Raw genomic sequence first — 111392 nt, 5'->3', positions numbered from 1 at the left:
TCTTGTACTCCTTGCCGGACAGCTGCGGCTCGCCCGCGTCCAGCGACTTCAGCGAGATGCCGCGCTTGACCAGCTTGGTCTCGAAGATGTCGAGGATCGCCTTCACGCGCTCCTCGCCGTTCGCCTGCATCAGGATCTTCTCGCCGGACCAGGAGATGGAAGCGTCCGTGTTCTTGAAGTCGTAACGCTGCGAGATCTCCTTGGCGGCCTGGTTGAGGGCGTTGTCGACCTCCTGCCGCTCGACCTTCGAGACGATGTCGAAACTGGAGTCGGCCATGTCCTGTGGCTCCTTGATGTGGGTGACGGGTGGGTGCCGGGCGGGTGCCGGGTGCGGCGCGGATGCCGCGCGCGTGCGGCGCCATCCCTTCGGCGTACGGCACAAAGCCTAGCCACCCGGACCGACACCGGGCGCGGATCAATCGAGTGGCGGAGCACCCCTGGTCATCAGGTATTGTTTACGTCGTCCCCAGGGAAAAGCGCCGCAAGGTGAAGATCCCCAGGTGACATCCCATGGCGGTGTGCCCGAGTGGCCAATGGGAACGGACTGTAAATCCGTCGGCTTAGCCTACCCAGGTTCGAATCCTGGCGCCGCCACAAAAGAAGGCCCCTGATCAGCGGAAACGCCGATCAGGGGCCTTCGGGTTTTCCCACCGGGGCGGCAGCCGGCGCCGCTACCCGTCCGCGAGCCGGATCGCGAGCCGCGTCTCCCACTTGTTCGGGTCCGGCTCCACCCGCGGATCCGTCAGGAACGTCTCCGTACGGCCCACCCAGTGCTCGCCGTCCGCGGCCCGCGTCATGTCCCACTCCAGGCCCTGCGTGCCCGCCCAGGCGATCAGCTCCTGCGTGACGCCGACCAGCTCGTCGGGGTGGCCGACGTGCGTCAGCGTCGCGTACCGCCCCGCGGGCAGCACTCCCGCCCGCACATCGCCCTCCGGCTCCGGCGCGACAGCCACCGGAACCCCCGCCTCGACCTCCAACTCCCCGTCCGCACCGATCACGTTGTACCGGAGGAACGGACCGCCGAGCGGTTCGGTTCCCCGCGCCGCGAGCCAGCCGATGAGCTCCGGAATCCGGTCGGCGATCGCGGCGAACCCGTCCGTCCGCACCCGCCCCCGGATGCCCGCGTAGGGCTGCTCGCCGTATTCCGTGATCTCGGGTTCGTACCGCATGCGACTCCTCGAAGTCCGTCGTCCCTGTATCGGGTGGTATCAGGTGCTCGTCACGAGTGACGACTGCGCGGCGGCACCGAACTCATCGGTCCCGCCGCACAGTTGCCCGTCTTCAGTTCCCGGCCACGTCCTTCACCGCCACCGACACCGGCACGCTGCCGCCGATCAGCTCCAGCGTCAGCCCCGCCGTCGACGGCGTCTCCAGCAACTCCGCCAGTACGGCCGCCACGTCGTCCCGCGTCACGGGCCCGCGCCCGGTCGAGACGCCCAGCTTCACCAGCCCGGTGCCCGCGTCGTTCGTGAGCTGACCGGGCCTCAGGATCGTCCAGTCCAGGCCGCTCCTGGCCCGTACGTCCGCGTCCGCGGCCCCCTTGGCGCGCAGGTACACATCGAAGATTTCGTCGCCGGGGTGCTCGGGGTCGGCACCCATCGAGGACACCACCACAAAACGGCGCACCCCCGCACGCTCGGCCGCGTCCGCGAACCTGACCGCCGAGTCCCGGTCCACGGTGTCCTTGCGGCCGGCCCCGCTGCCCGGACCCGCGCCCGCCGCGAAGACCGCCGCAGCGGCCCCTTCGAGGGCCGCCGCGACCTCCTCCACGGACGCCGACTCCAGGTCGAGGACGATCGGTTCGGCGCCCGCCGACCGCAGGTCCTCGCTCTGCTTCGCGTCGCGGACGATCCCCGCGACCTCGCCTCCGCGTGCGGCGAGCAGACGCTCCAGCCGCAGCGCGATTTGACCGTGTCCACCTGCGATGACAGTGCGCATGCTGTCGACCGTACGCCCACCGGCCCGCCCCCGCCCAGAACGCCGCACACGCCCCGCGAACGCGTCCGGGTCCCCGTAAGGGCACCTCATGCGCCCCAGGCGCTCAGGGCCCCGTCTCCGGCCTCCCCTGGCGCGGAAGTCCCAGCTCCACCGCCGCCACCGTGTCGCAGTACTCGCGCACCGCACTGGTGCGCGCCACGATCCGCCCCCGGTGCACCACGATCCTGCTGTACGCCAGCGACAGCACCCCCGCGAGCCGCTCGCCCCGCACCGCCACCAGCTCCGCCGGAAACCCCGCCTCCAGCCGCACCTCCGGCAGCCCCATCGCCTCCCGCGCACCCGCCGCCACCGTGTCGTACGCGTCCGCCGCCCGCATCCCGCTCTGCGACGCCAGCAGGTACGCCGCCTCCAGGGGGTCCCCGCGCCCCACCGGGTTCGCCAGGTCCCGCAGTGCCCCGCTGCCCGCCGCCAGCCGCACCCCGGCCGCCCGCAGCAGCCGCACCGGCGCCACCCCGCGCGCCTCCACGCCCCCGCAGCCGCCCTGCGGCTGGCACACCACGCTCACCCCGGCGGCGGCCAGCTGGTCCGCCGCCCGCGTCGCCACCTCAAGAGGCAGCCGGGACAGCCCTCCGCACGGGCCGATCACCACCCCCGGCCGCAGTCCGCCCGCCATCGCCGCCAGCCGTGCCAGCCGCGCCGGATCGTCACCCTCGGTGTGCAGGTCCACCGGGCACCCGTGCTCGGCGGCCACCTCCAGCACCCGTTCCACGTACCCCGTCGGATCGGGATCCAGGTCCGGGCAGCCGCCCACCACGGCGGCGCCCATCTTCACGGCGTCCCGCAGCATCGCCAGACCGTCCGCCCCCGCCACCCCCGTCAGCAGCCGCGGCACCGCCACCGCCGACAGATCCACCAGCCCGCGCAGCGAGCGCCGGGCCTGGAGCACCGCTTCCATCGGCCCGAGCCCCTGCACGTCCCCGATCCGCACGTGCGAGCGCAGCGCCGTCGCCCCGTGCCCGAGCTGGAGCAGCGCCGCCTGTGCGGTGCGCCGCTGCACGTCCTGTGTCGCGTACGAAACCGGGCCGCCCTCGTCGGCCGTCAGCGCGGTGTCGCTGTGCGCGTGCGGTTCCGCCGGCGCCGGCAGCAGCAGGAAGCCCGAGAGGTCCACCCGGGAGGCTGCCTGCGCCGGAAGACTGCCCGCCGTGCCGACGGCCTCGATGCGCCCGTCGCTGACCCGCACGTCCACCGTGCGTCCGTCGGTGAGCCGGGCCCCGCTCAGCAGCAGGGCGTCGGTGCGCTCCTCGCCGCTCGCACCGGCGCCGGTGCTCGGTTCGGGGTTCCCCGGGCGGCGGGACGGCTGCGGCTGGCTGTCGGACATCGCGCTCCTGGCGGGGGCTCGGGCGGAGAGGGGCGCGTCGGCGCGGGGCGGCCGGCGCCCAAGATCACGCAGCGTTCGATCGAGCCTAGGGGCCCGCCTCCGAGGCTTCGAGGAGGAGCGAAATAGTCGTACCGGAGTGACCTCAGGTGGCCTACGTGACGGGTGACGGCGACCCGCCCGGGAGGGGGCCGAAGTGGGTCCCGGATATGGATTTGGGGGATCGGCGCAGACCCGTGTAATGTCTTCATCGCTCGCCCCAATAGCTCAGTCGGTAGAGCGTCTCCATGGTAAGGAGAAGGTCTGCGGTTCGATTCCGCATTGGGGCTCTGGTGTTCGGAGATCCTCCCCCTCGGGGGAGGTGATCCAGACATCAAAGCGGTGTAGCTCAGTCGGTAGAGCAAGCGGCTCATAATCGCTGTGTCACCGGTTCAAGTCCGGTCACCGCTACGCGCAGTAGCCGATTGTAGGGTCGGTCCTCCGATCGGCTACTCTTTTTTGCGTTCATCCGTACATCCGTCCGTCCAAGGAGCACTCACGTGGCTGCCACCGACGTCCGCCCGAAGATCACGCTGGCCTGCGTGGAGTGCAAGGAGCGGAACTACATCACCAAGAAGAACCGGCGTAACAACCCGGACCGCATGGAGATGAAGAAGCACTGCCCGCGTTGCAACTCGCACACGGCGCACCGCGAAACGCGCTAAGCACAGGCTCGTACACGAGGCCGTCCCCGAATTACTGGGGGCGGCCTCGTGTCGTATGTCACGACGGTTCCCGTCACTCAGGTCACGACCATTCACAGGAGGTACGAGTTCCATGGCGCTCGACCAGTCCCTCGTGGGGCGGTCCTATCCGCCCACCTCGGCGTACGAGGTCGGCCGGGAAAAGATCCGCGAGTTCGCCGAGGCCGTCGGCGACCGCAATCCCGCGTACACCGATCAGGAAGCCGCCAAGGCGCTCGGCCACCCCGATGTGATCGCCCCGCCGACTTTCGTCTTCACGATCACCTTCAAGGCCGCGGGCATGGTCGTCCAGGACCCGCAGCTGGGCCTCGACTACAGCCGGGTGGTGCACGGCGACCAGAAGTTCGCGTACACCCGCCCGGTGCGCGCGGGGGACCGGCTGTCGGTCACCTCGACCATCGAGGCGATCAAGTCGATGGCCGGGAACGACATCATGGACATCCGCAGCGAGGTCCACGACGAGAGCGGTGAGCACGTCGTGACCGCCTGGATGAAGCTGGTGGCGCGCGCCGCCGCCGAGGAGGCGTGAGATGGCTGCCAAGATCGCGCATGCGGACGTCGAGGTCGGCACCGAGCTGCCCGCCCAGTCCTTCCCCGTGACCCGCGCCACGCTCGTGCAGTACGCGGGCGCCTCCGGGGACTTCAACCCGATCCACTGGAACGAGAAGTTCGCGGTCGGGGTCGGCCTCCCCGACGTCATCGCGCACGGCATGTTCACCATGGCCGAGGCCGTCCGCGTGGTCACCGACTGGGCCGTCGACCCGGCCGCCGTCGTCGAGTACGGGGTGCGCTTCACCAAGCCCGTCGTCGTCCCCAACGACGACCAGGGCGCCCTGATCGAGGTCACCGGCAAGGTCGCCGCCCTCCTGGACGACAACAAGGTCCGCGTGGACCTCGTCGCCATGAGCGCCGGCCAGAAGGTGCTGGGCATGTCCCGCGCGGTGGTCCAGCTCGGCTGAGCCGCCACACGGTGTGTAAGGGGCGTCCTCCCTGGAGGGCGCCCCTTACTTCGTGCCCGGGCGGAGCCCGCCCCGCGCTCTCGTACGCTGGACCCCGTGCAGGAACTCCACGATGCCCCCCTCGCCCCCCTGACCACCTTCCGCCTCGGCGGCCCCGCGACCCGCCTGGTCACGGCCACCACCGACGACGAGGTGATCGCCGCCGTCCGCGAGGCCGACGCCTCCGGCACCCCGCTGCTGATCGTCGGCGGCGGCAGCAACCTGGTCATCGGCGACAAGGGCTTCGACGGCACCGCCCTGCGCATCGCGACGCAGGGCTTCCGCCTCGACGGTACGAAGCTGGAGGTCGCCGCCGGAGAGGTCTGGACGGACGCCGTCGCGCGCACCGTCGAAGCGGGCCTCGCGGGCATCGAGTGCCTCGCCGGAATCCCCGGCTCCGCCGGTGCCACGCCGATCCAGAACGTCGGCGCGTACGGCCAGGACGTCTCCAGCACCCTCACCGAGGTCGACGCCTACGACCGCCGCACCGGCGAACGGGTCACCCTCACCAACGCCGAGTGCGCCTTCTCGTACCGCCACAGCCGGTTCAAGGAGGACCCGGAGCGCTATGTGGTGCTGCGGGTCCGCTTCGAGCTGGAGGACGCGGGCGGCCTCTCCGCGCCGATCAAGTACCCGGAGACCGCACGCACCCTGGGCGTCGAGGCGGGGGACCGGGTGCCCGCTTCCGTCGCGCGCGAGACGGTGCTCGCTCTGCGCGCCGGCAAGGGCATGGTGCTGGACCCCGAGGACCACGACACCTGGTCGGCGGGCTCCTTCTTCACCAACCCGATCCTCGACGAGGCGCAGTTCGCGGACTTCCTCGCGCGCGTCCACGACCGGCTCGGCCCCGACACCGCCCCGCCCGCCTTCCCGGCGGGGGAGGGGCTCACCAAGACCTCCGCGGCCTGGCTCATCGACCGCGCGGGCTTCACCAAGGGGTACGGGGACGGGCCCGCCCGCATCTCCACCAAGCACGCCCTCGCCCTCACCAACCGGGGCGACGCCACCACCGAGGACCTCCTGGCGCTCGCCCGCGAGGTCGTCGCCGGTGTCCGCGAGGCGTTCGGCGTGACCCTCGTCAACGAGCCCGTGACGGTCAACTGCGCCCTCTGACACGGCCTGTCAGTACGCCACCCCGACGCCCTGTTTCACCGTCGCCGGGTCCTGAAGCACCGCCAGCATCGCGTGCGCCACGTCGGCCCGCGCGATGGTGCGGCCGCTGGGCGGGGTGCCGCCGACGACCGTGCGGTACTTCCCGGTCAGCCGCCCGTCCAGCAGCCTGGGCGGCCGCACCGAGGTCCAGTCGGTGGCCGAGCGCGCCAACTCGCCCTCCATGGCCGTCAGGTCGACGTACACGGGCTTCAGGACAGCGCTCACCAGCTTCCCGATGAGCCGGTCGACCAACGGCTGCCGCTCCGGCGCGGGACCGACCGGGGCGGCGCTCACCACCACGAGCCGCCGCACACCCTCCGCGTCCATCGCACCCAGCACCGTGCGGGTGAGTTCCGTCGTGATTCCCGCGTGCTTGCGGCTGCGCGCACCGAGACCGGAGAGCACCGCGTCCCGCCCGGCCACGGCCTCGCGGACCTGCTCCGGGTCCGACAGGGCGGACCGGAAGACGGTGAGCCGCTCACCGGTGACGGCGAACCGCGCCGGATCGCGCACCACTGCCGTCACCTCGTGCCCTGCGGCCAGAGCCTGCTTGACGATTTCCTGCCCGATGCCGCCCGTGGCACCGAATACCGTGAGTTTCATCGCTCGAACCTCCCAGGGTGGGTGAGCATTCACTCACCCTGCCTCTAGAGTGGGTGAGCATTCACTCACCCGTCAAGCCCCGGAGCCCCCATGCAGAAGCCCACCCGAGAGCGCATCCTCGACGCCGCCCACGAGCTGATGCGCACCCTCGGGCTCTCCCGCGCCACCACCAAGGAGATCGCCCGGGCCGCGGGCTGCTCGGAGGCCGCCCTCTACAAGCACTTCGCCGGCAAGGAGGACCTCTTCGTCGCCGTCCTCGGCGAACGCCTGCCCCGGCTCACCCCGCTGCTGCACCGCCTGCTCCTGGACCCCAGTGCGCGCACCGTCGAGGAGAACCTCGCCGAGGTCGCCCGCCAGGCCGTGCTCTTCTACGCCGAGAGCTTCCCGATCGCCGCCTCGCTGTACGCCGAGACCAAGCTCAAGGCCCGCCACGACACCGTCATGCGGGACATGGGCACCGGCCCCCACATGCCCATCGAGAGCCTGGACGCCTATCTGCGCGCCGAACGGGCCAACGGCCGCCTGGCACCCGGCGCCGACACCTTCGCGGCCGCCTCGCTCCTCCTGGGCGCCTGCGCGCAGCGCGCCTTCGCCTACGACGCGGACGGCGCGATCGGCAAACGCCCCCCGCAGGGCGTCGACACCTTCGCCGCCGCCCTCGCCAGCACCCTCCTGACCGGCATCGCGCCCTAGCTCAGTCCGCCAGCCACGCGTCGATCCCGCCCAGCAGCTTGTCCTGCACGTCCACGGGCGCGGCCGACCCGCGCACCGACTGCCGTGCCAGCTCGGCCAGTTCGGCATCCGTGAACCCGTGGTGCTCCCGCGCCAGCTCGTACTGCGCCGCCAGCCGGGACCCGAACAGCAGCGGGTCGTCCGCCCCCAGCGCCATCGGCACGCCGGCGTCGTACAACGTCCGCAGCGGCACGTCCTCGGGCTTCTCGTACACCCCGAGCGCCACGTTCGACGCCGGGCACACCTCGCAGGTCACCCCCCGGTCCGCGAGCCGCTTCAGCAGCCTGGGGTCCTCGGCCGCCCGCACCCCGTGCCCGATCCGCGAGGCGTGCAGGTCGTCCAGGCAGTCCCGTACGGACGAAGGACCCGTCAGCTCGCCCCCGTGCGGGGCGGCCAGCAGCCCGCCCTCGCGCGCGATCGCGAAGGCCCGGTCGAAGTCCCGCGCCATGCCCCGGCGTTCGTCGTTGGAGAGCCCGAAACCGACGATCCCGCGATCCGCGTACCGCACCGCCAGCCTGGCCAGCGTGCGCGCGTCCAGGGGGTGCTTCATCCGGTTCGCCGCGACCAGCACCCGCATCCCGAGCCCGGTCTCCCGGGACGCGCTGTCGACCGCGTCCAGGATGATCTCCAGCGCCGGGATCAGACCGCCCAGCAGCGGTGCGTACGACGTCGGATCGACCTGGATCTCCAGCCACCCGGAGCCGTCCCTGACGTCCTCCTCGGCGGCCTCCCGCACCAGCCGCTGAATGTCCTCGGGGGTCCGCAGGCAGGACCTGGCGGCGTCGTACAGCCGCTGGAAACGGAACCAGCCCCGCTCGTCGGTCGCCCGCAGCTTCGGCGGCTCACCGCTGGTCAGCGCCTCGGGAAGGTGCACCCCGTGCTTGTCGGCCAGGTCCAGGAGGGTCGAGGGCCGCATCGAGCCGGTGAAGTGCAGGTGCAGGTGGGCCTTGGGAAGCAGAGACAGATCACGTACACGTTCCATCCCAGGATCTTGCCGTACGCGCGCCACGCCCGGAAGCGTCTTTTCTCCAACGGGTGCGCCCCCGAACGCAGAAACGATCCCCCGGCCACCAGGACCGGGGGATCGTCGCTCGCACCTCAAAGAGGTGGGAGGCAGCGGTGCGCGACAGTGCTAGTCGCGGGCCTCCGCCAGCAGCTTCTGGATGCGCGACACGCCCTCGACGAGGTCCTCGTCGCCCAGCGCGTACGACAGACGCAGGTAACCCGGAGTGCCGAAGGCCTCGCCGGGAACGACCGCGACCTCCACCTCCTCCAGGATCAGCGCGGCCAGCTCGACGGAGGTCTGCGGACGCTTGCCGCGGATCTCCTTGCCGAGCAGCCCCTTCACCGACGGGTACACGTAGAACGCGCCCTCCGGCGTCGGGCAGATCACGCCGTCGATCTCGCTCAGCATCCGCACGATCGTCCTGCGGCGGCGGTCGAAGGCGGCGCCCATCTCCTTGACCGCGTCCAGCGGCCCGGAAACGGCGGCCAGCGCCGCGACCTGCGCCACGTTGGAGACGTTGGAGGTCGCGTGCGACTGGAGGTTCGTCGCGGCCTTCACGACGTCCTTCGGGCCGATGATCCAGCCGACCCGCCAGCCGGTCATCGCGTATGTCTTCGCCACGCCGTTGACCACGATGCACTTGTCGCGCAGCTCGGGCACGATCGCCGGCAGCGAGGTGAACTGCGCGTCGCCGTAGACCAGGTGCTCGTAGATCTCGTCGGTGAGGACCCACAGGCCCTTCTCGTGCGCCCAGCGGCCGATCGCCTCGGCGTCCGCCTCGCTGTAGACCGCACCGGTCGGGTTCGACGGGGAGACGAAGAGCACGACCTTCGTACGCTCCGTGCGCGCTGCCTCCAGCTGCTCGACCGAGACCCGGTAACCGGTCGTCTCGTCGGCCACGACCTCCACCGGCACACCGCCCGCGAGCCGGATCGACTCGGGGTAGGTGGTCCAGTACGGGGCCGGGACGATGACCTCGTCGCCCGGGTCGAGGATCGCCGCGAACGCCTCGTAGATGGCCTGCTTGCCGCCGTTGGTGACCAGCACCTGGGAGGCGTCGATCTCGTAACCGGAGTCGCGCAGCGTCTTCGCCACGATCGCGTTCTTCAGCTCGGGAAGACCGCCCGCCGGGGTGTAGCGGTGGTACTTCGGGTTCGAGCAGGCCTCGATCGCGGCCTGGACGATGTAGTCCGGCGTCGGGAAGTCGGGCTCGCCCGCGCCGAAGCCGATCACCGGGCGTCCGGCGGCCTTGAGGGCCTTCGCCTTCGCGTCCACGGCAAGGGTGGCGGACTCGGAAATTGCACCGATGCGGGCGGACACCCGGCGCTCGGTCGGAGGGGTAGCAGCGCTCATGAAGCCCATCGTCCCAGACCTCCGGGGGCCCTCGTACAGGGGTTTCACGGACTGGGCGGGGCCACGTCCGGCCCCTTTCTGTTCGACGCCGGGCCGCGGAGCACGTACACTCACCTGTCGTTGGCCCACAGCAGCCCGTCTCCACCGAGCGCACTCCGTGCACTCAGCCGGATGCGGTAGGTTGGGGGAACCACAAAGGGTCGTAGCTCAATTGGTAGAGCACTGGTCTCCAAAACCAGCGGTTGGGGGTTCAAGTCCCTCCGGCCCTGCTACACACTCCTTCGCCAGGATGTGTGCGCATGTACGTACTTCTCTGCATTTGTCGTGCGGCTCCACCGGGCGCGGCACGGCCACGACCCGGAATCAGGTGAGTAGCGTGACGGACGCCGTGGGCTCCATCGACATGCCTGATGCCCAGGACGAGGTGCCGAAGAAGGCGCGCAAGGGCGGCAAGCGGGGCAAGAAGGGTCCGCTGGGCCGCCTCGCTCAGTTCTACCGCCAGATCGTCGCCGAGCTGCGCAAGGTCGTCTGGCCCACTCGCAGCCAGCTGACGACGTACACCACGGTCGTCATCGTCTTCGTCGTGATCATGATCGGCATCGTGACCGTGATCGACCAGGGCTTCGCCGCAGCCGTGAAGTACCTCTTCGGCTAAAGCAGTACTCGCGTAGGGCGCCTGCCTCGGGCGCCCCTTTCGCGCGTTCCAACCATTTTGTATCCAGGAAGAAGCAGCCACCGTGTCTGACCCGAACCTGAACGACGCCGGCGAGCCGACGGTGGGCGCCGTCGAGTCCGTTGAGGACGAGACTGCCATCGTTGAGGCGGCGGACGCTGTGGAGCCCGACCAGGCCGAAGCTGCCGACGCCGCCGCGGGCGAGCCCGCCGAGGAAGCCGCGCTGCACATCGAGTCCGACGACGATGTCGAAGCTGTGGCCGTCGCCGAGACCGACGAGGACGCGGCTGCCGCCGAGGCCGTCGCGGACGCCGACGGTGTCGACGCCGAGGCCGAGGAGATCGCCGAGGCGGAGGAGGCCGAGGAGCCTTCGGAGCCCGTCGACCCGATCCAGGCGCTCCGCGAGGAGCTGCGTCTCCTGCCCGGCGAGTGGTACGTCATCCACACGTACGCCGGTTACGAGAAGCGCGTGAAGGCCAACCTGGAGCAGCGCGCCGTCTCCCTGAACGTCGAAGAGTTCATCTACCAGGCCGAGGTGCCTGAAGAGGAAATCGTTCAGATCAAGAACGGCGAGCGCAAGAACGTCCGTCAGAACAAGCTCCCGGGCTACGTGCTCGTGCGCATGGACCTGACGAACGAGTCCTGGGGCGTCGTCCGCAACACCCCCGGCGTCACCGGCTTCGTGGGCAACGCCTACGACCCGTACCCGCTGACCCTGGACGAGATCGTCAAGATGCTCGCCCCGGAGGCCGAGGAGAAGGCCGCCCGCGAGGCCGCCGAGGCCGAGGGCAAGCCGGCGCCGGCCCGCAAGGTCACCGTCGAGGTCCTGGACTTCGAGGTCGGCGACGCGGTCACCGTCACCGACGGCCCGTTCGCCACGCTCCAGGCCACGATCAACGAGATCAACGCCGACTCGAAGAAGGTCAAGGGTCTCGTCGAGATCTTCGGCCGCGAGACTCCGGTCGAGCTCAGCTTCGACCAGATCCAGAAGAACTGACCCTTCCCAGGGCACTTCTGACAAGAGCTTCCGAACAGGTCAGATCGGGCTTCCAAAGCCGGTCTGACCTGCTCGGTTTTTAGCCGCACGTCTATACCCGTTATCGTTGTGCGGTATGCCTCCATCCGGATGATCGGATGGATGGCCGAAACTCTCACTAGGACCCGGAGAGAGCAATGCCTCCCAAGAAGAAGAAGGTCACGGGGCTTATCAAGCTCCAGATCAACGCGGGCGCCGCCAACCCGGCCCCGCCGGTCGGCCCGGCGCTCGGTCAGCACGGCGTCAACATCATGGAGTTCTGCAAGGCCTACAACGCCGCGACCGAGTCGCAGCGTGGCATGGTCGTGCCGGTGGAGATCACGGTCTACGAAGACCGCTCCTTCACCTTCGTGACGAAGACCCCGCCGGCCGCCAAGCTGATCCTCAAGGCCGCGGGTGTGGACAAGGGATCGGGCGAGCCCCACAAGACCAAGGTTGCGAAGCTCACGGCCGCTCAGGTCCGCGAGATCGCCACGGTCAAGCTCCCCGACCTCAACGCCAACGACCTCGAGGCCGCGGACAAGATCATCGCCGGTACTGCCCGTTCCATGGGCATCACCGTCGAGGGCTGATCAACCCCCGTCTGACCTTCAGTGGTAGGGCCATGCGCGGCCCGCACCACGACTCCACACCTGAAACAACACAGGAGCAGCAGTGAAGCGCAGCAAGTCTCTCCGCGCTGCGGACGCCAAGATCGACCGGGAGCGTCTGTACGCCCCCCTCGAGGCCGTCCGTATCGCCAAGGACACCAGCTCGGTCAAGTTCGACGGCACCGTCGAGGTCGCCATGCGTCTGGGCGTCGACCCGCGCAAGGCCGACCAGATGGTCCGTGGCACCGTGAACCTCCCGCACGGCACCGGCAAGACCGCCCGGGTCCTGGTCTTCGCGACCGGTGACCGTGCTGCGGCCGCGGAAGCCGCGGGCGCCGACATCGTCGGCTCCGACGAACTGATCGACGAGGTGGCCAAGGGCCGCCTGGACTTCGACGCCGTCGTCGCCACCCCGGACCTCATGGGCAAGGTCGGCCGCCTCGGCCGCGTGCTCGGTCCGCGTGGTCTGATGCCGAACCCGAAGACCGGAACGGTCACCCCGGACGTGGCGAAGGCTGTCACGGACATCAAGGGCGGCAAGATCGAGTTCCGCGTCGACAAGCACTCGAACCTGCACTTCATCATCGGCAAGGTCTCCTTCGACGAGACCAAGCTGGTGGAGAACTACGCAGCGGCGCTGGAGGAAGTCCTCCGTCTGAAGCCGTCCGCCGCCAAGGGCCGCTACATCAAGAAGGCCACGCTGGCCACCACGATGGGCCCCGGCATCCCGCTGGACGCCAACCGCACCCGCAACCTCCTCGTCGAGGAGGACCCGGCCGCCGTCTGAGTCTCCTGACTCGGCAGCAGCCGCGGGTTTTCGCCTGACCGAAGCCGCCCCCACGCCTCACTGCGAGGCGCGGGGGCGGCTTTGTCGTACGCGGGAGGCGGCTCCTTCGTACGGACGGCACTCCTCGCGTACGGACGTCACTTGCCGGTGTCCGGAAACGTGCGGGCCCGGCTTCCGGCCGGGATATGTGATCGCCCGGTGTCAGTGGCGTGCGTTACCGTCACGGCATTCACAGGAGACGTACAAGAAGACGACGTACGAGACGTACAAGGGGCGGGGACGGATGAACGCAGCGGGTTTCAAGCGCATGGGCATATCGGCGGTCGCATTGGCGGCGGTGGTCTCTCTCGCGGGCTGTCAGGGCGAGGGCGCCAAGGACGGCCAGACCGGCAAGAAGGCAGCGGGGGAGTCGGCGCCGCAGAAGCAGGACCGCGCGGGGGCGGCCCGGACGCTCAAGGCCGCCTACCGCAAGACCGCCGAGGCCAAGTCGGCCAAGGTGAAGATGTCGATGAGCATGCCCGCCTCGGTCCAGGGCGGCGGCACGATGGAGATGTCCGGCACGCTCGGCTGGGACCCCACGGTGCTCGACATGACGATGAAGCCCACCGGCGCCCTCGCGCCGAAGGGCGGGGACAAGGGTCCCGACCGGATCCGCATGATCATGCGCGACAACGTCATGTACATGGACCTCGGGGCGAAGGCTGCCGCCGAGATGGACGGCAAGCGCTGGATGAAGATGGACCTGAACGAGGCGGCGAAGGCCGGCGGCGGGGCCGGAGCGCTCACCGGCGGCATGGACAACGCCAACCAGGACCCCTCCCGGCAGATCGGCATGCTCCTGGAGTCGCCGAACCTCCAGCACGTCGGCGCGGAGAACGTCGGGGGTGTCGCCACGCAGCACTACAAGGGCACCCTGACGGTCGCGGAGATGCTCAAGACCAACAAGGACGCCGACCGCCAGCTCACCGGCAAGGAGCGCGAGGAGCTGCTCGCCAACATGAACAAGGCGGGCATCAAGGGCTACGACACCGACGTCTGGGTCGACGACAAGGGGTACCCGGCCAAGATGGTCGTCGGCATGGACTCGGCCAAGGGCCGCGTGAACATCACCATGACGTACACGGACTACGGCACCAAGGCGTCCGTCGAGGTACCACCGGCCGACCAGACGCTCGACTTCGTGAAGAAGCTGAAGGAAGAGATGAGCAAGGGCGGCAGCGGGGCCTCCGCGCGCCTCTGAGCTGCGTGAAGGGCCGTCCGGGCGGGGACCCGGACGGCCCCGGGGCTGCTTCTGGCCGCCTGCTAAACCGCGTCCGTACGACCCGATTTGCCTGACGCTCGTCCATTCGCGTACTCTTCCGAGGAAGCCAAAGACCGCTGGTCGTTGCTGCGTGCTCGTTCGGGGACGCGGTGGCCGAAGGATCCGCTAGAGATACGCGGACGACCTGCGCAGGTGTTCGTGGAAAGTTCCCGGTTCATTCTGGTTGAGCTCAGCCCCGTGCGCTTGCGCCGGGGCGTTTTCGTTTTTACAGCCCCTTCTGAGCGGTCCTCATCACCCGGAAGGAGGCCGACGCTCTATGCCGACGCCCGACAAGGCTGCCGCGGTAGCCGAGCTCGCGGACCAGTTCCGCAGCTCGAACGCCGCCGTGCTGACCGAGTACCGGGGTCTCACCGTGGCGCAGCTCAAGACGCTGCGTCGTTCCCTCGGTGAGAACGCCCAGTACGCCGTGGTGAAGAACACGCTGACCAAGATCGCGGCCAACGAGGCCGGGATCACTTCGCTGGACGACCAGTTCACTGGTCCGACGGCGGTTGCCTTCATCACCGGTGACCCGGTGGAGTCGGCGAAGGGTCTTCGTGACTTCGCCAAGGAGAACCCGAACCTCATCATCAAGGGCGGTGTCCTTGACGGTAAGGCGCTGTCCGCCGATGAGATCAAGAAGCTCGCGGACCTCGAGTCCCGCGAGGTTCTGCTCGCCAAGCTGGCGGGTGCCATGAAGGGCAAGCAGACTCAGGCTGCGCAGCTCTTCCAGGCGCTTCCGTCGAAGTTCGTCCGCACTGCGGAAGCGCTTCGCGTCAAGCTCGAAGAGCAGGGCGGTGCCGAGTAACTCGGCTCGCGCAATGGTCGTAGCCCACTAGGGAGACGGCCGCAGCGGGCCGAAAGTACGCCCGCCGACATTTACATCCGGCACCTGCCGAATTAGTGGAAGGACGCCATCATGGCGAAGCTGTCTCAGGAAGACCTGCTCGAGCAGTTCGAGGGCATGACCCTCATCGAGCTCTCCGAGTTCGTGAAGGCCTTCGAGGAGAAGTTCGACGTCACCGCCGCCGCGGCCGTCGCCGTTGCCGGCCCCGCCCAGGGTGGCGGCGCTGCCGAGACCGTCGAGGAGAAGGACGAGTTCGACGTCATCCTCACCGGCGCCGGCGACAAGAAGATCCAGGTCATCAAGGTCGTGCGTGAGCTGACCTCGCTGGGTCTGAAGGAGGCCAAGGACCTCGTCGACGGCACCCCGAAGCCGGTCCTCGAGAAGGTCAACAAGGAGGCCGCTGACAAGGCTGCCGAGTCCCTCAAGGCTGCCGGTGCGGCCGTTGAGGTCAAGTGACCTCCTGAGTCTTAAGACTCTTCTGGCCGGATTCCGCCCTCGGGCGTAACGCCGGCACAGCCAAAGGCGATCACCCAATGGGGTGGTCGCCTTTCGGCGTTTCCACGGCGGCTGTGCGCATCGCCCCGTGACGAGTAGGGTGATCTTCGTCGTGCGCCCCGCAGACGCGCTGTGCGCCCGTTGTACGCCCTTGGGGCGGTCCGGGCAGGTGACCGAGCCTCTGAGGGGGCGGGGGGCCTTGACGAACGGCACGCAGCGCGCAATTCTCAGGACGCGTCGTCACATCGATCCGACTCCGAGGCATGGATCGGCGACGCAGAGGGCAGTAATGAGGTGCGTTCGCAGGGCGCGAGGGCTCGCCCGCGGCACAGGACGACAGCAGGACGCACAGCAGGCGCAACGTAATTCGTGGCAGTGGCGTTGAGAAGAACAAAGAGGCCGATGAGGGTCCCCAAAAACCCGCTCTGGACATCAGTGGGCCAAGTGGCTACACTGACCCTTTGCGCTGCCTGTTAGCTGCCTCCTGCCCGTCACCAGGGGCATGCCCACTGTTTGGCCACCGAGGAATGAACCGCCCTGATCTGGGCTTTTCTGTCTCTGTGTCCATGTGGGACCGGTACGCGCGTAGTGAGTCCGAGCCCTCGGAAGGACCCCCTCTTGGCCGCCTCGCGCAACGCCTCGACCTCCAATACGAACAACGGCGCAAGCACCGCCCCGCTGCGCATCTCCTTTGCAAAGATCAAGGAGCCCCTCGAGGTTCCGAACCTCCTCGCGCTGCAGACCGAGAGCTTTGACTGGCTGCTCGGCAACGCCGCTTGGAAGGGTCGCGTCGAGGCCGCTCTCGAGAGTGGACAGGACGTCCCCACGAAGTCCGGTCTGGAGGAGATCTTCGAAGAGATCTCCCCGATCGAGGACTTCTCCGGGTCGATGTCGCTGACCTTCCGCGACCACCGCTTCGAGCCGCCGAAGAACTCGATCGACGAGTGCAAGGAGCGCGACTTCACGTTCGCCGCCCCGCTCTTCGTCACCGCCGAGTTCACCAACAACGAGACCGGCGAGATCAAGTCCCAGACGGTCTTCATGGGCGACTTCCCGCTCATGACCAACAAGGGCACCTTCGTCATCAACGGCACCGAGCGTGTCGTGGTGTCGCAGCTGGTCCGCTCGCCGGGTGTCTACTTCGACTCCTCCATCGACAAGACGTCCGACAAGGACATCTTCTCCGCCAAGATCATCCCGTCCCGGGGTGCCTGGCTGGAGATGGAGATCGACAAGCGCGACATGGTCGGCGTCCGCATCGACCGCAAGCGCAAGCAGTCCGTCACCGTTCTCCTGAAGGCTCTCGGTTGGACGACCGAGCAGATCCTCGAGGAGTTCGGCGAGTACGAGTCCATGCGCGCCACCCTGGAGAAGGACCACACCCAGGGCCAGGACGACGCGCTGCTCGACATCTACCGCAAGCTGCGCCCGGGCGAGCCGCCGACCCGTGAGGCCGCTCAGACGCTGCTCGAGAACCTCTACTTCAACCCGAAGCGCTACGACCTCGCGAAGGTCGGCCGCTACAAGGTGAACAAGAAGCTCGGCGCCGACGAGCCGCTGAACGCCGGCGTGCTCACGACCGACGACATCATCGCCACCATCAAATACCTGGTGAAGCTCCACGCGGGCGAGACCGAGACGGTCGGCGAGTCGGGTCGCAACATCGTCGTCGAGACCGACGACATCGACCACTTCGGCAACCGTCGTCTGCGCAACGTCGGCGAGCTCATCCAGAACCAGGTCCGCACGGGTCTGGCTCGTATGGAGCGCGTCGTCCGCGAGCGCATGACGACCCAGGACGTCGAGGCGATCACGCCGCAGACCCTGATCAACATCCGCCCGGTCGTGGCGTCGATCAAGGAATTCTTCGGCACCTCGCAGCTGTCGCAGTTCATGGACCAGAACAACCCGCTGTCGGGTCTGACGCACAAGCGTCGTCTCTCGGCACTGGGTCCCGGTGGTCTGTCCCGTGAGCGGGCAGGCTTCGAGGTCCGTGACGTGCACCCGTCTCACTACGGCCGCATGTGCCCGATCGAGACGCCCGAAGGCCCCAACATCGGTCTGATCGGTTCGCTCGCCTCGTACGGCCGCGTCAACGCGTTCGGCTTCGTCGAGACGCCGTACCGCCGTGTCACCGAGGGTGTCGTCACCGACGAGGTCGACTACCTGACGGCCGACGAGGAAGACCGCTTCGTGATCGCCCAGGCGAACGCGACCCTCGGCGAGGACATGCGCTTCACCGAGTCGCGCGTCCTGGTCCGCCGTCGTGGCGGAGAGATCGACTACATCCCGGGCGACGACGTCGACTACATGGACGTCTCGCCGCGCCAGATGGTGTCGGTCGCGACCGCGATGATCCCCTTCCTCGAGCACGACGACGCCAACCGCGCGCTCATGGGCGCGAACATGATGCGTCAGGCCGTGCCGCTGATCACGTCCGAGGCACCGCTCGTCGGCACCGGCATGGAGTACCGCTGCGCGGTCGACGCCGGTGACGTCATCAAGGCGGAGAAGGCGGGTGTGGTCCAGGAGGTCTCCGCGGACTACGTCACCGTCGCCAACGACGACGGCACGTACACCACGTACCGGATCGCCAAGTTCTCCCGCTCCAACCAGGGCACCTCGGTCAACCAGAAGGTTGTCGTGGACGAGGGCGCCCGGGTCATCGAGGGCCAGGTCCTCGCCGACGGTCCCGCCACCCAGCAGGGTGAGATGGCGCTCGGCAAGAACCTCCTGGTCGCCTTCATGCCGTGGGAGGGTCACAACTACGAGGACGCCATCATCCTGAGCCAGCGGCTCGTACAGGATGACGTGCTCTCTTCGATCCACATCGAAGAGCACGAGGTCGACGCGCGTGACACCAAGCTCGGCCCGGAGGAGATCACCCGGGACATCCCGAACGTCTCCGAAGAGGTCCTCGCCGACCTCGACGAGCGCGGCATCATCCGTATCGGTGCCGAGGTCGTCGCCGGCGACATCCTCGTCGGCAAGGTCACGCCCAAGGGTGAGACCGAGCTGACGCCGGAGGAGCGTCTGCTCCGCGCGATCTTCGGTGAGAAGGCGCGCGAGGTGCGCGACACCTCGCTGAAGGTGCCGCACGGTGAGATCGGCAAGGTCATCGGCGTCCGCGTCTTCGACCGCGAAGAGGGCGACGAGCTTCCCCCGGGCGTGAACCAGCTGGTCCGCGTCTACGTGGCCCAGAAGCGCAAGATCACCGACGGTGACAAGCTCGCCGGCCGTCACGGCAACAAGGGTGTTATCTCGAAGATCCTTCCGATCGAGGACATGCCGTTCCTCGAGGACGGAACTCCGGTCGACATCATCCTGAACCCGCTGGGTGTGCCGTCCCGAATGAACCCGGGACAGGTCCTGGAGATCCACCTCGGCTGGCTCGCCAGCCGCGGCTGGGACGTCTCCGGTCTGGGTGACGAGTGGGCCCAGCGCCTGCAGGTCATCGGCGCCGACCGCGTCGAGCCCGGCACCAACGTCGCCACCCCGGTGTTCGACGGTGCCCGCGAGGACGAGATCACCGGTCTCTTCGAGGCCACGATCCCCAACCGCGACGGCGACCGCCTGGTGCAGCCCTCCGGCAAGGCGCAGCTGTTCGACGGCCGCTCCGGCGAGCCGTTCCCGGACCCGATCTCGGTCGGGTACATGTACATCCTCAAGCTGCACCACCTGGTCGACGACAAGCTCCACGCCCGTTCGACCGGCCCGTACTCGATGATCACGCAGCAGCCGCTGGGTGGTAAGGCGCAGTTCGGTGGTCAGCGCTTCGGTGAGATGGAGGTGTGGGCGCTGGAGGCATACGGCGCCGCGTACGCCCTCCAGGAGCTCCTGACGATCAAGTCCGACGACGTGACCGGCCGCGTGAAGGTCTACGAGGCCATCGTCAAGGGCGAGAACATCCCGGAGCCCGGCATTCCCGAGTCCTTCAAGGTGCTCATCAAGGAAATGCAGTCGCTCTGCCTCAACGTGGAGGTGCTGTCCTCGGACGGCATGTCCATCGAGATGCGCGACACGGACGAGGACGTCTTCCGCGCAGCGGAGGAACTCGGTATCGACCTGTCCCGGCGCGAGCCGAGCAGCGTCGAAGAGGTCTGACGGGCCGGCCGGGGGTCTCCGTAGAAAGAGACCCCCGGCCCTCCCCGGACCCGTTCAGACCATTTGAAGTGCCCATTTATCTCGCGTAACGCGAGGGGCTCGAACCCCCGAAAGAGGGATTGACGACAAGTGCTCGACGTCAACTTCTTCGACGAGCTGCGGATTGGCCTCGCCACCGCGGACGACATCCGGACCTGGTCCCACGGCGAAGTGAAGAAGCCGGAGACCATCAACTACCGCACCCTGAAGCCCGAAAAGGACGGACTCTTCTGCGAGAAGATCTTCGGTCCGACCCGGGACTGGGAGTGCTACTGCGGCAAGTACAAGCGTGTCCGCTTCAAGGGCATCATCTGTGAGCGCTGCGGCGTCGAGGTCACTCGCGCCAAGGTGCGTCGTGAGCGGATGGGCCACATTGAGCTGGCCGCGCCCGTCACGCACATCTGGTACTTCAAGGGCGTTCCCTCGCGCCTGGGCTACCTGCTCGACCTCGCGCCGAAGGACCTCGAGAAGGTCATCTACTTCGCCGCGTACATGATCACCTTCGTGGACGAGGAGCGCCGGACGCGCGACCTGCCCTCGCTGGAGGCGCACGTCTCCGTCGAGCGTCAGCAGGTCGAGAACCGTCGTGACTCCGACCTGGAGGCCCGCGCCAAGAAGCTCGAGACCGACCTCGCCGAGCTCGAGGCCGAGGGCGCCAAGGCCGACGTGCGCCGCAAGGTGCGCGAAGGTGCCGAGCGCGAGATGAAGCAGCTCCGTGACCGCGCCCAGCGCGAGATCGACCGCCTCGACGAGGTGTGGAACCGCTTCAAGAACCTCAAGGTCCAGGACCTGGAGGGCGACGAGCTCCTCTACCGCGAGCTGCGTGACCGCTTCGGCACGTACTTCGACGGTTCCATGGGTGCGGCTGCTCTGCAGAAGCGCCTGGAGTCCTTCGACCTCGAGGAGGAGGCCGAGCGCCTCCGCGAGATCATCCGTACCGGCAAGGGCCAGAAGAAGACCCGTGCGCTCAAGCGCCTCAAGGTCGTCTCCGCGTTCCTGCAGACCAGCAACAGCCCCAAGGGCATGGTTCTGGACTGCGTCCCGGTCATCCCGCCGGACCTGCGTCCGATGGTGCAGCTGGACGGTGGCCGCTTCGCGACCTCCGACCTGAACGACCTGTACCGCCGCGTGATCAACCGCAACAACCGCCTCAAGCGACTCCTTGACCTCGGCGCCCCCGAGATCATCGTGAACAACGAGAAGCGCATGCTTCAGGAGGCCGTCGACGCGCTCTTCGACAACGGCCGTCGTGGTCGCCCGGTCACGGGCCCCGGCAACCGTCCGCTGAAGTCGCTGTCCGACATGCTCAAGGGCAAGCAGGGTCGATTCCGTCAGAACCTTCTCGGCAAGCGTGTGGACTACTCCGCGCGTTCCGTGATCGTCGTCGGCCCGCAGCTCAAGCTGCACCAGTGCGGTCTGCCGAAGGCCATGGCGCTGGAGCTCTTCAAGCCGTTCGTGATGAAGCGCCTGGTTGACCTGAACCACGCGCAGAACATCAAGTCGGCGAAGCGCATGGTCGAGCGCGGCCGCACGGTCGTGTACGACGTGCTCGAAGAGGTCATCGCCGAGCACCCGGTTCTGCTGAACCGTGCGCCCACGCTGCACCGCCTCGGCATCCAGGCCTTCGAGCCCCAGCTGGTCGAGGGCAAGGCCATCCAGATCCACCCGCTCGTCTGCACCGCGTTCAACGCGGACTTCGACGGTGACCAGATGGCCGTCCACCTGCCGCTCTCCGCGGAGGCGCAGGCCGAGGCCCGCATCCTGATGCTGTCCTCGAACAACATCCTGAAGCCGGCCGACGGTCGTCCCGTCACCATGCCGACCCAGGACATGGTGCTCGGCCTGTTCTTCCTCACCACGGACGAGGAAGAGCGCAAGGTCGTCGGCGAGGGCCGGTCCTTCGGCTCCACCGCCGAGGCGATCATGGCGTTCGACGCCCGCGAGCTCTCGCTCCAGGCGAAGGTCGACATCCGCTTCCCGATCGGCACCGTCCCGCCGCGTGGCTGGACCCCGCCGGTGGCGGAGGAGGGCGAGCCCGAGTGGCAGACCGGTGACTCCTTCCGCATCCGTACGACCCTGGGCCGTGCGCTCTTCAACGAGCTGCTGCCCGAGGACTACCCGTTCGTCGACTACTCGGTGGGCAAGAAGCAGCTCTCCGAGATCGTCAACGACCTGGCGGAGCGCTACCCCAAGGTCATCGTGGCGGCGACGCTCGACAACCTGAAGGCGTCCGGCTTCCACTGGGCGACCCGTTCGGGCGTCACCGTGGCCATCTCCGACGTCGTCGTGCCCGAGGCCAAGAAGGCCATCGTCCAGGGCTACGAGGCGCAGGACGAGAAGGTCCAGAAGCAGTACGAGCGCGGTCTGATCACCAAGGAAGAGCGCACTCAGGAGCTCATCGCGATCTGGACCAAGGCGACCAACGAGGTTGCCGAGGCGATGAACGCGAACTTCCCCAAGACGAACCCCATCTTCATGATGGTTGACTCGGGTGCCCGAGGAAACATGATGCAGATGCGTCAGATCGCCGGTATGCGTGGTCTGGTGTCGAACGCGAAGAACGAGACGATCCCGCGCCCGATTAAGGCGTCGTTCCGCGAGGGTCTCTCCGTTCTGGAGTACTTCATCTCCACGCACGGTGCCCGTAAGGGTCTCGCCGACACCGCCCTGCGTACCGCCGACTCGGGTTACCTGACCCGTCGTCTGGTGGACGTCTCGCAGGACGTGATCATCCGCGAGGAGGACTGCGGCACCGACCGCGGCCTCAAGCTGAAGATCGCGGAGAAGGGTGCCGACGGCATCCTCCGCAAGACCGACGACGTCGAGACCAGCGTCTACGCCCGCATGCTGGCGGAAGACGTCGTGATCGACGGCAAGGTCATCGCGCCTGCCAACGTCGACCTCGGTGACGTGCTCATCGACCAGCTGGTCATGCACGGCGTCGAGGAGGTCAAGACCCGCTCGGTCCTGACCTGCGAGTCCGCGGTCGGCACCTGTGCCTTCTGCTACGGCCGCTCGCTGGCCACCGGCAAGCTCGTCGACATCGGCGAGGCGGTCGGCATCATCGCCGCCCAGTCCATCGGTGAGCCGGGTACGCAGCTCACCATGCGTACCTTCCACACCGGTGGTGTGGCCGGTGACGACATCACCCAGGGTCTGCCCCGTGTCGTCGAGCTCTTCGAGGCTCGTACGCCCAAGGGTGTCGCCCCGATCTCCGAGGCCAAGGGCCGCATCCGGATCGAGGAGACCGAGAAGACCAAGAAGATCGTCGTCACCCCGGACGACGGCAGCGAGGAGACGGCGTTCCCGATCTCCAAGCGCGCCCGTCTGCTGGTCGGCGAGGGCGACCCGGTCGAGGTGGGCCAGAAGCTCACCGTCGGTGCGACCAACCCGCACGACGTCCTGCGCATCCTCGGTCAGCGTGCGGTCCAGGTCCACCTGGTCGGCGAAGTCCAGAAGGTGTACAACAGCCAGGGCGTGTCGATCCACGACAAGCACATCGAGATCATCATCCGGCAGATGCTCCGCCGCGTGACGATCATCGAGTCCGGCGACGCGGAACTGCTGCCGGGCGAGCTCGTCGAGCGCTCGAAGTTCGAGACCGAGAACCGTCGTGTGGTCACGGAAGGCGGCCACCCGGCCTCCGGCCGTCCGCAGCTGATGGGTATCACCAAGGCCTCGCTGGCGACGGAGTCGTGGCTGTCCGCGGCTTCCTTCCAGGAGACGACCAGGGTCCTGACGGACGCGGCGATCAACGCCAAGTCCGACTCCCTGATCGGCCTCAAGGAGAACGTCATCATCGGTAAGCTCATCCCGGCCGGTACGGGTCTCTCCCGCTACCGCAACATCCGGGTCGAGCCGACCGAGGAGGCCAAGGCCGCGATGTACTCGGCCGTCGGCTACGACGACATCGACTACTCGCCGTTCGGCACGGGCTCCGGCCAGGCCGTTCCGCTGGAGGACTACGACTACGGTCCGTACAACCAGTAAGAGCGTGTAGCGGTACGTACGAAGGGCGCCTGCCCCGCTTTCGAGCGGGGTGGGCGCCCTTCGGCGTTGTGCGGCTGGGTCAGCGCTGACCCTGGAGGTAGGGCTGGAGCCGGTACAGCCGGGTGTGGAAGTCGGGGTGGGTGGAGAGCAGCCGGGCCAGCGTGCCCGGTTCGTCCGGCTTCGCGCCCTGCGCGGCCGCCAGCTGATAGCGGGCCTGCACCTCGGACTGCTCCATGGTGTGCAGCACCTCCGCGAGCATCGGCGCGAAGCCGAGGGCGGCGGCGTGCTGGTCGGCCCGGAGTTCGGCGCGGCGCCCGACGGCAGCCATCAGGTACGGAGTGACGAGGAGGACCAGCGGCAGCCCGTACAGCACGGTGATGGTCGCGAGCGTCAGGAAGCCGATGAACAGGACCAGCCCGGCCGTGACCAGCCAGGAGAAGTAGCTTGCGAAGGCGACCACGAAGACGACGACGGTACGGATGACCTGCCAGGCGACGCGGCCCGGCAGTGAGTACCAGTAGCCGAGCAGCGACGACCAGGCGTGGCCGCCGGTGTGGTGGCCCAGCTCGTGCGCGAGGACGGCGGCCAGATGGGCGCTGGACAGGTTGGTCAGGGCGAACCTGGTGACCCCCACGATGTGACCGGCGGCGGCGTAGGCGTTGAGCTCCTTGCTCTCCTCGATCCAGAGCTCGTACTGGTCGCCCTCGACACCGGCCCGCGCGGTGACCTCGTGCCAGACCGGGGCGAGCCGCCTCATGTCCTGTGGGCTGGGCCGGTGCAGTTTGAGCAGGCGGCGGGCGAAGAAGTCCTCGCTGGGGCGGTGGAAGACGAGCGCGCCGGAGGCCACCCAGAGGAGGGTCGGGATCCAGTACGGGAGTCCGGTCAGGGCGTCCAGGATGCTCGCCGCGAGCAGGACCACCAGCAGGCTCATCAGGAAACCGGGCAGCAGCAGGGCGAGCTGGCCGACGGCAGTGGCGTCCGCGCCGCGCTGGTGCGCCGTGTAGTGGACGCGGCGGCCCGGGGCGTTCTGGTAGTCGAGGTTGTCCGGGGCGTGCGGAGGCTGTGGCTCGGGCTGTGGCTCGGGCGGCGGGATCTGGGGGCGGGCGTCGGGGGGAGCGGGGGTGACGCCGTGCGGTCCGTACGGCGGGAAGGGGTGGCTCGGGGGGACCCGGGGGTCCGGGTACGGGGGCGGCGGCGCCGAGCGGGCAGAGGGGTCGGCGGCCTGCGTGCCCGGGTAGGAGGGCGGGGGCTGTGTGCCCGGGTACGGGGGCGGGGGCTGCGTGCCGGGGTACGGGGGCGGGGTGTGGGCGTGCGGGTGGAGAGGGTGTGGGGTCTGCGTGCCCGGGTACGGGGGTGCGCCGTCGGCCGGATGGGCGGGTGCGGTCGCCTCCGGGCGGGCGCTGTCGGAGGGGTACTCGGGTGGCTGCGGCTGTGGCTGCGGGTGCTCGGGGTATACGGGTTCCTGGGGCTGGGTCATGGGGCATCCTTCGGGTGGTGTCGGGGCGTCAGCCGATGAAGAGTGAGGCGGGGAGGGCTGCAGCTCCGGTGCAGAAGGCGATCAGCCCGGCCCGTATCCACTGGTGTTTGCGAGCTGCGATACGGCTGTTCTCCGCCAGTGATGCCCGGAGCGCCGCCGCGGGGGCGCGTGCGGTTTCGGTGAGTGCCTGCTCCAACTGGCCGTGCGCGTGGGCCCTTTGGATGTCACCGAAGTACGACAGGGGTGTGCCGGGCCGCCACGTGCGACTGCGGTAGCGGGGCAGCACGGCCATCAGCAGGGCCAGCAGCGCCAGGCCGAACGAGGCGGCGCCCGTCCACCAGAAGGCGCTTCCGGCGGCGGAGAGGGCGTCCGGCCTCCAGCTGCGTCCGGCCAGCAGGCCCGAGAGGACGCCCGCCGTGGTGCCGAGGGCGGCGACCAGTACGGACGCCTTGCTGTCGGCGCGGGCTATCTCGGTGCGCAGCTCGGTGAGGAGGCGGGCGGCCAGTTCGGTGATGTCCGCGTCCGGGGGTGCGGGCGGGACGGCCGGATCCGGGCCGGGCGTGGGCGCGCGGGTGGGGGTGGTGGTCATGGCGTGCCGGTTCCGGGAGTGGTCGTGTCACGGGGGGCGGTGTCCTCCGTGTGCGGCGCCGCGGTGCTGGGGTCGTTCTGGGGGTCGGGGTCGGGGGCCGGGGCCTCGGGCCGCTGGGGCATCGTCGGGGCGCTGCCGTACCCCGGCGGCGGCTGCCATGCCGGGGGCGCGGACGGTGTTCCGGCGGGAGTGCCGTTCGGAGCGTGGGGCGGGGCGCCGGTCGGCTGGGCGCCGGGCCAGGGGGGCGTGGGGCCGGCCCCGTACGGAGCCGCCGTCCAGGCGGGCGGTCCGGCCGGCGGCACGGTCTCCTGGCCGGGGGCGTCCGGGGTGTGCGGCTGCTGTCCGGGAAGCGCGGGGCCGGCTGCCGGGGAGGGCGCCGGGACCGGGGAGAAGGGGGTGGCGTAGTGCACCGCACCCGGAGCGGCGTCCTGCGGGGGAGCGGCCGGCCGGCCTGCCGCCCCGCCGGGACCTGGTGCGGGGGGTGTTCCGGGACCGGCTGCGGGGCCGGTCGCGGGACTGCCTGCGGGACCTGCCCCGAAACCGGTGGCAGACCCTGCTCCCGGAGCCGCTCCGGGCTCGATGCCGGGAGGGACTCCGGGGGCGGCCGTCGGCCCGGCCGGATGCTGGCCCGGTTGTGGCGCCTGTCCCGGCTGCGGCGGCAGCTGGGGTGCCGGGGACTGGGTCACCCCGGGCAGCCGTTGGTTGAGGATGTCGCTCATGGTGCGCAGCGCCAGCTGCTTGGGGCCGTCCAGCTCGTAGTCCTGGGCGACGTCTCCCGCCAGCAGCTGCCCCACCAGGTCCATCTGGGCCTGGATCATGCGCAGTTGGTCCTCGCGCATGCTGTTCATGACGAGTGCGGAGTCCTCGGGGTGCTGCGCCAGGTGCAGCGCCCAGGCATGCACCCCGCCCTGGGCCAGGTGGTACTGGTAGAAGTTGATCTTCTCGGCCTCGAGGCGCTGGAGCTCCAGCGCCTGCTGCCCGGCCAGGAGCGCCTGCTGGTGCGCCCACTGCTGCTGCTGCAACGCCAGGACGTGGTTCTGCTCCCCGTACGCCGTCGCCCGCTGCAGGGCGAGCGCGTCCTGCTGGGTGAGCCGGCGGGCCACCTCGCTGTCGACGGTCATGCCGAGCTGGGCGTCGAGCACCTGCTCGGCCGCGTTGTGCTGGAGGCTCTGCAGACGCTTCTGGTGGTCAATGTTCTCCTGGTCCCTGCGCAGCCGTACGGTCCAGGCGACCTTCAGCCCGACCCCGCCGCCCAGCGCACCGAGCGCGGTCACGGCACGCAGCAGCTCCTGCTCGGCGACGGCGCTGTCGGCGATGGCGTGCAGCCGGGCCACCGGCCGCGCGGCCTGTTCCAGCTCGCCCAGCAGCAGCCGGGGCACGTCCCGGTACCCGGAGGCCACGAACCGCGCCGGATCCACCACCTGCCAGGACAGCTCGACGATGCACCCGAACTCGAAGGCGTCGTTGTCGCTGGGCAGCGCCAGCTCCGCCTGCACCGGATGCACGCCCATGTCGACCTCGTACACCGAGCTGTACCGCTTGGTCGCGGCCTCGGCGCGCGTGGGCCGCACCGGCGGCAAATAGGTGTCGTACGCACCCTTGGGCGTCGAGAACACCAGGGCGTGATCGATCCGGGTGAGTGGTTTGCGGAACTCGAATCGCGACAACTGCCGCACAGTGATGACCGGATCGATCAGCGGAGTGTGCCGGTCGGCGTGCTGATCCCACTCGGGCGGTCGTCGGAAGTCGGCCATGTGCGGGTCTCCTTGACGGGTGGATCGGGTCAGGCGGGCTGATGCGGGAGTACGGTGCGCAGCCGTCCGGCGACGGGTGGCGGCGGTCCGGCGTCCTCGTCGGACATGGTCCGCAGGAGGTGGTCCAGGCGGAGGAAGTCCTCCGGGGTGACGGCGAGCACGGGCAGCAGCGCGGCGAGCGCCCATTCGACCGCCGGGTCGCGGTCGGCGATGAGCACCCAGGTGCGCAGTACGTCCAGTGCCGTCCTGGAGTGGACGGGGGCGGCCAGCGCGGTCCGCCACAGGACGGCGATGTTCCGGGCGGTCCTGTCGCCCGCGGTGGCGGCCTCGGCGTACCGGGCGAGGATCAGGGGCCGCCCGTGCAGCTTGTCGCCCTCGGTCCGCCAGCAGGCGTTCAGGAAGCCCGCGACGGCCAGGTCGAGCACGGACGCCTCCTTGCGCGGGGTGTCCAGGCTGCGCAGGAGTTCCTGGAGGACCTGCTCGCCCGCGGGCGAGAGGACGAGGAGTTCCACGGACGACGCGAGCTCGGCCAGCAGGTCGTCGTCCCGGTCCTCCTCCTCGTACTCCTTGCGGGCGGCCTTGCGCAGCGCGGCGAGCGCCTTCTCCGGGCGCTCGTCCCCGATCAGCCCGTGCGCCCGGATCGCCACCCAGCGGCGGCCCGGATCGTCGCCCTCGCACCAGGTGTCGATGATGTACGGCACGTGCGGGGCTTCGAGCCGGTGGGCGAGAGCGAGGGCGTTGACGGCCACGATCCGGTGGACGAAGTCCTTCGACGCGGCCCACGGCTCGATGATCAGGGCCATCGCCGACGGCAGGTCCGTCACCGCCAGCACGGCGACCGTGGAGGCGGCCCGGGTGCGCACCAACGGCCGCCCGTCGACCGCCAGCCGGTGCAGCCACTGGATCAGCGCGGGCCGGGACGACGGGTGCCCGGTCCACAGTTCACGGAGCAGCACCAGGGGCGCCCGGTCGTCCCGGAAGGCGGACTTGGCCTGGAGGACCGGGCCCCACTCGGTGGGCTCCTCCTCCTCGTACCGGTGTGCGCGGGCGAGCTGCAGACGCTTGCCGACGTGTGTGCCGAACACGGGCACCGCGGGCGGCACCACCGGGTTCTCGGTCTGCTGGAGGAAGGCGTAGAGCAGGTCGCTCAGCTCTGCCGTCAGCGCGTACGGGCTGCCGTCGAAGGCGGCCAGCGCCACCAGGAACGCCTTGTCGCGCAGGTGCAGCGCGGACTCGTCCTCCTCGAACCACTCCTGGATCTGGTTCTCCAGGGCGCTCAGGGAGAACCGTTCGATCTGCGGTCCGCCCGCCTGCCCCGTGGCGTACTCGGCGAGCGTCCGGGCGTACGCGACGGCCTCCCTGGGCTGGGGCGCCCGGTCCAGGAACTCCGTCACCGCGGGCAGCGCCAGCAGCCCGGGCACCTGCTCGGCCTCGATCCGTGTCCGAAGGTGCGCCTCCAGTACGGCGTATGCGGCGGGCGCGTGCCACTCGGCGACCGGGACGTCCTCCAGGGAGGCCCGGGGCCCCACGGTGATCACCAGGTAGGCGTCCTTCTTCGCCAGCTCGTCACGCATCGCCAGCAGGTCCGACTCGCGCAGCGGCCTGCCCCGCTCGGTGATCGGGTCGCAGAGGAGGTTGCCGCCCTCCTTGAGCCGCCCGGCGACGTCACCGGGCCTGCTCTCCCGGTCGATGGCGTTCACCGGGAAGGCCTCCAGCCGGTGCAGCAGCATCAGGGCGGCCGTGCCCCGGCCCGCGAAACGTGGGCCCAGGAGCACCAGCACCCGCTCCTCGCGCAGCCGCTCCGCCAGCAGGCGGAAGGCGTCCTCGCAGGTTTGCGGCTCGGCGTGCGGGACGGTGCCCGCGGTCACGAAGTGCGCCGCGACGGCCTCGACCGAGGTGCGGGAGATCTCACCGGAGGAGTGGGAGCCCGTACCGAAGAGGCTGCCGAACTGGTAGTGGATCTCCGTCTTGCTGCCCTTGATCACGTCGCCGGCCACCCGGCCCGCGCTGACCCCGTGGTTGTCGCCGCCGATCAGACCGCCGCCGAGGCGGGCCCCGGACTCGAAGCGCATGTTCCGCGGTGCGTGGTCCATCAGGTCGCGGCGGGCCGTCCAGGCCTCCTGCGCCTGGGGTGACTCCTCGGCGGCCCCCTCCTGATCGGGGGGCGGCGAGCCGTCGGGAGCCGCCTTGTCCGCAGGTGCCGCGGCCTGCTGCGGCCTGTCGCCCGCCGGTGCGCCGCCGGGTTCGCCCGCGCTCACGAGGCGCCGCCCGGGGCCCGGCGGCCCGCGTCGAAGCGGATGTCCCCGCCGACGCTGCCCGCGGAGACGCCGTGGTTGTCGCCGCCCACGTAGCCGCCGGCGAAGTGCGGGGCGGCGCCGGGGACGGCCGGACCCCCGTTCCGGCCGTCCCGCCTTCCGGTTCCGGGTTCCCCCTGGTGTCCCGGAACCGGAAGGTCCCCCGTGCCACAGTGGTCCTGATCGCCCGCCCTGGGCGCGTCGGCGGGAAGCGGCCCGAGGAGCCAGGCCTGCAACGGTCCGTTCTTGCTGTCGACCGTGATGGCGTGGAAGTCCTCGGCCGGGATCCCCTGATGGTCGTGGCGCACGATCCCCGCGTGCACCGAGTCCGAGACGCACAGCGCGACGTCGTCGCGGCGCTGCGCGAGCGCGGACCGCAACAGTCCGGCGTCGAGCAGCCGGCAGGCGTGATTGAGGTCGGCGCCCACCCACCCCTCGTGCTCGTCGACCCACACGTATCCGGTCGCCACCACGACCCGCAGCCGCATCTGCGCGGACCGCGAGGCCATCCGGTTCATGGACCGCAGCTGGGCGGGCGCCTCGTGGATCAGGGCGCGCAGCAGAGCGGTCAACGGCGCGTTGGCGTCGATGAGTTCCATCACGGAGTCGCCCCGGTCGGCGCGCCGCCGCAGCGTCTCGTCGATGCCCGCGCACTCCAGCACGCGGTCCGTGAGGCCGTACAGCATCCTGCGCAGGTAGGCCTGTTCGACGTCGTCACGGTCGCTGAACTTCTCGATGTCGAGCAGCAGGAAGGTGCGGCTCACGGGGTCGGTCATGCTGGCGCCTCTCACTGGTCCTGCAAAAGCCCCGGACGGAAGGACCGCGCCTTGACGGGGTGCGGCCCGACGGGTTGGGAAGAGCTTGGCGGCACGGGGCCGCACGCGGTGAGGCCGGATGACGCAGTGGAACTGTGACCGTGTACACAGAGCCACGTACGGTCCTCGACGGGTCACCCGGGGTTACGGCGGTGCGCCGTCCGTGGCCCGCGTCGCCCCGGAGCGGGCGATGCGCCGCAGGACGTCCGGGCGCAGGATCACCAGCGCCCGCCGCCCGGTGAGCACCACCTCCCGCTCCCGCAGGTCCTTGAGCAGCCGCTGCACCATTTCCCGGGAGGCCCCGACGGCCCCGGCCAGCTCCTGCTTGGACAGGGGCACGGCGACCTCGATGCCTTCGTCGGTGCGCCGACCGTGGGTGCGGGCGAGGTCCAGCAGCAGCACCGCGAAGCGTTCCCGGACGCTCAACGAGGCGAATTCCAGCCGTCGTTGGTCCGTCGCGCGCATGCGGTCCGCGGTGAGCCCGAGCAGTTGGAAAGAGGCGTCGGGCGAGCGGGCGAGGAAGCCCCGGAACTTCTCGTACTCCACGGCCTTGGCCTTCACCGGGGCCAGCGCGGTCACGGTCGCGGAGCGGGCCCGGCCGGTCAGGACGGCGGACTCGCCGATGATGTCGCCGGGGCCGCGCAGGGCCAGGAGGGCCTGGTAGCCGTTGGCCGCCGACGCGGTGACCTTCGTCCAGCCGTGCAGGATCAGCAGGATGTGGGCCGAGGGTTCGTTCTGGTGCAGCAGCGTCGCCCGCGGGATGAATTCCAGGTCGTTGCCGAGGGCGAGGAGGGCCGCGCGGTCCTCGCTCTCCAGCCGCGCGAGGAAGGGGACCCGGTCGTCGAGACCTCCGTCGCTGGGTAAGTGCGCAGCAGTCATGTAGCCCCCCGGTCAGCACGGCGGGCATCAATGTACTGAGAAGCGGTATCGAGCACCCCGGGAACGGCGGTATTGACAGGGCGGGCGGCTTCCCGCTCCCCGCCCCGCCGTCCCTGGACAGCATTTGTTTTGACCCAGGTCGATGAGGTAGGTACGCTCAGACCTTGTGCCTGGGGTGTGCCTGGGCTCCTGTGCGTGTCTACAGCCGCAGAGTGAGCTCGTCTTTGCAGGGCCCCCGTGATTCGCGTCGTTCTCCGCTTCCGGCGGAGTGTGCCGGGTCCGACACGCCCGACCGCGTGGGTCGGAGAGTGTTCCAGGTTAGTTTCACAGTGATCGGCACACAGAAACCGGAGAAGTAGTGCCTACGATCCAGCAGCTGGTCCGGAAGGGCCGGCAGGACAAGGTCGAGAAGAACAAGACGCCCGCGCTTGAGGGTTCGCCCCAGCGCCGTGGCGTCTGCACGCGTGTGTTCACGACCACCCCGAAGAAGCCGAACTCGGCGCTCCGTAAGGTCGCGCGTGTGCGCCTGACCTCGGGCATCGAGGTCACGGCCTACATCCCGGGTGAGGGCCACAACCTGCAGGAGCACTCGATCGTGCTCGTGCGTGGCGGTCGTGTGAAGGACCTTCCGGGTGTTCGCTACAAGATCATCCGCGGTTCCCTCGACACGCAGGGCGTCAAGAACCGTAAGCAGGCTCGCAGCCGCTACGGCGCCAAGAAGGAGAAGTAAGAATGCCTCGTAAGGGCCCCGCCCCGAAGCGCCCGGTCATCATTGACCCGGTTTACCAGTCTCCTCTTGTCACGTCGCTGATCAACAAGATCCTGCTCGACGGCAAGCGTTCCACCGCCGAGCGGATCGTGTACGGCGCCATGGAAGGCCTCCGCGAGAAGACCGGCGCTGACCCGGTCATCACGCTGAAGCGCGCGCTTGAGAACGTCAAGCCGTCGCTCGAGGTCAAGTCCCGCCGTGTCGGTGGCGCCACCTACCAGGTGCCGATCGAGGTCAAGCCCGGTCGCGCCGCCACCCTCTCGCTCCGCTGGATCGTGGGTTACTCCCGCGCCCGCCGCGAGAAGACGATGACCGAGCGCCTCATGAACGAGCTGCTCGACGCCTCGAACGGTCTTGGCGCTGCCGTCAAGAAGCGTGAGGACACCCACAAGATGGCCGAGTCCAACAAGGCCTTCGCGCACTACCGCTGGTAGTCGTTACCCACATCGAGACCGAGAGAAGACTGAGCCATATGGCCACCACTTCGCTTGACCTGGCCAAGGTCCGCAACATCGGGATCATGGCCCACATCGACGCGGGCAAGACGACCACCACCGAGCGGATCCTCTTCTACACCGGTGTGTCTTACAAGATCGGTGAAGTCCACGACGGCGCTGCCACGATGGACTGGATGGAGCAGGAGCAGGAGCGCGGCATCACGATCACGTCTGCCGCGACGACCTGCCACTGGCCGCTCAACGATGTCGATCACACGATCAACATCATCGACACCCCGGGTCACGTCGACTTCACCGTCGAGGTGGAGCGTTCGCTCCGCGTCCTCGACGGCGCTGTCACCGTGTTCGACGGTGTTGCCGGTGTCGAGCCCCAGTCCGAGACTGTCTGGCGTCAGGCGGACCGCTACGGCGTGCCGCGCATCTGCTTCGTCAACAAGCTCGACCGTACGGGTGCCGAGTTCCACCGCTGCGTCGACATGATCGTCGACCGCCTCGGTGCGGTCCCGCTCGTCATGCAGCTCCCGATCGGCGCCGAGGCCGACTTCAAGGGCGTCGTCGACCTCGTGTCGATGAAGGCGCTCGTGTGGTCCGCCGAGGCCGCCAAGGGCGAGATGTACGACACGGTCGACATCCCGGACACGCACACCGAGGCCGCCGACGAGTGGCGCGGGAAGCTGCTCGAGACGGTCGCCGAGCACGACGAAGAGATGATGGAGCTGTACCTCGAGGGCCAGGAGCCCACCGAGGAGCAGCTGATGGCGGCCATCCGCCGCATCACCCTCGCGTCGAAGGGCGGCGCCGGTTCGGTGACCGTCAGCCCCGTGTTCTGCGGTACGGCGTTCAAGAACAAGGGCGTCCAGCCCCTGCTCGACGCCGTGGTGCGCTACCTCCCCTCCCCCCTGGACGTCGAGGCCATTGAAGGCCACGACGTGAAGGACCCGGAGACGGTCGTCAAGCGCAAGCCGTCGGACGACGAGCCCTTCTCGGGCCTCGCGTTCAAGATCATGAGCGACCCGCACCTCGGCAAGCTCACCTTCGTCCGGGTCTACTCGGGCCGCCTGGTGTCCGGCACCTCGGTGCTGAACTCCGTCAAGGGCAAGAAGGAGCGCATCGGCAAGATCTACCGCATGCACGCGAACAAGCGTGAGGAGATCGAGTCGGTGGGCGCCGGCGACATCATCGCCGTGATGGGTCTCAAGCAGACCACCACCGGTGAGACGCTGTGCGACGAGAAGGCCCCGGTCATCCTGGAGTCCATGGACTTCCCGGCCCCGGTCATCCAGGTCGCCATCGAGCCCAAGTCCAAGGGCGACCAGGAGAAGCTGGGTGTTGCCATCCAGCGTCTCTCGGAGGAGGACCCCTCCTTCCAGGTGCACTCGGACGAGGAGACCGGCCAGACCATCATCGGTGGTATGGGTGAGCTCCACCTCGAGGTGCTCGTCGACCGCATGAAGCGCGAGTTCCGCGTCGAGGCGAACGTCGGCAAGCCCCAGGTCGCGTACCGCGAGACGATCCGCAAGACCGTCGAGCGCATCGACTACACGCACAAGAAGCAGACTGGTGGTACCGGCCAGTTCGCGAAGGTGCAGATCGCCCTTGAGCCCATCGAGGGTGGCGACGCGTCCTACGAGTTCGTCAACAAGGTCACCGGTGGCCGCATCCCCCGGGAGTACATCCCGTCGGTGGACGCGGGTGCCCAGGAAGCCATGCAGTTCGGCATCCTGGCCGGTTACGAGATGGTCGGCGTCCGCGTCACCCTTCTCGACGGTGGTTACCACGAGGTCGACTCCTCGGAGCTCGCCTTCAAGATCGCCGGTTCGCAGGCCTTCAAGGAGGGTGCCCGCAAGGCCTCTCCCGTGCTCCTCGAGCCGATGATGGCCGTCGAGGTCACCACGCCCGAGGACTACATGGGCGATGTGATCGGCGACCTCAACTCCCGCCGTGGCCAGATCCAGGCCATGGAGGAGCGCAGCGGCGCTCGCGTCGTGAAGGGCCTCGTGCCCCTCTCGGAGATGTTCGGCTACGTCGGAGACCTCCGCAGCAAGACCTCGGGTCGCGCAAGCTACTCGATGCAGTTCGACTCCTACGCCGAGGTTCCGCGGAACGTCGCCGAGGAGATCATCGCGAAGGCCAAGGGCGAGTAACTCTCCCGAGTCACTCACCGAGCGGCTCTTGAGTCACTCACCGGGCGGCCCACCCCAGGGCGGGCCGCCCACCGCGAGGACGGGTTCTCACCCGTACGAGCACACGCTTTAGGCTTATCACCGGAGCCACTGGGGCATTCAGCGCAATCCGTGCCGAATGCCCCGGGCGCCGGCATCCCAGCAAAGATCACCTGGCGCCGATGAAGCAAGGCGTACAGAACCACTCCGCAGGAGGACCCAGTGGCGAAGGCAAAGTTCGAGCGGACTAAGCCGCACGTCAACATCGGCACCATCGGTCACATTGACCACGGTAAGACGACCCTCACGGCCGCCATTACCAAGGTGCTGCACGACGCGTACCCGGACCTGAACGAGGCCTCGGCCTTCGACCAGATCGACAAGGCGCCGGAAGAGCGTCAGCGCGGTATCACCATCTCCATCGCGCACGTCGAGTACCAGACGGAGTCGCGTCACTACGCGCACGTCGACTGCCCGGGTCACGCTGACTACATCAAGAACATGATCACGGGTGCCGCGCAGATGGACGGCGCGATCCTCGTGGTTGCCGCCACCGACGGCCCGATGCCGCAGACGAAGGAGCACGTCCTCCTGGCCCGCCAGGTCGGCGTTCCCTACATCGTCGTCGCGCTGAACAAGGCCGACATGGTGGACGACGAGGAGATCCTGGAGCTCGTCGAGCTCGAGGTCCGTGAGCTCCTCTCCGAGTACGAGTTCCCGGGCGACGACCTGCCGGTCGTCAAGGTCTCGGCGCTCAAGGCGCTCGAGGGCGACAAGGAGTGGGGCCAGTCGGTCCTGAACCTGATGGCCGCCGTCGACGAGTCGATCCCGCAGCCCGAGCGCGACGTCGACAAGCCGTTCCTGATGCCGATCGAGGACGTCTTCACGATCACCGGTCGTGGCACCGTCGTCACCGGCCGTATCGAGCGTGGTGTCCTCAAGGTCAACGAGACCGTCGACATCGTCGGTATCAAGGAAGAGAAGACCACCACCACGGTCACCGGCATCGAGATGTTCCGCAAGCTGCTCGACGAGGGCCAGGCCGGTGAGAACGTCGGTCTGCTCCTCCGTGGCATCAAGCGCGAGGACGTCGAGCGCGGCCAGGTCATCATCAAGCCGGGCTCGGTCACCCCGCACACGGAGTTCGAGGCGCAGGCGTACATCCTGTCGAAGGACGAGGGTGGCCGTCACACCCCGTTCTTCAACAACTACCGCCCGCAGTTCTACTTCCGCACCACGGACGTCACCGGTGTCGTCACGCTGCCCGAGGGCACCGAGATGGTCATGCCGGGCGACAACACCGTCATGTCGGTCGCGCTGATCCAGCCGGTCGCCATGGAGGAGGGCCTCAAGTTCGCCATCCGTGAGGGTGGCCGGACCGTCGGCGCCGGCCAGGTCACCAAGATCACCAAGTAATTACCTGGTGATTGACCTGGCAGCTCGGTAGCGACAGCTCCCAGCTCCAAGGGAAGGGCCCCGGCCCCACCGCGCAAGCGGTGGGCGCCGGGGCCCTTCTCGTTCCTGTACGGGTTCTTCTTGTGCGTGTACGAGTCCTGCGCCTTGTACGTGTACGAGTCCTACGCCCGCCAGAGCCAGGGCACCGCGTCCGCCCCGAACCCCGCCACCACGGCGCCCGGCGTGCCGTCGACCAGGACCGGCGGCCCCACGCACACCCCCCGGTGCCGCTTCAACGCCCCCCGGGCGTCCCGGAGTTGGACCTCCCCCCGCTCGCCCCGGCCGAGCAGCACCCCGCCCGCGCCGGCGGCCACCGGACCGTACCCCTCCAGAACGAGCCCGGGCAGTGGCGAGCCGTCCGGGCGGATCGCGACGAGGGCGGGGGAGTGCGGGGCGCGGTAGAGGACGCCGAGCGAGCCGTCCGGCCGCAGGAAGGCGTGCGGCGCGCCGCCGGGCGCGGGCATCGCACCGCCCGCGCGGAGCGTCACCGGCGCGCCGGGGGTCGCCTGCCCCCAGTGCCGTACGGACGTGCGCGCGGCGGCGAAGAGATGCACCAGGCCCTGCCCGTCGACCGCCGCCGACAGGCCGTCCTGGATGCCGTCGCCGTCGCCCGTGCCGTCCCCGTCCGGGCCCTCCAGGGCGCGCCAGGGGCCCCACCAGCCACTCGCGTCCCGTACCCGCGTGCTGACGCTCTTCGCCGCGTTGCGCACGAACAGGTGGACACTGCCGTCGCCCGCGGTGACCGCGACCGGGACGCCGATCCGCCGTCCCCGGTCCGGGCGGCGCTCGGGGTTGCCGAGCGAGGTCCAGACGCGGCCGTCGTACTGGACGACCTCACGCCGGTTGGCGCCGCCGTGGCCGACCAGGGAGGCGATGCGCACGGCGAACAGCAGCTGCCCGCCGTCCTTCGTCGCGGCATGCCCGAGCGGGGGGGCCAGCGGTCCGCCGCCCAGATCCTCGGGGGCTCCCCAGCCCACCCCGCTCGCCCGCCAGCGCACCAGTCGCAGCCCCACCACGCCGTACGCCGAACGAACCCCGTCGGTCACCAACTGGGGCCCCGGATAACGGTAGTTGGTGGAGCGCACCCAGCCCTTCCAGTTCGTCAGCGGGCGGCCCTGGCCGACGCTGTAGTCCCCGCAGCCCGCCGGATTCCCGCACTCCCAGTCGGCGTCCCCGCCGTACGCGAGGAGGGTCTCGGCCTTCTCCCGCACCAGGCTCTCGGGGAGGTTCTTGGGCCAGTGCCGGTTGTAGTAGCCGCGGAAGGCGGAGGTGGTGAAGCGGGGGAGCGGCTCGCCGCTCGCGCTCTTCTCGGCGACCCAGCGGATCAGTGCCGCCCAGCTGAAGCAGGCGACGGCGGTGTGGTCGCGGTGGTCGGAGTAGCCCGGCTGCTCGCTGTCCTTGCTGCGTACGCGCGCGGTGCTGTGCTGGATGTCGGGGTCCGGGTCGAGGGTCTGCACGACGGTCGGCCGGTAGCGGTCCAGGAGCCCGGTGAGCGCGTCCACCAGCTCGTCGTAGTCGTACGAACTCGGCTTCTTCAGCGGGGAGTTGTCCGCCACCATCGTGCGCTGGCGCATTCCGCGGTCGCCCCAGAGCGCGGGCAGCGAGGGCCGGTTGCGGGGCGAGATGACGGAGATGTTGAGGAAGACCAGCTCGGCGCGGCGGTCGCCGTGGGCGAGGGTGTTCAGCTCGGCCTGTTGGCCGCCGCGCAGCTCCAGGACGGTGCGCTCCCACCGGGTGAACTTCGGCAGGCCCAGCAGGGTCGCGTACGCCTGACGGAGCCCCTGCTGGCGGGCGGAGACGTACGCGCTCTTGTCGGGCCGGGGCCGGGGGTGGCCCGGTGCGTGGTTGATCCCGTTGGCCTCGCCCGCGGTGACGTACACGGAGACGACCGGGGTGCCGGCCTCCAGGAGGCGCCGGGTGTCCGGGTTCATGAAGTACAGGTCGTCGTCGGGGTGCGCGAGCATCTGGAGCAGCAGCGAGCGCCCGGCGTGCGCGATGGGCCGCCCGGGCGCGGGATCGGGCCCCGGATCGCGCCGGCGCGGGGGCTGCGGCACCGTACAGGCCGCGAGCGGCAGACCCGCGGCGGCGGCCAGCAGGATGCGCCTGGGCAGTCTTCCGACCGGTTTTCCGGGCAGTCCTCCGGGCAGGCCGGGCCCCGTACCGCTGTGCATGTGTCCTCGCGCTCCGTCCGCTTCCCCCGCAGCGGCGGTCGTGCGCTGCGTCCCGTCGTGGGCGGCGGGACGGTGTCACGGGCAGGCGTCGCCGCCCCGCTGCGGTCAGCTAGACGGAGCGGGAGGGGCGGGGGTTGCCTGGGGTCGCCCGAACGGGCGGGGGAGCGGGGCGGGGGAGGGTGCCGGAGTTTGACCTCGGTCACGCTGCGGGTAATCTCTTCCGCCCGATTGGCGTGCCCCGTGCCCCGTATGGCAGACTGTCGGGGTTGCTCGGTTGAGTATCGATGCTGCACGCCTCCCGCCGGGAGGACCGGAAGCGAGTCCCACAGTACTCGTCGCCTTTATCTGCCCCCGGGCAGCAATGGGGCGGACGTACGGGAATCTTTCGGGAAGTGTTAGCGCGGTGCTGACCAGGCACCCGGTGGGTGTTCTTCCCCCGGCTTGCGGTCGCGGACCGTATCCCTTAGAGCAGGGAAATTCCTTGGGATTTCCAGCTGGCGAGGATGCGACACGCCCGACCGCGTGGGTCGGAGAAGGACGGTGCTGAGCGTTCAGAGCGCAGCCGCCCGGGTTCCAGAGCGTTAAGAGACAAAGGACTACTAGTAGCCATGGCGGGACAGAAGATCCGCATCCGGCTCAAGGCCTACGACCACGAGGTCATCGACTCCTCGGCGAAGAAGATCGTCGAGACGGTGACCCGCACTGGTGCGTCGGTCGCGGGCCCGGTGCCGCTGCCCACTGAGAAGAACGTGTACTGCGTCATCAAGTCGCCGCACAAGTACAAGGACTCTCGCGAGCACTTCGAGATGCGCACGCACAAGCGCCTCATCGACATCCTCGACCCCACGCCGAAGACGGTTGACTCGCTGATGCGTCTCGACCTGCCGGCGGGCGTCGACATCGAGATCAAGCTCTGAAGGGACGGGCCGAGATGAGCAAGAACATCAAGGGCGTCCTGGGCGAGAAGCTCGGCATGACCCAGGTCTGGGACGAGAACAACCGGGTTGTCCCGGTGACCGTCGTCAAGGCCGGTCCGTGCGTCGTGACGCAGGTACGTACGAACGACAACGACGGCTACGAGTCGGTCCAGATCGCCTTCGGCGAGATCGACCCGCGCAAGGTGAACAAGCCCCTCAAGGGTCACTTCGCCAAGGCCGACGTGACCCCGCGCCGCCACCTCGTGGAGCTGCGCACCCCGGACGCCAGCGAGTACACGCTGGGCCAGGAGATCACTGCCGAGGTGTTCGAGTCCGGCGTCAAGGTTGACGTCACGGGCAAGAGCAAGGGCAAGGGCTTCGCCGGTGTGATGAAGCGTCACAACTTCCACGGCGGCAAGGCCTCGCACGGTGCCCACCGCGTGCACCGCAAGCCTGGTTCCATCGGTGGCTGTGCCACCCCCGGCCGTGTCTTCAAGGGCATGCGCATGGCGGGTCGCATGGGTAACGAGCGGGTCACCACCCAGAACCTGACCGTCCACGCCGTTGACGCCGAGAAGGGTCTGCTGCTCATCAAGGGCGCCGTCCCCGGCCCCAACGGTGGCCTCGTCCTGGTCCGCACTGCGGCCAAGGGGGTTTGAGGAACCGATGAGCACCATTGACATCCTTTCGCCGGCAGGCGACAAGACCGGGACCGTCGAGCTCCCCGCGGAGATCTTCGACGCCAAGGTCAGCATTCCGCTGATCCACCAGGTCGTCGTCGCTCAGCTGGCCGCTGCCCGCCAGGGCACGCACAAGACCAAGCGTCGCGGCGAGGTCCGTGGTGGCGGTAAGAAGCCTTACCGCCAGAAGGGCACCGGCCGCGCCCGTCAGGGTTCGACCCGCGCCCCGCAGTTCGCCGGCGGTGGCGTCGTCCACGGCCCGCAGCCGCGTGACTACTCGCAGCGCACCCCGAAGAAGATGAAGGCCGCCGCCCTGCGCGGTGCCCTCACGGACCGGGCCCGCAACGCGCGCGTCCACGTCGTCACCGGCGTGGTCGACGGTGCGGTTTCCACGAAGGCCGCCAAGTCCCTGCTGGGCAAGATCAGCGAGCGCAAGCACGTGCTCCTGGTCGCCGAGCGTTCGGACGAGGCCGCGTGGCTCTCCGCCCGCAACCTGCCCCAGGTGCACATCCTGGAGCCGGGCCAGCTGAACACGTACGACGTGCTCGTCTCGGACGACCTGGTCTTCACCAAGGCCGCCTTCGAGTCCTTCGTGTCTGGCCCCAAGGCCGATGAGACCGAAGGGAGCGACGCCTGATGAGCGCCGTTACCAGCAAGACCTTCACGGACCACCGCGACATTCTTGTCAAGCCGGTCGTCTCGGAGAAGAGCTACGCGCTGCTCGACGAGAACAAGTACACGTTCATCGTCGCCCCGGGCTCCAACAAGACCCAGATCAAGCAGGCCGTGGAAGCGGTCTTCTCGGTCAAGGTCACCGGAGTCAACACGATCAACCGTCAGGGCAAGCGGAAGCGCACCCGCACCGGTTTCGGCAAGCGTGCCGACACCAAGCGGGCCATCGTGACCCTCGCCGAGGGCGACCGTATCGACATCTTCGGCGGTCCGACCGCCTAACGGCGGTCTGGATCGTCCGGAATCGGACGAGGACTGAGAAATGGGAATCCGCAAGTACAAGCCGACTACGCCGGGCCGCCGTGGCTCCTCCGTAGCCGACTTTGTCGAGATCACGCGGTCCACGCCGGAGAAGTCGCTGGTCCGCCCCCTGCACAGCAAGGGCGGCCGTAACAACGCCGGTCGTGTGACCGTTCGCCACCAGGGTGGTGGCCACAAGCGCGCCTACCGCGTGATCGACTTCCGTCGTCACGACAAGGACGGCGTGCCGGCCAAGGTCGCGCACATCGAGTACGACCCCAACCGCACCGCGCGCATCGCGCTGCTGCACTACGCGGACGGCGAGAAGCGTTACATCCTCGCCCCGCGTGGCCTGTCGCAGGGTGACCGGATTGAGAACGGCCCTGGCGCCGACATCAAGCCGGGCAACAACCTCGCGCTGCGCAACATCCCGGTGGGTACCACCATCCACAACATCGAGCTGCGGCCCGGTGGCGGTGCGAAGTTCGCCCGCTCCGCCGGTGCTTCCGTCCAGCTTCTTGCGAAGGAGGGCACCATGGCCCACCTTCGTATGCCTTCCGGCGAGATCCGCCTGGTCGACGCACGCTGCCGCGCCACGATTGGCGAGGTCGGCAACGCCGAGCAGTCGAACATCAACTGGGGCAAGGCCGGCCGCATGCGCTGGAAGGGCGTTCGCCCGACCGTTCGCGGTGTGGCGATGAACCCGGTCGACCACCCGCACGGTGGTGGTGAGGGTAAGACCTCCGGTGGTCGCCACCCGGTCTCCCCGTGGGGTCAGAAGGAGGGTCGTACTCGCTCGCCGAAGAAGGCTTCGAGCAAGTACATCGTCCGCCGCCGCAAGTCGAACAAGAAGCGCTAGGAGCGGGTTTAGATGCCGCGCAGTCTCAAGAAGGGGCCCTTCGTCGACGGACACCTCGTAAAGAAGGTGGACGTACAGAACGAAGCTGGCACCAAGAACGTCATCAAGACCTGGTCCCGGCGCTCGATGATCATCCCCAGCATGCTGGGTCACACCATCGCGGTGCACAACGGCAAGATCCACGTCCCGGTGTTCGTCACCGAGTCGATGGTCGGCCACAAGCTCGGCGAGTTTGCGCCGACCCGCACCTTCCGCGGCCACGTCAAGGACGACCGCAAGTCGAAGCGCCGCTAAGGCGGGGTGCGATGACTATGAACGACACCGAAGGGACAACCATGGAAGCCAGGGCCCAGGCGCGGTACATCCGCGTCACGCCCATGAAGGCCCGCCGCGTGGTGGACCTTATCCGTGGCATGGATGCCACGGAGGCTCAGGCGGTCCTGCGTTTCGCCCCGCAGGCCGCGAGCGTGCCGGTTGGCAAGGTGCTGGACAGCGCCATTGCCAACGCTGCACACAACTACGACCACTCGGACGCCTCTTCGCTGTTCATCAGCGAGGCGTTTGTGGACGAGGGCCCGACCCTGAAGCGGTTCCGTCCGCGTGCTCAGGGCCGTGCCTACCGGATCCGTAAGCGGACCAGCCACATCACCGTGGTCGTCAGCAGCAAGGAAGGAACCCGGTAATGGGCCAGAAGGTAAACCCGCACGGGTTCCGGCTCGGCATTACCACGGACTTCAAGTCCCGTTGGTACGCCGACAAGCTGTACAAGGACTACGTCAAGGAAGACGTCGCCATCCGCAGGATGATGACGTCCGGCATGGAGCGCGCCGGCATCTCGAAGGTTGAGATCGAGCGCACCCGTGACCGCGTGCGTGTGGACATCCACACCGCTCGTCCGGGCATCGTCATCGGCCGCCGTGGCGCCGAGGCCGACCGCATCCGCGGTGACCTCGAGAAGCTCACGGGCAAGCAGGTCCAGCTGAACATCCTCGAGGTCAAGAACCCCGAGATGGACGCTCAGCTGGTCGCCCAGGCCGTTGCCGAGCAGCTCTCCTCCCGCGTCTCCTTCCGTCGTGCCATGCGCAAGAGCATGCAGGGCACCATGAAGGCCGGCGCCAAGGGCATCAAGATCCAGTGCGGCGGTCGCCTCGGCGGCGCCGAGATGTCCCGCTCCGAGTTCTACCGCGAGGGTCGTGTGCCGCTGCACACGCTCCGCGCGAACGTGGACTACGGCTTCTTCGAGGCCAAGACGACCTTCGGTCGCATTGGCGTCAAGGTCTGGATCTACAAGGGCGACGTCAAGAACATCGCCGAGGTTCGCGCCGAGAACGCTGCGGCCCGTGCGGGTAACCGCCCGGCCCGCGGTGGTGCGAACGAGCGCCCGGCCCGTGGTGGCCGTGGTGGCGAGCGTGGCGGCCGCGGCCGCAAGCCGCAGCAGTCCGCGCCGGCAGCCGAGGCCCCCAAGGCCGACGCTCCCGTCGCCGCTGCTCCGGCTGAGAGCACCGGAACGGAGGCCTGACCGACATGCTGATCCCTCGTAGGGTCAAGCACCGCAAGCAGCACCACCCCAAGCGCAACGGCATGGCCAAGGGTGGTACTGAGGTCGCATTCGGCGAGTACGGCATCCAGGCGCTGACCCCGGCGTACGTGACGAACCGCCAGATCGAGGCCGCGCGTATCGCGATGACCCGCCACATCAAGCGTGGCGGCAAGGTCTGGATCAACATCTACCCGGACCGTCCGCTCACGAAGAAGCCCGCCGAGACCCGCATGGGTTCCGGTAAGGGTTCCCCGGAGTGGTGGATCGCGAACGTCAAGCCCGGTCGGGTGATGTTCGAGCTGTCCTACCCGAACGAGAAGATTGCTCGTGAGGCGCTTACCCGCGCTGCTCACAAGCTTCCGATGAAGTGCCGGATTGTTCGGCGCGAGGCAGGTGAGTCGTGATGGCGGCCGGTACCAAGGCGACCGAGCTGCGCGAGCTGAACGACGAGGACCTCGTCGCCAAGCTCCGTGAGGCCAAGGAAGAACTGTTCAACCTCCGCTTCCAGGCGGCGACCGGACAGCTCGAAAACCACGGCCGGCTCAAGTCCGTCCGTAAGGACATCGCCCGGATCTACACCCTGATGCGCGAGCGCGAGCTGGGCATCGAGACGGTGGAGAGCGCCTGATGAGCGAGAAGAATGTGACTGAGACGACTGAGCAGCGCGGATTCCGCAAGACCCGTGAGGGTCTGGTCGTCAGCGACAAGATGGACAAGACCGTCGTCGTCGCTGTCGAGGACCGCGTGAAGCACGCGCTGTACGGCAAGGTCATCCGCCGTACGAACAAGCTCAAGGCTCACGACGAGTCCAACGCTGCCGGCGTCGGCGACCGCGTCCTCATCATGGAGACGCGTCCGCTGTCGGCCTCGAAGCGCTGGCGCATCGTCGAGATCCTCGAGAAGGCCAAGTAAGTCCTTAAAGGGGTTTCCCTTTAAGTAGTTCCGCCAGGCTCGGTGGGGGGCCGTAGAAATACGGTCCCCCACCGGGAACCGGCAGACGATTCAGGAGATAGACGTGATCCAGCAGGAGTCGCGACTTCGCGTCGCCGACAACACGGGTGCGAAGGAAATTCTCACCATCCGTGTTCTCGGTGGCTCGGGTCGCCGCTACGCGGGCATCGGTGACGTCATCGTCGCCACCGTCAAGGACGCAATCCCCGGTGGCAACGTGAAGAAGGGTGACGTCGTCAAGGCGGTCATCGTTCGCACCGTCAAGGAGCGTCGTCGCCAGGATGGCTCGTACATCCGCTTCGACGAGAACGCCGCTGTCATTCTCAAGAACGACGGCGACCCCCGCGGCACCCGTATCTTCGGCCCGGTGGGCCGTGAGCTGCGCGAGAAGAAGTTCATGAAGATCATCTCGCTCGCGCCGGAGGTGCTGTAAGCATGAAGATCAAGAAGGGCGACCTGGTTCAGGTCATCACCGGTAAGGACAAGGGCAAGCAGGGCAAGGTCGTTCAGGCCTTCCCCCGCGAGGACCGCGTCCTGGTCGAGGGTGTCAACCGGGTCAAGAAGCACACGAAGGCCGGCCAGAACCAGGCCGGCGGCATCGTGACGACCGAGGCTCCGGTCCACGTCAGCAACGTTCAGCTGGTTGTGGAGAAGGACGGCAACAAGGTCGTTACCCGCGTCGGCTACCGCTTTGACGACGAGGGCAACAAGATCCGCGTTGCCAAGCGGACTGGTGAGGACATCTGATGACTGCCACCACCGCACCGCGCCTCAAGCTGCGCTACCGCGAGGAGATCGCCGGCAAGCTGCGTGAGGAGTTCTCCTACGAGAACGTCATGCAGATCCCCGGTCTGGTCAAGATCGTGGTCAACATGGGTGTCGGCGACGCCGCCCGTGACTCGAAGCTGATCGACGGGGCCATCAAGGACCTGACGACCATCACGGGTCAGAAGCCGGCCGTCACCAAGGCCCGCAAGTCCATCGCGCAGTTCAAGCTGCGCGAGGGTCAGCCGATCGGCTGCCACGTCACCCTCCGCGGTGACCGCATGTGGGAGTTCCTGGACCGTACGCTGTCGCTCGCGCTGCCGCGTATCCGTGACTTCCGTGGTCTGTCGCCGAAGCAGTTCGACGGCCGTGGCAACTACACCTTCGGTCTCACCGAGCAGGTCATGTTCCACGAGATCGACCAGGACAAGATCGACCGTACCCGGGGTATGGACATCACCGTGGTCACCACGGCGACCAACGACGACGAGGGCCGCGCCCTCCTTCGTCACCTCGGCTTCCCCTTCAAGGAGGCGTAAGCGAGATGGCGAAGAAGGCTCTTATCGCGAAGGCTGCCCGCAAGCCCAAGTTCGGCGTGCGTGCCTACACGCGCTGCCAGCGCTGCGGTCGTCCCCACTCCGTGTACCGCAAGTTCGGCCTCTGCCGCGTGTGCCTTCGTGAGATGGCTCACCGTGGCGAGCTGCCGGGCGTGACCAAGAGCTCCTGGTAATCACGTACTGCCCTTGTGGCGTACGGATTCCTAGAGCTCTCGGTAAGTATCTGGTCGGCAGGAGCCCCACCCCGAATGCCGTAGGCTAGAAGGGTTGGGCGCCTGCCGCCCATAACGACTTACTACGCCGTAGGTCCCCGCACCGCACCCGTCCCGCCTCTGAGTGGGGAGAGGGATGGCGCATACAGGAAACCCCGGCGAGAGAGGCCGAAGGCCAATTCATGACCATGACTGATCCCATCGCAGACATGCTCACGCGTCTGCGTAACGCGAACTCGGCGTACCACGACACCGTCGTGATGCCGCACAGCAAGATCAAGTCGCACATCGCGGAGATCCTCCAGCAGGAGGGCTTCATCACCGGCTGGAAGGTCGAGGACGCCGAGGTCGGCAAGAACCTCGTCCTCGAGCTGAAGTTCGGCCCGAACCGCGAGCGCTCGATCGCCGGCATCAAGCGAATCTCGAAGCCGGGTCTGCGCGTGTACGCGAAGTCCACCAACCTGCCCAAGGTCCTCGGCGGCCTCGGCGTGGCGATCATCTCCACGTCGCACGGTCTTCTGACCGGTCAGCAGGCAGGCAAGAAGGGCGTAGGTGGGGAAGTCCTCGCCTACGTCTGGTAGTCGGGAAAGGAAGGAAAGCTCATGTCGCGTATCGGCAAGCTCCCCATCCAGGTTCCCGCTGGTGTGGACGTCACCATCGACGGCCGCACGGTTTCGGTGAAGGGTCCCAAGGGCTCCCTCTCCCACACCGTTGCTGCGCCGATCGAGATTGTTAAGGGCGAGGACGGCGTGCTCAACGTCAACCGCCCCAATGACGAGCGTCAGAACAAGGCCCTGCACGGCCTGTCCCGCACGCTGGTGGCGAACATGATCACCGGTGTGACCCAGGGATACAGCAAGGCGCTCGAGATCAGCGGTGTCGGTTACCGCGTCCAGGCGAAGGGCTCCAACCTGGAGTTCGCCCTGGGCTACAGCCACCCCATCGTGATCGAGGCTCCCGAAGGCATCACCTTCAAGGTCGAGTCGCCCACGAAGCTCAGCGTCGAGGGCATCGACAAGCAGAAGGTCGGCGAGGTCGCCGCTAACATCCGCAAGCTGCGGAAGCCCGACCCGTACAAGGCCAAGGGCGTCAAGTACGCCGGCGAGGTCATCCGCCGCAAGGTCGGAAAGGCGGGTAAGTAAGCCATGGCATACGGTGTCAAGATTGCTAAGGGTGACGCGTACAAGCGCGCTGCCATCAAGCGTCGTCACATCCGCATCCGCAAGCACGTCTCCGGTACGCCGGAGCGTCCTCGCCTGGTCGTGACGCGGTCCAACCGCAACGTGACCGCTCAGGTCATCGACGACATCGCGGGCCACACGCTCGCGTCGGCGTCGACCCTGGACGTTTCGATCCGCGGCGGCGAGGGCGACAAGAGCGCCCAGGCCAAGCAGGTCGGCGCCCTGGTCGCTGAGCGTGCGAAGGCCGCCGGCGTCGAGACCGTCGTGTTCGACCGTGGTGGCAACAGGTACGCCGGGCGCATTGCCGCTCTGGCTGACGCCGCCCGCGAAGCCGGGCTGAAGTTCTAAGCCCCGGTTCCGGGACTAACGGACGTAACAGAGAGAGGTAAATCCAATGGCTGGACCCCAGCGCCGCGGAAGCGGTGCCGGTGGCGGCGAGCGGCGGGACCGGAAGGGTCGCGACGGTGGCGCTGCCGCCGAGAAGACCGCTTACGTTGAGCGCGTTGTCGCGATCAACCGCGTTGCCAAGGTTGTCAAGGGTGGTCGTCGCTTCAGCTTCACCGCGCTCGTCGTGGTCGGAGACGGTGACGGCACCGTAGGTGTCGGTTACGGCAAGGCCAAGGAAGTTCCCGCGGCCATCGCCAAGGGTGTCGAGGAAGCCAAGAAGAACTTCTTCAAGGTTCCGCGCATCCAGGGCACCATCCCTCACCCGATTCAGGGCGAGAAGGCCGCGGGCGTCGTCCTGCTCAAGCCGGCTTCCCCGGGTACCGGTGTTATCGCCGGTGGTCCGGTGCGTGCCGTGCTCGAGTGCGCCGGCGTTCACGACATCCTGTCGAAGTCGCTCGGCTCCGACAACGCGATCAACATCGTGCACGCGACCGTCGCGGCCCTCCAGGGCCTGCAGCGTCCCGAGGAGATCGCGGCTCGCCGTGGTCTGCCCCTCGAGGACGTCGCCCCGGCGGCTCTGCTTCGTGCGCGTGCGGGAGCGGGTGCGTAATGGCCCGTCTCAAGATCACGCAGACGAAGTCGTACATCGGCAGCAAGCAGAACCACCGCGACACCCTGCGTTCGCTCGGGCTCAAGCGCCTGAACGACTCGGTTGTCAAGGAGGACCGCCCCGAGTTCCGCGGAATGGTGCACACCGTCCGCCACCTCGTGACGGTTGAGGAGGTCGACTGACATGGCGGAGAACAACCCGCTGAAGGTCCACAACCTCCGTCCGGCTCCGGGCGCCAAGACCGCCAAGACCCGTGTGGGTCGTGGTGAGGCGTCGAAGGGTAAGACGGCTGGTCGCGGTACCAAGGGCACCAAGGCTCGTTACCAGGTGCCGGAGCGCTTCGAGGGTGGCCAGATGCCCCTCCACATGCGTCTCCCGAAGCTCAAGGGCTTCAAGAACCCGTTCCGCACCGAGTACCAGGTCGTGAACCTGGACAAGCTCGCCGAGCTCTACCCGCAGGGTGGCGAGGTCACGGTGGCCGACCTGGTCGCCAAGGGTGCTGTGCGCAACAACCACCTCGTCAAGGTCCTGGGCCAGGGCGAGATCTCCGTGGCACTGACGGTTTCGGTTGACGCCGCTTCCGCCTCCGCCAAGGAGAAGATCGCTGCCGCTGGCGGCAGCGTCACCGAGCTCGTCTGAGACAGCTCGATGGCTTGAACATCCGACCGGGGATGCCTCTCATATGGGGCATCCCCGGTTGGTCGTTCCTAGGGGGCGGGGTCCGCCGGTATGGTGGCGTGCACTGTTAACTTTCGCGCGGTGTGCCCACAACGCTGTCCGCTCGTTGTTTGACTGATACGTATTCGTCGATCCTCAATACCGTCACCCTTCGACGCAGTAGCGCGGGGGTCGCAGGAGGCACCGTGCTCACCGCGTTCGCCCGGGCGTTCAAGACGCCCGACCTGCGCAAGAAGCTGCTCTTCACACTCGGCATCATTGTGCTGTTCCGGCTCGGCGCGCACATTCCTGTCCCGGGCGTCAACTACAAGAACGTGCAGATGTGCATCGACTCCGCCAAGGAAGGCGGGGGCGGGCTCTTCAGTCTGGTCAACATGTTCAGTGGTGGCGCGCTGTTGCAGATCACCATCTTCGCGCTCGGCATCATGCCGTACATCACGGCGAGCATCATCCTTCAGCTGCTCACCGTGGTCATCCCACGGCTGGAAGCCCTGAAGAAGGAGGGGCAGTCGGGCACGGCGAAGATCACGCAGTACACGCGTTATCTGACCGTGGCGCTCGCCATCCTCCAGGGCACCGGCCTCGTCGCCACCGCCAACACGGGCGCCCTCTTCCAGGGTTGCGCCGAGGCGGTCCGCTCGCAGATCGTGCCGGACAAGTCGATCTTCACCACCGCGGTCATGGTCATCACGATGACCGCCGGCACCGCGATGGTCATGTGGCTCGGTGAGCTCATCACCGACCGCGGCATCGGCAACGGCATGTCCATCCTGATGTTCATCTCGATCGCCGCGGGCTTCCCGGCGTCGCTGTGGGCCATCAAGGACGGCGGCAAGATGGCCGACGGATGGATCGAGTTCGGCATCGTCATCCTGGTCGGATTCGCGATGGTGGCACTCGTGGTGTTCGTGGAGCAGGCCCAGCGCCGCATCCCCGTGCAGTACGCGAAGCGCATGATCGGCCGGAAGTCCTACGGCGGTACGTCCACGTACATCCCGCTGAAGGTGAACCAGGCGGGTGTGATTCCCGTCATCTTCGCTTCTTCGCTGCTCTACATTCCTGCTTTGATCGTTCAGTTCTCCGGTTCCACGGCGCCCTGGGCACAGTGGATCCAGACCAACCTGACCAAGGGCGATCACCCGTACTACATCGTCACGTACTTCTTGTTGATCGTGTTCTTCGCCTTCTTCTACGTGGCGATCTCGTTCAACCCCGAAGAAGTAGCGGACAACATGAAGAAGTATGGTGGCTTCATCCCGGGCATCCGGGCAGGTCGACCTACTGCTGAGTACCTGAGTTACGTGCTGAACCGCATCACGTGGCCGGGATCGCTGTACCTGGGTCTGATCGCTCTCGTGCCGACGATGGCGTTGGCCGGCTTCGGTGCGAGCCAGGACTTCCCGTTCGGCGGCACAAGCATCCTCATCATCGTGGGTGTGGGTCTGGAGACCGTGAAGCAGATCGAGAGCCAGCTCCAGCAGCGCAATTACGAAGGGTTCCTCCGCTGATGCGTATCGTCCTCGTCGGGCCGCCGGGCGCGGGCAAGGGAACGCAGGCCGCGTTCCTCGCCACGAACCTGTCGATCCCGCACATTTCCACGGGTGACCTCTTCCGGGCCAACATCAGCCAGGGCACGGCCCTCGGCCTGCAGGCCAAGGCGATCATGGACGCCGGAAATCTGGTCCCCGACGAGGTCACGATCGGCATGGCGCTGGACCGCATGGCCCAGCCCGACGCCGAGGGCGGTTTCCTCCTCGACGGCTTCCCCCGCAACGTCTTCCAGGCCGAGGCGCTCGACGCCGCGCTGAAGGAGCAGGGGCAGAAGCTGGACGCCGTCCTGGACCTGGAGGTCCCGGAGGAAGAGGTCGTCAAGCGGATCGCCGGCCGGCGCATCTGCCGCAACGATTCCGCTCACGTCTTCCACGCGACGTACAGCCCGCCGAAGACCGAGGGCGTCTGCGACGTCTGCGGCGGCGAGCTCTACCAGCGCCCGGACGACACCGAGGAGACCGTGCGCAAGCGGCTCGACGTCTACCACACGCAGACCGAGCCCATCATCGACCACTACAAGGCGCAGGGCCTGGTGGTCACCCTCTCCGCGGAAGGCAAGGTCGCCGAGGTGACCGCGCGCGCGATGGACGCCCTGAAGCGTGAGGGGCAGCCGGAGGAGGGCCAGGGCGCTTAATCGCCGCCCGGCTCCTATACGTACGACGGTGAAGGCCGCGGTGTCCCCAGGGCGCCGCGGCCTCGCTGTTGTGGCCGTAGTGTTGAAACCCAAGTCATACGAGCGTGGAAGGCACACCCATGGTGGAGATCAAGACTCCCGAGCAGATCGCGAAGATGCGTGAGGCGGGCCTGGTCGTCGCCGCCATTCACGCGGCGACCCGCGAGGCGGCCGTTCCCGGCGCCAGCACCAAGGACCTGGACGAGGTCGCCCGCAAGGTGCTCGCCGAGCACGGCGCGAAGTCGAACTTCCTCGGGTACGGCGGTTTCCCCGCCACGATCTGCACCTCGGTGAACGAGGTCGTCGTGCACGGCATCCCGGACGAGAAGACCGTCCTCAAGGACGGCGACGTCATCTCCATCGACTGCGGCGCCATCATCGACGGCTGGCACGGCGACGCGGCGTACACGGCCTTCGTCGGCTCGGGCCACGCGCCGGAGCTGCTGGAGCTCTCCCGGGTGACCGAGGAGTCCATGTGGGCCGGCATCGCCGCGATGAAGAACGGCAACCGCCTGGTCGACATCTCCAAGGCCATCGAGGGCTACATCCGCCGCCAGCCCCGCCCGGCCACCGGCAAGTACGGGATCATCGAGGACTACGGCGGGCACGGCATCGGCTCCGAGATGCACATGGACCCGCACCTGCTGAACTACGTCACGCGCAAGCGCGGCAAGGGCATCAAGCTGGTCCCCGGCGTCTGCCTCGCCATCGAGCCGATGGTCTCGCTCGGCACCGCACAGACGGAGGTCCTGGCGGACGACTGGACGGTCATCACGACCGACGGCACCTGGTCCTCGCACTGGGAGCACTCCATCGCCCTCACGGAGAACGGCCCGCTCGTCCTGACCGCCGTCGACGGCGGCAAGGCGAAGCTCGCGGAGTACGGCATCACGGCGGCGCCGGACCCGTTGGCCTGACGGCGGGCGGGGCTGTCTTCGGCGGTCGGGCGGGGCGCTCGCCGGTCGGAGGCCGGCGCAGCAGCGCGAAGCTTGTGAGGCGCCCCCGGGCGCCGAGCCCGCGAGTGCTGCGTCGAGAAGGGGTCGGCGGCAAGGCGAAGCTCGCGGAATATGGCATCACGGCGGCGCCGGACCCGTTGGCCTGACGGCGGGCGGGGCTGTCTTCGGCGGTCGGGCGGGGCGCTCGCCGGTCGGAGGCCGGCGCAGCAGCGCGAAGCTTGTGAGGCGCCCCCGGGCGCCGAGCCCGCGAGTGCTGCGTCGAGAAGGGGTCGGCGGCAAGGCGAAGCTCGCGGAGTACGGCATCACGGCGGCGCCGGACCCGCTGGCCTGACGGCGGTCCCGCACCCGCTGGGGTGAATGGGCTGCGACCCTTTGGCGGGCCTTCGGGGCGCTTGGGGTGAAGGCCGCATAACGATCATCAGTGTTGGGCAAACTTGACGGATTCGTCTTTTCGGGTGGCCTGACGTAGACTGACTCGTCGGCTCGCGTGCATCCGTATGCCTGCATACGAAGTGCAAGAGTCGATCAAGGTAGCCGATTCGAAGGGCGAAGCGTGGCCAAGAAGCAAGGTGCCATCGAAATCGAGGGCACCGTGATCGAGTCCCTCCCGAACGCCATGTTCAAGGTGGAACTGCAGAACGGTCACAAAGTCCTCGCGCACATCAGCGGCAAGATGCGTATGCACTACATCCGCATCCTCCCGGATGACCGGGTCGTCGTGGAGCTCTCTCCGTACGACCTGACGCGCGGCCGGATCGTCTACCGGTACAAGTAGATCTTGCCGCGCCCCTTCCGGGGGGCGAGTGGCACTGACCCGGAGAACCTGACATCCCATGAAGGTCAAGCCGAGCGTCAAGAAGATCTGCGACAAGTGCAAGGTGATCCGCCGTCACGGCCGGGTCATGGTCATCTGCGAAAACCTGCGCCACAAGCAGCGCCAGGGCTGACGCACGACCTTTCCTGCATCTCGCAGTTCTTCGCGCGACGCAAGCAATTCGTACATACGCAGAGCACGACCGGTCCTTGAGGCCGGCGGCACCTCCGGCGGGGGCCGGGGACCCGGACGTACCACCCCACTCGTTGACGAGTGCGGTCGGCGGTCGGGAGCGGCTCTGTGGAAGACCCCCGAAATAACAACTGGAGCCATTGAATGGCACGCGTTTCCGGTGTTGACATCCCGCGCGAAAAGCGCGTGGAGATCGCACTCACCTACGTCTTCGGTATCGGGCGCACCCGGTCCAAGGAGATTCTCGCCGAGACCGGCGTGAACCCCAACACCCGCGTTCGTGACCTGGCCGAAGAGGACCTGGTCAAGATCCGCGAGTACGTGGACGCCAACCTGCGCACCGAGGGTGACCTCCGTCGCGAGATCCAGGCCGACATCCGCCGCAAGGTCGAGATCGGCTGCTACCAGGGTCTGCGTCACCGCCGCGGTCTCCCGGTCCACGGTCAGCGCACCAGCACCAACGCGCGTACCCGCAAGGGCCCGCGTCGCGCGATCGCCGGCAAGAAGAAGCCGGGCAAGAAGTAGTCCTTAGCGGACACGCTTACCAAGCGGTCTTCGCTGTAGGACCGACCACCTCCCTCTCCATCTGGAGTTAAGACATGCCCCCCAAGGGACGTCAGGGCGCTGCCAAGAAGGTGCGCCGCAAGGAAAAGAAGAACGTCGCTCACGGCCACGCGCACATCAAGAGCACGTTCAACAACACGATCGTGTCCATCACGGACCCGACCGGCAACGTGATCTCGTGGGCCTCCGCCGGCCACGTGGGCTTCAAGGGCTCGCGCAAGTCCACCCCCTTCGCCGCGCAGATGGCCGCCGAGTCGGCCGCCCGCCGCGCGCAGGAGCACGGCATGCGCAAGGTTGACGTCTTCGTCAAGGGTCCCGGCTCCGGCCGCGAGACCGCGATCCGCTCCCTCCAGGCCACGGGCCTCGAGGTCGGTTCGATCCAGGACGTCACCCCGACGCCGCACAACGGCTGCCGTCCGCCGAAGCGTCGTCGCGTCTGATTCGTCGCCCGGTGCTTTCCGGGCGTCGCGTCCGCAATACCTCGTGTCGTGAGTGGCCGTACGGAGACCGACCTCCGTACGGCGCTCGCTTCGCGTTTCGGGCGGTACAGCTCTTCGGGGCCGTATCGCCCGTACCCTTGTGGTAGTTGGCGTCAAATAGTGGGCGCCAAGAACAAAGGAACCCCATGCTTATTGCTCAGCGCCCGTCGCTGACCGAAGAGGTCGTCGACGAGTACCGCTCCCGGTTCGTGATCGAGCCGCTGGAGCCGGGCTTCGGTTACACGCTCGGTAACTCCCTGCGTCGTACGCTCCTCTCCTCGATCCCGGGTGCGGCGGTCACGTCCATCCGCATCGACGGTGTCCTGCACGAGTTCACCACCGTGCCGGGCGTCAAGGAGGACGTCACCGACCTCATCCTCAACATCAAGCAGCTGGTCGTCTCCTCGGAGCACGACGAGCCGGTCGTGATGTACCTGCGCAAGCAGGGTCCCGGCCTGGTCACCGCTGCCGACATCGCGCCCCCGGCCGGTGTCGAGGTGCACAACCCGGACCTGGTCCTCGCCACGCTCAACGGCAAGGGCAAGCTGGAGATGGAGCTGACCGTCGAGCGCGGTCGCGGCTACGTCTCCGCCGTCCAGAACAAGCAGGTGGGCCAGGAGATCGGTCGTATTCCGGTCGACTCCATCTACTCCCCGGTGCTCAAGGTCACGTACAAGGTCGAGGCGACCCGTGTCGAGCAGCGCACCGACTTCGACAAGCTGATCGTCGACGTCGAGACCAAGCAGGCCATGCGCCCGCGTGACGCCATGGCGTCCGCCGGCAAGACCCTGGTCGAGCTGTTCGGTCTGGCGCGCGAGCTCAACATCGACGCCGAGGGCATCGACATGGGCCCGTCCCCGACGGACGCCGCCCTGGCCGCCGATCTGGCGCTGCCGATCGAGGAGCTGGAGCTCACCGTTCGGTCGTACAACTGCCTCAAGCGCGAGGGCATCCACTCGGTGGGCGAGCTCGTCGCCCGCTCCGAGGCGGACCTGCTCGACATTCGCAACTTCGGTGCGAAGTCGATCGACGAGGTCAAGATGAAGCTCAACGGCATGGGCCTGGCCCTCAAGGACTCGCCCCCCGGGTTCGACCCGACCGCCGCCGCCGACGCCTTCGGCGCCGACGACGACGCGGATGCCGGTTTCGTGGAGACCGAGCAGTACTAAGGCTTACCCCGGGTGCGCTCCCCTCGTGTGGAGCGTGCCCGGCACACACTGCCCGTGAGCGTCCGCTCGTGGGGTCCTGACACCGGTACCTGATACGGCCGGTGCAGATTCAAGGAGAAACACCATGCCGCGTCCCGCAAAGGGTGCCCGTCTGGGCGGCAGCGCCGCGCACGAGAAGCTGCTCCTCGCGAACCTCGCGAAGTCGCTGTTCGAGCACGGCCGCATCACGACGACCGAGGCCAAGGCCCGTCGTCTGCGTCCCGTCGCCGAGCGTCTCGTCACCAAGGCGAAGAAGGGCGACATCCACAACCGTCGCCTGGTGCTCCAGACGATCACGGACAAGAGCATCGTCCACACGCTCTTCACCGAGATCGCCCCGCGCTACGAGAACCGCCCCGGTGGTTACACGCGCATCACCAAGATCGGCAACCGTCGTGGCGACAACGCCCCGATGGCCGTGATCGAGCTGGTCGAGGCCCTCACCGTGCAGCAGAACGCTGTGGGCGAGGCCGAGGCCGCCACGAAGCGCGCCGTGAAGGAAGACGCCAAGGCCGAGCAGGCTGAGGTCGTCGAGGACGCGAAGCCCGAGGGCGACGAGTCCAAGTAGTACCTCGTACTGCTGAGTTGTACTGGACGGGCCCGTTCCCAGGTTTCTGGGGGCGGGCCCGTTCTGCTGTGCGGGGTCGGGTTTCGGTTCGGGGTGAGCGTGGAGGTTGGCTGTGGCTGAAGAGGTGGCGGAGGGTTTCGTACGGGTCAGGCTCGACCTCTCGTACGAGGGCAAGGACTTCTCCGGGTGGGCGAAGCAGCCCAGCGGGCGGCGGACCGTGCAGGGGGAGATCGAGGCGGCGCTGCGGACGGTGACCCGGTCGGAGGTGAACTTCGACCTGACGGTGGCCGGGCGGACCGACTCCGGGGTGCATGCGCGCGGGCAGGTGGTGCACGTGGATCTGCCGGAGCAGGTGTGGGCGGAGCACGAGGAGAAGCTGCTGCGGCGGCTCGCGGGGCGGCTTCCGCACGACGTACGGGTGTGGAGCGTGGCGCGGGCGCCCGAGGGGTTCAACGCGCGGTTCTCGGCGATCTGGCGGCGGTACCAGTACCGGGTGACGGACCATCCGGGCGGTGTCGATCCGCTGATCCGCAGTCATGTGCTGTGGCACGACTGGGAGTTGGACGTCGAGAGGATGAACGCGGCCTCGGCCTTGCTGGTCGGTGAGCACGACTTCGCGGCGTACTGCAAGAAGCGCGAGGGGGCGACGACGATTCGTACGCTCCAGGAGCTGTGGTGGGAGCGGGGGGCGGACGGGGTCGTCACCGGGACGGTGCGGGCCGATGCCTTCTGCCACAACATGGTGCGGTCGCTGGTGGGTGCGCTGTTGTACGTCGGGGACGGGCACCGGGACGTGGAGTGGCCGGCGAAGGTGCTGGCGGCGCGGGTGCGGGACTCGGCGGTGCACGTGGTGAAGGCGCACGGGCTCACCCTGGAGGAAGTGGCGTATCCGGCGGACGAGTTGCTCGCGGCGCGGGCGGTCGAGGCGCGGAACGTGCGGACGTTGCCGGGGAGCGGGGCCGGAAGTGGGGAGAGCGGGGGCGGTTGTTGTTGATGTGGGTCGGGGGTCGTGAGGGGCGCTCGATGGCGAGGGGGCTTGTCGTGACTTGTCCCGGGTCATTGTCAGTGGGCTGTGCGAAGGTGTTTTCAGACATCGACTCGGGTGGCGTACGGGGGCTGTGATGACGGGGGCGAAGAAGAGCGGGGTGTGGGTGCTGCTGGTGGCAGTGGCACTGTTCGCGGCGCTGGTCGTGCCGCGGGTCCTGTCCAAGGAGGGCGAGGACCGGCCGTCCCAGGCGGCCGGGGTGTCGCTGGGCGTGCCCAAGAAGTCCGGGGAGGGCGCGGCCAAGGGGTCGCCCGACGCGGCCAAGGGCGGCGGTGGGCCGGTGCCGGGGAGTTCGGGGGCCGGTGAGGCCTCGGGGGACGGTTCCGGGGGCGAGGAGCGGGAGGCGGACCGGGCGGCGATCGGGGAGGCCTTCGCGGCCGTCCGCGCCGGGGACTGCCTGGCCCTCTTCGACACCGGCGGCGGCTGGAACACCCGGATACCCCAGAAGGTCGGCTGCGGCGGGGACGCCGGGCTGACCCGGGTCAGCGCGGTGCGGTCCGGGTGGAGCGCCTGCCCCACGGGGGACGGTCTGTCGTACGTGGTGCACCGCTCCGACAAGGGCAAGCGGGTGCTGTGCCTGACCCGGCAGTACAAGGCCGGGTACTGCGTGCTCGCCGAGAAGGGCACCGGGGCGGCCGGGGCGACCATGCGGCTCGGGTCCATGACGGCGGTCGACTGCAAGTCGAAGAAGCTCGTCAAGCCCTACGACACCGTGCTGCACATCACCGGGGTGTACGGGCCGGGGACCGGTCGGACCGGGTGCAGCCGGGCCGTCGACGACAAGACCTTCTACTGGTTCTGGCGGGTGAAGGGGGACGACACCCTGCTCTGCACGATGGTCTACCAGGGCTGAGCCCCCGCCCCCCCGGCGGCCCGTCAGCGTCGGGTGGCCGCCCAGAGGACCACGCCGGTCGCGGCCAGGGCGACGAAGGTGATGCTGCCGAGCGCGTAGAGGAAGGGGAACCAGAGCAGGGCGAGCAGGGCGCAGTACCCGGCGGCCAGTACGGAGATGCCCAGCTGGATGCGGGCGGGACCGTGGTGGTTGAGGCGGACCAGGACGGCCAGGAAGACCGCGGTCCACAGGGCGGCGCGGGGCTGGTCGAAGGTGAGGACGCGGGCGATGTCGCTGATGACGCCGTACGCGCTCTGCTGCACCAGGTCGGCCTGGAGGTTGGCGATGTCGCGCAGTGCGGTGGAGCCGCCGGCGGCGCGCTGGACCTCGGTGAGGTTGTGCACCGAGGTCCGGTAGAACTCGTACACCGCGAGCAGGGTGAAGCCCAGCGCGTGCAGGGTGCCGGTGGTGAAGCCGGTGGCGCGGGCGCGGTACCGGGCGCGGCGCTGGTCCGGGGTCGGGGCCGCGGCGAGGGGGGCCTGCTCGGGGGCGTCGTCGGGCTGCTGGCGGTGCTGGCTGAAGTGCGGGGTGGCGGTGCCGGTGCCCGTGCTGATGCCGGGGTACGGGGTGTGGGCCCAGGCGCGGCCCGGGTCGGTGGGCGGGGTGCGGGTGTCCTGGTGCGCCGGGGCCGGGGCTGCGGCGGGGGACGAGGCGGTGGCGCGCCGGGGAGCGGGGCGGGCGGTCCAGGTGGTGCCGGAAGCCGGGGCGGGGCGCGAGGCCGGTGCGGGGCGGGCTGCCGGGACCGGGCGGGCGGTCGGGGTGGGGGGTTGCGGGGTGGCGGGGGACTGCTGGTGCGGGACGGCCTGGGGCCAGCTGCGGCGGGGCTTGGCGGTGCTCAGCTCGGTTGTGTGGGACTCGGGGGCCGGGGTGGCGGTGTCGGGCTTGGGGGTGGGCTTGGGTTCCGGCTTGGGGGTGGGGTCGGCCTTGGGCTTGGGTTCGGGGGTGGGGGTTTTGCGGAGGGGGAGTTCGGGGCGGGTGGGCTTTCGCGGGGTTTCCGGGCGGGGTGGGCGGCTCTGGGTGGAGGTTGGGCGGTCGGGGGTGGCTCGAGGGTGCTGCGGCGCGGGCTCCGGGCGCTGCTGCTCGGGGGCCGGGCGGTCGGTTGTGGGCGCGGGGCGCTTGGGGGTGGGGCTGGACGGGGTGGTGTCCGTCGGGGAGCGGTCCTCGGGGGCGGGTTTTGAGGACTCGGCGGGGGGCCGGGGTGGGGCAGGGGTGTCCGGTGTGCGCTGTTCTTCGTTCCTGCCCGTGTTCATGTGCTCCAGCTCCCCGATGGCGGCGGCCCTAGTTGCGGCCCGGCGACAGGGTAGTCAGGGGGCGGATGGGTCGCCAGGGGCGGGCCGGGGCCTGTACGGCATCGGCACAGGCCCCGGCGGTGGACGACGGGCTCCGGCGGGGTGGTTGTCAGCTGCTGGCGGTGGTGTCGGCGGTGGCTGCGGCGGAGGCCTGGACGCGGCCGCGTTCGACGATGCGCAGGAAGGTGTACTTCGCCGCGTCGTCGCCGAGGGCGAAGACGTTCTTGTCCTTGGGGGTGACGTTGCGCTTGTTGTCGGTGAAGCCGCTGACGGTGAAGTAGGCGTAGCGGCCGTAGGAGTTGGCGGTCTTGCGGCAGATCGTGCCGTTGCGGCAGAAGGTGGGGACGCCGGAGCCGGGGAGGGAGGCGACGCCGTCCTTCACCTGGTTCTTGGCCTTGAGGGCCTGGGCCTCGGTGGGGAAGACCGCCACGCCGACGGTGACGGCCGCGCCGTCCTTGGTGAAGGTGGCGCGGATGAGCTGGGTGCAGCCGTTGGCGTTGAGGATGCCGCCGAGGTTGCCCTGGGTGCCCGAGGCGCAGTCGGTGACGCGGTTCGTGGCGCCCTTGGGGTAGGTGCGGCCCTCCAGGGTGAGGGAGTTGCCGGGGAAGAGGGTGTCGGCGCTGAGGGGGGCCTTGTCCTTCTCGGCGCTGGAGATGAACTCCTTGGGGTCCGGCGGGGGCGGGGGTGCGACCGGGGAGAAGGACGGGGTCGGGGCGCCGGGGTCGGTGGGGAGGGACTCCGGGGAGGGCAGGGAGGTGTTCTTGCCGTCGGAGGGGGAGGTGCCGGAGGAGACGATCGCGGTGGTGACGAGGGCGGCGACGGTGAGGGTGGCGAGGAGGGCGCCGCCGATGTAGAGGAGGCGTTTGCGGCGGGTGCGGGTGGTGGCGGCGTCGGCGAGGGCGGACCAGTCGGGGGTGGGGGTGGTGGGGGTGACCTGGGCGGTCGGGCCTTGTGGGGCGTGTGGGGCGTGTGGGGCCGCGTAGGGGTTGTGCGGGGTCGGGGTGTGCGGGGCGCTGAAGGGTGCGGCGGTGTCGGGGGTGGGCCGGGGGGTGCCGGGCTGGGCCGGGAGCGGGAGGGGCCGCCCCCCTTGCCCGCCCGTTCCGCCCCCGGGGGGCGGCCCCGCCGCCCAAGGAGGGCTGGCGAAAGCGGGAGCCGCAGGGGGGCTGGCGGAAGGGGGGCCGGCGGGAGCGCCAGGCGGAGTCGGCCCCGCCGCCCAAGGAGGGCTGGCGGCAGGCAGGCCGGCGGAAGGGGGACCGGCGGGAGCGGGTGCGGCGGCCGGAGGTGGGGTGGGCGTGGGGGGTGGGCCGAAGTGGCCCTGGGGGGTGGGTGGTTGAGGGGTGCCGTGAGGGGGGTTTGCCCCGGGGGCGTCCGAAGGTCCCCCATGCCCGATGCTCATGGGGCGCATCCTAATGACACCGGCCCCCGTGGTACCCGGGCGTAAAGCGGTTGGGGCGGGGAGGGGCGGGCGGTGAGAATGCCCGTATGGGACATCTTGAGGTCGGACACGTCGAGTACTACTTGCCGGACGGGCGGGTGCTGCTCGGTGACGTCTCGTTCCGGGTGGGCGAGGGAGCGGTCGTCGCGCTCGTGGGGCCCAACGGGGCCGGGAAGACCACGCTGCTGAAGATCATCGCCGGGGAGATCCAGGCCCACGGCGGGTCGGTCACCGTGAGCGGTGGGCTCGGGGTGATGGGGCAGTTCGTGGGGTCCGTGAGGGACGAGCGGACGGTCCGGGATTTGCTGGTGTCCGTCGCGCAGCCCCGTATCCGAGAAGCCGCCGCCGCCGTCGACAAGGCCGAGACGGCGATTCTGGAGCGGGACGACGAAGCCGCGCAGATGGAGTACGCCCAGGCGCTGAGCGACTGGGCCGAGGTCCAGGGGTACGAGGCCGAGACCGTCTGGGACATGTGCACCATGGCCGCGCTCGGGGTCCCGTACGAGAAGGCGCAGTGGCGGGAGGTGCGCACGCTCAGCGGCGGCGAGCAGAAGAGGCTCGTGCTGGAGGCGTTGCTGCGCGGCCCGGACGAAGTGCTGCTGCTCGACGAGCCGGACAACTATCTGGACGTGCCCGGCAAGCGGTGGCTGGAGGGCAAGCTCAAGGAGACCCGGAAGACGGTTCTCTTCGTCAGCCACGACCGGGAGCTGCTGTCGCGGGCGGCGGAGAAGATCGCCAGCGTGGAGCCGGGGCCGACGGGGTCGGAGGTCTGGATCCACGGCGGCGGGTTCGACACGTATCACGAGGCCCGCAAGGAGCGCTTCGCGCGCTTCGAGGAGCTGCGCCGGCGCTGGGACGAGAAGCACGCGCAGCTGAAGAAGCTGGTGCTGAACCTGCGGCAGGCGGCCTCGATCAGCCATGAGCTGGCGTCCCGGTACGCGGCAGCCCAGACGCGGCTGCGGAAGTTCGAGGAGGTCGGGCCGCCGCCGGAGCCGCCGCGCGACCAGGACATCCGGATGCGGCTGCGCGGCGGGCGCACCGGGGTGCGGGCCATCACGTGCGAGGGCCTTGAGCTGACCGGCCTGATGAAGCCCTTCGACCTGGAGGTCTTCTACGGGGAGCGGGTCGCCGTCCTCGGGTCGAACGGCTCCGGCAAGTCGCACTTCCTGCGGCTGCTGGCCGGGGACGACGTCCAGCACACCGGCATGTGGAAGCTGGGCGCGCGGGTCGTGGCCGGGCACTTCGCGCAGACGCACGCGCACCCGGAGCTGATGGGCCGCACGCTTGTCGACATTCTGTGGGCCGAGCACTCCAAGGACCGGGGCGGCGCGATGTCCGTGCTGCGGCGGTACGAGCTGGAGGGCCAGGGCGACCAGAGCTTCGACCGGCTGTCGGGCGGCCAGCAGGCCCGCTTCCAGATCCTGCTGCTCGAACTGCGCGGGACGACCGCGCTGCTGCTCGACGAGCCGACGGACAACCTCGACCTGGAGTCGGCGGAGGCCCTCCAGGAAGGTCTTGAGGCGTACGAGGGGACCGTGCTCGCCGTCACGCACGACCGGTGGTTCGCGAAGTCCTTCGACCGCTACCTGGTCTTCGGGTCGGACGGGGTCGTACGGGAGACGCCGGAGCCGGTCTGGGACGAGCGGCGGGTGGAACGGGCGAGGTGAGCGGGTGGGGCGACGCGTTTTGACCCGTACGGGGTGGCGCGGGTAGTCTCGACTGTTGTTATACGTATGGCCGCTGCCCTCACCGGCGAAAAGCGGACCGTGCGTAGGTTCCCTGGAGCAGTTACCAGTGGCTCGCATACGGGCTCGATCCCGGCAGTGTGGGCCCCAGCTGCATGATCGCTTCAGGTGTGTCTGGTTTCCATCCACTGAAGAAGCGAAGGCTACGAAGTGCGTACGTACAGCCCCAAGCCCGGCGATGTCACTCGCCAGTGGCACATCATCGACGCGCAGGACATCGTCCTGGGCCGTCTGGCGACCACGGCTGCGAACCTCCTGCGAGGCAAGCACAAGCCGACCTATGCCCCGCACATGGACATGGGTGACTTCGTCATCATCATCAACGCCGACAAGATCCACCTGTCGGGCAACAAGAAGACCCAGAAGATGGCGTACCGCCACTCGGGCTTCCCGGGCGGTCTGCGCTCGATGCGCTACGACGAGCTCATGGAGAAGAGCCCGGAGAAGGCCGTCGAGAAGGCCATCAAGGGCATGATCCCCAAGAACACCCTCGGCCGTCAGATGCTCTCGAAGCTCAAGGTCTACGCGGGCGACACCCACCCGCACGCTGCTCAGCAGCCGGTCCCGTTCGAGATCACCCAGGTCGCGCAGTAGTTCCGGCCACCCCCCTAAGACGTACAGAAAGATCTGAGGAGAATCGTGGCCGAGACCACTGTTGAGACGCCCGTCGAGGGTACCGAAGAGGAGACCTTCGCGGAGGTCACCACCTTCGAGTCCGAGGTTCCCGTCGAGGGCGAGTACACGAGCGAGTCGCTCGCCGGCCGCTTCGGCGACCCGCAGCCCGCCGCCGGCCTTGGCCGTCGCAAGAACGCCATCGCCCGCGTCCGGATCGTTCCGGGCACCGGCAAGTGGAAGATCAACGGGCGTACGCTCGAGGACTACTTCCCGAACAAGGTCCACCAGCAGGAAGTCAACGAGCCCTTCAAGGTGCTCGAGCTGGACGACCGCTACGACGTCATCGCCCGCATCTCGGGTGGCGGCGTGTCCGGCCAGGCCGGTGCGCTCCGTCTGGGTGTCGCCCGTGCGCTGAACGAGGCCGACGTCGACAACAACCGCGCCACGCTGAAGAAGGCCGGCTTCCTCTCCCGCGACGACCGTGCGGTCGAGCGCAAGAAGGCCGGTCTCAAGAAGGCCCGCAAGGCGCCGCAGTACAGCAAGCGCTAATCACGCGCCTGCCCGTACCGCTCACGCGGTGCGGCTGCTGCATCACGGCATCACCGTTCGCCCCGGTGGCACTCTCGTGCCACCGGGGCGTTCGTTTAGTTCGACTTATAACCCTTTTCTGACGCTTATTGGACTCTCTCGGGCGTATAACGGGCACGAAACGCTCAGAGCCTGTTGCGGGTCGCGTTTTCGAAGCACGACGGCATTTCGGAGGACAGCTGTGGGACGACTCTTCGGCACGGACGGTGTGCGCGGCGAGGCCAATGCGGATCTGACGGCGGAGCTGGCGCTCGGTCTGTCGGTCGCGGCCGCGCACGTGCTCGCCGAGGCGGGCACTTTCGCGGGCCATCGGCCGACGGCAGTGGTGGGACGGGACCCGCGGGCGTCGGGAGAGTTCCTGGAGGCCGCCGTCGTGGCGGGTCTGGCGAGCGCGGGCGTGGACGTCCTGCGCGTCGGTGTGCTGCCCACCCCCGCGGTGGCGTATCTCACCGGTGCGCTGGGCGCCGACCTCGGCGTGATGCTCTCCGCCAGCCACAACGCGATGCCCGACAACGGCATCAAGTTCTTCGCGCGCGGCGGCCACAAGCTGGCGGACGAGCTGGAGGTGCGCATCGAGAACCTCTACGAGCAGCACCGCAGCGGCGAGGCCTGGGACCGTCCGACCGGTGCGGGCGTCGGCCGGGTCACCGACTACGACGAGGGCTTCGACAAGTACATCGCCCACCTCATGGGCGTGCTGCCGAACCGTCTCGACGGCCTGAAGGTCGTCCTCGACGAGGCGCACGGCGCGGCCTCCCGCGTCTCCCCGGAGGCGTTCGCGCGCGCCGGGGCCGAGATCATCACCATCGGCGCGGAGCCCGACGGCCTCAACATCAACGACGGCTACGGCTCCACCCACATGGAGCGCCTGCGCGCCGCCGTGGTCGAGAACGGCGCCGACCTGGGTGTCGCGCACGACGGTGACGCCGACCGCTGCCTGGCCGTGAACCACAAGGGCGAAGAGGTCGACGGCGACCAGATCCTCGCCGTGCTGGCGCTCGCCATGCGCGAGGCCGGTCAGCTCCGCAAGAACACCGTCGTCGGCACGGTCATGTCCAACCTCGGCTTCAAGCTGGCCATGGAGGGCGAAGGCATCGATGTCGTGCAGACCGGCGTCGGCGACCGCTACGTGCTGGAGTCGATGAAGGAGCACGGCTACGCGCTCGGCGGCGAGCAGTCCGGGCACGTCATCGTCCTGGACCACGCCACGACCGGCGACGGCACGCTGACCGGCCTGATGCTGGCCGCGCGCGTCGCCGCCACCGGCCGCAGCCTCGCGGACCTCGCGGGCGTCATGAACCGGCTGCCGCAGATCCTCATCAACGTGCCGGATGTCGACAAGTCCCGCGTCGCCACCTCGCCGGAGCTGTCGGCCGCCGTGGCCGACGCCGAGCGCGAGCTGGGCTCCACCGGCCGGGTGCTGCTGCGCCCCTCGGGCACCGAGCCGCTGGTGCGCGTGATGGTCGAGGCCGCCGACATCGACCAGGCGAAGGCCGTCGCCGGCCGCCTGGCGGACGTGGTCAAGTCCGCGCTGGGCTAAGGGTTGTGAGCGGTACGTGAGAGGGCCCGGCCGGAAGCGATTCCGGCCGGGCCCTCTCACGTACCGGAGCTTCTAGAGCTTGCGCAGGGAGAGGCGCTGGACCTTGTGGTCGGGGCCCTTGCGGACGACCAGGGTGGCGCGGCCGCGGGTGGGGGCGACGTTCTCCAGGAGGTTGGGGCGGTTGATGGTGCGCCAGGTGTTGCGGGCGTAGTCGAGGGCTTCTTCCTCGGAGACCTGGGTGTACTTGCGGAAGTACGAGAAGGGGTTCTGGAAGGCGGTGGCGCGGAGCTTGCGGAACCGGTTGAGGTACCACTGCTCGATGTCCTCCTCGCGCGCGTCGACGTACACCGAGAAGTCGAAGTAGTCGGCGAGCGCGACGCGGGTCTTGCCGTCGCTGCCGGGCAGGGCGGGCTGAAGGACGTTGAGGCCCTCGACGATGAGAATGTCCGGGCGGTGCACGGTGAGGCGCTCGCCGGGGACGATGTCGTAGATCAGGTGGGAGTAGACGGGGGCGGTGACCTCGTCCTTCCCGGCCTTCACGTCGGCGACGAAGCGGGTCAGGGCGCGGCGGTCGTACGACTCGGGGAAGCCCTTGCGGGCGGTCAGGCCGCGCTTCTCCAGCTCGCGCATCGGGTAGAGAAAGCCGTCGGTGGTGACCAGCTCGACGCGCGGGTGCTCGGGCCAGCGGGCCAGCAGCGCCTGGAGGAGGCGGGCGACCGTGGACTTGCCGACGGCGACGCTGCCCGCGACTCCTATGACGAAGGGGGTGCCGCGCTGGGCGCCCTTCTCGCCGAGGAAGGTGTTGAGGGCGCCGCGCAGATTGCCGGTGGCTCCGACGTACAGGTTCAGGAGGCGGGAGAGCGGGAGGTAGATGTCGCGCACCTCGTCGAGGTCGATGACGTCGCCCAGACCGCGCAGCCGCTCGACCTCCTCCGCGGTGAGGGGCAGCGGCGTCTTCTCGCGCAGGGCGCTCCACTCGGCGCGGGTGAGGTCCAGGTAGGGGGAGGACTCGGACCGCGTCCGGTGGGAGCTTCGTGGCGGCGAAGTGATCACGTACTCCATTGTCGGGGGTGGGGCGGGGATGTCGCGGGGTGGGAGGGGTGGGGTGGGTCACGTGGGGGGTGGGGTTGTACGGGGGCGCGTCTCGATCCGGGGGAGGTGGGGTTGCGCGGGGGTCACGATCTTGGGGGAGGGCTGCCGGGGGCCGTAATTCGGTAGGTCGCAGGGGTGCGGGGGACCTAGATTCCAGGGCGTCGCTCCGACCTAAGGAAGATCTTCATGCGCCGAGCCCTGTTCCGTCGTACCGCTGTGGCTGCCGTGTCCGTGGCCTCGCTGACCCTGCTGGTGGGGGCCTGCGGTGCGGACAAGCCCGCCGCGCAGGCTTCGGGCGCGCCCGCCGGGGGCGGCTCGGACGCTCCCGGGAAGGGGCAGGAGCCCGCGGCCAAGGCGCTGACGGCGGCCGAGCTGGAGAAGGTCGCCCTGGCGGAGGGGGACGTGGCCACGCACATGATCGCCGCGGGCAAGCCGGCCGACAACGTGCCGGCCGGGTCCGTCAAGGTCGACAAGCCGCAGTGCGCGCCGCTGGCGGACGCCATGGTGGCGGCCGCGCCGGGGAAGCCGGGCGCCTCCGTCGTGCGCAAGGCCATCGAGAAGCCCGCCAAGATGAAGCTCGACCCGGGAGCGTCGGCGGAGGAGAAGGCCAGGGCGGGCCTGGGCGCGCTGACCCAGCCGGTGACCGTGCAGCGGCTCGCCTCGTACGACGGCAAGGGCGCCCAGGAGGCGTTCGCGGCCCTCGACAAGGCGGGCAAGGACTGCGCGGGCGGCTTCGACGGCGTGCAGGCCGGGGACAAGATCAAGATCGCGAAGGTCACCCCGGACACCGTGACCGGCGGCGACGAGGCGCGCGGCTGGACCTTCGACATGAAGGCGCAGGGCCCGGACGAGTCGGACGTCGTCATGAAGCTGGCCGTGGTGCGCAAGGGTGGGGCGCTCTCCACCTTCTACACGTTCAGCCTGGGCGGCACGGTGAAGAAGCAGCCGGTGCCGGTGATCGAGGCACAGATCAAGAAGCTCGGCTGAGGGTTCCCGGGGTTTCGGCCCCGCCCGACTTACGCTGCCCCTTATGTGCGGAATCGTGGGATATGTCGGTGGGCAGTCGGCGCTGGACGTCGTGACGGCGGGGCTGAAGAGGCTGGAGTACCGGGGGTACGACTCGGCGGGGGTCGCCGTCCTCGCGGACGGCGGGCTCGCGGCGGCGAAGAAGGCCGGGAAGCTGGTCAACCTGGAGAAGGAGCTGGTGGAACGGCCGCTCCCGGTCGGCGGTACGGGCATCGGGCACACCCGGTGGGCGACCCACGGGGGGCCGACCGACGCGAACGCCCACCCGCACCTGGACGGTGCCGGGCGCGTGGCGGTCGTACACAACGGGATCATCGAGAACTTCGCCGCCCTGCGGGGAGAACTGGCCGCGCGCGGGCGGGAGTTGACGTCCGAGACCGACTCGGAGGTGGTGGCGCACCTGCTGGCCGAGGCCTTCTCCGGGTGCGGGGACCTCGCGGAGGCGATGCGGCGGGTGTGCGGGCGGCTGGAGGGGGCGTTCACGCTCGTCGCCGTGCACGCGGACGTGCCGGACCTGGTGGTGGGGGCGCGGCGGAACTCCCCGCTCGTGGTGGGCGTTGGAGAGGGTGAGTCCTTCCTGGCGTCGGACGTCTCCGCGTTCATCGCCCACACGCGGTCCGCGATCGAGCTGGGGCAGGACCAGGTGGTCGAGCTGCGCCGGGACGCGGTCACCGTCACCGATTTCTCCGGCGTGCCCGCGGACGTACGGGCGTACCACGTGGACTGGGACGCCTCGGCGGCCGAGAAGGGCGGCTACGACCACTTCATGCTCAAGGAGATCGCCGAGCAGCCGAAGGCGGTCGCGGACACGCTGCTGGGCCGGATCGGCGCGGGCGGGCTGCTGGAGCTGGACGAGGTGCGGATCGCGGAGTCCGTGCTGCGGGAGGTCGACAAGGTCGTCGTGGTCGCGTGCGGGACGGCCTTCCACGCGGGGATGATCGCCAAGTACGCCGTCGAGCGGTGGGCGCGGGTGCCCTGCGAGGTGGAGCTGGCCAGCGAGTTCCGCTACCGGGACCCGATCCTGGGCGCGCGGACGCTGGTGGTCGCGATCTCGCAGTCCGGCGAGACCATGGACACGCTGATGGCGCTGCGGCACGCCCGGGAGCGGGGGGCGAAGGTGCTGGCCGTCTGCAACACGAACGGGTCGACGATTCCCCGGGAGTCGGACGCGGTGCTGTACACCCATGCGGGGCCGGAGGTGGCGGTCGCCTCGACGAAGGCCTTTCTGACGCAGCTGGTGGCCTGTTATGTGGTGGCGCTGTATTTGGGGCAGGTGCGGGGGAGTGTGGGGGAGGGTGAAGTCCGGGGTGTGGTGCGGGAGTTGGCGGGGATCCCCGAGGCCCTGGAGGGCGTACTGGCGACGATGGAGCCGGTGCGTGAGCTGGCGCGGTCGCTGGCGGGGCAGGACACCGTGCTCTTCCTGGGGCGGCACGTCGGGTACCCGGTGGCGCTGGAGGGGGCGCTGAAGCTCAAGGAGCTGGCGTACATGCACGCGGAGGGGTTCGCGGCCGGGGAGCTGAAGCACGGGCCGATCGCGCTGGTGGAGGAGGGGGTGCCGGTGGTGGTCGTGGTGCCTTCGGTGCGGGAGCAGGCCGTGCTGCACGGGAAGGTCGTGTCGAACATCCAGGAGGTACGGGCGCGGGGGGCGCGGACGGTGGTGATCGCGGAGGAGGGCGACGAGACGGTCGTGCCGTACGCGGACCGGCTGATCCGGGTGCCGCGGACGTCTACGCTTCTTCAGCCGTTGGTGACGACGGTGCCGTTGCAGGTGTTCGCGTGCGAGCTGGCGACGGCGCGGGGCAATGAGGTGGACCAGCCGAGGAATCTGGCGAAGTCCGTGACGGTCGAATGAGCTGGAACGAAGGGGCTGGGGTGCGGAAGTGATTGTTGGGGTCGGGATCGACGTGGCGGAGATCGAGCGGTTCGGGGCGGCGTTGGAGCGGACGCCGCAGATGGCTGAACGGCTTTTTGTGGAAAGGGAGTTGATGCTGCCGAGCGGGGAGCGGCGGGGGGTGGCGTCGCTGGCGGCCCGCTTCGCGGCGAAGGAGGCCCTCGCCAAGGCGTTGGGGGCGCCGGCGGGGCTGCTGTGGACGGATGCGGAGGTGTACGTGGAGGAGTCGGGGCAGCCGAGGCTGCGGGTGAAGGGGTCGGTGGCGGCGAGGGCGGAGGCGTTGGGGGTGAAGGGGTGGCATGTGTCGTTGAGCCATGATGCGGGGGTGGCTTCGGCGGTGGTGATTGCGGAGGGGTGAGGGGCCCTCGGGCCGGGCGGGGGCGGGGTTGGGGTTGGGGGCTGGGCTTGGGTCACAGGCCCCCGGTGTGGGGGTGGGCCGGGGGCCGGTGGGGCTAGGCCGGTGCCCTGGGTGCGGGCAGGGGGCGGTGTCCGGGTGGGCCCGGATCGGGCGGCCGCCCCCTTGCCCGCCCGTTCCGCCCCCGGGGGGCGGCCCCGCCGCCCAAGGGGGCTCGGCGGAAGGGTGCCGCCCAAGGGGGCTAGGGGAGTGGGAGGGGGCACCGCCCAAGGGGGTGGAGGGCCCGCCCGTCAGGCAGGGGTGCGCCCCGTGCGGCGGCGGGCGGCCATGGTGATCGCGCCGAGGGCGGTCAGGGCGATTGCCGCGCCGCCCAGGGGGAGCGCCGGGCTGCCGGTGGCGGCCAGGGGGCCCGTGGTCGAGCCGCCCGGCCCGCCGACGCTGCCGCCTCCACCCGGCCCGCCGACCGTGCCGCCGTCGCCGCCGACCGTGCCCGCACCGGACGTGTCGCCGCCCGTGGTGCCGGCGGTGGAGGTGTCGCCGCCGGCGGTCCCTTCCGTACCGGAGGAGCCGGAGCCGTCGGAGCTGCCGGAGCCGCCGACCGTGCCGGTGCCACCTGTGGTCTCCGTACCGCCGGAGCCGTCCGAGCCACCAGAGGTGTCGGACCCGCCCGTGGAGTCCGACCCACCGGTCGTGTCGGTGCCGCCCGTGGTGTCGGTGCCGCCGGACGTGTCCGTACCTCCAGACGTGTCCGTACCCCCGGACGTATCCGTACCCCCCGCCGTCACCGTCAGCAGCGCCCCCGTCGTCCGCACCGTCCCCACCGGGTTGGTGAAAGCGGCGCGGTAGAGGGAGCCGGATTGGGCGGGGGTCGTGGGGAGGGTCAGGGTGGGGGTGGTGGCGTTCGGTACCGGGGTCCAGGTTTTGCCCTGGTCGGGGCTGGTTTCCCAGGAAATGGCAGGCGCCGGGTGGGCCGTGGCGGCGGTGAAGGTGGCCGGTGTGCCGGCGGGGACCGTGACCGGGGCCGGGTTCGTGGTGGGGGTGGCCGCCGTCTGGCGGACGGTCTGGGTGACCGTTCCCGAGGCGACCGAGAAGAGGGTGTGGCGGGTGGGGTCGAGGGCGAGGGCCGCGGGCTGGTTGCCGGTGGGGAGGGTGTCCGTGACCTTGCCGGTCTTCAGGTCGACGGCGGCGACCGTCCCGGCGGTGGTCCGGGCGACGTACAGGGTCTGGGAGGCGGCGTCGTGGGCCATGGCCTTGGGGTTGCCGCCGACCGTCAGGGTGCCGGTGACCTTGTTGGCCTTGAGGTCGACGGTGAAGACGGTGCCGACGCCGAGGTTGGCGACGTAACCCGTGGAGGTGGCGGGGTCGACGGTGACGCCCATGCTGCCGAGTGCGGTGGTGCCCAGCTCCAGGGTGCCGGTCGCCTTGCCGGTGGCGCCGTCGACGGCGGTGAGGGTGTTGCTGTAGACGGTCGTGCCGTCGACGGACTGGCTGTTGATGTGCGTGGTTTGACATGCAACCCCTTCCCGAAGGGAGGGGATTCTGGCCTTCCGGGCCCGTTGCTGTGCCGCTACGCGGCACGGTTTTCGGGCCTGGATTCCTTGGCTTCCTGTTTCTTCGCGTCGTGCCGGGACCTTCGGTCCTTGGTCTTCTCGTCGCTCCGCAGGCGTTTTGGGTCTCCGTGGTGTCCCTCGGCGACCTTGAGCTGTTGGTTCAGGGTGTGCAGCCGTCTTCCTTCTTGGCGGGTGTTGTCGGCGGCGTTGGTGTCCCGGTCGTGGACGGTCCCGCAGCCCTCGCAGGTCCAGGTGCGGACGTGCAATGGTTTGGGCCCGTCGATGCGGTGGCAGACCGAGCACCGTTGGGAGGACGGGAAGAACCGTCCGACCTGCTGGAAGACGCGCCCGTACCGGGCCGCCTTGTATTCGAGCATGGCCAGGAAGCTGGACCAGCCCGCGTCGTGGATCGACTTGGCGAGGTTGCCGCGTGCCATGCCTTGCACGTTGAGTGTCTCGGCGTAGATCGCTTGGTGTTCGCGGACCAGCCGGGAGGACCACTCGTGGTGGAAGTGGTGGCGGGCGTCGGCGACCTTCGCGTGCTGGCGGGCCAGCGCGCGGCGTGACTTCTCCTTGTTCTTCGAGCCCTTCTGTTTGCGGGCATGCCCGCGCTGGAGCTTGCGGAGCTTCTTCTCCGCCCGGCGCAGGAACCTGGGAGAGGCGATCTTTTCCCCGGTGGACAGGACGGCGAAGTGGTTCAGCCCCATGTCGAGGCCCACTTCCCGACCGGACACATCCTCGACGGGCCAGCGGTCCGCGTCGGCCTGCGGGTCGGTTTCGATCACGAAGGACGCGAAGAACCGTCCCGACGCATCCTTGATGACAGTCACCGTGGAGGGGACGGCAGGCAGCGTCCTGGACCAGCGGACCGGGATGTCGCCGATCTTCGGCAGGGACAGCAGCCCCTTGCCGGTGATCTTCCAGCGGGCGTTCGCGGTGAACCGGACCGACTGCCGCCTGTCCTTGAGGGACTTGAACGACGGCGGACCCGCCCTCGGGTCTTTGCGTTTGCCCGAGCGAGAGTCGAAGAACGCCCGGTACGCACCTTCCAGGTCGCGCAGCGACTGCTGGAGCACCACCGCGGACACCTCACCCAGCCAGGACCGCTCCGCCCGCTTCTTCCCCTGGGTGATCACCGTCTTGGACAGGTCCCCGGCCGTGACCCACGGCAGCCCAGCCGCTTACGCGGCACGGCGCAGCGCGAGGGCATCGTTGTAGACCACCCGGGCGCAGCCGAACGCCCGCGCCAGCAACACCTGCTGAAACGGGGACGGTTCGAGCCGGAAGGAATACCGCAACTGCATGACACCGGAGCCTAGACATCCGCGCCCTACTCGAAGACATATCCCTCATATGTCACCCGATCCGGTGATCGCTCGTAACCTCTGGTGTACTTCATCGTCGGCGCGATGGCCGGTGCACCGGGAATGGATGCCGATAGCCGGTGCGGGAGGCGGTCACGTGGTGCGGGCGGCGGTGTTCGGGGCGGTGAGGGAGAGGTTGTACGTCTGGCCGCCCTCGACGGTGGTGCGGTTCGCGGTCGCGGCGGAGGCGGGGGAGGCCAGGGCGGCGGTGAGGGCGAGGGCGCCGAGGAGGGGGAGGACGGCACGGGCGGTTCTGGACATGGCGGGAGGACCCTTCGGCAGGCACGGGCAGATGTGGTTGGTTAGGTTAGGCAAACCTAAGTAAAAGAATGATCGCGCGTCAACCTGCCTGCATGTGCGGCGACTTGAGCGGGGGTGTTTCCGTGCCGGGCGCCGGTGCGGCCTCTGCGGCAGACTCGGAGGCATGCGTACTGCACACCGTGTCGAGACCGTGAGGACCGCCGAGCGGGAGGCCATGGCCAGGCTTCCCGAGGGTGCGCTGATGCAGCGCGCCGCCGCCGGACTGGCCGCCGCCTGCGCCGACCTGCTGGACCGCAGGGTGTACGGGGCCAGGGTCGTGCTGCTCGTCGGCAGCGGCGACAACGGCGGCGACACGCTGTACGCGGGGGCCAGGCTCGCCCGGCGCGGGGCCGGGGTGACGGCGGTGCTGCTCGCCCCCGACCGTACGCATGCCGGTGGACTCGCGGCGCTGCGCACGGCGGGCGGGCGGGTGCTGACCGGCCCGCACGACGGCGTCGACGGAGACGTCGTCGGACGGCACGGCGCCCACGAGGTCCTGGCCCGCGCCGACCTCGTACTCGACGGGATCGTCGGCATCGGCGGGCGCGGCGGCCTGCGCGAGGAGGCGGTTCCGCTGGCGCGGGCGGCCCGCGCCTCGGGGGCCGTGGTGGTCGCCGTGGACCTGCCCAGCGGCGTCGACGCGGACACCGGCGAGGTCGCGGGGGAGTGCGTGCGGGCGGACGCGACGGTGACGTTCGGGGCGTACAAGCCGGGACTGCTCCTCGACCCGGCGCGCACGTACGCGGGGGTCGTGCGGCTCGTCGACATCGGGCTGGACCTGGGGGTCCCGGCCGACGTGGAGGCCCTCCAACACGCGGACGTGGCACGGCTGTTGCCGGTGCCGGACGCCGAGAGCGACAAGTACCGGCGCGGGGTCGTCGGGATCGTCGCCGGGTCGGCGAAGTACCCGGGGGCGGCGGTGCTGTGCGTCGCCGGGGCGCTGCACGGCGGGGCCGGCGCGGTCCGCTGCGTGGGCGGCGGCGGGGACGCGGTCCTCGCCCGTCACCCCGAGGTGCTGGTGCACGACGGGACACCGGGCGGGGCGGGCCGGGTGCAGGCCTGGGTGATCGGACCCGGCCTGGACGACGGGGTGGCGGGGGCGCTGGACGAGGTGCTGGCCTCCGACGTGCCGGTGCTGGTCGACGCGGACGCGCTGGGGGCGCTCGATCCGGTTGCGGTACGGGGGAGGGGCGCGCCGGTGGTGCTCACCCCGCACGCGGGCGAGGCGGCGCGGCTGCTCGGGGTCGCGCGGGAGGAGGTCGAGGGGCGGCGGCTCGACGCGGCGCGGCGGCTGGCGGCGCGGTACGGGGCGACGGTGCTGCTCAAGGGGTCCACGACGGTGGTGGCGTCGGATGCGTCCGCAGTGCCGGTGCGGGTCAACCCGACGGGGACGCCGTGGCTGGCGACGGCGGGGAGCGGGGATGTGCTGGCGGGGGTGATCGGGTCGCTGCTGGCGGCGGGGCTCGCGCCGGTGGACGCGGCGTCGGCGGGGGCGTATCTGCACGGGCTGGCGGGGCGGCTGGCGGCGCGGGGGGTGCCGGTGGCGGCGGGGGATGTTGCGGAGGGGGTGCGGGGGGCTTGGGGGAGCGTGGTGGGGGCCCGGTAGGGGGGCGGCCCCGCCGCCCAAGGGGGCGGCGGGGTGAGCGGGTCAGCCCTCGGTCGGGGAGAGGGGGGTGTTCAGGGTCCAGGTGACCGGGATTTCCTCGCTGCCGGAGTACTTGGCGATCAGTTCCTCGTCCGTGAGGCGGTGCGCGTCCCGGTAGCGGACGTTGGTGCCCGGCTTCGCGCCCCAGACGTAGAGGCGGCTGCCCACGCCCAGCTTCTTCCAGAGGCGTTCCGCGTCCTCGACGTAGAGGTTCACGCAGCCGCCGGAGCCCGCCTCGAAGAGGTCGCCGTACGTGCCGTGCAGTGCCTGGCCGCCGCTGAAGAACTGGCTGTACGGCATCGGCGCACCGTCGTAGATGGTGGAGAAGTGGTCCTTGTGACGCCAGTACACCCGGTGCCAGCCGACCCGCGTCTCCAGGCCCCGGATGCCGCTGCGGATCGGCACCGGCGCGAAGGTGACCTTCTTGCCGACCTGCACCCACAGGAGCTGGCGGCGCAGGTCCACGCAGGTCACCGAGTAGCTGCGGACCGGGCACTTGCCCGCCGCGTTCGGGTTCTTGCGGGCCTCGCGGACCAGCAGGAGGCCGTGCGTCTGGGCGGTGGCCCGGCCGTCCGCCGGGTCGATGTTCAGCTGCTGCTGGAGCTTGCGGATGGCCACGCAGTCCGCGGCCGACTGCTTGCCGTCGACCTTGAGCCGCAGCTTGCGCTCCAGTTCCTTCTGGTACGGGCCCGTGGGCGCCGTGCACGGGGGCTCCGGGGCGCTCAGCGCGGCCGGTACGGCAGTGGGCGCGGCGACGGCCGCCGTGGCGGGCAGGGCGGTGAGTGCGACGGCGGCGACACCGGCCAGGGCGGTCAGACGGGAGAGGGGGGCGCGCTTCATGGTTCCTCAGCTCCTCCAGCGTGCGCGGATCCGCATGCGGCGGACGGCATGCGGCGGACCGGCGGAATGGGGCCCTGCGGTGACGCGGGAACGGGCCCTTCGGTTAGGTCCATCGGGCGGCCGCCGGGCCCGCTCCGCCAGGCACGGCCTGCCGAGCGGGTGAAAGTGCGGGCCGAATGTGTGACGTTCCGTGAGAAGGCGCGTACACGGCGGCACGTGGCGTCGGTCACGCCCGGGTGCCGCCCGGTCCGTCGGACCGGCCTTGTCGTACCCCTCTGCGAGACTTGGTGGCGATGACCGTGAAGACCGAGACCGTGACGACCGCGGCGACCGGTGCGCCCCTCCCCGCGCCGAGCGCCGCCCCGCACGGCGTGCCGAACGGCGTGCCGAACGACGTGATGAGCCAGGCGATGACCCAGTCGGTGACCCAGGGCCCTGCGATGCGGGCCCGCGCCGAGATCGACCTCGCCGCGCTCCGCGCCAACGTCCGCACGCTGCGCGAGCGCGCCCCGCAGGCCGCGCTGATGGCCGTCGTGAAGTCCGACGCGTACGGGCACGGGGCGCTGCCCTGCGCCCGCGCCGCCCTTCAGGCCGGGGCGACCTGGCTCGGCACGGCGACCCCGCAGGAGGCGCTCGCCCTGCGCGCCGCCGGGATCACCGAGGCCGACGCCCGCGTCATGTGCTGGCTGTGGACGCCGGGCGACCCGTGGGCCGAGGGCATCGAGGCCGGTCTCGACATGGGCGTCAGCGGAATGTGGGCACTGGAGGAGGTCACCGCCGCCGCCCGCGCCCTGGGCCGTACGGCGAGGATCCAGCTCAAGGCCGACACGGGCCTGGGGCGCAACGGCTGCCAGCCCGCCGACTGGCCCGCCCTGGTCGCCGCCGCCCGCGCTGCCGAGGCCGAGGGCCTGGTCAAGGTCACCGGCCTGTGGTCGCACTTCGCGTGCGCCGACGAGCCCGGCCACCCCTCGATCGACCTCCAGCTCACCGCGTTCCGCGAGATGGTCGCGTACGCCGAGAAGCAGGGCCTGGACCCCGAGGTGCGGCACATCGCCAACTCCCCGGCCACGCTGACCCTCCCGCACGCCCACTTCGACCTGGTGCGCACGGGCATCGCGATGTACGGGGTCTCCCCGAGCTCGGAGCTGGGCACCCCCGCCGAGCTGGGCCTGCGCCCGGTGATGCGGCTCGTCGCCTCGGTCGCGCTGGTCAAGGAGGTCCCCGCCGGGCACGGCGTCAGCTACGGCCACCACTACGTCACCGAGCGGGACACCACCCTCGGCCTGATCCCCGTCGGGTACGCGGACGGCATCCCCCGCAGCGCCTCCGGGCGCGGCCCGGTGCTGGTCGGCGAGCGGTGGCGGCGCGCCCGGGGACGTATCGCCATGGACCAGTTCGTGGTCGACCTCGGCGGGGAAACGGTCGAACCGGGGGCACAAGCCGTCCTGTTCGGCTCGGGCGAGCGGGGCGAGCCGACCGCGGAGGACTGGGCGCAGGCGGCGGACACGATTGCGTACGAGATCGTCACGCGCATCGGCGCACGCGTTCCGCGCGTCCTGGTGAACGAGAGCCCTTTGAACGAGAGCCCTTTGGACGAGGACCCGGCCCGGGACCGGTAGCCGCTCGGTGGAGCCGTGCACCTGGACCCGTGGGCGGGAGCGTTGGATGATCCCGTAGATCCGGCGGACCGGTGGACTCCGGTCGGCCGACAGGCACCAGCGAGGAGCGGCACGTGAGCAGGAGCAGCGCGGAGGGCGTCGCCGCCGCGGCACGCACGGCGGCCGACGCGGCGGCCCCCGGCAACTGGCGCCGGGCGGGACTCGCCGGGGCCGCGATAGGCGTGATCGCCGCCGGAGCGGCGGCGGGCGTGGCGGTCGAACGGCTCACCGTCGGGCGGGGGATGCGCAAGAAGGCCCGGCTCGCCCTGGACGCGGCGGGCCCGTACGGGGCGCTGCGCGGCACCCCGGGCACGGCGCTCGCCGACGACGGCACGGAGCTGTACTACGAGGTGGACGACCCGAGGGGCGAGGGCACCGGGACGGTGCCGGCGATCGGCGGCCAGCCGTCGGGCGAGTCCCGCAACGGCAGCAGCGCCAAGGGCAGCAGCGCCAACGGCAGCAGCGCCAAGGGCGGCAGCGCCGGGGGCGGCGGCAAGGGCAAACCCCGCCGCAAGCTCTTCGGGCGCACGGCCACGCCCCCCGTCACCGTCGTCTTCAGCCACGGCTACTGCCTCAACCAGGACTCCTGGCACTTCCAGCGCGCCGCCCTGCGCGGTCTCGTGCGCACCGTGCACTGGGACCAGCGCAGCCACGGCCGCTCCGCGCGCGGCTCCGCGCAGGCCGACGGCGAGCAGATCACCATCGACCAGCTCGGCCGGGACCTGAAGGCGGTCATCGACGCGGCCGCCCCCGAGGGGCCGTTGGTGCTGGTGGGGCACTCGATGGGCGGCATGACGGTGATGGCACTGGCCGACCAGTACCCGGAGCTGATCCGCGAGCGGGTGCTCGGCGTTGCGCTCGTCGGCACGTCGTCGGGGCGGATGGGCGAGGTCAACTTCGGGCTGCCAGTCGCGGGGATGAACGCGGTGCGCCGTGTCCTGCCGCGCGTGCTGCGTGCGTTGGGTTCGCAGGCGGAGCTGGTGGAGCGGGGGCGCAGGGCCACGGCCGACCTGTTCGCGGGGATCGTCAAGCGGTACTCGTTCGGGTCGCGCGACGTCGACCCGGCGGTGGCCCGGTTCGCGGAACGGCTGATCGAGGGCACGCCCATCGACGTGGTCGCCGAGTTCTACCCGGCCTTCCAGGACCACGACAAGACGGCCGCGCTCCAGCACTTCGCGCAGCTCCCGGTGCTCGTCCTGGCGGGTGCGAAGGACCTGGTCACGCCCAGTTCGCACAGCGAGGCCATCGCCGCGCTGCTGCCGGACGCCGAGCTGGAGATCGTCCCCGACGCGGGCCATCTGGTGATGCTGGAGCACCCGGAACTGGTCACCGGCCGGCTGGAGGACCTGCTGGGTCGGGCGGGGGCCGTGCCGCCCACTACCGTTGGGGAGCATGGACGCACCGCACAGCAGCGGGGCCGCTGAGAACGGCCCGGTCACCACCTCTCACTCCGTCACCGTCATCTCCCCCGCCGCCATGGGGGACCTGGGGCGCGCGCTCGCGAAGCTGCTGCGTCCCGGCGACCTCGTGATGCTCACCGGCGAACTCGGCGCGGGCAAGACCACGCTGACCCGGGGCCTCGGCGAGGGCCTGGGCGTGCGGGGTGCCGTCACCTCGCCGACCTTCGTCATCGCCCGGGTGCACCCGCCGCTGGGCGAGGGGCCCGCGCTGGTGCACGTGGACGCGTACCGCCTCGGCGGCGGCCTGGACGAGATGGAGGACCTCGACCTGGACGTCTCGCTGCCCGACTCGGTGATCGTCGTGGAGTGGGGCGACGGCAAGGTCGAGGAGCTCTCCGACGACCGGCTGCACGTCGTCATCGACCGCGCGACGGGCGACACGGACGACGACGTACGGAAGGTGCGCCTGACCGGCATCGGCGCGCGCTGGGCGGACACCGACTTCGCCGACCTGGCGGGCCTCGGCGGCTGACGCCCTGCCCCGGCCCGGGTGCACGGCTCCGGGGCCGGGGCCGGCCGCGCCGCGCGGCATCCTCCGGGCCCGGCCCGGGTGCGCGAAACGCCCGTTCCCGGCGGAAGCACGGCGTCCGGGCGGGCCGTGCCGCTGCTGCTACCGTCACGACAAGTCATGCGGGGACTTGACCGAAGCGTTGATCGAAAGGTGCAGCAAGGTGGCTAGCAGCAGCTCGGGAATCGTGGCCGGGCTCACCGCGGGGGCACTCGCCGTCGTCGGCTTCCTCGCCTACCAGGCGTCGGCGAACGTACCCGACTCGGTGTCCAGGCCCAGCGCGTCCACCGCGCCCACCCAGCCCGGCGCCAAGGAGAAGGCCAAGCCGCGCTCACCGCTGGAGCTGCCCGCCGACTCGGGCAAGGGAACCCGCGTGGTGTATTCGCTCTCCGGCAAGCGGATCTGGCTGGTGGACTCCGAGGCCAAGCCGGGCACCAAGCCGCCGACCTTCGTGGTCGCGCCGAGCGCGGTCAGCCCGACGCCGGACACCTATCGCGTGACGACCCGCTCGAACCGGATCACCGGATCGGACGGCAAGCCCGTGGAGCACGTGGTGCGGTTCGCCAACGTCGACGGGGTGACGATCGGCTTCAGCGCCGCCGTCGACGGCACGATGCCGACCCCGGGCGTCAAGCCGCAGGAGGGCACGGGCGCGGTGCGGCTGAGCCGCGAGGACGGCTCGAAGGTCTGGGAGTTCGCGACGGGCGGCGTCAAGGTGGTCGTCGTTCCGTAACCCCCGGACCCGATCAACCCGGTTAACCCGGTTAAGGGGACTTCCTAAGCGGCTTCGCGCCGCCCGGCGGTCCCCTTCTCGGTGTCCGGGGACGCGGCGGTCTCCCGGGGCGGGGTCGACACCGCCGTGGCCGCGGCGCAGGACGCGAGCAGGGCGCTCATGGAGACAGGCGCGACGGGAGCCGGGGCGGGGGCGGCAGACGTCATGGGCTTCTCGACTTCTCGTTCCGGTGCCGACATGGACGCCTCCTGGGGCGGCGGGAGCGACGGGAGCAGGCGCAGCGGGATGGTGGTTAGGTAGACCTAACCTGTGTCTCAAGTCCCATGTGACCATGCCGCGCACCCCCGATGCAACATCTTCCCGACACGTTGTCGGAATGTACGGGGAGAACGGACGGCGCGGCGCCGGAGTTCCCGGCGGCCGACCGGCCCCTGTGGACGGACGCCGTGTCCGTCTCCCACGGGCCGTAGGCTGTTCGTGTGCTCCTGCTCGCCGTTGATACCGCCACCCCCGCCGTCACCGTCGCCCTCCACGACGGGGACTCCGTCGTAGCCGAGACCACCCGCGTCGACGCCCGAAGGCACGGGGAACTGCTGCTGCCCCTGATCGACGAGACCCTCCGCACGGCGGGCCTGAAGCTCGACGCCGTGACCGGACTGGTCGTGGGCGTCGGCCCGGGACCGTACACCGGACTGAGGGTCGGCCTCGCGACCGCCGAGACCTTCGGCTTCGCGCTCGGCGTGCCCGTGCACGGCCTGTGCACGCTGGACGCCCTCGCGTACGCCACCGAGCTGGAGGGGCCCTTCGCGGTGGCGACGGACGCCCGCCGCAAGGAGGTCTACTGGGCCCGGTACGACGACGCGCGCACCCGCACCACCGAGCCCGCCGTCGACCGCCCCGCCGAGATCGCCGAGTCCCTCGCGGGCCTGCCCGTCGTCGGCGCGGGCGCGCTCCTGTACCCCGAGGCCTTCCCCGAAGCCCGCGAGCCCGAGAACGTGTCGGCGGCGGCCCTCGCCTCGCTCGCCGCCGAGAAGCTGGCCGCGGGAGCGGACTTCCTGCCGCCGCTGCCCCTCTACCTGCGCCGCCCCGACGCCCAGGTGCCGAAGAACTACAAGGTGGTCACCCCCAAGTGACCGCCGCCTCCGCCGAGCAGACCGGGGCCGCCGTCCTGCGCGAGATGCGCTGGTGGGACATCGATCCCGTACTGGAACTCGAACACGAGCTGTTCCCCGAGGACGCCTGGTCGCCGGGGATGTTCTGGTCCGAGCTGGCGTACGCGCGCGGCCCCCGCGCCACCCGCCGGTACGTCGTCGCCGAGGATCCCGCGACCGGCCGCCTCGTCGGGTACGCGGGCCTGGCCGCCGCCGGCGACCTCGGCGACGTACAGACCATCGCGGTCGCCCGCGACCAGTGGGGCACCGGCCTCGGCGCCCGCCTCCTCACCGACCTGCTCAAGCACGCGACCGCCTTCGAGTGCGCCGAGGTGCTGCTCGAAGTGCGCGTCGACAACACGCGCGCCCAGCGGCTCTACGAACGCTTCGGCTTCGAGCCGATCGGCTTCCGCAAGGGCTACTACCAGCCGGGCAACGTCGACGCCCTCGTGATGCGCCGTACGACGACCGAAGAGACAGAAGAGATCCAGCCATGAACCTTGTCAGCGGTATCGACGAGCCTTTGGTCCTCGGCATCGAGACCTCCTGCGACGAGACCGGCGTCGGCATCGTGCGCGGCACGACGCTGCTCGCCGACGCGGTCGCCTCCAGCGTCGACACGCACGCGCGCTTCGGCGGAGTCGTCCCCGAGATCGCCTCGCGCGCGCACTTGGAGGCGATGGTCCCGACCATCCAGCGCGCCCTGAAGGACGCCGGAATCGCCGCCTCCGACCTGGACGGCATCGCGGTCACGGCGGGCCCGGGGCTCGCGGGCGCACTGCTGGTGGGCACGACGGCGGCCAAGGCCTATGCGTACGCACTGGGGAAGCCCCTGTACGGGGTGAACCATTTGGCCTCGCACATCTGCGTCGACCAGCTCGAACACGGCAAGCTCCCCGAGCCGACCATGGCGCTGCTGGTCAGCGGCGGGCACTCCTCGCTGCTGCTCGCCCCGGACATCACCTCCGACGTCCGCCCGATGGGCGCGACCATCGACGACGCGGCCGGCGAGGCCTTCGACAAGATCGCCCGCGTGCTGCACCTCGGCTTCCCCGGCGGCCCGGTCATCGACCGGCTCGCGCGCGAGGGCGACCCGAAGGCGATCCACTTCCCGCGCGGTCTCACCGGCTCGCGCGACCCGGCGTACGACTTCTCCTTCTCCGGCCTGAAGACCGCCGTGGCCCGCTGGATCGAGGCCAAGCGGAACGCGGGCGAGGAGGTGCCGGTGCGCGACGTCGCCGCGTCCTTCCAGGAGGCGGTCGTCGACGTACTGACCCGCAAGGCCGTCCGTGCCTGCAAGGACGAGGGCGTCGACCACCTCATGATCGGCGGCGGGGTCGCCGCGAACTCCCGGCTGCGGGCCCTCGCTGCCGAGCGCTGCGAGAAGGCGGGCATCAAGGTGCGCGTCCCGCGTCCGGGCCTGTGCACGGACAACGGGGCGATGGTCGCCGCCCTCGGCGCGGAGATGGTGGCCAGGGGCCGGGCCGCCTCCGACTGGGACCTCTCGGCGGACTCCTCGCTTCCGGTGACGGAGCCGCACGTACCGGGGCACTCGCACTCGCACTCTCATGACCACGTTCACGAGATCAGCAAGGACAACCTCTACTCATGACCGTCGCGCTGATGTGGGAGGCCCGTGCCGTCGACGGCCGCGGGCCCGAACTCCTGGAGTGGGCCTACGCCCAGGCGGAGGTCCTCGCCACCGCGCCGTTGCGCCGCGAGATCCTCCGGGCGCCCCAGGACCGGGTCCTGGTCATCACCTGGTGGGATGCTCCCTACGATGCGGAGCTGCCCGAACTCCCGGAGCCGGACGGGGAGTTGATCACCCGGGCCGTGCACCGGTGGCGGTTCGAGTCGGTCGAGCGGGACTGAGGGGCCCGGCTTGGGCCGTTCGGCTGACTAGCGAGTGGCGTTAACCGCTTTTCGGACAATTCGACTTGAGACTCGGCGATGCCAGGGGTCACCCCCGCTCGTCGAGAAAGTGAGTCGTCGCATGTCCGTATCGCAGCTGAAGGTGGCCCGGGCCGGGCTGGGCGCAGTGTCCGTGGGGATCGCGCTCGCGGTGTGCACGCCGACCGCTTCCGCGTCTGTTCCCGCCCCCGCTTCCCCCGTTGTTCCGGCCACCTTTGCCTCCGCCGCCCACGGGGTCGGCGGGAAGGTGACGGCCCGGCACGGGCAGTTCGTACGGGAGCACGCCACTTCGTCGTCGCGGAAGATCGGTTCGTACCGCGGTGGTGCGATCGTCCGCCTCGCCTGCAAGGTGCGCGGCCAGAACATCCACGGCAACAACATCTGGTACAAGCTGTGGGACCGCTCGGGCTGGCTGAGCGCCAAGTACGTGCAGAACTTCGGGTACGTCAACTGGTGCGGCCACGGCCACCGCGCGCTCGCGGGCGGCGACGGGCCGGGCAAGCCGGGCGGCACTCACAAGCCGAACTGCCACTGCAAGGGCGAGAAGGGTCCTGCGGGGCCTGCGGGCAAGGACGGCGCTCCCGGTCCGGCCGGGGCTGCGGGGCCTGCCGGTCCTGCCGGTCCTGCCGGGCCGAAGACCAGCCCGAAGGACTGGACGCCCGAGGAGAAGGCCGAGATGAAGGGCGAGAAGGGCGACCCGGGAACGCCCGGTGGGCCGAAGGGCGACAAGGGGGACAAGGGCGATGCCGGTGCTCCCGGCGCGGCGGGCACGGCGGGTCCGGCCGGACCCGCCGGACCTGCGGGACCCGCGGGGCCTGCGGGCGCCAAGGGCGACACGGGCAGCATCGGCACCCCGCAGGTCGTGAAGACCGAGTACTCGGTACCCGCCAGCTCCACCCGGAACAAGTTCACCAGCCCGGCCTGCCCGGCCGGCACCCAGATCATCAGTGGCGGCTACTACCAGGGCGACGGCTGGGGAGAGGGCCTCAGCAAGCTGGACGACTACCCGGACATCACCGACAACCTCTACCGGGTGGGCGTCAACAACACCTCGACCGACGTGAAGACGATGACCGTCTACGGCGTCTGCCTCCCCGCCTGACCGACTCCGCCTTCCCTTCGCGGGCCGCTTCCGGAAGACCTTCGGGTCTCTGGCAGCGGCCCGTTCGTGTGGGGGACGGTGCCGGGGTTGAGCCGGACGACGTACAAAGCGCGTTTCTTTACCCGCTTTTATGACAAATGCGCCGATGCTCGTGCGGCCAGGGGGACGCCCCCAGCCCTCACGAAGGAGTTCGGCCTTGCCCAGAAGAACGTCAGTCCCTCACCTCGCGCTCGGCGCGCTGTCCCTGGGGGCCACCGCCGCCCTGTGCGCACCGGGTGTCGCGCAGGCCCTTCACCAGCCGGCGTCGGCCGCCGCCCATGTGCAGACCGTACGGAAAGTGGCCGCCGGTGCCGCGAAGGGGTGGGTCCTCTCGCGTGCGGGGACGGTCGTACGGTCCGCCCCGACCGGGACGTCGGACCGGCTGGGCACGTTCCGCTCCGGCATGACGGTCCGGCTGGCCTGCAAGGCGGCGGGCCAGAACGTGGGCGGCAACCCGCGCTGGTACCGGCTCGCCGAGCGCGAGGGCTGGGTGAGTGCGCGGTACGTCAAGAACTTCAGCTTCGTCGCGTGGTGCCACGGCAGTGGGATGGACGGGCGGGGCGTGGGCGGAGCGAAGCCGCCGAAGCCGCGGCCGGAGACGGGCGGGAAGCCGGGACACGGGAAGCCGGGGCACGGGACGGGCGGCTGCCAGATCTGCCAGGGGCAGAAGGGGCCCAAGGGGGAAGCGGGCCCGGCGGGACCTGCGGGTCCTGCCGGTCCGAAGGGTGAGCCCGGGAACCCGGACATCTGGACCCCGGAGCAGATCGAGAAGGTGCGCGGCCCGAAGGGCGAGCCGGGAACTCCGGGCGGCCCGATGGGGCCGCAGGGGCCCAAGGGCGACTCGTGGAACCCGGCCACGGCGACGCCCGAGGAGCTCGACAAGGTCAAGGGTCCGAAGGGGGACAAGGGAGACAAGGGCGACCCGGGGCAGCCGGGCCCGGTCTCCGCGCCGATGCCCGCCATCAAGGGCGACAAGGGCGACAAGGGTGACAAGGGGGATGCCTGGAACCCGACGACGGCCCCGCCCGAGGAGGTCGAGCTGGTCAAGGGCCCGAAGGGCGACAAGGGTGACAAGGGCGACGCGTGGAACCCCACCACGGCCCCGCCGGAAGAGGTGGAGGCGGTGAAGGGCCCGAAGGGCGACACCGGAGCCGCTGGGCCTGCCGGTGACAAGGGTGACAAGGGTGACAAGGGGGACGCCTGGAACCCGACGACGGCGACCCCGGACGAGCTGGACCTGGTGAAGGGCGCCAAGGGAGACAAGGGTGACGCGGGCGCCGACGGTGCCGCGGGGCCCGCCGGCCCCGTCGGCCCTGCCGGTGCGAAGGGTGACAAGGGCGATGCCTGGAACCCGACGACCGCTCCGCCCGAGGAGGTGGAAGCGGTGAAGGGCCCCAAGGGCGACACCGGCGCCGCCGGGGCGGAGGGGCCTGCCGGTCCCGCTGGCGCGAAGGGCGACAAGGGTGACTCCTGGAACCCGGCGACGGCGACCCCGGACGAGCTGGACCTGGTGAAGGGCGCCAAGGGGGACAAGGGTGACGCGGGTGCCGACGGGGCGGCGGGCGCAGCGGGCCCGGCCGGACCCGCGGGGCCTGCCGGGGCCAAGGGCGACAAGGGGGACAAGGGCGACGCGTGGAACCCGACGACCGCTCCGCCCGAGGAGGTGGAAGCGGTGAAGGGCCCCAAGGGGGACACCGGCGCTGACGGCGCGGCCGGTGCCAAGGGAGACAAGGGAGACAAGGGTGATGCCTGGAATCCGACCACGGCGACCCCCGACGAGCTGAACCTGGTGAAGGGGCCCCAGGGTCCCGCGGGCGCTGCCGGTGCCGCCGGCGCAGCAGGCGCGAAGGGAGACCGGGGTGACCCCGGTACCCCCGGTGCTGCCGGCGCCAAGGGAGACAAGGGCGACCCCGGCACCCCCGGTGCCGCCAGCACCGTCGCGGGCCCGGCCGGAGCCAAGGGAGACAAGGGGGATAAGGGAGACAAGGGCGACACCGGCAGTGTCGGCACCCCCGTCATCAAGACCTACAAGCAGACCCTGCCCGCCAACTCCGAGACCACGATGAAGAGTCCGGCCTGCCCGGCCGGCTCCCAGATCATCAGCGGCGGCTGGTACCAGGACTACTGGACCTCGGGCGTGGAAAAGCCCGACGCCTACCCGAACGTCAGCTCCAACCAGTACATCGTCGCGGCCAAGAACACCACCGCCGCGCCGATCGCCTTCACTGTCTACGGCGTCTGCCTCCCTGCCTGACCCGGCTGACGCATCCACGGGCCGCCCGGAGCACTTCCGGGCGGCCCGTCCGCGTACCGCACGGGCCCGGAAAGCCCTCGCCGCGCGCGACGCCGCCTCCCGTGGCAGCCTCGTACGGGTACCCACCAGGGAGGCGGCACCGCCATGACCAGCGTCGACGTACACGCGCACTACTTTCCCGAGCTCTACCTCGACATGCTGGACGAGTTCCACGGCTCGCCCGCCGGGACGGCCGGGCTGCGCGGCGCGGGAGGCGGGGGCACCCCCGCCGAGATCGAGGCGCGGCTCGCCGCGATGGACGCGGCGGGCATCGACGTACAGCTGCTGTCGGCGCCGCCCCTCGTGCCGTACTTCGACGACGCCACGCAGGCGCTCGGTGCGGCGCGGGTCGCCAACGCGGCGTACACCGATCTGATCCGCGCCCATCCCGACCGGTTCCGGGCGCTGGCGGCGCTGCCGCTGCCGAACGGTCTGGCGGCGGGGGATGAACTCGGGCGTGCGATGGACGAGTTGGGGTTTCTGGGGGCTGCCGTCACGACGACGGTTCTCGGACGGCCGCTGTCCGACCGGGAGTTCGTGCCGCTCTTCGACGCGCTGGAGCGGCGCGGTGCGGTGCTGCTGGTGCACCCGACGGGCGGGGAGAGCGGTCAACGGGCCTATGAGGGGCTCGACTTGACGGCGTACCCGAGCATTCGGCTGATCACGACCGGCAGCGTTCCGCCCGAGCGGCCGCTGAACGCCCTCCACCACCACGCCGTCGCCGACGCGGACGGACTGCGGCGGGCGGCCGTGACGTTCGGGCCGGAGCGGCTGCTGCCGGGGAGCGGGTATCCGTACCGTACGCAAGGCGAGGCGGCGGCGGTCGGGAGTGGTGCGGCGGAGTTCCTGGGGCTGTAGGGGACGACGGTTTTAAGCCCCTTTTGCCGAAGCGACGTACGCTGGTCGCACACGCGGCACAGGGGGAAAGGGGCGCGCGATGGCCTGGTACTGGTGGATCTTCATCTTCTTCATGATGGGCGGCTTCGGCGGCCTCGCGAACATGGGGCGGCAGGCCCTCGCCACCCGGCACGAGCGTCAGATGGAGCGGCAGAAGCTGCTCCGCAAGGAGCGGCAGGCGATCGAGGCGGCCAACAAGCCGCCCGAGCCGATCTGCGGCTGCACGCACCACCTCGCCAAGCACGACAAGGCCGGGAAGTGCCACGAGTCCGTCGAACAGCCGACCGCCTGGGACGAGAACAAGAAGCCGGTCCGCTTCGAGGCGGGCACCTGCAACTGCCAGCAGTACGTGGGTCCGCAGCCGCTCTCCCAGGTGTACGCGGACGAGCTGACCGACCTCGCGTGAGGGGTGCGGACGGGGCCCGGTAGCGTCCGTACTCGTATTCGTACGCGTACTCGCACGAAGGAAGTCCACCCGCCATGCCCCGCCCGCCCCTGCCGCCGCCCCCGCCTCCCGTGCCGTACCGCACCTGGCCCGACCCGGAGGCGATGCGGGCCGACCGGGAGCGGGCGATGAGGGAGCTGGGGCGCCGGGCGCTCGGGGTGCCAGCCGCCGTCGGGTTCTGGCTGTACGCGCTGCTGCTGGCGGTGGGGTGGGGGTGCGTGGGGGTCGCGTTGCAGACCTTCGAGCAGGGGATGTTCCCCGACGTGCTGATCGGCGGGATCTTCCTGGTGCTGGGCGTGGGCGCGATCGTGCCCGCCGCGATTCTGCTCGGGCTCGGGGTGAAGCGGGATCGGACGATACGTCAGAGGCTGTGCGCCTGGCAGGAGTTGGGGGCGGATCCGGCCGTGGACGCGCAGGTGCGGGCGCCCGGGCGGAGCCTCGCGTGGCTGCTGCCGTCGTTCGCGCTGGCGGCGCTCGGGCTGGGGACCTCGCTGGGCTGGGCGGCGTCGGCAAGCCCGGGCACGGACACGTACGCCGACGCCGCGTTCTTCATCGGGGCGGGGTGTGTGATGTGGGTGGTGGGGTTGCTGGGGATGGTGAAGGCGGTGGGGCACTACAGGTGGGCGGTGCGGGTGGGGTGAGGGGGCGTTTGTCCGGGGGCGGATGCGTTACCCCTCGCGTGCCGCCTGCCACACCCAGGACGTGAGCCGCTTGTGGCCCGGCAGCTCCCCGCGTCCCGTGGACCACAGCAGCACCTCGGTGGGGCCGTCGGCCAGGGCTCCCGGGGCCTCCGAGGCTTCCGGGGCTTCGGGGAAGAGCCGCTCCAGGACGTACGTCGCCGAGCGGGCCGGGGGTGTCCACGGCATGCCGAGGCCCTGCGTGATGTCGTACGTGTGGAGCATGGTCTCCGCGACCCCCATCGCCTCGAAGCCCGTCGGGTCGCACGGCCCCCAGTGGAACGCCCGCACGTCCGGGCCCGCGGTGGCGAGGGCGCTGGTGAGCATGCCCCCGGCCGCGCGGATCACCCGGAGCACCTCGCGGGGCGGCGTTCCGGGACGTACCACCAGGTCGAACGGCAGGTAGCAGTCGTCCGGCTCGGCCGCCAACTGGCCTGCATACGCGGTCAGATCGTGCGCGATGTGCGCGGCGGTCTCCCAGCAGGACCACTCCATCCGCTGCTCCGGAGGGCCGGCCGGGGCCGACCAGTCGCGGGTGTCGGCGTGCGGCTCCAGGACGCGTTGCAGTTCGGCGAGAGCTTCCTCGATGTGGGTCATGGGGGGCCATCTACCCAGCGAGGGGCGGGAGTTCACCTCTGGGCGGGGTGGCCGATCAACATGCTGGGGGCACCGGCGACGCGGGTGAGGAAGACGGTCGCGGAGTTCTTGCCGGAGAGCTTCATCTTCTTGCGCAGCTCCTCGGGCTCGACGGCGGACCCGCGCTTCTTGACGGTGAGGACACCGACCTCGCGCTCGCGCAGGAGTGCCTTCAACTTCTTGACGCCGAAGGGGAGTTGGTCGGTGATCTCGTACGGGGTGGCGTACGGGGTGGGGCGCAGCTCGTCGGCGGTGACGTACGCGATCGTCTCGTCGATCAGGCCGCCGTCGAGGTCGGCGGCGACCTCGGCGACCAGGTGGGCGCGGATGACGGCGCCGTCGGGCTCGTAGAGGTAGCGGCCCAGCGGGCGGACGTCCGGGTCGGGCAGGCCGCGGCCGAGGAGGCTCGCGCCGGAGGGGAGCAGGGTGGCGCGGCGGCCGCCGGGGGTGACGTGCGGGCTGCCGGCCGGGGCGTGCCAGAGGACGGCCTCCTTGACGTCGCCGCCGTCGGAGATCCACTCGGCCTCGAAGTCGTCGGGGACCAGCTCGTGCGGGATGCCGGGGGCGATCTTGATGGCGCCCGCGCCCACCTTCCGTACCGCTTCGACGGAGAAGGAGAGGGGCGGCGAGTAGGCCTCGGGGTCGAAGATGCGGCCGCGCTTGGTGGAGCGGCGGGCCGGGTCGAGGAAGAGCGCGTGCGCGGTCGTCGTGTCGTACGTCAGGACGTCGGCCTGTACGACGCGGAGTGCGGCGGGGTCGGGGAGGAGGGCCTCGGCGTTCGCGCGGGCGGCGAGACAGGCGGCGGGGTCGAGGTCGACGGCGGTGACGTGCAGGCCGGCGCGGGCGAGGGCGAGGGCGTCGCCGCCGATGCCGGAGCAGAGGTCGATGGTGTGGGGGGCTTGGGGGGTCTGGGGGGTGTGCGGGGTGGGCTGGTGCTGCTTGGCCTGGTTTTCGGTGGCGATGGCGTGGAAGCGGGGGGTGCGGTGGTCGGCGACGGACTTGCGGGTCGACTGTTCGACGCCGTTGGGGGTGAAGTACATCCGCTGGGCGTCCTCGGGGCCGAACTTCGCGGCCGCCCGCTGGCGGAGCCGGGCCTGGGCGAGGGCCGCCGACACCAGCTCGGGGGAGTGGTCGCGGCGGAGCCGGGTCGCCAGGGTCAGGGCCTGGGCGGGGTCGTAGTCGCGCAGCTCGGCGAGGAGGGCCTGGCCCTCGGGGGTGAGGAGGGCGGCGAGGGCGGCTTCGGGGGCGGCGGGCGCGGTGGTGGCTTCGGCTGCGTCGGCGGAGGGGGTCTTCACCTGGTCCATTGTGGGCCAGCCGGGGGAGAAGCGTTCGTCGTGCCGGTGCGGCACGGGGGTCGGGGCGGGCCGCGCTGACAGGATGCGGCGCCATGCGACTTGTACGACAAAACGAAGAAAGAGGGCTCTCTGTGGACAACTCCGGAGGTGCCGGACGGAAAAGGGGCAGCATTGCCGTAGCGGTTCTGGTCACGGCCGCGATCGCCTCGGGGTGCGCGACCCCGGCAGAGGAGTCGGGCGGACAGGGCGGGTCCGGCGTCGGAGTCGGAAAGGAAGGGGGTGAGGGGCAGGGACGGAAGATCGACGGCGCGGCCGGCGCGCTGCTCTCACCCGCGGAGAAGGCGCGGCGCGAGCGGGCCGCGGCACAGCAGGCGCAGGCGGCGAGGGCGGCGGCGGCCAGACGCTGGGGGCTGGTGCAGGTGCCGCTGACCGCGCCCGCACCGCCGAAGGTGAAGCCGAGGATCACGGCCCGCCAGGGCTTCGAGGTGGACGGGCAGGTGGAGGAGGGCCTGCCGCCGGTGTTCACGACGGTGCCGGTCAAGGACAGGGTCGTGTTCCTGACCATCGACGACGGGGCGGAGAAGGACCCCGAGCTGCTCCGGATGATGGACGAGCTGAAGATCCCGTACAGCTCGTTCCTCTCCGACTACCTGGTGAAGGAGGACTACGGCTACTTCAAGAAGATGCAGGACAAGGGTGTCGCCCTGCACAACCACACCCTCAACCACCGCTATCTGCCCGGGCTTTCGTACTCCCAGCAGAAGCACGAGATCTGCGGCCAGCAGTCCAACATCGAGAAGCACTACGGCAAGCGCCCCCCGCTCTTCCGCCCGCCGTACGGCAACTACAACAAGGACACCCTCGTCGCCGCGAAGTCCTGCGGGGTGAAGGCGGTGCCGCTGTGGGCGGCGGAGGCCTTCCCCGACCGGATGGAGTGGCGGGAGTGGGACAAGGACCTGCACCCGGGTGACATCGTCCTCACGCACTTCCGGGGGCCGGACGACTGGAAGGGCTCCATGCCCGACATGATCCGCCGGGTCATGAAGACGATCACGGCGAAGGGGTACGCCGTGGCCAAGCTGGAGGACTACGTCTGATCGGACCAGGTCGGAGGGGGTGCGAGGGAACCTGAGGGGGCTGGTTTCCCTCTCGCAGCGGGGAGCGGGAACCGCACGCCCTCCGGCACAGTGCGCCGGGTCGTTGTCGTAGCAGGTCGAAGGAATGCAGTGAGCGGAGGACGGGTGCGCCGGTCGGGGCTGTGGGTGGCGGGGGCGTTGGCGGTGGGCGTGCTGGCTGTGGGGGCGAGCGGCTGTTCCGNGGGGGGGGGGGGGGGGGGGGGGGGGGGGGGGGGGGGGGGGGGGGAGGGGCCCTCAAAGACGGCGGACCACCCGACCCCCGCCCCCACCGCCCCCGGCCACCCCGCCCCCGCCGCCCCCCAGGTCGACGCCCGCGGCGTACCCCCCAAGGCCTACACCCGCTGGGGCCTCGCCAAGCCCCTCGCACCGCCCCCGGCGACCCCGGACCGTACCCCCGCCCTCAAGCCCTCCGGACCGCCCGTCGTCCTCGACCGGGTGAAGACCAACGACAAGGTCGTCTTCCTCACCTACGACGACGGCGCCGAGAAGGACCCGGCCTTCGTCAAGATGGTCGCCGACCTGAAACTGCCGATCACCATGTTCCTCACGGACAGCGTCGCCGGAAGCAATTACGACCACTTCAAGAAGCTCCGCGACGCCGGCAACGGCACGATCCAGAACCACACCACCGGCCACGCCAACCTCCGCACCCTCTCCTACGAGGCCCAGCGCAAGCAGATCTGCGACCAACAGGACCGCCTGGAGCACCACTTCGGCACCCGCCCCACCCTGTTCCGCCCGCCGTACGGCAACTACAACAAGGACACCGTCCGCGCCGCCGGGACCTGCGGGGTCAAGGCCCTCGTCCTGTGGCGGGAGTCCATGCAGATCCACAACATGCAGTACGCGGAGGGCAAGCGCCTCAAGCCCGGCGACATCGTCCTCGCCCACTTCCGCGGCCCCTCCGAGCTCAAGGGCTCGACCATCACCGAGATGACCACCCGCATGCTCCGCCGCATCCAGGACCAGGGCTTCACGATCGCCCGCCTGGAGGACTACTTGTAGGAAGGGGCGGGGTTCCGGCCTCCTGCGGCCCCTACCCGCCCGGGCACTCGCACGCCCCGCCCCCGCTGGGGCAGACGCAGGTCTGCTCGAAGGCGGGTGCGGAGGCGGGCCGGGGCGCCTGCCCGGACTCCACCGCGAGGGCGACCGCCCCGATCGCGATCAGCGCTGCCACGACCGCCTGCACGGCGCCCGTGATCACGAAGGCGCCCCGCAGGAAGGCCCGGGCGGTCAGGGCGACGACGGCGGCCACGACGCCGAAGCCGATCACGGCCCCCCATTCCGTCGTGGCGCCCGACCAGCCCGAGGAGCCGCCGCTCCCCGAGCTCTGGAAGGCGAGGAAGACCGCCGTGCCCACCACCGCGACCACATCCATGAGGAACATGAATATCGCCAGCGGCGCGTCCCCCCGACGGCTGGTGGGACGGCGGTCGGGGCTCGGCTCGGCTCGGGGGCCGGGGCGGAGTTCATGGGTCGCACTGTCATACGGAACGGAATCACGTGACGGCACGTTCTCCGTACGTACCCCCCCCGGAAATCCGTATCGAGCCCCCGGAACCCCGCCCGGCACCGGCCGCGCACGCGCCCCGGCACGGAGTCCCACCACCCCCGGGGGTCCTGAATTGGCACTCCGCTTGACCGAGTGCTAACCGCGTCATAGTCTCGGCTCTGGCACTCACCACTGGAGAGTGCCAACACAGCGACGGGCAGGTCCGGCACCCGCGACGACGGATCCACCTGGTCGCCACCCCAGACTGTTAACCCCGTGAGATCTCCGAAGGGGGAGACCGGATCGTGACGACCGCCAGCTCCAAGGTTGCCATCAAGCCGCTTGAGGACCGCATTGTGGTCCAGCCGCTCGACGCCGAGCAGACCACGGCCTCTGGCCTGGTCATCCCGGACACCGCGAAGGAGAAGCCCCAGGAGGGCGTCGTCCTCGCCGTGGGCCCGGGCCGCTTCGAGAACGGCGAGCGCCTGCCGCTCGACGTGAACGTCGGCGACGTGGTGCTGTACAGCAAGTACGGCGGCACCGAGGTGAAGTACAGCGGCGAGGAGTACCTCGTCCTCTCGGCCCGCGACGTTCTCGCCATCGTCGAGAAGTAAGCAGGTCGGGGAGTCTTCACTTCCCGCACAACGCATCAGTAGGACTGCGCCCCTGGCCCCCGCTCACGCCGGGCGGCCGGGGGCGTCGTTCATTTTGCGCAGTTCGTAATTCCGAGAGGACTTGAAAAGCTCCATGGCGAAGATCCTGAAGTTCGACGAGGACGCCCGTCGCGCCCTTGAGCGCGGCGTCAACAAGCTTGCCGACACCGTGAAGGTGACGATCGGCCCCCGCGGCCGCAACGTCGTCATCGACAAGAAGTTCGGCGCCCCGACCATCACCAACGACGGTGTCACCATCGCGCGTGAGGTCGAGCTCGACGACCCGTACGAGAACCTCGGCGCCCAGCTGGTGAAGGAGGTGGCGACCAAGACCAACGACATCGCGGGTGACGGTACGACCACCGCCACCGTGCTGGCCCAGGCGCTCGTCCGCGAGGGTCTGCGCAACGTCGCCGCGGGTGCTTCCCCGGCCGCCCTGAAGAAGGGCATCGACGCCGCGGTCAAGGCCGTGTCCGAGGAGCTCCTCGCGACCGCCCGCCCGATCGACGACAAGTCCGACATCGCCGCCGTGGCCGCGCTCTCCGCGCAGGACCAGCAGGTCGGCGAGCTCATCGCCGAGGCGATGGACAAGGTCGGCAAGGACGGTGTCATCACCGTCGAGGAGTCCAACACCTTCGGCCTGGAGCTCGACTTCACCGAGGGCATGGCCTTCGACAAGGGCTACCTGTCGCCGTACATGGTGACCGACCAGGAGCGCATGGAGGCCGTCCTCGACGACCCGTACATCCTGATCCACCAGGGCAAGATCGGCTCGATCCAGGACCTGCTGCCGCTGCTGGAGAAGGTCATCCAGGCCGGTGGCTCCAAGCCGCTGCTGATCATCGCCGAGGACGTCGAGGGCGAGGCCCTGTCGACCCTGGTCGTGAACAAGATCCGCGGCACGTTCAACGCCGTGGCCGTCAAGGCCCCGGGCTTCGGCGACCGCCGCAAGGCGATGCTCGGCGACATGGCCACCCTCACCGGTGCCACCGTCATCGCCGAGGAGGTCGGCCTCAAGCTCGACCAGGCCGGTCTGGACGTGCTGGGCACCGCCCGCCGCGTGACCGTCACGAAGGACGACACGACCATCGTCGACGGCGGTGGCGAGTCCGCCGACGTGCAGGGCCGCGTCAACCAGATCAAGGCCGAGATCGAGTCCACGGACTCCGACTGGGACCGCGAGAAGCTGCAGGAGCGCCTGGCGAAGCTCGCCGGTGGCGTCTGCGTCATCAAGGTCGGTGCCGCGACCGAGGTCGAGCTCAAGGAGAAGAAGCACCGTCTGGAGGACGCCATCTCCGCGACCCGCGCCGCGGTCGAGGAGGGCATCGTCTCCGGTGGTGGCTCCGCGCTCGTCCACGCCGTCAAGGTCCTCGAGGGCAACCTCGACAAGACCGGCGACGAGGCCACGGGTGTCGCGGTCGTCCGCCGCGCCGCCGTCGAGCCGCTGCGCTGGATCGCCGAGAACGCCGGTCTCGAGGGTTACGTCATCACCTCGAAGGTCGCCGACCTCGACAAGGGCCAGGGCTTCAACGCCGCCACCGGCGAGTACGGCGACCTGGTCAAGGCCGGCGTCATCGACCCGGTCAAGGTGACGCGCTCCGCCCTGGAGAACGCCGCCTCCATCGCCTCCCTGCTGCTCACGACCGAGACCCTGGTCGTCGAGAAGCCGGCCGAGGAAGAGGCCGACGGTGGCCACGGCCACGGTCACGGCCACTCCCACTGAGGCTGAGCCCCGGTAGGTAGCTGTACGTTCCTGAGCCCGGCCCCCGTCGCGAAGACGGGGGCCGGGCTCAGGCGTGTCCGGGGCTCCTACGCCGACCGCTCCAGCCCGTCGGGGCGGACCTCCTCCACGAAGGGCAGCCCCGCCCCGTACCGCTCCAGCTCGTCCAGCGCATGCGCCGCCATCCGGTGCAGCTCGTTGCCGAAGGAACCCGCCATGTGCGGGGTGAGCAGCACGTTCGGCAGGGTGTAGAACGGCGAGCCCGGTGGCGGCAGTTCGGGATCTGTCACATCGAGTACGGCGTCCAGCCGGCCGGTGCGCAACTGCTCCAGCAGCGCCGCCTCGTCCACCAGCGACCCCCGCGAGGTGTTGATCAGCGTCGCCCCGTCCTGCATCGCCGCCAGCTCTGCGGCGCCGATCAGGTGCCGGGTCTCGGGGAGTTGCGGCGCGTGCACGGACACCACCGAACTCCGGGCGCACAGCGTGCCCAGGTCCGTCGGCGTCACCCCGAGCCGGGCGGCCTCGGCCCCGCTCACGTACGGGTCGTACAGCAGCACGTGTACGTCGAAGGGGCGCAGCAGTTCGATCACGCGCCGCCCGATCCGGGACGCGCCGACGATGCCCACCGTGCGCCGGTAGTTGCCGGAGGCGGCCAGGTCGGTGCGCCAGTCGTGCGGGGTGCCGTTCAGCTCCCGGTAGCGGCGGGCGGCCCGCGCCACCTGCTTCCCGGCGAGGAGGATCGCGGCGAGGGTGTACTCGGCGACGGGCAGGGCGTTGGCCCCGGCGGCCGCGCTGACGGTGATGCCCCGGTCCCAGCACGCCTGCGTGACATGGTGCTTGACCGACCCGGCGGCGTGCACGACGGCCCGCAGTCGGGGGGCCCGTTCCAGTACCTCTGCCGTGAGCGGGGTCGCTCCCCAGCAGGTCAGCAGCACTTCCGTCCGGGCGAGGGCGGTCGCGTACGCGGGGGAGTGCAGGTCGTCGGCGATCAGGTGGGGGTCGGTGCGGGCGATCCGGGCCAGCCGGGTCCGCTGCTCCTCGGTGAAGAGGCGGTCGGCGATGTCGGGGGCCATGGCGAGCAGGGTGCGGGGGCGGTCTGCGGCCGGGCCCCTGTCGGGGGCGGTCGCGGGGCGATTGTCAGTGGCGTGGTGCATGGTGGAACTCAGGTCTCCTCATCGGTTCGTTCGGCGCCAAGGGATACCGCCCGTCACTTGACGCTGCCGGCCGTGAGCCCGGCCTTCCAGTGCCGCTGGAGGGAGACGAAGGCGACGATCAGGGGGATGACGGCGAGGAGGGAGCCGGTGACGACCATGGGGAGGTATGTCGGCTCGGCGTGGGCGTTGGAGTTCCACGCGTACAGACCGAGGCTCAGCGGGAAGAGCTTCTGGTCCGACAGCATCACCAGGGGGAGGAAGAAGTTGTTCCAGATCGCGGTGAACTGGAAGAGGAAGACGGTCACGAACCCGGGCATCACCATGGGCAGCCCGATCGAGACGAAGATGCGCAGCTCGCCCGCCCCGTCGATACGGGCGGCCTCCAGGGCTTCGTTCGGGATGTAGCCCGCGCTGAAGACCCGGGAGAGGTAGACGCCGAAGGGGTGGACCAGGACCGGCAGCAGGACTGCCCAGTAGGTGTTGACCAGCCCGATCTTGCTGGCCAGGAGGTACATGGGCAGCGCGAGCGCGGTCGTCGGGACGAGCACGCCGAGCAGCACCGTGGAGAACAGCTTCTCCTTGCCCTTAAAGGCGTACTTGTCGAAGGCGTACCCCGCCGCGACGCTCACCAGCGAGCTGAGCACGGCCCCCACACCCGCGTACAGAAGGGAGTTGGCGTACCAGCGGAAGTAGATGCCGTCGCCGTGGGCGGCCAGGTCGGAGAGGTTGCGGCCGAGGTCGAAGCCCTCGAAGGAGAACGCGTTGCCCGCGAGGAGCCCGCCCGCGTCCTTGGTGGCGGCGGTGAGCAGCCAGACGAGAGGGAAGAGCATGTAGAGCGTGGCGAGGACGAGCGCTCCGTTGACTGCGGTACGGGACAGCCAGCGGTTCGCGGGACCGGGCGGTGCGGTGGGGGAGACGGCCGTGACGGCCGGCTCGCGGGACACGGCGGGCTCGCGGGACACGGCGGTGCTCATGCGGTGGCCCCCTTCTCGGCCTTCTTCTGCTTGCGCCCGCCCGACAGCTTCGTGACGACGAACGACAGCAGTGCCGCCGTCAGGGCCAGCAGGACGGAGGCGGCTGCGGCGAGCCCGTAGTCGTTGCGCTCGAAGGCGGCGGTGTAGGCGTACATGTTCGGCGTCCAGGTGGAGGTCACGGCGGAGCCGGTGCCCTTGTTGAGGATGAGGGGTTCGGTGAAGAGCTGGAGCGAGCCGATGACGGTGAACAGGGCGACCATCACCACGGACGCCCTGATCAGCGGCACCTTGATGCTGAACGCGGTGCGCCAGGCCCCCGCCCCGTCGACGGTGGCCGCCTCCAGGACGGACCGGTCGACGGCCTGCAGGGCCGCGTAGAAGATCACCATGTTGTAGCCGAGCCACTCCCACAGGGCGATGTTCACGACCGAGGGCAGTGCGCCCGACGGCGAGAAGAAGTCGAAGCCGATCCCGCCGGCCTCCATCGCCTCCACCACCGGGCTGAGCTGCGGCGTGTACAGATACACCCAGATCAGCGCGGCGATGATGCCGGGCACGGCGTGCGGCAGGAACAGCGCGAGCTGGAAGAAGCGGCGTGCGCGGGCCAGCGCCGAGTCCAGCAGCAGGGCCAGCGCGAGGGCCCCGCCGATCATCAGCGGGATGTAGAGCGCGCAGTATCCGAGGAGTACGACGAAGCCCTCGCGGAAGGCCGGGTCGCCCAGCGCCGCCGTGTAGTTGCCGAGGCCGCTGAACACGGTCTCGGTCCCGCCGAAGCCGAGCCCCGACTGCTTCTCGCTGAAGAGGCTCAGCCACACCGCGTAACCGATCGGCACGACCATGACCAGGACGAACAGCACGAAGAAGGGGGTGAGGAGGAGGGCGGCGGCCCCGCCGGTGCGGGAGCGGGGCCGGGTACGCGCGGGCGGTGTTGCGAGCGGGGCGTCCGGCCCGGGGGCGGGCGCCCCGGGCCGGGTTCCGGCGGTCTTGGTGGTGGTCATGGCGTCGTGGCCTTCGTGGTGCTCATGGCGGGGCTCAGCCCTCGACCTTCAGGCCGCGCTTCTTCAGCTCGGCGACCGTCGCGTCATGCCCGGCCTTCACCGCGTCGGCGATGGTCGTGCCGCCGTTCGTGACCTTGCCGAACTGGTCCTTGATGACGCTGTTGGTGGTGCCGGTGCTCGGACCCCACGCCCAGTTCGGGTTGATCGAGGTGCCCGCGTCCTCGAAGACCTGGTAGATGTCCTGGCCGCCGTAGTACGCGGCGTCGAAGGCCTTCTTCGCCACCGGGCGCAGCTCGGCCGCCGCCGGGAAGGCGCTCGAAGTGCCGGACGCGATACGGGCCTTGATGCCCGCCTCGGTCGTCGTCATCCACTTCGCGAACTCGACCGCGGCGGCCGCCTTCTTGCTGTTCTTCGGCACCGCGAACGTCGACCCGCCGAGCATCCCGCTGGCCGCCTTCCCGTCCCAGGTCGGCATCGGGGCCACCGCCCACTTGCCGCTCTGCTCGGGCAGCGTGCCCTTCAGGACGCCCGCGCCCCAGGCCGCGCCGACGTAACCGATCGTGCCGCCGCTCTTGAGGGAGTTGGTCCACTCCGGGCTGAAGGAGGCGTTGTTGCGGACCAGGTCGTCGTCGAGGAGCTTCTGCCAGTACGCGGAGACCTTGGTGGTCGCCGGGTCGGTGGTGTTGACCTTCCAGGTGTCGCCCTCGGCCTTGAACCACTGGGCCCCGGCCTGCCAGGCCATCGCCTGGAACGTCGTCGGGTCGTCCGGGAAGAAGGTCCCGATCCGCGCCTTCGCGTCGGCCTTCTTCACCTTCTGTGCCGCCGCCCGGAACTCGTCCCAGGTCTTCGGCACCTCGACGCCGTACTTGGTGAAGAGGTCCTTGCGGTAGTAGAAGGCCTGCGGGGCGGCGTCGAAGGGGACCGCCCAGTTCTTGCCGCCGAGCGTCGTCAGCTCGACCGCCTGCGGCAGGAACTTCTTCTTCACGTCGTCGCCGAGCAGCGCGCCGATGTCCTGCACCGAGCCCTGGCTGACGAACTCCGGCAGCATCGGGTACTCGATGGACACCAGGTCGGGGGCGTTGCCCGCCTTCACCGCGTTGGAGATCTTCGCGTAGCCGCCCGCGTTGCCGGACGGTATCTCCTCGAACTTCACCTTGATGTTCTGGTGCGAGGCGTTGAACGCGTCGACGACCTCCTTGGTGCCCTTCGCCCAGCCCCAGAAGGTCAGGTCGACGGGCTTGCCGTCGGCGCCCGGCGCGGCGGTGGCGTCACCGCCCCCGCCGCCGCAGGCCGTGAGGACGGCGAGGGCGGTGACGGCGCCGACCGCGACGAAGGGGGTTCTCTTCCAACTGCTCCAACTGCGGCTCACGGCAAGGCTCCTGTGGGAAGGCGGCGACTCTGGCGTTGGCCGCGATCCTTGAACCAGCCCTGAACGAAGTCAAGAGCGATTGATCGAATGATCGAAACTAGCTCATACGGATGCGGCCCCGGACGTCCCCGCAGACCCCGCCGCCTCCTTCGTCCCGGACGCCCCCACCGTCTCCCCGGCCGCCCCGCACGACGCCCGCACCCGCAGCCTCGGCAGCAGCGCCAGATGGCGGCGCGAGGAGTCGCCGTCGCCCAGCCGCTCCAGCAGCAACTCCGCCGCGTGCCGCCCCACTTCGCGCTTCGGCGGGGCCACCGCCGTCAGCGGGGTGTCCGCGAGCGCCGCCACCTCGTCGTCGTACGCCACCACCGCCAGGTCCTCGGGCACCCGCACCCCCAGCTCCGCGAGCCGCTGCACCACCTGGATCGCGTCCACGTCGTTGTGCACCAGCGCCGCCGTCGCCCCCTGCGCCACCGCCGCACCCAGGTCCCGTACGGCAGCTTCGAAACCCTCCGGATCCAGCTCCGCCGGTACGGAGTCGATCGCCGCCCGGGGCGCCGCGAGCCCCAGCGACCCCAGCGCCGCCGTGTACCCGGCCCGCACCGACAGGGCCGTCGGGCTGTCCGCCCGCGCCACCAGCACCGGCGCCCCGTGACCGAGGCCCACCAGGTGACGTACGGCCAGCAGCGCCCCGTACGCATGGTCCGAGCAGACCCGGTCGAGCCCGTCCAGCGGCGACCCGGGCGCGGGCTGCCGTTCGAGCAGCACGGCCGGAACGGGCAGCCGGGCCACCCACTCCCCGTACTCCTGCGGGTCCTCGGGCCGCCGCCACCCGGGCGCGACCAACAGCCCCTGCGCACCGGCCGCGAGCAGGCCCTCCACCCGGGCCCGGTCCTCCTCGGGGCGGTAGTCGGAGATGCGCAGGATCAGCCGGGCCCCGGCCTTCGCCGCCGCCTCGTGCGCACCGCGGATCACCTCCGCGAAGTAGTACGTCGCCGACGGCGCGAGCAGCCCGAGCACCAGCCCCTGGGGCCGCTGCCCGGGCACGGACGCGGCGGCCGGCCATGACACCGACCCGTGCACCCGCTCCAGCAGCCCCTTCGCCGCCAGCGCCTCCGCGTCCCGGCGGGCGGTCACGGGGGAGACCCCCAGCAGCCCGGCCAGGTCGGAGACCCGTGCGGTGCCGTGCCGGCGGACCAGCTCCAGCATTCGGTCATGACGTTCTGCGGCACTCTCGCGCACGGCGGCATCCCCCTGGAAGGTGTGGTCACTCGGTCCGAGACTAGACCAGCCCGGCTGATCGAACGACGCAAGTTTCGATCATTCGACCGCGATCCATTGACCTTCGATCAGCGGAAGTTGATGATTCCCGGCAACGCCGCCGCTGTCGCACCGCCCCAGGGGAGCCCCATGCCCACGCCGCCGCCCGAGAACCGTGAGCTGAGCCCGTACACCGGCTGGACCCGCGCCCACTGGGAGCGCACGGCCGACGAACTCCTCCTCGCGGTACGCCCGTACAGCACCCCGCGCCACGCCCTGATCCACCTCCCGGGCCCCCGCCCCAGCGTCTCCGGCCCCCGCTCCGACGGCCTCGAAGGCTACGCCCGTACGTTCCTCCTCGCCGCCCTCCGGGTCGCGGGCGCCCACGGCGACGACCCCCACGGCCACCTCGCCCGGTACGCCGAAGGGCTCGCGGCAGGCACCCAACACCCCACCTCGGAAACTGAGTTGAACCCCGCCGACCCCGAGTCCTGGCCGCGCCCCGCCGACATCCGCCAGGCCGTCGTCGAGTCCGCCTCCGTCGCCCTCTCCCTGCGCCTGACCCGGCCCTGGCTCTGGGACACCCTCGACGACACCACCCAGCAGCGCGTCGTGGACTGGCTGCGGCCCGCCCTCGGCCCGTCCCCGGTCAACAACAACTGGTGGCTCTTCGGCCTCACCGTCGCCGGTTTCCTCCAGGACGCCGGCATCGAGACCGACCGCGCGCAGCAGACCATCGACACCGCCCTCGCCCGCATCGAGGACTGGTACCTCGGCGACGGCTGGTACAGCGACGGCCCCAACCGCTCCTTCGACCACTACAACGCCTGGGCCCTGCACTTCTACCCCGTCCTGCACGCCCACCTCTGTGGCGACAAGGCCCTCCTCGACCGCTACGGCCCCCGCCTGCACGCCCAACTCGACACCTACACCCGCCTCTTCGACACCACCGGTGCGCCGATCCCCTTCGGCCGCTCCCTCACCTACCGCTTCGCCGCAGCCGCCGCCCCCTGGCTCGGCGCGCTCACCGGCCACACCCCGCTGACCCCCGGCGCCACCCGCCGCCTCGCCTCCGGCGCCCTGCGCCACTTCACCGACCGGGGCGCGACCGACGGCCGGGGCCTGCTGTCGCTGGGCTGGTACGGCCCGTACCCGCCCCTGATCCAGACGTACTCGGGACCCGCCTCCCCCTACTGGGCCTCCAAGGGCTTCCTCGGCCTGCTCCTCCCCGCCGACCACCCCGTCTGGACCGCCCCCGAGGAACCCCTCCCCGCCGAGACCGTCGACGCCGTCACCCTCGCCGCCCCGCCGAACCTCCTCGTCCAGACCACCGCCGCCGACGGCCTGGTCCGCCTGCACAACCACGGCAGCAACCACGTCGGCCCCGAGGACGACCCCCTCTACGCCCGCTTCGCCTACTCCACCCGCACCGGCCCCTCCCACGAGATCCCCGACAACCACTTCTCCCTGGACCTGGACAACGCCCACACCTCCCGCGGCCCCGCCGCCCCCGCCGCCCACGGCCCCGGCTGGGCGTCCTCCACGCACACCCCCGCCCCCGGCATCCGCGTCCTGTCCGTCACCGCCGCCCACGGCCGCGGCGAACTCCGCGCACACCTGGTCACGGGCGCACCGCCGGGCACCCCGGTCCGCCAGACCGGCTGGGCCGTCACCCCACAAGGGCCCACCGCCCAGCTCGACCCCGTCCACGGTTACGGCGCGGGCGCCCCTGGGGAGCCCCAACTCCCCGTCGGTCCGACCCCGTTCGGCCCGTCCGCCCGCGCCGCCGTACTCCAAGGACGAACGGGCGAGGAGGGAAGTTCCCTCTTCGTCGCCCTCGCCTCCCTCACCGCCGAGCCCGACCCGGCCCCGGCCGCTTCCCTCGCAGACGTCCAGGTCCGTACGACCGAGGCCCACGGCTTCGACATCCACCTGACCTGGCAGAACGGCCCCACCGTCCTGCTCCGCCTCGACCCGGAGGAACCCCACAGTGAGATCCCGATCCCGCACCACCCTTGACCCCCGCACACCCCTTGACCCCCGCACACCCCGCAGCCCCCGCCCGCCCCTCGCCCTCGCCGTCGCCGCCTCGGCCGCCGCCCTCGCCGCCCTCCTCCCGTCCCCCGCCCAGGCGGCCCCCACCGGCCACTCCCACTACGTCGACTGCGGCGCCCCCACCACCCCCGGCGACGGCACCCGCGCCCGCCCCTGGACCACCCTCGCCGAAGCCAACGCCCACACCTTCGGCCCCGGCGACCAGCTGCTCTTCCGGCGCGGTGCCACCTGCGAAGGCTCCCTGGAGCCCCGGGGAGCCGGGTCCGCCGCCCGCCCCTTCGTCATCTCCGACTACGGCAACGCCAAGAGCCGGGCCAAGCTCGCCGGGAACGGCGTCCATGACGTCGTACTCCTCAGCAACACCGAGCACATCAAGCTCACCCGCCTCGAAATCACCAACGCGACCATCCCCAACACCAATACCGAGCGCAACGGCGTCCGCCTGCGCCTCACCGACTACGGCACCGCCCGCGGCTTCGAGCTGGCCGACCTCCACATCCACGACGTACGCGGCGGCGACGCCAAGAAGCTCACCGGCTCCAGCGGCATCCACATCGCCGTCGAGGGCACCGCGAAGGCCAGCAAGTACGACGGCCTGAACATCCACCACAACCGCATCGAGGACGTCGACCGCGAGGGCATCTACTTCAAGTCGACCTTCTCCAAGCGCGACCTGGTCGGCCAGCAGCAGGACCCCGCCGCCTACCCCGGCGAGTGGACCCCCTCCACCCGCGTGCACATCCACCGCAACACCCTGAAGTCCCTGGCAGGCGACGGGATCAAGGTGGACACCACCGCCGGAGCCGTCGTCGAGCACAACCGCATCGACGGCTTCCAGCTCCGCTCCAAGGAGGCCAACGCGGGCCTGTGGACCTTCAACACGGACGACACCCTCGTCCAGTACAACGAGGTCTCCGGGGGCGGCGGCACCCGCGACGGCATGTCCTTCGACGCCGACGGCGCCTCGCAGCGCACGGTCTTCCAGTACAACTACAGCCACGACAACCTGGGCGGCTTCCTGCTGATCTGCCCGTACAGCGGCGCGAAGACCGTCGACACCACCGTCCGCTACAACGTCTCCGTCAACGACGGCGAACGCCTCGTGCAGAACTGCTGGGGCCCCATCCTGGGCACCCGGATCTACAACAACACCTTCGTCAACCGCGCGAAGGTCCCCACCTACCTGGTCCAGGACGACGCCACCAAGCCGGACACCACCCAGCACGAACTGACGTTCCGCAACAACGTCTTCGTCGGCATCGGCACCGGCGGCTACGCCTTCAAGAACCCGACCGCCGGTCTCACCTTCGACCACAACGCCTTCCACGGCGTCCCGATGACCCGCCCCAACCCCGGCGGCCTCACCACCGACCCCCGGGTCCGCCCCGACTTCCGCCTCGCCAAGGGCTCGCCCGCCCTCGCCGCCGGAGTCGAGATCCCCGACAACGGCGGCAAGGACTACTTCGGCAACCGCCTGAAGCCCGGCACACCGCCCAACCTGGGCGCGTACGCGGGCCCCGGCATCCGGTAGCCGACTCCCGTAGTAGATGAACCCGCCTACTTCGGCCCGTACTTCCGCCCCGTCTTCGACGTAATGCCGCCGAGCAGCCCGCGCGGCGCCACCTTCACCACACCCATCAGCGCCTTGTAGCGCGGGTCGGGGATCGACAGCGACTTGCCGCGCGCCATGTCCTTCAGCGCCTCCGCGACGAGCTTGTCCGCGTCCAGCCACATCCAGGACGGGATGTTGTCGGTCCCCATCCCGGCCCGCTCGTGGAACTCCGTCCGTACGAAGCCCGGGCACAGCGCCATCAGCCGCACCCCGCTCCCGGCCAGGTCCTTCGCCGCGCCCTGGGTGAACTGCACCACCCACGCCTTGCTCGCCCCGTACGTGCCCCGCGGCACGAAGGCGGCGACCGAGGCGACGTTCACGACTCCGCCGCGCCCGCGCTCCTTCATCCCCTTCACCGCCTCCGACGTCAGCCGCAGCACCGCCTCGCAGTGCACCTTCAGCATGGTCAGCTCGTCGGCCATCGGGACTTCCAGGAACTCGCCCTTGTTGCCGAACCCGGCGTTGTTGACCAGCAGGTCCACCGGGTGCGTACGGTCCGCGAGCCGGGCCTCGACGGCCGCGATGCCCTCCTCCGTGGAGAGGTCGGCGGTCAGCACCTCGACCTCCACGGCGTGCTTGTCGTGCAGCTCCGTCGCCTGCTTCTGGAGGCGCTCGGTGTTGCGTGCCACCAACACCAGGTTGTGCCCGTCGGAGGCCAGTCGCCGCGCGAAGGCGGAGCCGATGCCTGCGGTCGCGCCCGTGATCAGTGCAGTCGTCATGCGCCCCACGGTAGTGCCCCGAGTGCGCCCCTCCGCCCGCCGTCAGTGCCCCGCATGCGCCCCGCCCGCCACAGTCCCTGCCCGCTGCCCCTTCTCCACGACGACGAACTGCCCCATCATTCCCCGGTCCTCGTGATACAGCAGATGACAGTGGTACATGTACGGAGTGTCCGGATCGGCCGGCCCGTCGAACCGCATCGCCAGCTTCACCGTCGACCCGCCCGGCACGAACACCGTGTCCTTCGCCCCGCGCAGCATCCCCGTCGGCGCCTTCCCGTCCACCGACAGCACCCGGAACTGCACGTCGTGGACGTGGAAGTTGTGCGGGACGCCGTCCTCGTTGCGTACGGTCCACACCTCCGCCGTGCCTCGCGTGACCGTCTCGTCGATGTGCCGCATGTCCATCTTCCGGCCGTTGATCCCCGACATCCGCAGCCCGAAGTACCGCCCGCGCACCGCATCCTTCTCCTGCGGCACTTCCAAGTCGCCCATGACAGAGGGAAGTTCCGGCGCCTTCCGCAGCGTGGGCGCCGCCCGCAGCTCCAGTACGTCGAAGGAGTCGTCCCCACCCGCGAACCGCTGCTCGAACCCGCCCCCGTAATTGCTCTGCGGGAAACTCCTCAGCACGACCTTCTCCCCGGCCCGCATCCGCACCACGACCTCCGCCCGCTCCCCGGGCGACAGCTGCACCCGCTTCAGCGTCTCGGGCCGTTCCAGCAGCCCGCCGTCCGTCGCGACCAGCGCGAACGCACGGTCGTCGCCGAACCCGAAGTCGTAGATCCGCGCCGTCGACGCGTTCAGCAGCCGCAGCCGTACGAGCTCGTCGCCGACCTCCTTGTACGGGTCCAGCGTGCCGTTGACCATGGTCCGCGAGCCCAGGAACCCGGTGTTCTGGAGGAAGCTCCGCCGCCCGTGGTCGAGGTTCGCCCCGTCGAACTCCACGTCCTGCACGGCCACCGGCAGGTCGTCCACCCCGTACCGCTTCGGCAGCTTCAGCGACGCGCTGCGGTCGTCGTCCACCAGGAACATCCCCGCCAGCCCCCGCTGCACGTGCGTCTCGGTCTTCCCGTGCGGGTGCGGGTGGTACCAGAGCGTCGCGGCGGGCTGGTCGATCTTCCAGTACGGAGTCCAGGTCCTGCCGGGGGCGACCTCCTGGTGCGGGCCGCCGTCCATCTTCGCGGGCAGGTGCATGCCGTGCCAGTGCACGCTGGACGCCTCGGGCAGCGTGTTCTCGACCTTCACCCGCACCTTCTCGCCGCGCTTCGCCCGCAGCGTCGGCCCCAGGTACGAGCCGTTGAATCCCCAGGTCGGCGTCCGTACCCCCTTCTCGAACTCCGTCGTCCCCGCCTGCATCCGCAGCGAGAACACCCGGGTCCCGTCCTTCTCGACGGTCGACGGCGCGAGCGGCGGCACTTTCAGTTCCTTGCTGAACCGCACCTGACCGACCGTGCTCACCTCGGCCCCCGTCCACTGCCAGGCGAACAGACCGCCGACGGCGGCGAGGAACACGGCTGCGACCGAGCCGAGAACGATGAGGACGCGCTTGAACCGGGACATGCCAAGACCCTCGCGCCGACCCCCGCCCCCAGGCATCGGGGGCGAGCCCGCACCCGCCCCGGACCCGCCCCCGACCCCCACTGGGGGACTTCACCCAGCAATCAGGCGGTCCTGCCCTGCTTCGCCGGTCACGCCAGCCGTGCCCGCCTCAAAGTCACCCGCAACAATTCGCAATCCTCCCCAAGTCCGACTTATGCTCGATGCATGATCGAAGCCCGCCACCTCCGCGTCCTGCGCGCAGTCGCCTCCACCGGGTCCTTCTCCGCCGCCGCACGCGAACTCGGCTGCACCCAGCCCGCGGTCAGCCAGCAGATGAAGGCCCTGGAACAGTCGGCGGGCACTCCGCTGCTCATCCGCACCGGCCGCGAAATGCGCCTGACCCAGGCGGGCGAGGCCCTGGTGCGGCACGCGGCGGGCATCCTCGCCGGGCTCACCGCCGCCGAGGAGGAGGTCGCCGCCATCGCGGGCCTGCGCGCCGGACGCGTACGCCTGGTCTCCTTCCCCTCCGGCAGCTCCACCCTGGTCCCCACCGCCCTCGCCGCCCTGCGCGCCGCCCACCCCGGCACCCGGGTCTCGCTGGTCGACGCGGAGCCGCCGCGCTCGGTGGAGATGCTCCGCGAGGGCGACTGCGACGTGGCCCTCGCCTTCCGCTACGGGCCCGGCGGCGCCACCGAGGACTGGACGGACCTGGTCGTACGTCCCCTGCTCACCGACCGACTGATCGGCCTGGTCCCCGAGGGGCACCGGCTCGCGGAAGCCGGGACCGTGGACATCGGGGAGTTCGCCGAGGAGCCCTGGATCGCGGGCTGCCCGCGCTGCCGCCGCCAGCTCGTCGAGGTCTGCGAGAGCGCCGGCTTCGCACCCCGCATCGACTTCGCCACCGACGACTCCCCGGCCGTGATCGGCCTGGTCGGCGCGGGCCTCGGGGTGGCCGTGCTGCCGGAGCTGGCGGTGGAGACCGTACGCCCGACAGGGGTGCGGACGGTGACGGTGGAGCCCGCCGTGCAGCGCGAGATCGTCGCGCTCACCCTGCCCGACCTCGCCCAGGTCCCGGCGGTCTCCGCCACCCTCGACCAGCTCGCGCTGGCCGCTTCCCGCTGAGCCGGTCCGTTCGTACGAGAAATCGGGCCGTCACCCCCCAACGGCCGGGGGCCGGACCCGAAGGTCCGGCCCCGTCCCGCTGACCGGCTGTCCGCCGCTTGGGCGGGCCCATGCGGGTGGACACCGTGCAGAAACGTTCCTGCTTGGGTTTGAACGACCGATTACTTCACCAGGGTGACGCGGCGCGCGTGCTCCATGCCGCCGCCCTTCACGGGGGTCCGCGCCGGGGTCTTCGCCGGTGCCTGCTTCTTCGCGGCCGCCGCTGCGCCGCCCGGCACCAGACGGTGTCTCGCGCGGCCCATCAGCTCCTCGCGCTCGTCCTCGGTGAGGCCGCCCCACACTCCGTACGGCTCGCGGACCTGGAGTGCGTGCGCCGCGCACTGCGCCCGCACCGGGCACCTCATGCAGACCTCCTTCGCCGAGTTCTCACGTGCGCTCCGCGCGGCCCCGCGCTCGCCCTCCGGGTGGAAGAAGAGGGAGCTGTCGACGCCGCGGCAGGCGGCCAGGAGCTGCCAGTCCCACAGGTCGGCGTTGGGTCCGGGAAGGCGGGAGAAATCTGCCATTGGTTGTCCCCTTGCGTCTGTGCTGAGCATCTGTGCTGAGGCGGAACGATGACCGAGATCATCACATCTTCTGACATCTACGGTGTGAGTAGATGTAAATATGACTCATTGCGAATCTAGCCACAGACACCAGCAAAAGGGAAGAAAACCGACTAAATGGGGCACCGGCCCTGTGAGAGCCCGATTCTCGGGCCGTAACTCTTTCGAGTGACCGTCGTTGAGTGGGCTGAGGCGGTTGAAGGAAAGAGCGATCGGGCAGGTGTCCGAGAGCGTCAACCGCACAGGTGACGACTTGTATTCAGCCTGGAGGCCCAAGGTGACGCGCATCAGCTGCCGGAGCGGCAGGAGCGGAGGGCGACTGTCATGACATCCGTCCTCGTCTGCGACGACTCCCCGCTTGCCCGAGAGGCGCTCCGCCGCGCGGTCGCGACCGTGCCCGGCGTCGAGCGCGTGACGACGGCGGCCAACGGCGAGGAAGTCCTCCGCCGCTGGGGCGCCGACCGTTCGGACCTGATTCTGATGGACGTACGCATGCCCGGTCTGGGTGGCGTGGAGACCGTCCGTCGACTGCTGTCCGCCGACCCCGGCGCCCGCATCATCATGCTGACGGTCGCGGAGGACCTCGACGGCGTCGCCCTCGCGGTCGCCGCCGGCGCCCGCGGCTATCTGCACAAGGACGCGTCCCGCGCCGAGCTGCGCGCGACGGTCACGCAGGCACTGGCCGACCCGACCTGGCGGCTCGCCCCGCGCAGGCTGCGGTCCGCCGAGATGGGCGCCGCCCCGACGCTCACCGCCCGCGAGATCCAGGTTCTGGAGGGGATGAGCCACGGCCGGTCCAACGCCGAGATCGGCCGCGAGCTCTTCCTCTCCGAGGACACGGTCAAGACGCACGCCCGGCGCCTGTTCAAGAAGCTCGGTGCCTCGGACCGGGCGCACGCGGTGGCGCTCGGTTTCCGCTGGGGTCTGGTCCGCTAGGACCCGGTTGTACGCGTGAGATGGTCCCCCGCCCGCCCTTGCGCGGGCGGGGTGCAGGACGCCCGATCCCGGTTCGGCGGCCGATGCCGCATCCTTGAGGGATGGGGTTCCTCGGGAACGGGTCGGTCGAGCGGAAGGGGAGGGCGCGGGAGATGAGTCCTGGCGTACCTGCTCATAACGCTTCAGTGCACAACTACGGGCGCGGCGGCGCGGATGCCGGAACGTCAAGGCACCATGGTCCGATGCGCGACGACGAGGCGGTGGCGGCCCAGAGTGCCATCGGTGCGCTCGTGCACCGAGCCGTCGAGGGCGACGAGCAGGCCACCCACGACCTCCTCGCGCACGTCCACCCTCTCGCCCTGCGTTATTGCAGGTCACGGCTGTCCCGGCTGCCCGGTGACGCTCGTCACTTCGTGGAGGACCTGGCGCAGGAGGTGTGCGTCGCGGTGCTGATGGCACTGCCCCGCTACCGCGACACCGGGCGCCCCTTCGAAGCCTTCGTCTTCGCCATCGCCGGGCACAAGGTCGCCGACCTCCAGCGCGCCGCGATGCGCCACCCCGGGTCGACCGCGGTGCCCTCCGACGAGATGCCGGAGCGGCCCGACGACTCGCTGGGCCCCGAGGAGCGGGCGCTGCTCAGCAGCGACGCCGCCTGGGCCAAGAAACTGCTGGCCAACCTGCCCGAGCACCAGCGCGAGCTGCTCGTGCTGCGGGTCGCGGTCGGGCTGACCGCCGAGGAGACCGGGCAGAAGCTCGGAATGTCTCCGGGGGCCGTGCGCGTTGCACAGCACAGGGCGCTGAGCCGACTCCGCGCCCTCGCCGAGCAGTAGGCGCCCCCCCCGCCTCCGGGAGCTCGACCCCGCCCTGCCGCGTACCGCATCCGCATGCCCGTGCGCAGGAGAAACGTACAAACTCGGCCGCTTGTCATGATCGTGGAATCCGACACGTCAGGTTCCCGTTAGCATGGACATCCGCGCCGGGCAAGACCATTTGGGAAGGTGTCATGACTGCGAACGTCGATGGAGTGCCGGAGAAATTCGCGACGCTCGGGCTGACCTACGACGATGTGCTGCTGCTGCCGGGCGCGTCCGACATGGCTCCCGACCAGATCGACACCTCCTCGCTGATCTCGCGGAACGTACGGGTGAACATCCCCCTGCTGTCCGCCGCCATGGACAAGGTCACCGAGTCCCGGATGGCCATCGCGATGGCCCGCCAGGGCGGCGTCGGCGTCCTGCACCGCAACCTCTCCATCGCCGACCAGGCCAACCAGGTCGACCTGGTGAAGCGCTCCGAGTCCGGCATGGTCACCGACCCGATCACCGTGCACCCGGACGCCACGCTCGCCGAGGCCGACCAGCTCTGCGCGAAGTTCCGCATCAGCGGTGTCCCGGTCACCGACCAGGCGGGCAAGCTGCTCGGCATCGTCACCAACCGCGACATGGCCTTCGAGACCGACCGCAGCCGTCAGGTGCGCGAGGTCATGACGCCGATGCCGCTGGTCACCGGCAAGGTCGGCATCTCCAGCGTCGACGCGGTGGAGCTGCTGCGCCGCCACAAGATCGAGAAGCTGCCGCTGGTCGACGACGCGGGCATCCTCAAGGGCCTCATCACGGTCAAGGACTTCGTCAAGGCCGAGAAGTACCCGAACGCCGCGAAGGACGCCGAGGGCCGCCTCCTCGTCGGTGCGGCCGTCGGTGTCGCGGGCGACGCCTTCGAGCGCGCGCAGGCGCTGGCCGAGGCCGGTGTCGACTTCATCGTCGTGGACACCGCGCACGGTCACTCCAAGCTGGTCGGCGACATGGTCGCCAAGATCAAGTCGAACACCTCGGGCATCGACGTCATCGGCGGCAACATCGCCACCCGTGACGGCGCCCAGGCGCTCATCGACGCCGGTGTCGACGGCATCAAGGTCGGTGTGGGCCCCGGCTCCATCTGTACGACCCGTGTCGTGGCCGGTATCGGCGTCCCGCAGGTCACGGCGATCTACGAGGCCTCGCTGGCCGCCAAGGCCGCGGGCGTCCCGGTCATCGGCGACGGCGGCCTCCAGTACTCCGGCGACATCGCCAAGGCGCTCGTCGCCGGCGCTGACACGGTGATGCTGGGCTCGCTGCTCGCGGGCTGCGAGGAGTCGCCGGGCGA

Annotated in this window: 115 protein-coding genes and 4 tRNA genes (2 of these 119 running past the window's edge); 85 read left to right on the top strand and 34 right to left on the bottom strand. The window is 70.0% G+C overall.

Features of this window, described 5'->3' with window-relative positions; translation table 11 throughout:
- On the bottom strand, positions 1-277 hold the 5' portion of the coding sequence (locus IE269_RS03420; RefSeq protein WP_189821138.1) for a YajQ family cyclic di-GMP-binding protein. It extends 212 nt beyond the left edge of the window; the window shows 277 of its 489 coding nt (coding positions 1-277); its start codon is at positions 275-277; its stop codon lies beyond the left edge, outside the window.
- Between the two features lie 235 nt (positions 278-512).
- Between IE269_RS03420 and IE269_RS03415 the strand changes: the two genes are divergently transcribed.
- Positions 513-594 (top strand) — tRNA-Tyr (locus IE269_RS03415).
- Between the two features lie 77 nt (positions 595-671).
- On the opposite strand, the gene IE269_RS03410 is transcribed toward IE269_RS03415, so the two are convergent.
- The 3 genes from IE269_RS03410 to IE269_RS03400 all read right to left on the bottom strand — a co-directional run bounded on the left by IE269_RS03410 (position 672) and on the right by IE269_RS03400 (position 3316).
- A complete protein-coding gene (locus tag IE269_RS03410) occupies positions 672-1169 on the bottom strand; it encodes a GyrI-like domain-containing protein (RefSeq protein ID WP_189821137.1) in 498 nt (165 codons plus the stop codon).
- Positions 1170-1281: 112 nt separating this feature from the next.
- The gene (locus IE269_RS03405) at positions 1282-1938 is read right to left on the bottom strand and encodes an SDR family oxidoreductase (protein ID WP_189821136.1); all 657 of its coding nucleotides are present in this window, start codon (positions 1936-1938) and stop codon (positions 1282-1284) included.
- Between the two features lie 103 nt (positions 1939-2041).
- Positions 2042-3316 carry an amidohydrolase family protein gene (locus tag IE269_RS03400; protein WP_189821135.1) on the bottom strand — a complete coding sequence of 425 codons (1275 nt, stop codon included), beginning with the start codon at positions 3314-3316 and terminating at the stop codon, positions 2042-2044.
- A 253-nt stretch (positions 3317-3569) separates the two neighbouring features.
- On the opposite strand from IE269_RS03400, the gene IE269_RS03395 reads away from it, so the two are divergent.
- The 6 genes from IE269_RS03395 to IE269_RS03370 all read left to right on the top strand — a co-directional run bounded on the left by IE269_RS03395 (position 3570) and on the right by IE269_RS03370 (position 6167).
- Positions 3570-3642, top strand: a tRNA-Thr gene (locus IE269_RS03395).
- A 48-nt stretch (positions 3643-3690) separates the two neighbouring features.
- A tRNA-Met gene (locus tag IE269_RS03390) sits at positions 3691-3763 on the top strand.
- Between the two features lie 89 nt (positions 3764-3852).
- The gene (gene rpmG, locus IE269_RS03385; RefSeq protein WP_007265873.1) at positions 3853-4017 is read left to right on the top strand and encodes a 50S ribosomal protein L33; all 165 of its coding nucleotides are present in this window, start codon (positions 3853-3855) and stop codon (positions 4015-4017) included.
- Between the two features lie 112 nt (positions 4018-4129).
- Entirely contained in the window at positions 4130-4585 is a 456-nt protein-coding gene (locus IE269_RS03380; RefSeq protein ID WP_189821134.1) for a MaoC family dehydratase N-terminal domain-containing protein, read from the top strand.
- 1 nt (position 4586) lies between these two features.
- Positions 4587-5015, top strand: coding sequence for a MaoC family dehydratase (locus IE269_RS03375; RefSeq protein ID WP_189821133.1), 429 nt, complete (start codon positions 4587-4589; stop codon positions 5013-5015).
- A gap of 96 nt (positions 5016-5111) precedes the next feature.
- On the top strand, positions 5112-6167 hold the full coding sequence (locus IE269_RS03370) for a UDP-N-acetylmuramate dehydrogenase (RefSeq protein ID WP_189821132.1): 1056 nt from the start codon (positions 5112-5114) through the stop codon (positions 6165-6167).
- A gap of 9 nt (positions 6168-6176) precedes the next feature.
- On the opposite strand, the gene IE269_RS03365 is transcribed toward IE269_RS03370, so the two are convergent.
- A complete protein-coding gene (locus IE269_RS03365; protein ID WP_189821131.1) occupies positions 6177-6809 on the bottom strand; it encodes an NAD(P)-dependent oxidoreductase in 633 nt (210 codons plus the stop codon).
- A gap of 90 nt (positions 6810-6899) precedes the next feature.
- Between IE269_RS03365 and IE269_RS03360 the strand changes: the two genes are divergently transcribed.
- On the top strand, positions 6900-7502 hold the full coding sequence (locus tag IE269_RS03360) for a TetR/AcrR family transcriptional regulator (RefSeq protein ID WP_189821130.1): 603 nt from the start codon (positions 6900-6902) through the stop codon (positions 7500-7502).
- Position 7503: 1 nt separating this feature from the next.
- On the opposite strand, the gene IE269_RS03355 is transcribed toward IE269_RS03360, so the two are convergent.
- Positions 7504-8523, bottom strand: a complete 1020-nt coding sequence (locus IE269_RS03355; RefSeq protein WP_189821129.1) for an adenosine deaminase — start codon at positions 8521-8523, stop codon at positions 7504-7506.
- A 150-nt stretch (positions 8524-8673) separates the two neighbouring features.
- Positions 8674-9900, bottom strand: a complete 1227-nt coding sequence (locus IE269_RS03350; RefSeq protein ID WP_189821128.1) for a pyridoxal phosphate-dependent aminotransferase — start codon at positions 9898-9900, stop codon at positions 8674-8676.
- 196 nt (positions 9901-10096) lie between these two features.
- Between IE269_RS03350 and IE269_RS03345 the strand changes: the two genes are divergently transcribed.
- From IE269_RS03345 to IE269_RS03300, 10 genes are all read left to right on the top strand, one after another.
- Positions 10097-10169: transfer RNA gene (locus IE269_RS03345), tRNA-Trp, on the top strand.
- A gap of 107 nt (positions 10170-10276) precedes the next feature.
- Complete coding sequence (gene secE, locus IE269_RS03340) at positions 10277-10555, top strand: preprotein translocase subunit SecE (RefSeq protein ID WP_189821127.1); 279 nt, start codon at positions 10277-10279, stop codon at positions 10553-10555.
- An 82-nt stretch (positions 10556-10637) separates the two neighbouring features.
- The gene (nusG, locus tag IE269_RS03335; protein WP_189821126.1) at positions 10638-11570 is read left to right on the top strand and encodes a transcription termination/antitermination protein NusG; all 933 of its coding nucleotides are present in this window, start codon (positions 10638-10640) and stop codon (positions 11568-11570) included.
- Positions 11571-11746: 176 nt separating this feature from the next.
- On the top strand, positions 11747-12181 hold the full coding sequence (gene rplK, locus IE269_RS03330) for a 50S ribosomal protein L11 (RefSeq protein ID WP_189821125.1): 435 nt from the start codon (positions 11747-11749) through the stop codon (positions 12179-12181).
- A gap of 82 nt (positions 12182-12263) precedes the next feature.
- Entirely contained in the window at positions 12264-12986 is a 723-nt protein-coding gene (gene rplA / locus IE269_RS03325; protein ID WP_189821124.1) for a 50S ribosomal protein L1, read from the top strand.
- Positions 12987-13269: 283 nt separating this feature from the next.
- Positions 13270-14226 (top strand): SCO4651 family lipoprotein, encoded by a 957-nt coding sequence (locus IE269_RS03320; protein ID WP_189821123.1) that lies wholly within the window; start codon positions 13270-13272, stop codon positions 14224-14226.
- A 337-nt stretch (positions 14227-14563) separates the two neighbouring features.
- On the top strand, positions 14564-15094 hold the full coding sequence (gene rplJ / locus IE269_RS03315) for a 50S ribosomal protein L10 (protein ID WP_189821122.1): 531 nt from the start codon (positions 14564-14566) through the stop codon (positions 15092-15094).
- 111 nt (positions 15095-15205) lie between these two features.
- Positions 15206-15589, top strand: coding sequence for a 50S ribosomal protein L7/L12 (gene rplL / locus IE269_RS03310; protein WP_189821121.1), 384 nt, complete (start codon positions 15206-15208; stop codon positions 15587-15589).
- Positions 15590-16246: 657 nt separating this feature from the next.
- Entirely contained in the window at positions 16247-19732 is a 3486-nt protein-coding gene (gene rpoB, locus IE269_RS03305; RefSeq protein WP_189821120.1) for a DNA-directed RNA polymerase subunit beta, read from the top strand.
- Positions 19733-19861: 129 nt separating this feature from the next.
- Positions 19862-23761: a DNA-directed RNA polymerase subunit beta' gene (locus IE269_RS03300; protein ID WP_189821119.1), complete on the top strand. Its 3900-nt coding sequence runs from the start codon at positions 19862-19864 to the stop codon at positions 23759-23761.
- 79 nt (positions 23762-23840) lie between these two features.
- Here IE269_RS03300 and IE269_RS03295 read toward each other — a convergent pair whose 3' ends face one another.
- From IE269_RS03295 to IE269_RS03270, 6 genes are all read right to left on the bottom strand, one after another.
- A complete protein-coding gene (locus IE269_RS03295) occupies positions 23841-25238 on the bottom strand; it encodes a M48 family metalloprotease (RefSeq protein WP_189821118.1) in 1398 nt (465 codons plus the stop codon).
- 28 nt (positions 25239-25266) lie between these two features.
- A complete protein-coding gene (locus tag IE269_RS03290) occupies positions 25267-25827 on the bottom strand; it encodes a Pycsar system effector family protein (protein ID WP_229897424.1) in 561 nt (186 codons plus the stop codon).
- A complete protein-coding gene (locus IE269_RS03285; RefSeq protein ID WP_189821117.1) occupies positions 25824-27581 on the bottom strand; it encodes a hypothetical protein in 1758 nt (585 codons plus the stop codon). The genes IE269_RS03290 and IE269_RS03285 overlap by 4 nt, the downstream gene beginning before the upstream one ends.
- Before the next feature lie 29 nt (positions 27582-27610).
- Positions 27611-29839: a hypothetical protein gene (locus IE269_RS03280; protein ID WP_189821116.1), complete on the bottom strand. Its 2229-nt coding sequence runs from the start codon at positions 29837-29839 to the stop codon at positions 27611-27613.
- The gene (locus IE269_RS03275; RefSeq protein WP_189821115.1) at positions 29836-30651 is read right to left on the bottom strand and encodes a hypothetical protein; all 816 of its coding nucleotides are present in this window, start codon (positions 30649-30651) and stop codon (positions 29836-29838) included. Before IE269_RS03275 ends, IE269_RS03280 begins: the two co-directional genes overlap by 4 nt.
- 183 nt (positions 30652-30834) lie before the next feature.
- Positions 30835-31569, bottom strand: coding sequence for a Crp/Fnr family transcriptional regulator (locus tag IE269_RS03270; RefSeq protein WP_189821114.1), 735 nt, complete (start codon positions 31567-31569; stop codon positions 30835-30837).
- Between the two features lie 358 nt (positions 31570-31927).
- Here IE269_RS03270 and rpsL point away from each other — a divergent pair, with 358 nt between their 5' ends.
- The 4 genes from rpsL to tuf all read left to right on the top strand — a co-directional run bounded on the left by rpsL (position 31928) and on the right by tuf (position 36374).
- Positions 31928-32299 carry a 30S ribosomal protein S12 gene (gene rpsL / locus IE269_RS03265; protein WP_003948652.1) on the top strand — a complete coding sequence of 124 codons (372 nt, stop codon included), beginning with the start codon at positions 31928-31930 and terminating at the stop codon, positions 32297-32299.
- A gap of 2 nt (positions 32300-32301) precedes the next feature.
- A complete protein-coding gene (gene rpsG / locus IE269_RS03260) occupies positions 32302-32772 on the top strand; it encodes a 30S ribosomal protein S7 (RefSeq protein ID WP_189821113.1) in 471 nt (156 codons plus the stop codon).
- Between the two features lie 38 nt (positions 32773-32810).
- Positions 32811-34940: an elongation factor G gene (gene fusA, locus IE269_RS03255; protein ID WP_189821112.1), complete on the top strand. Its 2130-nt coding sequence runs from the start codon at positions 32811-32813 to the stop codon at positions 34938-34940.
- Between the two features lie 240 nt (positions 34941-35180).
- Positions 35181-36374 carry an elongation factor Tu gene (gene tuf / locus IE269_RS03250; RefSeq protein ID WP_189821111.1) on the top strand — a complete coding sequence of 398 codons (1194 nt, stop codon included), beginning with the start codon at positions 35181-35183 and terminating at the stop codon, positions 36372-36374.
- A 161-nt stretch (positions 36375-36535) separates the two neighbouring features.
- Here the strand turns inward: tuf and IE269_RS03245 are convergent, their stop codons facing one another.
- Positions 36536-38584: a PIG-L family deacetylase gene (locus tag IE269_RS03245; RefSeq protein ID WP_189821110.1), complete on the bottom strand. Its 2049-nt coding sequence runs from the start codon at positions 38582-38584 to the stop codon at positions 36536-36538.
- Between the two features lie 608 nt (positions 38585-39192).
- Here IE269_RS03245 and rpsJ point away from each other — a divergent pair.
- From rpsJ to IE269_RS03085, 32 genes are all read left to right on the top strand, one after another.
- Positions 39193-39501 (top strand): 30S ribosomal protein S10, encoded by a 309-nt coding sequence (gene rpsJ, locus IE269_RS03240; RefSeq protein WP_003948644.1) that lies wholly within the window; start codon positions 39193-39195, stop codon positions 39499-39501.
- A 14-nt stretch (positions 39502-39515) separates the two neighbouring features.
- Positions 39516-40160: a 50S ribosomal protein L3 gene (gene rplC / locus IE269_RS03235; RefSeq protein ID WP_189821109.1), complete on the top strand. Its 645-nt coding sequence runs from the start codon at positions 39516-39518 to the stop codon at positions 40158-40160.
- A 7-nt stretch (positions 40161-40167) separates the two neighbouring features.
- On the top strand, positions 40168-40818 hold the full coding sequence (gene rplD, locus IE269_RS03230; protein ID WP_189821108.1) for a 50S ribosomal protein L4: 651 nt from the start codon (positions 40168-40170) through the stop codon (positions 40816-40818).
- Positions 40818-41135, top strand: a complete 318-nt coding sequence (rplW, locus tag IE269_RS03225; RefSeq protein ID WP_185028010.1) for a 50S ribosomal protein L23 — start codon at positions 40818-40820, stop codon at positions 41133-41135. The genes rplD and rplW overlap by 1 nt, the downstream gene beginning before the upstream one ends.
- Positions 41136-41175: 40 nt before the next feature.
- Entirely contained in the window at positions 41176-42012 is an 837-nt protein-coding gene (gene rplB / locus IE269_RS03220; RefSeq protein WP_185028012.1) for a 50S ribosomal protein L2, read from the top strand.
- 12 nt (positions 42013-42024) lie between these two features.
- The gene (gene rpsS, locus IE269_RS03215) at positions 42025-42306 is read left to right on the top strand and encodes a 30S ribosomal protein S19 (protein WP_138894198.1); all 282 of its coding nucleotides are present in this window, start codon (positions 42025-42027) and stop codon (positions 42304-42306) included.
- A gap of 41 nt (positions 42307-42347) precedes the next feature.
- Positions 42348-42695, top strand: a complete 348-nt coding sequence (gene rplV, locus IE269_RS03210) for a 50S ribosomal protein L22 (RefSeq protein WP_135332555.1) — start codon at positions 42348-42350, stop codon at positions 42693-42695.
- On the top strand, positions 42695-43531 hold the full coding sequence (gene rpsC / locus IE269_RS03205) for a 30S ribosomal protein S3 (protein ID WP_189821107.1): 837 nt from the start codon (positions 42695-42697) through the stop codon (positions 43529-43531). Before rplV ends, rpsC begins: the two co-directional genes overlap by 1 nt.
- A 5-nt stretch (positions 43532-43536) precedes the next feature.
- Positions 43537-43956 carry a 50S ribosomal protein L16 gene (rplP, locus tag IE269_RS03200; protein ID WP_189821106.1) on the top strand — a complete coding sequence of 140 codons (420 nt, stop codon included), beginning with the start codon at positions 43537-43539 and terminating at the stop codon, positions 43954-43956.
- Positions 43956-44180 (top strand): 50S ribosomal protein L29, encoded by a 225-nt coding sequence (gene rpmC, locus IE269_RS03195; RefSeq protein WP_028812369.1) that lies wholly within the window; start codon positions 43956-43958, stop codon positions 44178-44180. The genes rplP and rpmC overlap by 1 nt, the downstream gene beginning before the upstream one ends.
- Positions 44180-44464: a 30S ribosomal protein S17 gene (rpsQ, locus tag IE269_RS03190; RefSeq protein WP_028812368.1), complete on the top strand. Its 285-nt coding sequence runs from the start codon at positions 44180-44182 to the stop codon at positions 44462-44464. Before rpmC ends, rpsQ begins: the two co-directional genes overlap by 1 nt.
- A gap of 103 nt (positions 44465-44567) precedes the next feature.
- Positions 44568-44936 carry a 50S ribosomal protein L14 gene (gene rplN, locus IE269_RS03185; protein WP_003966950.1) on the top strand — a complete coding sequence of 123 codons (369 nt, stop codon included), beginning with the start codon at positions 44568-44570 and terminating at the stop codon, positions 44934-44936.
- Between the two features lie 2 nt (positions 44937-44938).
- On the top strand, positions 44939-45250 hold the full coding sequence (rplX, locus tag IE269_RS03180; protein WP_189821105.1) for a 50S ribosomal protein L24: 312 nt from the start codon (positions 44939-44941) through the stop codon (positions 45248-45250).
- Positions 45250-45807 (top strand): 50S ribosomal protein L5, encoded by a 558-nt coding sequence (rplE, locus tag IE269_RS03175; protein ID WP_189821104.1) that lies wholly within the window; start codon positions 45250-45252, stop codon positions 45805-45807. The genes rplX and rplE overlap by 1 nt, the downstream gene beginning before the upstream one ends.
- Before the next feature lie 5 nt (positions 45808-45812).
- The gene (locus IE269_RS03170; protein ID WP_003956452.1) at positions 45813-45998 is read left to right on the top strand and encodes a type Z 30S ribosomal protein S14; all 186 of its coding nucleotides are present in this window, start codon (positions 45813-45815) and stop codon (positions 45996-45998) included.
- A gap of 221 nt (positions 45999-46219) precedes the next feature.
- On the top strand, positions 46220-46618 hold the full coding sequence (rpsH, locus tag IE269_RS03165) for a 30S ribosomal protein S8 (protein WP_067163170.1): 399 nt from the start codon (positions 46220-46222) through the stop codon (positions 46616-46618).
- Between the two features lie 21 nt (positions 46619-46639).
- The gene (gene rplF / locus IE269_RS03160; protein ID WP_189821103.1) at positions 46640-47179 is read left to right on the top strand and encodes a 50S ribosomal protein L6; all 540 of its coding nucleotides are present in this window, start codon (positions 46640-46642) and stop codon (positions 47177-47179) included.
- 3 nt (positions 47180-47182) lie between these two features.
- Positions 47183-47566, top strand: a complete 384-nt coding sequence (rplR, locus tag IE269_RS03155; RefSeq protein ID WP_189821102.1) for a 50S ribosomal protein L18 — start codon at positions 47183-47185, stop codon at positions 47564-47566.
- 46 nt (positions 47567-47612) lie between these two features.
- Positions 47613-48215 carry a 30S ribosomal protein S5 gene (gene rpsE, locus IE269_RS03150; protein WP_114625512.1) on the top strand — a complete coding sequence of 201 codons (603 nt, stop codon included), beginning with the start codon at positions 47613-47615 and terminating at the stop codon, positions 48213-48215.
- Positions 48215-48397, top strand: a complete 183-nt coding sequence (gene rpmD / locus IE269_RS03145; RefSeq protein ID WP_003966943.1) for a 50S ribosomal protein L30 — start codon at positions 48215-48217, stop codon at positions 48395-48397. Before rpsE ends, rpmD begins: the two co-directional genes overlap by 1 nt.
- A 1-nt stretch (position 48398) precedes the next feature.
- Positions 48399-48854: a 50S ribosomal protein L15 gene (gene rplO / locus IE269_RS03140; RefSeq protein WP_189821101.1), complete on the top strand. Its 456-nt coding sequence runs from the start codon at positions 48399-48401 to the stop codon at positions 48852-48854.
- Positions 48855-49078: 224 nt separating this feature from the next.
- A complete protein-coding gene (gene secY / locus IE269_RS03135) occupies positions 49079-50401 on the top strand; it encodes a preprotein translocase subunit SecY (protein WP_189821100.1) in 1323 nt (440 codons plus the stop codon).
- A complete protein-coding gene (locus tag IE269_RS03130; protein WP_189821099.1) occupies positions 50401-51078 on the top strand; it encodes an adenylate kinase in 678 nt (225 codons plus the stop codon). Before secY ends, IE269_RS03130 begins: the two co-directional genes overlap by 1 nt.
- 119 nt (positions 51079-51197) lie before the next feature.
- Positions 51198-52034 (top strand): type I methionyl aminopeptidase, encoded by an 837-nt coding sequence (gene map / locus IE269_RS03125; RefSeq protein WP_189821098.1) that lies wholly within the window; start codon positions 51198-51200, stop codon positions 52032-52034.
- A 592-nt stretch (positions 52035-52626) separates the two neighbouring features.
- Positions 52627-52848, top strand: a complete 222-nt coding sequence (infA, locus tag IE269_RS03120) for a translation initiation factor IF-1 (RefSeq protein WP_003956442.1) — start codon at positions 52627-52629, stop codon at positions 52846-52848.
- 58 nt (positions 52849-52906) lie between these two features.
- Complete coding sequence (gene rpmJ, locus IE269_RS03115; protein WP_009740505.1) at positions 52907-53020, top strand: 50S ribosomal protein L36; 114 nt, start codon at positions 52907-52909, stop codon at positions 53018-53020.
- Positions 53021-53223: 203 nt separating this feature from the next.
- A complete protein-coding gene (gene rpsM, locus IE269_RS03110; RefSeq protein WP_189821097.1) occupies positions 53224-53604 on the top strand; it encodes a 30S ribosomal protein S13 in 381 nt (126 codons plus the stop codon).
- Positions 53605-53678: 74 nt separating this feature from the next.
- Positions 53679-54083 carry a 30S ribosomal protein S11 gene (rpsK, locus tag IE269_RS03105; RefSeq protein ID WP_003948617.1) on the top strand — a complete coding sequence of 135 codons (405 nt, stop codon included), beginning with the start codon at positions 53679-53681 and terminating at the stop codon, positions 54081-54083.
- Positions 54084-54268: 185 nt separating this feature from the next.
- On the top strand, positions 54269-55291 hold the full coding sequence (locus tag IE269_RS03100; RefSeq protein WP_185028035.1) for a DNA-directed RNA polymerase subunit alpha: 1023 nt from the start codon (positions 54269-54271) through the stop codon (positions 55289-55291).
- A gap of 124 nt (positions 55292-55415) precedes the next feature.
- Positions 55416-55898 (top strand): 50S ribosomal protein L17, encoded by a 483-nt coding sequence (gene rplQ / locus IE269_RS03095; RefSeq protein ID WP_189821096.1) that lies wholly within the window; start codon positions 55416-55418, stop codon positions 55896-55898.
- Positions 55899-56010: 112 nt separating this feature from the next.
- On the top strand, positions 56011-56892 hold the full coding sequence (truA, locus tag IE269_RS03090) for a tRNA pseudouridine(38-40) synthase TruA (protein WP_189821095.1): 882 nt from the start codon (positions 56011-56013) through the stop codon (positions 56890-56892).
- Positions 56893-57019: 127 nt separating this feature from the next.
- Positions 57020-57796: a hypothetical protein gene (locus IE269_RS03085; protein WP_189821094.1), complete on the top strand. Its 777-nt coding sequence runs from the start codon at positions 57020-57022 to the stop codon at positions 57794-57796.
- A 23-nt stretch (positions 57797-57819) separates the two neighbouring features.
- Here the strand turns inward: IE269_RS03085 and IE269_RS03080 are convergent, their stop codons facing one another.
- Together IE269_RS03080 and IE269_RS42955 are read right to left on the bottom strand one after the other, a co-directional pair.
- Complete coding sequence (locus IE269_RS03080) at positions 57820-59085, bottom strand: hypothetical protein (protein WP_189821093.1); 1266 nt, start codon at positions 59083-59085, stop codon at positions 57820-57822.
- 148 nt (positions 59086-59233) lie between these two features.
- Positions 59234-60520: a hypothetical protein gene (locus IE269_RS42955; RefSeq protein ID WP_308436934.1), complete on the bottom strand. Its 1287-nt coding sequence runs from the start codon at positions 60518-60520 to the stop codon at positions 59234-59236.
- A gap of 86 nt (positions 60521-60606) precedes the next feature.
- Between IE269_RS42955 and IE269_RS03070 the strand changes: the two genes are divergently transcribed.
- The 4 genes from IE269_RS03070 to glmM all read left to right on the top strand — a co-directional run bounded on the left by IE269_RS03070 (position 60607) and on the right by glmM (position 65047).
- The gene (locus IE269_RS03070) at positions 60607-62226 is read left to right on the top strand and encodes an ABC-F family ATP-binding cassette domain-containing protein (protein ID WP_189821092.1); all 1620 of its coding nucleotides are present in this window, start codon (positions 60607-60609) and stop codon (positions 62224-62226) included.
- Positions 62227-62454: 228 nt separating this feature from the next.
- Positions 62455-62898 carry a 50S ribosomal protein L13 gene (gene rplM, locus IE269_RS03065; RefSeq protein WP_189821091.1) on the top strand — a complete coding sequence of 148 codons (444 nt, stop codon included), beginning with the start codon at positions 62455-62457 and terminating at the stop codon, positions 62896-62898.
- Between the two features lie 45 nt (positions 62899-62943).
- Complete coding sequence (rpsI, locus tag IE269_RS03060; protein WP_189821090.1) at positions 62944-63468, top strand: 30S ribosomal protein S9; 525 nt, start codon at positions 62944-62946, stop codon at positions 63466-63468.
- Between the two features lie 220 nt (positions 63469-63688).
- Positions 63689-65047: a phosphoglucosamine mutase gene (gene glmM, locus IE269_RS03055; protein WP_189821089.1), complete on the top strand. Its 1359-nt coding sequence runs from the start codon at positions 63689-63691 to the stop codon at positions 65045-65047.
- Positions 65048-65119: 72 nt separating this feature from the next.
- Here the strand turns inward: glmM and coaA are convergent, their stop codons facing one another.
- Positions 65120-66109: a type I pantothenate kinase gene (gene coaA / locus IE269_RS03050; protein WP_189821088.1), complete on the bottom strand. Its 990-nt coding sequence runs from the start codon at positions 66107-66109 to the stop codon at positions 65120-65122.
- Positions 66110-66325: 216 nt separating this feature from the next.
- Between coaA and IE269_RS03045 the strand changes: the two genes are divergently transcribed.
- The 3 genes from IE269_RS03045 to IE269_RS03035 are packed head-to-tail and all read left to right on the top strand — an operon-like array spanning position 66326 to position 69414.
- A complete protein-coding gene (locus IE269_RS03045; RefSeq protein WP_189821087.1) occupies positions 66326-67126 on the top strand; it encodes a hypothetical protein in 801 nt (266 codons plus the stop codon).
- A gap of 43 nt (positions 67127-67169) precedes the next feature.
- Positions 67170-69017: a glutamine--fructose-6-phosphate transaminase (isomerizing) gene (gene glmS / locus IE269_RS03040; protein ID WP_189821086.1), complete on the top strand. Its 1848-nt coding sequence runs from the start codon at positions 67170-67172 to the stop codon at positions 69015-69017.
- 28 nt (positions 69018-69045) lie between these two features.
- On the top strand, positions 69046-69414 hold the full coding sequence (locus IE269_RS03035) for a holo-ACP synthase (RefSeq protein WP_189821085.1): 369 nt from the start codon (positions 69046-69048) through the stop codon (positions 69412-69414).
- A 287-nt stretch (positions 69415-69701) separates the two neighbouring features.
- Here the strand turns inward: IE269_RS03035 and IE269_RS03030 are convergent, their stop codons facing one another.
- The 4 genes from IE269_RS03030 to IE269_RS03020 form a co-directional block, all read right to left on the bottom strand.
- Complete coding sequence (locus IE269_RS03030; RefSeq protein WP_189821084.1) at positions 69702-70790, bottom strand: YncE family protein; 1089 nt, start codon at positions 70788-70790, stop codon at positions 69702-69704.
- 188 nt (positions 70791-70978) lie between these two features.
- Positions 70979-72097, bottom strand: coding sequence for an RNA-guided endonuclease InsQ/TnpB family protein (locus IE269_RS03025; RefSeq protein ID WP_308436933.1), 1119 nt, complete (start codon positions 72095-72097; stop codon positions 70979-70981).
- 45 nt (positions 72098-72142) lie between these two features.
- Positions 72143-72265, bottom strand: coding sequence for a helix-turn-helix domain-containing protein (locus IE269_RS42950; RefSeq protein WP_308436932.1), 123 nt, complete (start codon positions 72263-72265; stop codon positions 72143-72145).
- Between the two features lie 153 nt (positions 72266-72418).
- Complete coding sequence (locus tag IE269_RS03020; RefSeq protein ID WP_189821083.1) at positions 72419-72586, bottom strand: hypothetical protein; 168 nt, start codon at positions 72584-72586, stop codon at positions 72419-72421.
- Positions 72587-72749: 163 nt separating this feature from the next.
- On the opposite strand from IE269_RS03020, the gene IE269_RS03015 reads away from it, so the two are divergent.
- Complete coding sequence (locus tag IE269_RS03015; protein ID WP_189821082.1) at positions 72750-74231, top strand: NAD(P)H-hydrate dehydratase; 1482 nt, start codon at positions 72750-72752, stop codon at positions 74229-74231.
- 42 nt (positions 74232-74273) lie between these two features.
- On the opposite strand, the gene IE269_RS03010 is transcribed toward IE269_RS03015, so the two are convergent.
- Positions 74274-75110, bottom strand: a complete 837-nt coding sequence (locus IE269_RS03010; RefSeq protein WP_189821081.1) for a L,D-transpeptidase — start codon at positions 75108-75110, stop codon at positions 74274-74276.
- 410 nt (positions 75111-75520) lie between these two features.
- Here IE269_RS03010 and alr point away from each other — a divergent pair, with 410 nt between their 5' ends.
- The 4 genes from alr (at position 75521) to IE269_RS02990 (ending at position 79469) form a co-directional block, all read left to right on the top strand.
- Positions 75521-76729, top strand: coding sequence for an alanine racemase (gene alr, locus IE269_RS03005; protein ID WP_189821371.1), 1209 nt, complete (start codon positions 75521-75523; stop codon positions 76727-76729).
- A gap of 113 nt (positions 76730-76842) precedes the next feature.
- Positions 76843-78192 (top strand): alpha/beta fold hydrolase, encoded by a 1350-nt coding sequence (locus tag IE269_RS03000; protein WP_189821080.1) that lies wholly within the window; start codon positions 76843-76845, stop codon positions 78190-78192.
- Positions 78161-78700 carry a tRNA (adenosine(37)-N6)-threonylcarbamoyltransferase complex ATPase subunit type 1 TsaE gene (gene tsaE / locus IE269_RS02995; RefSeq protein ID WP_189821079.1) on the top strand — a complete coding sequence of 180 codons (540 nt, stop codon included), beginning with the start codon at positions 78161-78163 and terminating at the stop codon, positions 78698-78700. Before IE269_RS03000 ends, tsaE begins: the two co-directional genes overlap by 32 nt.
- 199 nt (positions 78701-78899) lie before the next feature.
- Positions 78900-79469: a hypothetical protein gene (locus IE269_RS02990; RefSeq protein WP_189821078.1), complete on the top strand. Its 570-nt coding sequence runs from the start codon at positions 78900-78902 to the stop codon at positions 79467-79469.
- Between the two features lie 44 nt (positions 79470-79513).
- On the opposite strand, the gene IE269_RS02985 is transcribed toward IE269_RS02990, so the two are convergent.
- A complete protein-coding gene (locus tag IE269_RS02985; protein WP_189821077.1) occupies positions 79514-79708 on the bottom strand; it encodes a hypothetical protein in 195 nt (64 codons plus the stop codon).
- Positions 79709-79948: 240 nt separating this feature from the next.
- On the opposite strand from IE269_RS02985, the gene tsaB reads away from it, so the two are divergent.
- The 9 genes from tsaB (at position 79949) to IE269_RS02940 (ending at position 87948) form a co-directional block, all read left to right on the top strand.
- Positions 79949-80602, top strand: a complete 654-nt coding sequence (gene tsaB / locus IE269_RS02980) for a tRNA (adenosine(37)-N6)-threonylcarbamoyltransferase complex dimerization subunit type 1 TsaB (RefSeq protein WP_189821076.1) — start codon at positions 79949-79951, stop codon at positions 80600-80602.
- Positions 80603-80646: 44 nt separating this feature from the next.
- Positions 80647-81117 (top strand): ribosomal protein S18-alanine N-acetyltransferase, encoded by a 471-nt coding sequence (gene rimI, locus IE269_RS02975; protein ID WP_189821370.1) that lies wholly within the window; start codon positions 80647-80649, stop codon positions 81115-81117.
- Positions 81114-82232 (top strand): tRNA (adenosine(37)-N6)-threonylcarbamoyltransferase complex transferase subunit TsaD, encoded by a 1119-nt coding sequence (tsaD, locus tag IE269_RS02970; protein ID WP_189821075.1) that lies wholly within the window; start codon positions 81114-81116, stop codon positions 82230-82232. The genes rimI and tsaD overlap by 4 nt, the downstream gene beginning before the upstream one ends.
- Positions 82229-82492 (top strand): hypothetical protein, encoded by a 264-nt coding sequence (locus tag IE269_RS02965; RefSeq protein WP_189821074.1) that lies wholly within the window; start codon positions 82229-82231, stop codon positions 82490-82492. Before tsaD ends, IE269_RS02965 begins: the two co-directional genes overlap by 4 nt.
- A 121-nt stretch (positions 82493-82613) precedes the next feature.
- Positions 82614-83633, top strand: a complete 1020-nt coding sequence (locus tag IE269_RS42945) for a hypothetical protein (protein WP_229897421.1) — start codon at positions 82614-82616, stop codon at positions 83631-83633.
- Positions 83634-83829: 196 nt separating this feature from the next.
- Positions 83830-85926 carry an SH3 domain-containing protein gene (locus IE269_RS02955; RefSeq protein WP_189821073.1) on the top strand — a complete coding sequence of 699 codons (2097 nt, stop codon included), beginning with the start codon at positions 83830-83832 and terminating at the stop codon, positions 85924-85926.
- A 144-nt stretch (positions 85927-86070) separates the two neighbouring features.
- Positions 86071-86823, top strand: a complete 753-nt coding sequence (locus tag IE269_RS02950; protein WP_189821072.1) for an amidohydrolase family protein — start codon at positions 86071-86073, stop codon at positions 86821-86823.
- 79 nt (positions 86824-86902) lie between these two features.
- Entirely contained in the window at positions 86903-87268 is a 366-nt protein-coding gene (locus tag IE269_RS02945; RefSeq protein ID WP_189821071.1) for a hypothetical protein, read from the top strand.
- 74 nt (positions 87269-87342) lie between these two features.
- Positions 87343-87948: a hypothetical protein gene (locus IE269_RS02940; RefSeq protein WP_189821070.1), complete on the top strand. Its 606-nt coding sequence runs from the start codon at positions 87343-87345 to the stop codon at positions 87946-87948.
- Between the two features lie 27 nt (positions 87949-87975).
- On the opposite strand, the gene IE269_RS02935 is transcribed toward IE269_RS02940, so the two are convergent.
- Positions 87976-88581, bottom strand: coding sequence for a hypothetical protein (locus IE269_RS02935; protein WP_189821069.1), 606 nt, complete (start codon positions 88579-88581; stop codon positions 87976-87978).
- A gap of 32 nt (positions 88582-88613) precedes the next feature.
- Positions 88614-89924: a class I SAM-dependent methyltransferase gene (locus IE269_RS02930; RefSeq protein ID WP_189821068.1), complete on the bottom strand. Its 1311-nt coding sequence runs from the start codon at positions 89922-89924 to the stop codon at positions 88614-88616.
- An 83-nt stretch (positions 89925-90007) separates the two neighbouring features.
- Here IE269_RS02930 and IE269_RS02925 point away from each other — a divergent pair, with 83 nt between their 5' ends.
- Together IE269_RS02925 and IE269_RS43690 are read left to right on the top strand one after the other, a co-directional pair.
- On the top strand, positions 90008-91012 hold the full coding sequence (locus tag IE269_RS02925) for a polysaccharide deacetylase family protein (RefSeq protein ID WP_189821067.1): 1005 nt from the start codon (positions 90008-90010) through the stop codon (positions 91010-91012).
- 474 nt (positions 91013-91486) lie between these two features.
- Positions 91487-92056: a polysaccharide deacetylase family protein gene (locus IE269_RS43690; protein WP_474200923.1), complete on the top strand. Its 570-nt coding sequence runs from the start codon at positions 91487-91489 to the stop codon at positions 92054-92056.
- Between the two features lie 31 nt (positions 92057-92087).
- On the opposite strand, the gene IE269_RS02915 is transcribed toward IE269_RS43690, so the two are convergent.
- Entirely contained in the window at positions 92088-92564 is a 477-nt protein-coding gene (locus IE269_RS02915; protein ID WP_268253587.1) for a DUF6234 family protein, read from the bottom strand.
- A 284-nt stretch (positions 92565-92848) separates the two neighbouring features.
- Between IE269_RS02915 and groES the strand changes: the two genes are divergently transcribed.
- Positions 92849-93157, top strand: coding sequence for a co-chaperone GroES (gene groES / locus IE269_RS02910; RefSeq protein ID WP_147987721.1), 309 nt, complete (start codon positions 92849-92851; stop codon positions 93155-93157).
- Between the two features lie 133 nt (positions 93158-93290).
- Positions 93291-94919 (top strand): chaperonin GroEL, encoded by a 1629-nt coding sequence (gene groL, locus IE269_RS02905; protein WP_189821065.1) that lies wholly within the window; start codon positions 93291-93293, stop codon positions 94917-94919.
- Positions 94920-95005: 86 nt separating this feature from the next.
- Here groL and IE269_RS02900 read toward each other — a convergent pair whose 3' ends face one another.
- The 5 genes from IE269_RS02900 to IE269_RS02880 all read right to left on the bottom strand — a co-directional run bounded on the left by IE269_RS02900 (position 95006) and on the right by IE269_RS02880 (position 100650).
- Complete coding sequence (locus tag IE269_RS02900; RefSeq protein WP_189821064.1) at positions 95006-96070, bottom strand: hydroxyacid dehydrogenase; 1065 nt, start codon at positions 96068-96070, stop codon at positions 95006-95008.
- A 53-nt stretch (positions 96071-96123) separates the two neighbouring features.
- On the bottom strand, positions 96124-97044 hold the full coding sequence (locus IE269_RS02895) for a carbohydrate ABC transporter permease (protein WP_189821063.1): 921 nt from the start codon (positions 97042-97044) through the stop codon (positions 96124-96126).
- Positions 97041-98042: a carbohydrate ABC transporter permease gene (locus IE269_RS02890; protein WP_189821062.1), complete on the bottom strand. Its 1002-nt coding sequence runs from the start codon at positions 98040-98042 to the stop codon at positions 97041-97043. Before IE269_RS02890 ends, IE269_RS02895 begins: the two co-directional genes overlap by 4 nt.
- A 34-nt stretch (positions 98043-98076) precedes the next feature.
- Positions 98077-99411 (bottom strand): ABC transporter substrate-binding protein, encoded by a 1335-nt coding sequence (locus tag IE269_RS02885; RefSeq protein ID WP_189821061.1) that lies wholly within the window; start codon positions 99409-99411, stop codon positions 98077-98079.
- A gap of 102 nt (positions 99412-99513) precedes the next feature.
- Entirely contained in the window at positions 99514-100650 is a 1137-nt protein-coding gene (locus tag IE269_RS02880) for a substrate-binding domain-containing protein (protein ID WP_189821060.1), read from the bottom strand.
- A 168-nt stretch (positions 100651-100818) separates the two neighbouring features.
- Between IE269_RS02880 and IE269_RS02875 the strand changes: the two genes are divergently transcribed.
- Both IE269_RS02875 and IE269_RS02870 read left to right on the top strand, forming a co-directional pair.
- Positions 100819-102687, top strand: coding sequence for a DUF2264 domain-containing protein (locus IE269_RS02875; protein WP_189821059.1), 1869 nt, complete (start codon positions 100819-100821; stop codon positions 102685-102687).
- Entirely contained in the window at positions 102659-104254 is a 1596-nt protein-coding gene (locus IE269_RS02870) for a right-handed parallel beta-helix repeat-containing protein (RefSeq protein ID WP_189821058.1), read from the top strand. The genes IE269_RS02875 and IE269_RS02870 overlap by 29 nt, the downstream gene beginning before the upstream one ends.
- 26 nt (positions 104255-104280) lie before the next feature.
- Here IE269_RS02870 and IE269_RS02865 read toward each other — a convergent pair whose 3' ends face one another.
- On the bottom strand, positions 104281-105054 hold the full coding sequence (locus tag IE269_RS02865; RefSeq protein WP_189821057.1) for an SDR family NAD(P)-dependent oxidoreductase: 774 nt from the start codon (positions 105052-105054) through the stop codon (positions 104281-104283).
- Between the two features lie 42 nt (positions 105055-105096).
- On the bottom strand, positions 105097-106611 hold the full coding sequence (locus IE269_RS02860) for a multicopper oxidase family protein (protein WP_189821056.1): 1515 nt from the start codon (positions 106609-106611) through the stop codon (positions 105097-105099).
- Positions 106612-106815: 204 nt separating this feature from the next.
- Here IE269_RS02860 and IE269_RS02855 point away from each other — a divergent pair, with 204 nt between their 5' ends.
- Positions 106816-107712, top strand: a complete 897-nt coding sequence (locus tag IE269_RS02855; protein ID WP_189821055.1) for a LysR family transcriptional regulator — start codon at positions 106816-106818, stop codon at positions 107710-107712.
- Between the two features lie 161 nt (positions 107713-107873).
- Here the strand turns inward: IE269_RS02855 and IE269_RS02850 are convergent, their stop codons facing one another.
- Positions 107874-108275, bottom strand: a complete 402-nt coding sequence (locus IE269_RS02850) for a WhiB family transcriptional regulator (RefSeq protein ID WP_189821054.1) — start codon at positions 108273-108275, stop codon at positions 107874-107876.
- Positions 108276-108638: 363 nt separating this feature from the next.
- Here IE269_RS02850 and IE269_RS02845 point away from each other — a divergent pair, with 363 nt between their 5' ends.
- The 3 genes from IE269_RS02845 to guaB all read left to right on the top strand — a co-directional run.
- On the top strand, positions 108639-109250 hold the full coding sequence (locus IE269_RS02845; RefSeq protein WP_003948568.1) for a response regulator transcription factor: 612 nt from the start codon (positions 108639-108641) through the stop codon (positions 109248-109250).
- A gap of 242 nt (positions 109251-109492) precedes the next feature.
- Positions 109493-110080 carry a sigma-70 family RNA polymerase sigma factor gene (locus IE269_RS02840; RefSeq protein WP_308436931.1) on the top strand — a complete coding sequence of 196 codons (588 nt, stop codon included), beginning with the start codon at positions 109493-109495 and terminating at the stop codon, positions 110078-110080.
- Positions 110081-110253: 173 nt separating this feature from the next.
- On the top strand, positions 110254-111392 hold the 5' portion of the coding sequence (gene guaB, locus IE269_RS02835) for an IMP dehydrogenase (protein WP_189821052.1). Its footprint extends 367 nt past the window's final position; only the first 1139 of its 1506 coding nucleotides appear in the window; its start codon is at positions 110254-110256; its stop codon lies off the right edge, out of view.

Origin of the sequence: Streptomyces spiroverticillatus, from assembly GCA_014650415.1 — a bacterium.
GTDB lineage: Bacteria > Actinomycetota > Actinomycetes > Streptomycetales > Streptomycetaceae > Streptomyces > Streptomyces spiroverticillatus.
Note: the sequence above shows the minus strand (reverse complement) of the source record. Positions and strands in the feature narration are given on the sequence as shown.

Bases quoted from the DNA above. Each gene is read 5' to 3' on its own strand.
- IE269_RS03410 (WP_189821137.1), bottom strand. From the start codon at position 1,169: ATGCGGTACGAACCCGAGATCACGGAATACGGCGAGCAGCCCTACGCG.
- IE269_RS03405 (WP_189821136.1), bottom strand. From the start codon at position 1,938: ATGCGCACTGTCATCGCAGGTGGACACGGTCAAATCGCGCTGCGGCTG.
- IE269_RS03400 (WP_189821135.1), bottom strand. From the start codon at position 3,316: ATGTCCGACAGCCAGCCGCAGCCGTCCCGCCGCCCGGGGAACCCCGAA.
- IE269_RS03380 (WP_189821134.1), top strand. From the start codon at position 4,130: ATGGCGCTCGACCAGTCCCTCGTGGGGCGGTCCTATCCGCCCACCTCG.
- IE269_RS03375 (WP_189821133.1), top strand. From the start codon at position 4,587: ATGGCTGCCAAGATCGCGCATGCGGACGTCGAGGTCGGCACCGAGCTG.
- IE269_RS03365 (WP_189821131.1), bottom strand. From the start codon at position 6,809: ATGAAACTCACGGTATTCGGTGCCACGGGCGGCATCGGGCAGGAAATC.
- IE269_RS03360 (WP_189821130.1), top strand. From the start codon at position 6,900: ATGCAGAAGCCCACCCGAGAGCGCATCCTCGACGCCGCCCACGAGCTG.
- IE269_RS03355 (WP_189821129.1), bottom strand. From the start codon at position 8,523: ATGGAACGTGTACGTGATCTGTCTCTGCTTCCCAAGGCCCACCTGCAC.
- IE269_RS03350 (WP_189821128.1), bottom strand. From the start codon at position 9,900: ATGAGCGCTGCTACCCCTCCGACCGAGCGCCGGGTGTCCGCCCGCATC.
- rplK (WP_189821125.1), top strand. From the start codon at position 11,747: ATGCCTCCCAAGAAGAAGAAGGTCACGGGGCTTATCAAGCTCCAGATC.
- IE269_RS03320 (WP_189821123.1), top strand. From the start codon at position 13,270: ATGAACGCAGCGGGTTTCAAGCGCATGGGCATATCGGCGGTCGCATTG.
- rplJ (WP_189821122.1), top strand. From the start codon at position 14,564: ATGCCGACGCCCGACAAGGCTGCCGCGGTAGCCGAGCTCGCGGACCAG.
- rplL (WP_189821121.1), top strand. From the start codon at position 15,206: ATGGCGAAGCTGTCTCAGGAAGACCTGCTCGAGCAGTTCGAGGGCATG.
- IE269_RS03295 (WP_189821118.1), bottom strand. From the start codon at position 25,238: ATGACCCAGCCCCAGGAACCCGTATACCCCGAGCACCCGCAGCCACAG.
- IE269_RS03290 (WP_229897424.1), bottom strand. From the start codon at position 25,827: ATGACCACCACCCCCACCCGCGCGCCCACGCCCGGCCCGGATCCGGCC.
- IE269_RS03285 (WP_189821117.1), bottom strand. From the start codon at position 27,581: ATGGCCGACTTCCGACGACCGCCCGAGTGGGATCAGCACGCCGACCGG.
- IE269_RS03275 (WP_189821115.1), bottom strand. From the start codon at position 30,651: ATGACCGACCCCGTGAGCCGCACCTTCCTGCTGCTCGACATCGAGAAG.
- IE269_RS03270 (WP_189821114.1), bottom strand. From the start codon at position 31,569: ATGACTGCTGCGCACTTACCCAGCGACGGAGGTCTCGACGACCGGGTC.
- rpsG (WP_189821113.1), top strand. From the start codon at position 32,302: ATGCCTCGTAAGGGCCCCGCCCCGAAGCGCCCGGTCATCATTGACCCG.
- fusA (WP_189821112.1), top strand. From the start codon at position 32,811: ATGGCCACCACTTCGCTTGACCTGGCCAAGGTCCGCAACATCGGGATC.
- IE269_RS03245 (WP_189821110.1), bottom strand. From the start codon at position 38,584: ATGCACAGCGGTACGGGGCCCGGCCTGCCCGGAGGACTGCCCGGAAAA.
- rpsJ (WP_003948644.1), top strand. From the start codon at position 39,193: ATGGCGGGACAGAAGATCCGCATCCGGCTCAAGGCCTACGACCACGAG.
- rplC (WP_189821109.1), top strand. From the start codon at position 39,516: ATGAGCAAGAACATCAAGGGCGTCCTGGGCGAGAAGCTCGGCATGACC.
- rplD (WP_189821108.1), top strand. From the start codon at position 40,168: ATGAGCACCATTGACATCCTTTCGCCGGCAGGCGACAAGACCGGGACC.
- rplW (WP_185028010.1), top strand. From the start codon at position 40,818: ATGAGCGCCGTTACCAGCAAGACCTTCACGGACCACCGCGACATTCTT.
- rplB (WP_185028012.1), top strand. From the start codon at position 41,176: ATGGGAATCCGCAAGTACAAGCCGACTACGCCGGGCCGCCGTGGCTCC.
- rpsS (WP_138894198.1), top strand. From the start codon at position 42,025: ATGCCGCGCAGTCTCAAGAAGGGGCCCTTCGTCGACGGACACCTCGTA.
- rplV (WP_135332555.1), top strand. From the start codon at position 42,348: ATGGAAGCCAGGGCCCAGGCGCGGTACATCCGCGTCACGCCCATGAAG.
- rpsC (WP_189821107.1), top strand. From the start codon at position 42,695: ATGGGCCAGAAGGTAAACCCGCACGGGTTCCGGCTCGGCATTACCACG.
- rplP (WP_189821106.1), top strand. From the start codon at position 43,537: ATGCTGATCCCTCGTAGGGTCAAGCACCGCAAGCAGCACCACCCCAAG.
- rpmC (WP_028812369.1), top strand. From the start codon at position 43,956: ATGGCGGCCGGTACCAAGGCGACCGAGCTGCGCGAGCTGAACGACGAG.
- rpsQ (WP_028812368.1), top strand. From the start codon at position 44,180: ATGAGCGAGAAGAATGTGACTGAGACGACTGAGCAGCGCGGATTCCGC.
- rplX (WP_189821105.1), top strand. From the start codon at position 44,939: ATGAAGATCAAGAAGGGCGACCTGGTTCAGGTCATCACCGGTAAGGAC.
- rplE (WP_189821104.1), top strand. From the start codon at position 45,250: ATGACTGCCACCACCGCACCGCGCCTCAAGCTGCGCTACCGCGAGGAG.
- IE269_RS03170 (WP_003956452.1), top strand. From the start codon at position 45,813: ATGGCGAAGAAGGCTCTTATCGCGAAGGCTGCCCGCAAGCCCAAGTTC.
- rpsH (WP_067163170.1), top strand. From the start codon at position 46,220: ATGACCATGACTGATCCCATCGCAGACATGCTCACGCGTCTGCGTAAC.
- rplF (WP_189821103.1), top strand. From the start codon at position 46,640: ATGTCGCGTATCGGCAAGCTCCCCATCCAGGTTCCCGCTGGTGTGGAC.
- rplR (WP_189821102.1), top strand. From the start codon at position 47,183: ATGGCATACGGTGTCAAGATTGCTAAGGGTGACGCGTACAAGCGCGCT.
- rpsE (WP_114625512.1), top strand. From the start codon at position 47,613: ATGGCTGGACCCCAGCGCCGCGGAAGCGGTGCCGGTGGCGGCGAGCGG.
- rpmD (WP_003966943.1), top strand. From the start codon at position 48,215: ATGGCCCGTCTCAAGATCACGCAGACGAAGTCGTACATCGGCAGCAAG.
- rplO (WP_189821101.1), top strand. From the start codon at position 48,399: ATGGCGGAGAACAACCCGCTGAAGGTCCACAACCTCCGTCCGGCTCCG.
- IE269_RS03130 (WP_189821099.1), top strand. From the start codon at position 50,401: ATGCGTATCGTCCTCGTCGGGCCGCCGGGCGCGGGCAAGGGAACGCAG.
- map (WP_189821098.1), top strand. From the start codon at position 51,198: ATGGTGGAGATCAAGACTCCCGAGCAGATCGCGAAGATGCGTGAGGCG.
- rpmJ (WP_009740505.1), top strand. From the start codon at position 52,907: ATGAAGGTCAAGCCGAGCGTCAAGAAGATCTGCGACAAGTGCAAGGTG.
- rpsM (WP_189821097.1), top strand. From the start codon at position 53,224: ATGGCACGCGTTTCCGGTGTTGACATCCCGCGCGAAAAGCGCGTGGAG.
- rpsK (WP_003948617.1), top strand. From the start codon at position 53,679: ATGCCCCCCAAGGGACGTCAGGGCGCTGCCAAGAAGGTGCGCCGCAAG.
- IE269_RS03100 (WP_185028035.1), top strand. From the start codon at position 54,269: ATGCTTATTGCTCAGCGCCCGTCGCTGACCGAAGAGGTCGTCGACGAG.
- rplQ (WP_189821096.1), top strand. From the start codon at position 55,416: ATGCCGCGTCCCGCAAAGGGTGCCCGTCTGGGCGGCAGCGCCGCGCAC.
- IE269_RS03085 (WP_189821094.1), top strand. From the start codon at position 57,020: ATGACGGGGGCGAAGAAGAGCGGGGTGTGGGTGCTGCTGGTGGCAGTG.
- IE269_RS03080 (WP_189821093.1), bottom strand. From the start codon at position 59,085: ATGAACACGGGCAGGAACGAAGAACAGCGCACACCGGACACCCCTGCC.
- IE269_RS42955 (WP_308436934.1), bottom strand. From the start codon at position 60,520: ATGAGCATCGGGCATGGGGGACCTTCGGACGCCCCCGGGGCAAACCCC.
- IE269_RS03070 (WP_189821092.1), top strand. From the start codon at position 60,607: ATGGGACATCTTGAGGTCGGACACGTCGAGTACTACTTGCCGGACGGG.
- coaA (WP_189821088.1), bottom strand. From the start codon at position 66,109: ATGGAGTACGTGATCACTTCGCCGCCACGAAGCTCCCACCGGACGCGG.
- IE269_RS03045 (WP_189821087.1), top strand. From the start codon at position 66,326: ATGCGCCGAGCCCTGTTCCGTCGTACCGCTGTGGCTGCCGTGTCCGTG.
- glmS (WP_189821086.1), top strand. From the start codon at position 67,170: ATGTGCGGAATCGTGGGATATGTCGGTGGGCAGTCGGCGCTGGACGTC.
- IE269_RS03030 (WP_189821084.1), bottom strand. From the start codon at position 70,790: ATGGGCGTCACCGTCGACCCCGCCACCTCCACGGGTTACGTCGCCAAC.
- IE269_RS42950 (WP_308436932.1), bottom strand. From the start codon at position 72,265: ATGCAGTTGCGGTATTCCTTCCGGCTCGAACCGTCCCCGTTTCAGCAG.
- IE269_RS03020 (WP_189821083.1), bottom strand. From the start codon at position 72,586: ATGTCCAGAACCGCCCGTGCCGTCCTCCCCCTCCTCGGCGCCCTCGCC.
- IE269_RS03015 (WP_189821082.1), top strand. From the start codon at position 72,750: ATGCGTACTGCACACCGTGTCGAGACCGTGAGGACCGCCGAGCGGGAG.
- IE269_RS03010 (WP_189821081.1), bottom strand. From the start codon at position 75,110: ATGAAGCGCGCCCCCCTCTCCCGTCTGACCGCCCTGGCCGGTGTCGCC.
- alr (WP_189821371.1), top strand. From the start codon at position 75,521: ATGACCCAGTCGGTGACCCAGGGCCCTGCGATGCGGGCCCGCGCCGAG.
- tsaE (WP_189821079.1), top strand. From the start codon at position 78,161: ATGGACGCACCGCACAGCAGCGGGGCCGCTGAGAACGGCCCGGTCACC.
- IE269_RS02985 (WP_189821077.1), bottom strand. From the start codon at position 79,708: ATGTCGGCACCGGAACGAGAAGTCGAGAAGCCCATGACGTCTGCCGCC.
- rimI (WP_189821370.1), top strand. From the start codon at position 80,647: ATGCGCTGGTGGGACATCGATCCCGTACTGGAACTCGAACACGAGCTG.
- tsaD (WP_189821075.1), top strand. From the start codon at position 81,114: ATGAACCTTGTCAGCGGTATCGACGAGCCTTTGGTCCTCGGCATCGAG.
- IE269_RS02965 (WP_189821074.1), top strand. From the start codon at position 82,229: ATGACCGTCGCGCTGATGTGGGAGGCCCGTGCCGTCGACGGCCGCGGG.
- IE269_RS42945 (WP_229897421.1), top strand. From the start codon at position 82,614: ATGTCCGTATCGCAGCTGAAGGTGGCCCGGGCCGGGCTGGGCGCAGTG.
- IE269_RS02950 (WP_189821072.1), top strand. From the start codon at position 86,071: ATGACCAGCGTCGACGTACACGCGCACTACTTTCCCGAGCTCTACCTC.
- IE269_RS02945 (WP_189821071.1), top strand. From the start codon at position 86,903: ATGGCCTGGTACTGGTGGATCTTCATCTTCTTCATGATGGGCGGCTTC.
- IE269_RS02940 (WP_189821070.1), top strand. From the start codon at position 87,343: ATGCCCCGCCCGCCCCTGCCGCCGCCCCCGCCTCCCGTGCCGTACCGC.
- IE269_RS02935 (WP_189821069.1), bottom strand. From the start codon at position 88,581: ATGACCCACATCGAGGAAGCTCTCGCCGAACTGCAACGCGTCCTGGAG.
- IE269_RS02930 (WP_189821068.1), bottom strand. From the start codon at position 89,924: ATGGACCAGGTGAAGACCCCCTCCGCCGACGCAGCCGAAGCCACCACC.
- IE269_RS02925 (WP_189821067.1), top strand. From the start codon at position 90,008: ATGCGACTTGTACGACAAAACGAAGAAAGAGGGCTCTCTGTGGACAAC.
- groL (WP_189821065.1), top strand. From the start codon at position 93,291: ATGGCGAAGATCCTGAAGTTCGACGAGGACGCCCGTCGCGCCCTTGAG.
- IE269_RS02900 (WP_189821064.1), bottom strand. From the start codon at position 96,070: ATGCACCACGCCACTGACAATCGCCCCGCGACCGCCCCCGACAGGGGC.
- IE269_RS02895 (WP_189821063.1), bottom strand. From the start codon at position 97,044: ATGAGCACCGCCGTGTCCCGCGAGCCCGCCGTGTCCCGCGAGCCGGCC.
- IE269_RS02890 (WP_189821062.1), bottom strand. From the start codon at position 98,042: ATGACCACCACCAAGACCGCCGGAACCCGGCCCGGGGCGCCCGCCCCC.
- IE269_RS02875 (WP_189821059.1), top strand. From the start codon at position 100,819: ATGCCCACGCCGCCGCCCGAGAACCGTGAGCTGAGCCCGTACACCGGC.
- IE269_RS02865 (WP_189821057.1), bottom strand. From the start codon at position 105,054: ATGACGACTGCACTGATCACGGGCGCGACCGCAGGCATCGGCTCCGCC.
- IE269_RS02860 (WP_189821056.1), bottom strand. From the start codon at position 106,611: ATGTCCCGGTTCAAGCGCGTCCTCATCGTTCTCGGCTCGGTCGCAGCC.
- IE269_RS02855 (WP_189821055.1), top strand. From the start codon at position 106,816: ATGATCGAAGCCCGCCACCTCCGCGTCCTGCGCGCAGTCGCCTCCACC.
- IE269_RS02850 (WP_189821054.1), bottom strand. From the start codon at position 108,275: ATGGCAGATTTCTCCCGCCTTCCCGGACCCAACGCCGACCTGTGGGAC.
- IE269_RS02845 (WP_003948568.1), top strand. From the start codon at position 108,639: ATGACATCCGTCCTCGTCTGCGACGACTCCCCGCTTGCCCGAGAGGCG.
- IE269_RS02840 (WP_308436931.1), top strand. From the start codon at position 109,493: ATGCGCGACGACGAGGCGGTGGCGGCCCAGAGTGCCATCGGTGCGCTC.